This is a genomic window from Streptomyces sp. NPDC020884, from assembly GCF_044333935.1.
GTDB lineage: Bacteria > Actinomycetota > Actinomycetes > Streptomycetales > Streptomycetaceae > Streptomyces.
In genome coordinates this window covers 718,630-831,829 of sequence record NZ_JBIRRY010000002.1, presented here as the reverse complement: position 1 = coordinate 831,829, position 113,200 = coordinate 718,630, and the positions used below count along the sequence as shown (strand labels likewise).

Sequence of the window (113,200 nt, the reverse complement as noted above, 5' to 3'; positions counted from 1 at the left end):
AACACGTAGCGAAGCAGCGCCGCAGCTAAGGAGGAAGCATGGATCCGGTGGTCATTCCGATTCTCGTGGCGGCGATCGTCGTGGTCTTTCTCGTGGCCGCCACGGTGCGGATCGTTCCGCAGGCGCGCCGCTACAACATCGAGCGGTTCGGCCGGTACCGCCGGACGCTCCAGCCAGGTCTGAACTTCGTTGTGCCGGTGGCGGACCGCGTCAACACCAAACTCGACGTGCGCGAGCAGGTGTATTCATCCGACCCCAAGCCGGTGATCACCGCGGACAACCTCGTGGTGAACATCGACACCGTGCTCTACTACCAGATCACCGATCCGAGGGCCGCCGCCTACGAGGTCGCCGACTATCTGCAGGCCATCGACCAGCTCACGGTGACCACCCTGCGGAACGTCATCGGCAGCATGGACCTGGAAGGGACCCTCACCTCGCGTGAGGAGATCAACGCCCGGCTCCGTGCCGTCCTCGACGAGGCGACCGGCAAGTGGGGCATCCGGGTCAACCGCGTCGAGATCAAGGCCATCGATCCCCCGAACACCATCAAAGAGGCGATGGAGAAGCAGATGCGGGCCGAGCGCGACAAGCGCGCGGCGATCCTGCACGCCGAAGGTGAGCGGCAGGCCAAGATCCTCACGGCGGAAGGCACGAAGCAGAAGGACATCCTGGAGGCACAGGGCACCCAGCAGGCCATGATCCTGCGGGCGGACGGCGAGTCGAAGGCGGTGGAGCTGGTCTTCCAGGCCGTGCACCGCAACAACGCCGACGCGAAGGTCCTGGCCTACAAGTATCTGGAGACGCTCCCGCATCTGGCGCAGAGCGACAACAACACCTTCTGGGTGATCCCGGGCGAGCTGACCGAGGCGATCCGCACGGTCACCACGGCGTTCGGCGACCAGCCGTCGGGCACCGGGCCGCCGCCGGGTGCGCAGCGCGAGGACGCGACCGCCGCCGACGCTTCGGACAAGGACGACGTCGGCGCGCCGGCGATCGAGGCGAACTCCACGCTTGCGCTGGACGCCGTCGCGGCCGCCGACAAGGCCGCGAAGGAGGCCGCCGCCGCGGTGAGCGACGCGAAGGCCGAGGCCGAGGCGGCAGGCGAGGCCCCGCTGCCGGGCCGGGGACAGGCGGCCGGCGACTGAGCCGAGCCGCTCCCGGCACCACGGATCCGTCGCTGCCGGGAGGGGCGGGCGTTGGGGGCCGAGCCGCTCCCGGCATCAGCGATCCGTCGGTGCCGGGAGGGGTGGGTGCTGGGGGCGGAGCCGCTTCCGGCATCAGCGATCCGGCGGTGCCGAGAAGGGCGGGCGCTGGGAGCAGAACCGCTCCCGGCGCCGCTGATCCATAATCGGCGCATGGACGTCGTCGGGATACTGGAAGCCGCCTCGATGCTGGTGCCGGAAAGCGTCGCCACCGACAACGACGTCACCGTCTTGGATGTCTGGGACTACCTTGCCCACGACGAGTGGGAAGTGGCGCTCGACCTGCTCCAGGACCTGGGCGACGCGTGGACCGCGCCGGTGGGCTTCTGGGAGGACCTGGCACGGGCGGCCGGGGAGCTGGGGTTCGAACGGAGCCGGGAGTGGTGCTGGTGGCGGGAGACGGAGACGCGGTCCGGTGTCATCCGGGCCGATCTCACCCTCCGTCCCGCCGGCGAGGGGCTCCGGCGCACCCCGATTCCCGGTGGCGGGGTGCTGCGACCGATGTGGGACACCGGTGAGCGCGGGGACGGCGGTGCGCCTGGGCTGGACATCGCCCGGGTGTGGGTCGAGTTCGCGCGGGAACTCGAGGTCGGTGCTCGGGCCCCGGTGCGCCTCCTGCCGCTGGACCCGGCACGGTGGACGCACCTCGTCCCGGGCGACCGGATCACGCTGTACGAGACCGCTGTCCCCGGCGGCACGGCGACGATCCTTGAGGTCAGGCCCCCGGTCGGGTAAGGCACATCCTTCCCCCGGGCGCGGCCCCCGCGGGCCGGAAGACGGTCCGGCCCGCGACGGGGTGAGCGGCCCGTCACGTCACCCGGAGGTTCCTCACCTTCCGCTTTCCACGCGCAGTTCCGCGATCCCCGCCGGCTTCTCCGGGTTCTCCGAGCGGACCGTCACACGGACCTTGCGGGCCGTGTCGCCCGCCAGGTAGGGGCGCCAGAAGCGGCCGTCGAGGGAGGTCTCCACGGTGTGCGAGGCGGGGGCGGGGTCGCTCCACGCCGGGGTCGCGGAGGTGATCCGGAGCGGACGGGGGCCGAGGTCCACCGTCAGGGAGCCCTCGGCGCCGTCCGGGGACCACGACGTCGCCGGGCTGCCGTCCACCGCCGCCTCCGCGTACAGCCCCGCGCGCTCCGAGGTCGCCGTCACCGGGCGGCAGCGCGCGGCGTCGGACGTCGGGGTCAGGTCGGGGCGGCGGGTGGGCAGGTCCAGCGTGGAGGTCAGACGGCGGGGGCCCGCGGGGGTGTGGACCGTGAACGGGGCGCCCGAGGTCAGGCGGACCGTGGTCGTCCGGGGGCCGATCCCGACCTCGTACGTCGCGTCCCGGTGGCGCAGGCCCTTCAGCGTGACGCCCTCGTGGAGCTGGGGCGGCAGCATCGGGTCCAGGCGCACGCCGTCCTCGCGCAGGCGCAGGCCGGTCAGGCCGTGCGTGAACACCTGGAGGAAGCCGCCCTTCCCGGTCAGGAAGTCCTCGGCCGGGAAGCCGGACAGGGGGTCTTGCGCGCCCGACTTCTCGCCGCGCGCCTCGGAGAACAGGTCGTACGGGCCCCGGGTGAAGGGCCGTACCGCCCGCTGGAGATACGTGTACGCCGAACAGCCCGGCTCGCCGATCGCCGCCGCGTCGATCGCGTGCACCGAGTCCGTCATCGCCGGGCCGTCCGGGTCGGTGCGCGCCGCGTAGTAGTCCAGGGTGGCCGCCGCCGCGCCCGGCTCCATCGGCCACTCCAGCGGGTACGTCAGCAGGACCGTGTCCGCCTGCTTGATCGTGGAGCCGTTGTAGCCCGCGTACTGGAGGAAGACCTTCTTCTCCGCGTCGTACGGGATGCGCAGCCCGTCCGCCACCTGGTTCCAGGCGGCGGACGGACGCCGGCCGAGAAGCTGAGCCGCGCGGGTCGCGTTGCGGAGTGCGGTGGCGGCCACCGCGTTGGTGAAGACCCCGTCGTCGACGCCGTTGCTGTACTCGTCGGGGCCCGCCACATCGGTGACGGAATAGCTGCCGTCCGCGTTCTTCGTGGCGCGCGACTGCCAGAAGTCGGCGATGCCCCGGAGCAGCGGCCAGCCCCTCGCCGCCAGCCAGTCGCGGTCGCCGGTTGCCAGGTAGTACTGCCAGACGGCGAGCGAGATATCGCCCTGGAGGTGGTTCTGCGTCAGGCAGTGCGGCGGGTCCCAGCTCTGGCACTCGGAGTCGAGCCGCCCCCGGCTCGCGCTCGTCCAGGGGTAGAACAGGCCCCGGTAGCCCAGCTTCTCGGCGTTCGCGCGGGCCGCGCCCCGGGTGCGGTAGCGGTATTCGACGACCGAACGCGCCAGCTCCGGGCGGGTGGCGAGGAGCCCCGGGAACATCCATGTCTCGGCGTCCCAGAACACCATCCCCGCGTAGTTGTCGCTGGTCAGGCCGGCCGGGGCGATGCTGTCGGAGGAACCGCGCCGGGTGCTCGCCAGCAGCCCGTACTGGGCGGAGCGCAGCCGGCTCTGGAGCTCGGGGCTCCCGGGGACCAGCACATCGGCGGACCAGGCCTCGCGCCAGGCCGCCTCGTTCGCCGCGAAGACCCGGTCCCAGCCGCGCCGCGCCGCCCGGTGCGCGGCCTCGCGGGCGTCCTCGGCCGGGGCCCGGGAGGTGAGGGCCGTGTCGACGCCCACGTACTTCTCGAAGGTGTACGTCCGGCCCGCGCGGACCGGGGTCGCGTGCGGGGAGGCACCGGGGCGGAGCGTCTCGACCACGCCCGCGCCGCGCCGCATCGTCTGCGCGAGCGCCCCCTCGACCCCGGTGCCGAGCGTGCGGAACGTGCCGTCCTCGCGGAGCGTGATCCGGCGCGCGCCCCGGTCGTCGAGCCGGCCGGTGACGCTCGCGACGCCGCTCCAGCGCGGGGTCATCCGCAGGCGTACGGCTCCGGTGTGGACGTCGGAGCGGTCGGCCAGCACGTCGTACACGAGGTCGGTGGCCCGGCCGTCCGCCGTCGTCCACCGCAGGGAGGTGCGCACGAGACCGCAGGAGAGGAAGACCGTCTGCCGGTAGTGCGAGATCCGGCCCGCCGGGGTGTCCGGGCCGAGGGTCTCCTTGCCCACGCCCACGTCGATGTTCGTCCAGCTCGGCAGTGCGGCGATCACCTCGCGGCCCTCGGATACGGCCTTGTCCCGGGCGTAGAGCCCGGAGACGAACGCGCCGTCGTAGCGGGGGGTGTAGAGCGGCCAGCCGGTCTTCTCGCCGGTGGCCGCGTAGCCGGTCCCGGTGGCGGGGACCCGGTGGCCGAGGTAGCCGTTACCGGTGTACGGGTCGTAGCCCGCGGCCTCCCCGAAGCGGGTGGACGTCGGCGACCAGGCGGTCCCGGGGGCGCCCTGACCGTCCGTCCGGCCGCAGGCGGGCACGGCCGGGGGCGGGGTCGGGGCGGGCGAGCCGGACGGGTGGGCCGGGCCCGTGGGGGATCCGGCCGCGCCGGCGGGGGGCGGCAGCGGTGCGATCAGGGCGGCCGCGACCAGGGGCGCGAGGACGGAGATACGCGAGAGGCTCACGGTACGAAGGTAGGGACGCGGCCGCGGGGTCGGCCGTCACGCCGCGCACGGCCCCCGCACCGGGCGTCCGCCTGACCGCCGGATGGAGCAGATCCCGCGTCCGGGGGGCCTGCGCCGTGGTGCCCGCCCCCGCCCCCGCCGCCCCGCTCCCCGCCCCCGCCGTCCCCGGGGCGGCCGAGGAGCGTGGTTCTCTCACCCGGCCATGCCCGTCTTCAGGCCCGCCCCGCACAGCGGCACCACCACACTGCCCGGCACGGCGTCGCCGCCTCCTTCCCGTACCGCCGCCCAGCAGGCCACGCCTGTCGTCTCGACGAAGAAGCCGCGTGCCGCCAGGTCCCGCTGGGCCTCTCGGATGCGGTCCTCCGGCACCGTCAGGAACGTGCCGCCCGAGGCCCGTACCGCTGCCAGGATCTGCCGGGCGCGTGGCGGGCGGGGGATCGCGATGCCCTCCGCGAGGGTGGGGGAGGCCACGGCGGCGGGGTCGGCCGGCGGCAGGTCGTCGGCGTCCGCGTGGAAGGCGGCGGCCAGCGGTGAGACCGCCTCGGCCTGGACGGCGATCAGGCGGGGGCGGGTCCCGATCAGGCCGAGCGCGTGCAGTTCGGCGGTGGCCAGCGGTGAGACCGCCTCGGCCTGGACGGCGATCAGGCGGGGGCGGGTCCCGATCAGGCCGAGCGCGTGCAGTTCGGCGGTGGCCAGCGCCGCGCCCAGCAGCAGGGTGCCGTTGCCGACCGGGACGGCCAGCGCGTCCGGCAGCCGGCCGCCGAGGTCCTCCCAGAGCTCGTACACGTAGGTCTTCGTCCCGTGCAGGAAGTACGGGTTGAAGACGTGGGAGGCGTAGAAGACCCCCGGTCCGTCCGCCGCCGCGCGGGCGGCCAGCGCGGTCGCCTCCCGGCCGCCGGGGACGGTCACCAGGTGCGCGCCGTGGGCCCGGATCTGCTCGGTCTTCTTCGGCGAGGTGCCCTCGGGGACGTACACCGTGCACGCGAGCCCGGCCCGCGCGCAGTACGCGGCGACCGACGTGCCCGCGTTCCCGGTGCTGTCCGCCACCACCCGGTCCGGGCCCAGCCGTCGGGCCAGCTCCACGAGCATCACCGCGCCGCGGTCCTTGAAGGACAGCGTCGGCATGAGGTAGTCGAGCTTGGCCGAGACGGTGTCCGTGAGCGGGACGAGCGGGGTGCGGCCCTCGCCCAGGGAGATCGCGGGGGCGGCGAGCGGCAGGAATTCCTCGTAACGCCACAATGAATTGGCCCGCCCGGAAAGCGCGTTCGGCCCGACGCCCCGCGCGGGAGCGAAGTCGAGATCCCAGGGACCCCCGCAAGCCGGGCAGCACCAGGTCAGGGCGGTGGTCGGGGACCTGGTCCCGTCCACCGGGCAGTGATAGGTCGTCATGTCCGCCAGCATGTCAGGCATATGGCAGGTGAATGGCGCGCGTATGGCGCAGGCCAACGCACTCTTGTGAGTTGGCCATGGATCGGTCAATCTTTCGCTGGCAGCACGGCTTGCCGGTCACCGGCGGCGCAGAAAACGGGGCGCCGGCCGAATGATTTGTCATGCCCCTGTCGGGAGTCGTCGTCCGGCTCCGGCACCACCCCCCACCAGAGCACCGCCTATGAGGAGGACCCCTCACATGTCAGTGATGCGTCACACCCCCCATGCACGGCGAAGACTCGCCACGGCGACCGTCATAGCCACCGCAGCCGCCGTCGCGCTCGCCACCGCCGCCTTCCCGGCGACCGCGGCCGAGCAGGCACCCGAAGGCGTGATCGAGAACGCGGGCGCTCCGGGCGTCATCAGCAACAGCTACATCGTGACCCTGAAGGACTCGGCCCCGAAGTCCGACTCCTCCCAGGGCAAGGCCCTTGCGAAGAAGTACGGCGCGAGCATCGAACGCACCTACCGCTCGGCCCTCAACGGCTACGCGGTGGACGCCTCCGCCGCGGAAGCGAAGAAGTTCGCCGCCGACCCGGCCGTCGCCTCCGTCTCGCAGAACCGCACCTTCACGGTCTCCGCCACCCAGACCAACCCGCCCTCCTGGGGTCTGGACCGGATCGACCAGAAGAACCTTCCGCTGGACCAGCGCTACACCTACCCGGACAAGGCCGGCGAGGGCGTCACCGCCTACGTCATCGACACCGGTGTACGGATCAGCCACAGCGACTTCGGCGGCCGGGCCTTCAACGGCTACGACGCCATCGACAACGACAACGTCGCCCAGGACGGCCACGGCCACGGCACCCACGTCGCGGGCACCGTCGGCGGCACGGCCCACGGCGTCGCCAAGAAGGCGAAGATCGTCGGCGTCCGGGTGCTGAACAACAGCGGCTCGGGCACCACCGCGCAGGTCGTCGCGGGCATCGACTGGGTGACGGCCAACGCCGTCAAGCCCGCCGTCGCCAACATGAGCCTCGGCGGCGGCGCGGACGCGGTGCTCGACGCCGCCGTGCAGCGGTCCATCGCCTCCGGCGTCACCTACGCCGTCGCGGCGGGCAACGAGTCGACCGACGCCTCCACGAAGTCCCCGGCGCGCGTCGCCGAGGCCATCACCGTGGGCTCGACGACCAACACCGACGCCCGTTCCAGCTTCTCCAACTACGGCACGATCGTGGACATCTTCGCGCCCGGTTCCTCGATCACCTCGACGTGGAACACCAGCGACAGCGCCACGAACACCATCTCGGGTACGTCGATGGCCAGCCCGCACGTCGCCGGTGCGGCCGCCCTCTACCTCGCCGACAACCCGGGCTCGACCCCCGCGCAGGTCTCGGCCGGTCTCGTCGCGGCCGCCACCACCGGGGTCGTCACCAACCCGGGCAGCGGCTCGCCCAACCGCCTCCTGAACGTGGGCGCGGGCGACACCAACCCGCCGGAGCCCGGCAAGAAGTTCGAGAACACCACCGGGTACCCGATCAACGACAACGCCACCGTCGAGGCGCCGGTCACCGTCACCGGGATCACCGGCAACGCCCCCGCCACGCTGAGCGTTCCGGTCAACATCTCGCACACCTACATCGGTGACCTGAAGATCGACCTGGTCGCACCGAACGGCACGGTCTTCAACCTGAAGGCGTACGGCTCCGGCGGCAGCAGCGACAACGTGGTCACCACGTACACCGTCAACGCCTCCTCCGTCGTCGCCAACGGCGCCTGGAAGCTCCGGGTCAGCGACAACGCGCGCGCCGACACCGGGCGGATCAACAGCTGGGCGCTCCAGTTCTGAGCCCGCTTTCTGAGCCCGCTCAGGCACTGAACGGCTGAACCGCCGCATCGCCGAAGTCGGGCCGGGGTGGTCGCGTCACGCGACCGCCCCGGCCCTTCCCGGTTCAGCGGCGGTTGAGTCCGCGGTCCACCGCGGTGATCAGCTCGCCGTCCTCCGTGTCCCCGTCCAGCGACCAGAACATCGCCCCGCCGAGGCCCTTGTCCCGGATGTACGAGGCCTTGGAGCGCAGCACCTGGGGGTCGTCGTAGGTCCAGAGCGTGGTGCCGTCGAACAGCCAGGCGTGGCCGTTCTTCGCGTCACGGTGGATCTTGTACGTCCCCGACGCGGCCAGCTGCTTGAGGACCTTGTAGTCCTCGTAGCCCGCCGCCCAGGTGGCCGGAGCCGGGCCCGTGGCCGGCTGCCCCATGCCCGTGCCGCCGCCGCTCACGCCCGTCCAGCCCTGGCCGTAGGTCGGCATGCCCATCACGAGCTTGTGCCGGGGCGCACCGCGGCGGACCCAGTCGCGCACGGTCTGGTCGACGCTGTAGTCGTTCTTGGCGTACAGGGCCGACTGCTGGGCCGTCTTCTTCTCACCGGAGACGTGGAAGTCGTACCCCTGAAGGTTGACGAAGTCGAAGTCCTTCATGAGGCGCTTGACGTCGAAGCCCGCGTCGATCTTGGCCGGATCCGTCGGTACGTAGGCCGACAGGTCGTAGTGCTTGGGCTTGGGCTTTCCGTGGCCGTGGCCGTGGTCCCTGTTCTGGGCGGCCTTGACCTTCGCCTTCGCCTCGCTCTTGGCGTGGGCGTCCAACTGGGTGCGGAACTCGTGGATCAGCGCGGTGAAGTTCTTCTTGTCCTCCGGGCGGAAGACGGTGCCCGCGTTCCCCTCGGAGCCGGGCCACTCCCAGTCGACGTCGATGCCGTCGAAGAGGCCGGCCGCCGCGCCGTCGCCGCCCCGCGCCCCGTCCACCGGGAGGTTGCCCTTGATGTACAGGTCGACGCAGGAGGCGACCAGCGCCTTGCGGGAGGCCGGGGTGCGGACCGCGTCGGAGAAGTGGGTGGACCAGCTCCAGCCGCCCAGCGAGATCATGACCTTGAGGCCGGGGTGCTTGGCCTTCAGCTCGCGCAGCTGGTTGAAGTTGCCCGCGAGCGGCTGGGTGTCGGTGTCGGCGACGCCGTCCACCGATCCCGCCGCGTCGAGCGGACGGGCGTAGTCCGCCCAGGCGTCGGCCTGGCCGGGGATGTTCCCGGTGAAGCACCTGCCCTCGGCGCTGACGTTGCCGAAGGCGTAGTTGATGTGGGTCAGCTTGGCCGCGGTCCCGCTGGTGTCCAGGTCCTTGACCTGGAAGTCGCGTCCGTAGACGCCCCATTGGGTGAAGTAGCCGATGCTCTTGTACGCGGGGCGGTGGTGGCCCTTGCCGCGGTCGCCGCCGTTGCTCCGGTCGTGGCCGGAGTCGGCCGTGGCCGCCGGCGCGACACCGGCCAGCAGGGCCAGGGCGACGCCGGCGATGGTCGTTCGGGACAGGTTTCTTCGACGCATGAGGCTCGTTCCTGTGCGTGATCCGGTGCGGAGGGAAAGCGGAAGGAGAGCGGAAGGAAAGTCGGGAGCCGTGCTGTGCACAGGAAGGTATTGGTCTGGACCAAAAATGGTCAAGAGTCAGGGAGTTGTCGGACTTCGCGGCCGCGCCGGTGGGCATGGTTCGGGGCGGGGGTGGGCGCAGAACGTCCGGGACTGCTCTGGTGCCCGCGTTCGGGATATGCAGGGACCGTCACAAGATCATCACATTGAGTGAAACTCTGGCCCATGCTTGCGGTGCACAACCCACGGTTGTCAGGCTGTCGCAGACTGTCAACCTGTTGGGAGTGGCCTGTGACTTTCGGTGAGCAGCCCGCCTATCTGCGCGTGGCGAGCGATCTCAGGGAGAAGATCGTCAACGGCGCGCTGCCGCCCCATACCCGCCTGCCGTCGCAGGCCCGCATCCGGGAGGAGTACGGGGTCTCGGACACCGTCGCCCTGGAGGCGCGCAAGGTCCTGATGGCGGAGGGGCTGGTCGAGGGGCGCTCCGGCTCCGGCACGTATGTGCGCGAGCGCCCGGTGCCCCGCATGATCGCCCGCTCCGGCTACCGGCCGGACAAGGGGTCCAGTCCGTTCCGGCAGGAGCAGACGGCCGAGGGGGCGCGCGGGACCTGGGAGTCCCGCAGTGAGCAGGAGGGGGCGAGCCCCGAGATCGCCGAGCGGCTGGGCATCGAGCCGGGCGACCGTGTGATGCGCACGCACTACGTCTTCCGGGAGGCGGGCGAGCCGATCATGCTCTCCACCTCCTGGGAGCCGCTCGCCGTCACCGGCCGGACGCCCGTGATGCTTCCGGAGGAGGGTCCGTTGGGCGGCTGCGGGGTGGTCGACCGGATGGCCGCCATCGACGTCGTCGTGGACAACGTCGCCGAGGAGGTCGGCGCGCGCCCGGGGCTGGCGGAGGAGCTCCTGGCGCTCGGCGGTGTGCCCGGCCATGTGGTCATCGTCATCGGGCGGACGTACTACGCCTCGGGCCGGGCCGTGGAGACGGCCGACGTGGTGGTGCCCGCGGACCGGTATCGGATCGCCTACCACCTGCCGGTGAGATGAGGTGAGGTGACGCCCCGTCGGGCCGGTTGAGGGCGCCGGCGGGGCTGACGGTCACGAGGGGTGCATTCTGCGGATGCGCCCCTTTCGTGATGGCCGGATGTGTATCTCTTTGTGTAAACCCGCCTGCGCTGAGTGAAGGTCAGGCGTACGCTCGGGCATATGCGTACTGCGGTTTCCTGGGGATCCATAGAGACGTGCACGCCGGTGGGGAGAGGGGCGATATGCGGGGGAGCGACACGATGAGCGAGAGCGGCGCCGTGCTCCCTTGGCAGGTGATACGGCAGGACGACGGCGGCAACCGCTACCGCGTGGGCAGGTACGCCACGCAGGCCGAGGCGCAGAAGGTCGCCGACGGCCTCGACGTCCGCCATCGCCACCAGGTCTACCGGGTGGAGCGCGTGGGTCAGGGCGCCGGTCCCTGACGTGGTGTGACGTGACGGACGGCCCCGAGGGGCCCCGGGGTGGCCCTTGCGCTGCCCCGGGGCCCCTCGGTCTTTCCCCCGGGCGGGGTAGGGTCCCGCCCGGACCGGGGGCGCGGAAGCCGCCGGAGGTGCGGCGAGGCGGGCGGAGTGATGGCGGTGCTGATCGACGCGGTGGCGTGGGTGCGGATCGAGGGCGGCAGGATCCTCTGCGCGCGGCCCCGGGGCAAGGACGTCTTCTACATCCCGGGCGGCAAACGGGAGGGTGCGGAGACCGACCTTCAGACCCTCCTGCGTGAGATCGAGGAGGAACTGACGGTCGGCCTGATCCGGGAGACCGTCGTCCACGCCGGGACGTACGAGGCCCCCGTGGACGACCGGCCCGACGCCGCCGTCGTACGGATGAGCTGCTACTACGGCGACTACCGCGGCACGCTCGCCGCGAGCAGCGAGATCGAGGAGGTGGCGTGGTTCTCCTTCGCGGACCGCGCCCTCGTGCCGCCCGTGGACCAGTTGCTCTTCGACGACCTCAGGGCGACGGGTGCGCTGACCTGACCTGACCTGACCTGACCCGGCCCGGCCCGATGGGTCGGCGGGCGCGCGGGCCTCGTACGCCCGTCTGCACCAAACGCCAGGTTGCGCGGTAGTAAGCAATAAATGGTGGGTATGGGCTGTTTAGTTCCCGTTTGTATGTGAGTGCGCCCGTGGTCGTCCCTGGGAAGTGATCGGCGTGATCGATACCGAAGGCGACTGTGCCGAGTGGACCTTCCCGGCCGAACCGGGTTCCGTGCGCAGTGCGCGGCACGCCGTCCGGGGCACTCTGGGCTCGTGGGGCCTCGACGCGGCGGTGGGTGATCTGGCGGTCCTGCTCGTCAGCGAGCTGGTGACCAACTCCCTCCGGTACGCCTCCGGACCCATCGGCGTACGCCTGGTCCGTTCGCACCCCGAAGGGGACCTGTCGCTCGCCGATCGCCTGCCCGTCGCCCCGGGGCTGCGGGTGGAAGTCTCCGATCCGCTTCCGGATCCACCCACCGAACGCACGGCGGGACCCGACGACGAAGGGGGTCGGGGGCTCCAGCTCGTGGCCTGTTCCGCACGTCGCTGGGGGACCCGTCGCGGAAAGAGTGGCAAGACCGTGTGGTTCGAGCTGGCTCTCCCTGGTTAGGAGAGTGGAGGGACGCACAGCGATCACCAGAGGTCGGGCAGAACCTGGCTGAAAGCGACTGAGACCTTGCTGTGATCGTGAACGCCGTGTCGGTCGGGGCCGTAGTGCTGAATACTGCGGGCAGGACCGGTCCGGTGTGTGAGCTGGAGGGGACGGTCGCGTGAGCGAAATACCTGGGACAACGGGCGACGTCGTGTGGCAGAACAGCCCGCCCGGCTCGATCTACGACTCCGTCAGGGTCGCCTCTTTCTCGATCGGCCCCGACGGTCTGGTCGAGCAGTGGAGCAGCCGGGCCGCCGGTCTCTTCGGCATGTCCTCGACCGAGGTGATCGGCCGTGACCCGGTGGAGGCCTTCATGCCCGCCGAGCTGCGGTCGGACGGTCATCGGCGGGTCGGCGAGATCCTCGACGGCAAGGAGTGGACGGGCCTCGTCCCGTTCCGGATGCCGGGCGAGGACGGGGCGCACGGCGTCGCCGAGGTCTATGTGATGCCGAGTCTGACGGGCAGCGGGGAACGGGCCGCGCTCTGCATCGTCGTGGACGTCCGGGCCCTGCGCCGCATCGAGACCGACCTCGCCGCCTCGCAGGCCATATTCGGCCAATCTCCTTTCGGCTTCGTGCTGTTCGGTACGGACTTCGCCGTCGTACGGGCCAACCAGCGCTTCGCCACGGTCTTCGGCGGCGCGGCCGAGGACCACCGGGGCCGCACGGTGGAGGACTACCTGCCCCGGGCCGAGGCCGACCGGCTGACCGCCACCCTGAGGCGGGTCCTGGAGACCGGGGAGTCCGTCACCGACCTCCAGCTCGTCGGCACCGCTCCCGGTGGCACCGACCGCCGCCACTGGTCCATGAACCTCTACCGGGTGCACAGCGGGACCGGCCGGCCCGTCGGCGTCGCGGGCCTCGCCACCGACGTCACCCGCCGGCACATCGCCGCCCGCGAGGCGGCCAGCGCCCGCCGCAACCTCGCCCTCCTCAACGAGGCCAGCGCCCGCATCGGCAACTCCCTCGACCTGGAGACCACCGCCCGCGAGCTGCTCGACGTGGCGGTCCCCGGCTTCTGCGACCTCGCCGCCGTCGACCTCTACCAGGGGCTGCTCACCGGCGAGGAGGCCGCTCCCGGCAGTTGGGCGCCCGCGCACCGCGAGTCCGCCGGCGGTTCGGCGGAGCTGCGCCGGGTGGCCCACGCCAGCGCGGTCGCCGACGCGCTGCCCACCGCCGTGGCCGGCAGCGGGCCCCCGGGCCCGGACGACCTGCCGCCCGCGCTCGGCTCCGTCCACCGCTTCTCGTTCGGCTCGCCCTGCGCCATGGCGTTGCGCTCCGGCCGGGTCGAGGACGTCCCCGGCGACGAGATGGGCTTCGTGCAGTCGACGCTCGCCGTGCCGATGGTCGCCCACGACACCGTCGTCGGCCTCGTCCAGTTCTCCCGTACGAAGGGCAGCGAGCCCTTCGGGGAGCGCGACCGGGCGCTCGCCACCGAACTGGCCGCCCGCGCCGCCGTCTGTATCGACAACGCCCGCCTCTACCGCCGCGAACACGAACGCGCCCTGATCCTCCAGCGCAGCCTGCTGCCCCCCGGCGACCCCGAGGCCGCCGGACTCGACATCGCCTGCCGCTACCTCCCCGGCAACACCGCCACCGAGGTCGGCGGCGACTGGTTCGACGTGATCGAGCTGCCGGGGCACCGCACCGCCCTCGTCGTCGGCGACGTCATGGGGCGCGGCCTGCGCGCCGCCGTCGCCATGGGCGAACTGCGCACCGCCGTGCGGACCCTGGCCCTCCTGGACCTGGAGCCGGCCGAAGTGCTCTCCGCCCTCGACGAGGTCGCCCGCGGCCTCGGCTCCCCGGGCGGCGGCGAGCGGAGCGAGGGCCTCGGCGGCAGCGGGGGAGCTCAGTGGCCCTCCCGCGCCGCGCAGAAGTCCCGCGAGGCCGACCTCTCCGAGGTGTATCTCGCGACCTGCGTGTACGCGGTCTACGACCCGGTCACCCGGCGGTGCACCTTCGCCAACGCCGGGCACCTCCCCCCGGCCGTCGTCGAGCCCGGCCGGCCCGCCCGGCTCATCGACGTACCGCCGGGAATGCCGCTGGGCGTCGGCGGCGAGCCGTTCGAGGAGGTCGAGGTCGAGCTCACCGAGAACGCGCTGCTCACCCTGTACACCGACGGCCTGGTCGAGTCCCGGGACCAGCCGCTGGACGAGGGCCTGGACGCGCTGCGCGCCGTGCTCACCGGTCCGCAGATGGAGCTTGAGGACGCCTGCGACCACGTTCTGAGCACCCTGAACACCCGGCACGGCGAGGACGACATCGCCCTGCTGATGGCCCGTATCCAAGGGCTCCCCGAGGAGGCGGTGGGGGACTGGACGCTGCCGCGCGAACCCCGCTCGGTGGGGCGCGCCCGCGACCTGGCCCGCACCCAGCTGGTTGCCTGGGACCTCGAGGACCTGGTCGACACCACCGAACTCCTCGTCAGCGAACTGGTCACCAACGCCCTGCGCTACGGCGAGGGCGAGATCAGGCTCCGGCTGCTGCGCGACCGCACCCTGGTCTGCGAGGTGTGGGACGCCGGCCTGGTCCAGCCGCGCCGCCGCCGGGCCCGCGACACCGACGAAGGCGGCCGCGGGCTCCAGCTCGTCGGTCTGCTCAGCGCCGCCTGGGGCTCGCGCCGCACCCCGCGCGGCAAGACCGTCTGGTTCGAACTGGCCCTGCCGGACGGGGCCCCGGCCGCCGAACTCTCCGTGGAGCAGCTCCTGAGCATGTACTGAACCCCGGTCGGTCGGGGAGTGTCCTGCCGGAGCGTCACGAGCCCGTCTTCAGGGCCGCCAGCCGGGCCTCGACCTCCGCGCTGTCGCCCAGCCCGTCCAGCTGCTCGAACTGGGCGTCCAGCGAGGAGGCGGCCAGCTCCTGCTTGCCCAGCGCCTTCGCCTCCTCGCGCCGCACCTTGTCCTCGAAGCGGCCCAGGTCGCTCGTCGGGTCGAGCACGTCGATGTTCTTCACGGCGTCCATCATCCGGTTCTGCGCCTGGGCGGACTTCGCGCGCGCCACCAGCTCGTCGCGCTTGGCCTTCAGCTCGGAGAGCTTGACCCTCATCTGGTCGAGCCCGGTCTTGAGCTTGTCCACCACCGCGGTCTGGGAGGCGATGGTGGGCTCCGCCGTCTTCGCCTCCTGCTCCGACTGGAGCTGGCGGCTCAGCGCGACCTTGGCCAGGTTGTCGAACTTGTCGGCGTCCGCCACCGACCCGCCCCCGCGCAGCTCGTCGGCCTTCCGGCTGGCCGCCAGCGCCTTGCCGCCCCACTCCGAGGCCGCTTCGACGTCCTCCTTGTGGTCCTGCTCCATCAGCCGGAGGTTGCCGATGGTGGCCGCGACCGCCTGCTCGGCCTCCGCGATGTTGTTCGTGTAGTCGCGGATCAGCTGGTCCAGCATCTTCTGCGGGTCCTCGGCCTGATCGAGCAGCGCGTTGACGTTGGCCTTCGCGAGCTGGGTGACGCGGCCGAGAATCGTCTGCTTGGTCATGGGATGTCTCCTTGGGAATCGAGAGGGGTCACGTGGTGGTCCTTGCCCTGCCGGTCGTTCAGAAGCGGCCGCCGCCGCCCCGGCGGCCCCGTGTGCCGCCGCCGCCGAAACTGCCCGGCCCGCCGCCGAAGCCACCGGACCGGCTGCCGCCGAACCCGCCGCCGAAGCCGCCGCCCAGGCCCCCGCCCCGGCCGCCGCCCCCGAACAGCCCGCCGAGGATGATGCCGCCGAGCACCGCCCCGCCCATGCCGCCGCCCCCACCCGGCGTACCACCGGGACCCTGCGCGGAGCCGAAACCGCGGACGTCCTGCTCCGCCAGGCTCAGCGCCTGCCCGGCCAGCGCGTCCGCCTGCTGCGCCTCGGCCAGCGCCCCCTGCGCATCCGTGCCCGACAGCTCCCGGGCCCGCTCCCACCGCCGCTGCGCCTCCGCGAGCCGGGTACGGGCCTGGCTGCCGACCGCGCCCCGGTTGGTGGTGATGTAGTCGGCCGCCGCCCCGATCGCGGACCGGGCGGTGAGCATCGACTGATCGAGCAGGGTGCGGGCCTTCGTCTCGCCCCGCTCCTGCTCGCGCGCGCCCGCCAGCGCCTCGTCCAGGGCCGCGTCCGCCTCCTCCACCCGGCGCAGCGCGTCGATCGGGTCGTACGGTCCCGCGGCCATCACGCCCCGGACGTCGGTGAGCACGGTCTCGGCGCGGGCGATCCGGCCGCGCAGATCGGCGGTCGACGCGCCCTCGGAGGTCCCTTCGAGCAGGCCGCCCGCATCCGCGAGATCGGTCTCCGTCTCGGTGAGCGCGGCGGGCAGCTGCTGCGCCGCCTCGCCCAGCTCCGCCGCCCGGCGCTCCACCGAGTCCAGCAGCCTGCCCGCCTGGCCCACCGCGCCCTCGGCGGCCCGGATGTACACCGCGGCCCGGGAGTTGTCGCCGCCCTCGACCGCCGTACGGGCCTGCTCGACGGCCGCGGCCGCGAAGACGAGCCGGTCCTTCGCCTGCTCGACGTCGCCCGCCACGGGTGCGGCCGCGCCCTCCCCGTACCGCTCGCGCAGCGCGGCGACGCCCGACTCGGCCGCGGCGACCCGTCCGTCGAGGTCGCGGTGGGTGGCGGCCACGGTGTCCAGGGCCTGCGGAGCGGTACGTTCCAGGGCGCGCAGCCGGTCGAAGTCCTCCGAGACGGTGTCCAGCCCCTCGTTCGCCGCCGCGCACCGGGTGAGGATCTCGTCCAGCATCCGGCGGCGGGTCGCGTCGTCCTCGGGGAAGGCGTCGTCGAGCTGCTGGCGCAACCGGAACGACTGCGTCAGCTCGTCCTTCGCCCGCGCGACCGCCTCGGTGAAGGGCTTCGCCGCCTCCTCGCCGAACTGCGCGGTCGCGAAGCCGAGTTCCTCCTCGCTGGTGCGCACCGCGTCGTCGGTGTCCACCAGCACCTCCTTCGCCCGCGCGTCCAGCTCCGGCAGCGGGACCGGCGGCTCCGGCGCACCGTCCGCCCCCGCGCCCTGGCCCCAGCCGGTGGCCGCCGGGGTGGTGCGGGTCGTCGTACGCCGTTTGCGCCGGGTGTACGCGTACGCGGCGACCGCGCCCACGCCCCCGACGACGGCCACCGGCAGGATGAAGTCGCGTGCGCCGGTGGAGCCGGAGTCGCCCGTTCCCGGGTCGGCGGGCCCGGGGGTGATGGCGGGGGCGGTCACGGGGCGTCCGGCCAGCACGGAGGCGTAGCCGTCCGCCGCGCCGATCGCGGCCCCCGCCCAGTCGTTCTCCCGCAGCGCCGGTTCGATCGCGGTGCCCGCCACGTCCCGCAGCTGGGCGTCGGTGAGCGGGGAGCCCGCGTCGACGGAGTAGGCGTACTGCCGGTCGTGGGTGGCGACGGACAGCAGCACGTCGTCCTGGCCCAGGCCGTTGCGGTTGGCGGTCTCGTCGCTCCAGGTCTGTCCGGACCGGCCGGAGAAATCGCGGACGTACACCACGAAGAGCTGGATGCGCTCGTCCTCGTACAGCTGGTCGAGGGCGTTCTCCACCTGATCCGTCCGGTCGCCCAGGGCGCCCACCCGGTCGGTGATCTGCCCGTCCCGGGAGAGCTCGACGGGGTCGTCGGCGCGGGCGGCCGTGGCGGGGAGCAGCAGCCAGCACACGGCGCACAGCGCGGCGAGCAGGCCGGTGAGCCGGGCCCGGCCGGCTGCGGAGCTCCGGGTCCGTGGCAGAAGAGGAAGCGTCACCTTTGCGAGGCTATGTTCCGTTTTTCGGCCCCGCGACCCGGCGTTCTGCCGCCCGCGTCGGCCGTTCGCATGAAAGGGCGCGGGAAAGGAGGCGAGGGACGCGTGTGCGAGGCGGCCGGGCCGGTCCGCCGTCGTCAGATGGATCGGACGCGGCGCATCCCCGGGGCCCGGGGCCGGGCGGGGACGGAGCCGGCGGCGGACCGCCGGTCGGGTCCGGTCCCGTGCGAGGCCGGAGAACCGGAGGTGGCGAGTGACTGGCCTTCAGCTGTCGGTCGTCGTGCCGTGTTTCGACGAGGCCGCGGTGGTCGAGGCCTTCCACGCCGCTCTGGTCGCCGTCCTGGACCCCCTCGGGGACAGCTTCGAGATCTGTTACGTGGACGACGGCAGCCGGGACCGCACCCGCCCGCTGCTGAGCGCCCTCGCCGCGGGCGACCCGCGCGTCCACTACACGGCCTTCAGTCGCAACTTCGGCAAGGAGGCCGCCATGCTCGCCGGCCTCCGCAGGTCGCGGGGGGCCGCCGTGGTGATCATGGACGCCGACCTCCAGCACCCGCCCGAGCTCATCCCCCGCATGCTGGAACTGCACCGGCACGGCTACGACCAGGTCATCCCGCGCCGCGACCGCACGGGCGAAGGCCTGCTCCGCAGCACCCTCAGCCGCGCCTACTACACGCTCGTCCGCCGCTGCATGGACGTGGAACTCATCGACGGGTCGGGGGACTTCCGGCTGCTGTCCCGGCGGGCGGTGGACAGCGTGCTGTCCCTGCCGGAGAGCAACCGCTTCTCCAAGGGGATCTTCTCCTGGATCGGCTTCGACACGGTGACCTTCCGCTACCGCAACAGCGAGCGGGCGGCGGGCCGGTCGAAGTGGGGCAGCAGACGGCTGCTGAACTACGGCATCGACGGACTCCTGTCCTTCAACAACCGCCCGCTCCGGCTCGCGATCTACACCGGCTTCTGCGTCTTCGTCTCCGCCCTGGCCTATGCCCTGTGGACCGTCGTGCGGGTGGTCCTGCACGGCGTGGACACCCCCGGTTACGCCACCCTGCTGACCGCCGTCGTCGCCCTCGGCGGCATCCAGCTGGTGACGCTCGGCGTCATCGGCGAGTACGTGGGCCGCATCTACCACGAGGCGAAGCACCGGCCGCCCTATGTGGTGCGGGAGACCGACGCGACCCGGCGGACGCCGCAGGACAGCCTGCCGCCGCACCTTCGAGCCGGCGGGGGCCCTCCCGAACGCGCCGCCCCCGTGACCGCGTCCGCCGCCCCCGTAACCGTGTCCGCCGCGACCGTCCCCGTATCCGCCGTGACCGCCGTGGCCGCCCCCGGCCGGTCCCGTACGGTCCGGCAGTTCGGCAGCTTCGTCCTGATCGGCTGTGTGAACACCGCCGTCTACTTCGCCGTCTACGCCTCGCTGAACCGCTGGATCCCCTATCTGGCGGCCCATGTCATCGGCTACGCGGTCGGCATCGTGTGCTCGTTCCTGCTCAACTCCACCGTCACCTGCCGAACGCGGCCGACCTGGCACGCGTTCGTCCGCTATCCCCTCTCCGGCCTGGTCAACCTGGTGGCGTCCGGAGCGCTGCTCCACGGGGCGGTCGGCGGCCTCGGGGCGGACAAGAACCTCGCCGCGCTGGCGGCCGGCGTCATCGTCACGCCCCTTTCGTTCCTGCTGGCCCGGTGGGCGATCACCTCGGGCCAGGCCGGTGCCGCCCCGACAGCCGCGTACGCGGAACGCGCGGGGGAAGGACCGGAAGGCCCGCCGGACCTCGCCGAGCCGCTGCTCGGCGGGGTCCGGCCGGTGCGCGCGCCGCTGCCCACCCGCTCGCCCCAGGGCGGGTGAGCCGCCGGTGCCCGACCGCGTCGCCGGAACCGCTGCCCCGGAGCTCCCGCAGGGCGGGACCACGGCCGCCCGGCCCCCGCGCCGCCCCACCGGCCGCCCCTGGACCGCCCTCTGGGTGAGCGCCCTCGCGCTCCCGTCCCTCGCCCTGCTCGCCGCCGCGTCCTGGGCCGGGCGCTGGGTGAGGCCCGGCGCCGACGACTGGTGCTTCCTGCCCGTCGTACGGGACGACGGCGTCACCGGCCTCGTCGGGAGGTTCTACTTCGACGACAACGGGCGGGTCGCCAACGCCCTCCTGGTCGGCGCGTACGCCCGGTTCCAGGTCGCGGGACACTCGTGGTTCCCCCTGGTCAGCGGGGTCCTGGTGCTCGCGGTGCTGTGGGCGGCCGCCGTCCTGGCGCTGCGCCGGGCCGGGCTGCGCACCCCGCGCGGGCTGCCGCTGCTCCTCGCGGCCATGACCACCGCACTGTTCCTGTTCGGCACGCCGAACACGTACAAGACGTTCTACTGGCCCGCCGCATCCGTCTCGCACACGCTGCCGCCGGTCCTGGCCTGCGCCGCCCTGATTCCGCTGCTGCTCGCCCGCTCCCGCCGGGGGCGGATCCTCGCGCTCGTCGTCGCGGCGCTCATGGGGGCCTTCCTGGCCACCCTGTCCGAGGAAACGGCGATCGTCGTGACGGTGGTGCTGCTGACCGCGCTCCTGCTGAGCGGCCGGGTCGTCCCCGACCCCGAGCGCGGTTTCGTCCGCCTGTGGTGCGCCGCGGGGATCGCCGGAACGGTGGCGGGGGCCGTCGTCCTCATCACCTCACCCGGCTCCCTGCACCGCCGGGAGAGGTACGGAGCGGAGACCGCCTCCCTGCTCGCCCCCGACTCCCTCGCCGCGTCGCTGCGCGCGTTCGCCGAGATCGCCCACACCCTGGTCACGACCTGGCACTACGCCGGCGCGCTCGCGGTGGGCGTCCTGCTGGGCCTGCTGTGCCGGCGGGCGGACGGGACGCGACCCGGGCCGCCGGCGCACGGTCCGCTGCTGCCGGCCGCCGGCGCTCTCGCGCTCCTCGTCTCCGGCTATCTCTGCACGGTCATCGCCTACCCGGTGTTCGGCGACCGGGTGAGCGAGGCGAGCGCCAACCGGCTGTGGAACGACTACCTCCTGCTGTACGTGGTCCTGCTCGTCGGCGCGGGAGCCCTGCTGGGCCCGGTCCTGCGCCGGCACACCCGCCGGACCGCCCCGGCGAAGGCCGTGTGCGCCGCGCTCTGCGTCCTGGTCTGCGGGGGACCGGCCGCGACGCTGGCCGACCTGGACACCGCGATGCGGACCCGGGCCGAGAAGTGGGACGCGCAGGACCGGCGACTGAGCGAGGGGGCGGCGGCCGGCCGCCGCGTCCTGCCGTACGAGCGCCTGGTGATCAGCCAGATGCTGGAGCCGTTCAGCCAGGGCGGGCGCAGGTACTGGCCCGGCGGCTGTGTCGCCGACTTCTACGGGCTCGACCGGGTCACGGACGGGTCCGGGAACCGCTGAGTCCGCCGGAGCGGTTCCGGACGCGGGCCGTCCACGCGCGCCCGGAACCGGGCCCTCAGTACCCGAAGATCATCTTGTAGGCGACCTCCGGCAGGAACTGTCCGGCCACCGAGCCCGCGCCGACTCCGCAGTCGCCGTCGGACTCGCCGGGCGTCTTCAACCACAGCAGCATCTCGGCTCCGCCGCCCGTCTGGCTGACGGCCCCCGTCCTGCGTCCGCCCGGGTTGCACCACTCGCCGTTGGAGCCGTTGCCGTTGCGGCTGGTGTCGATGACGTACGGCCGGGTGTAGCCGTAGGAGGCCGACAGCGCGGCGTTGATGGCGTTGCCGTACGCGGAGTTCTCGCCGGTGCCGTAGTAGTTCGAGATGTTCAGCGAGAAGCCGTGCGCCTGCCGGGCTCCCGCGCCGTCGAGGTGCTGGGCCATGGTGGCCGCGCTGATCCAGGCCGGGTTTCCGGCGTCCAGGTAGGTCCAGGTGTTGGGGGCGTGGGCGCTGAACTGGGCGAGCGCGTCCTTGAGCATCGCGTTGCGCTCATCGATCTGGGCCTGGTTCAGGCAGCTGAAGTCGCCCAGGGAGTCCGGCTCGATGACCACCAGCGCGGGCCGTGAGCCGATCGCCGAGGCGAAGGCGGAGATCCAGGAGTGGTACGCGCTCGGGGTGCCCGCGCCGCCGCCGGAGTGGCCGCCGCAGGCGTCGCGGCCGGGGATGTTGTAGGCGATCAGGACGGGCAGTTTGTCGGCGGCGTCCGCGGCGCCCGTGTAGGCGCCCACCGCCGCCCCGATGTCCCCGCTCCAGGAGCCGAACCACCGGGCCATGGGGCGCGAGGCGATGCTGTCCCGGATGGCGCCGGACCGGCCGTCACCGGGGTTCGCCGCGGCCCAGGCGGCGGGGGTCGAGTCGGGATCCGTATAGAACCCGCTGGTCATGCCGACCGGGTCGGCCGACGGGCCGGCGGCGGTGGCCTGCTGCCCGGCGCCGAGGGGGAGGAGCAGGCAGGCGAACGCCGACGCGACGAGCGTGCGCATCAGTCTTCTCATGAGTGCGGCCCTTCTGTGGGAGCGCTCCCAAATGGCGGCGGCCGAGCGGTGGGGGAGGGAGACGCGGAGTGGGGGAGGTGCGGGGATCTTCGTGCGGCGGACCGGTGGGGCCGGGTCCGCGACTGTCGCCGTCAGACGAGACGGTGGCAGCGGGGTGCCCGGCTGTCAATGAGTCGGGAGGAAGTCCGGTGCCCGCAAAGGCGGTAGGGGGCGGACGGAAGGCCGATGGGCCGAGCCGATCTTGACGGCGGGAGTCCCGCGCGGCGACGCTCGCTTCCTAGGGAAACGAGGTGGAGCATGGACGCACACGCCGCCGAGCTCGCATTCGCGCGGAAGGTCCTGGAGGCCCAGCCCTTCAGCGTCTATCTGGGGGCCCGGCTCGCCGCCTTCGGCGACGGCGCGGCGGTCCTGGAGCTGGACGTGCGGGACGAGTTGCGCCAGCAGAACGGCTTCGTGCACGGGGGCGTCCTGAGTTACGCGGCCGACAACGCCCTCACCTTCGCCGCCGGTACGGCCGTCGGTCCGTCCGTCCTGACCGCCGGCTTCACCATCGACTATCTGCGCCCGGCCCAGGGGCAGCTGCTGCGCGCGCGGGCGCAGGTGGTCCGCCCCGGCCGTTCGCGGGTCGTCTGCCGCTGCGATCTGCTGATGGTGGACGCCGGGGGAGAGGAGACCCTCTGCGCGGTGGCCCAGGGCACGATCGCCGTCGCCGGAGATCCCGGACCCTGAACGCCGCTGTCCCTCGGGGGCGGCATCGGGGACCGTGCGACCAGAGGCGTATGCGCATATGTTCCCTAGTCTGACCTTTTTGGCTGATACGCACAGGAATATGGAGGGAAGGAATCTTCTTCGGCTCTGAACAGGAGAGAACATGCGTGGCGTTCTGATAAGCGCGGTGGCCGCTGTGGCCGTGCTCGGGGTGGCGGGCGCGGTGGCCGTACCCGAAGCCAGGCAGTGGTACGACGGACGCCACGAGCAGGTGTCGTCCTACGCCACGGGCAAGAAGGCGAAATCCGAACGGGAGTCCGTCCCTCGCTGGCTTCCGGACGGCGCCGCTTCGGTCGAGTACGCCATGCGGACCACCGGGGGCGAGCGCCTTCTGAAGGCCACGCTCGCCGACGACCGGTTGCCCGCGTCGTGCGAGCCGCTCGACGGCGAGAAGGCCCCGGACCCCGAGATCAGCGCCTCCTGGTTCCCCGCCGGCACGGCGGACGGCGCGAAGGGCCGCTGCGGCTCCTACTACGTCGCGCTGGAGGGCCACACGCTGTACGCCTGGCAGACGGACCAGGACTGGGTCGAGGAGAACCGCCGGTCCGCGCGGTAGGAGGGCTTCGTCGCCCGCCGCGCTCCTCCAGGCTCCCGCCCCCGACCCTGCCGCGCATCGCGCGGCCGACGCACCCGAGGTTCTCGATGCTCGCATTCGTTCCGACGGCAGGCTTTCTTCTCTGGTTCTGCTGGGGTGTGCGGCAGGACAGGCGCCAGTTCCGCAACGCGGTCCTGCTCGGCCTGACCGTGCTGAGCCTGTCGTTCGCTCTGCTGACCCAGGTGGACCGGCTGCCGGGCAACCTGGCCGTCCTGGTGTATTCCCTGGTCTTCTTCGTCCCCGTGCTCGCGATCGTGGTTCTCGGCGGCTTCCTCGTCGTCAACGGCCTCACCATGGTCCGCAAGGAAGGACGCAGGCCCGCCAACCTCCTGTCGGGCCTCGCGGGTCTGGGGATCTTCGGCGTCCTGGCGCTCGTGGCCACCGCCGACTACTTCGGCGGCTCGCACGCGTACCGGTCCTTCATCCTGGCCGTCGTGCTGATCACCGGCTATGTCTCCTTCCTCTTTCTCTGCTTCCTCGCCTACGCCTTCCTGTACGGCCGCATCCGGGTGCGCGGGGACGTGGACTACGTGGTGATGCTGGGGTCGGGCCTCATCGGCGGTGAACGGGTGCCCCCGCTGCTCGCCTCCCGTCTGCGGACCGGCCTGCGCATCCAGGAACAGCAGGTGGCGCGGGGCGCGTCGGCCCCCGTGCTGCTGGTCTCCGGCGGACAGGGGCCGGACGAGAAGGTTCCGGAGGCTCGGGCCATGGGCCGCTGGCTGGTGGGCGAAGGAGCGGACCCGGCTCTCGTGACCGAGGAGGCGCGGTCCCGCACGACAGCCGAGAACCTGCGCTTCAGCCGGCGGCTGATGGAGGCGTCAGACGAGGGCTATGTGTGCGTCGTGGTGACGAACAACTTCCACGCGTTCCGCGCGGCGATGACCGCTCGCCGGGAGGGAGTGCGCGGGCAGGTGGTCGGTTCGCCCACCGCCGCGTACTTCTGGCCGAGCGCGACCCTGCGCGAGTTCGTCGCGGTCTTCTGGGAGCACCGGATCGTCAACGCCGTGCTGTGCGTGCTGCTGGCGGCGCTGGCGGTGGCCGTGGGGATGGGCGGGTAGGGCGCGGTGGCCGGGGCCGCGCCGGTGAGCGGCGGACGGCCGGGAAAACAACCGCTCCCGCTCCCTCGGCCCGTCGGCCGGAGGAGCGGGAGCGGGGTCGTCGGGGTCTCAGATGCCGCAGCTGGGTGCGGACCAGAAGCGGCCGCTGCCCCCGGCGACGTGGGTGTGGTCGTTGTGGCCGGGGTAACCCGGGCCGAGGATCTCGGTGAAGCCGTGGTTGCGCGCGGTCTGGGCGAGGGCGCAGAAGCCCTGGGGGCCCGCGCCGAGGTCCGCCGCGTGCCCGTACATGTGGCGGCTGTTGGCGGCGCCGCCGACCGCGCTGTTGCAGGAAACGCTGCGGAAGCCGCCGTTGACGGTGATGGGCCGGTCTCCCATCGCGTGCCGCATGGCCTGCAGCTTCCACATGGTCACGAGGGCGTTGGCGCGGGCGGTGGCGGCGCTGACCTTGCCCCCCGACCAGTCGGAGTTGCAGCGGTTCAGCTCGGCGTAGGTGAAGTTGACCGGGGTGCAGTCGTCGTCCTGCAACTCGTAGATCTTGCCGAACGTCTGGGCTCCCGCGATGCCGTCGGCGCCCAGGCCGTACGCGGCCTGGAAGCGCTGCACGGCCGCCTTCGTCGCCGGGCCGAACACTCCGTCGATGTCGATCTGGCTGCCGGTGCCCGGGTAGCCCGCGACCCGGATCTGGAGCTGACGCACCGCTTCGCCGCTGGAGCCCTCCTGGAGGTTGCCGCTCCAGGTGTAACAGGCGTCGGCCGTTCCGACGTTGCCGGAAGGTGCGGAGTCGGCGGCCGGGGTCGCGGAGGCGGTGATGGTGCCGCCGAACGCGAGGGCCGCGCCCGCGAGGGTCGCGAGGAGGATTCCGACGGGGCGTGATCGCATGGGGGATGCACCTCATTGTCGTCGAGCTGTCCACGGGGGGACTTCGAGCCTCCGGGGCGGGCGTGTTCGTGTCAAGGTCATGTCAACATGCTGCCATGGGCGGGCGGGGCCGGTCAGGAGCCGATGGCCGCGGCGATGAGGCGGCGGCGCTCCAGGACCGCGGCGACCGCGTACGCGCCGCCGCCCGCGACGGTGAGGATCCAGAACAGTCCGGGGGTGTCCAGGAGCAGGGCTGCTGTGGAGGTCAGGGCGAGCCAGGTGCCGAGGCCGTAGTGCAGCATGTTGCGGCGCTGCGCGCCCTCGGCGACGTAGATCAGGCCGACGATGAGGCCGGAGCCGGTCGGCCAGAGGACCGACTGCAGATCGGGCATGCCGAGGCTGGACGTCAGGCCGGTGATGGCGAGGAAGAGGGCGGCGAAGCCGGTGACCCAGGCCGCGCCGAGGAGCTTGCCGGAGAGGACCTCGTCCGGGTCCGTCGCGGTGCGCTGGGCCCGCAGCGCGGCGGCGGTGGCCTGGACCGTGCCGACCGCGAGCCCGGCGCCGAGCAGCGCCATGGGCAGCCAGCCGGGGAGCTCCAGCAGCGGGTCGGCGCCACGCGACAGAGCGGCTGAGCCGTGGCCCAGTACGTAGGCGAGGCCGAAGCTGACGTAGGTCGCGTAGTTGTCTACCTCGCCCGGCGGGCGGGTCCGTGCGCCAGGAGCGGGGGCGTCGGCGGCGGTGTCGGTGAGCGGCGGGCGGGACGCGGTGAGGGGCATGGCGGAGACCTCCGGGGTCCTGGCGTGCGGACTTGCTGGATGAGGGTGGGGCTGCTGCCCGCCCGGGGGGCCGGGGCGCAGGGATGGTTCGGGCCGCCGTGGCCGGGCGGACGAAGGGCCGGCGGCGGCCGGTGCGTCACGCGTCGGGAACGATGACGACCTTGCCCGCGACCGTGCGGGACTCGGCGAGCCGCAGGGCCGAGACGGCTTCGGTCAGCGGGATCCGCGCGGCGATCCGTGGAACGAGCGCGCCGTCGGCCACCAGCCGCAGTACCTGGGCGAGGTCCTCGCTCATCCGCCGCTGCCAGGACGCCCGGCAACGGCGCTTGCCCGCCCACAGGTTGTAGAAGTGGGCGCTCTTGCCGTTGGGCAGGGTGTTCCACGCCGCCAGCCGGCCGAACAGCTTCAGCACCGGCGCCTGGGAGCTGCCCTTCTCGTCCTTCGTCGCCGCCGTCCCGTACGAGACCAGCGCCCCGCCCCGGCGCAGCAGCCGCCACGACTGCTCCACCGCGTCGCCGCCGACGTGGTCGAAGACCGCGTCCACGCCGTCCGGCGCGAGCTCCCTGATCCGGGCGTACATGCCCGGGGCGCGGTAGTCGACCGGCGTCGCGCCCAGCTCGCGCACCATCGCGTGGTGGCGCTCGGAAGCCGTCCCGATCACCGTGATGCCTGCCTGCCGGGCGAGCTGTACGAGCGTCGAGCCGACGCCGCCGTTGGCGCCCAGCACCACGATCGTGCCGCCGGCGCTCACCCCGGCCGTGCGGTGGAGCATCTGCCAGGCGGTGATCCCGTTGACGAGCACGGTCTCCGCGTCGGCCGCGTCGATCGCGTCCGGCACCGGCATCAGGTCCGCGGCGTCGATCAGCAGGTGGCTGGCCCACGCCCCGACCTTGGTGACCGCGGCGAAACGGCGGCCGGTCAGCGCGGCGTCCACGCCGGGCCCGATGGCCGTGACCGTGCCCACCAGGTCGTAACCGGGCACGAAGGGGAACGGCGGCTGGTCGTAGTACTTGCCGCGGCGCATCTGCTGCTCGGCGAACGCGACGCCGGTCGCCTCCATCCGCAGGACGACCTGGCCCTTCGCCGGGTCCGGAAGGTCCCGGGTGCGGATCTCGAGGCCCTCCGGCTCGACCTCTCCGGGCAGGACGATCTCGGTGGCGGAGAGGGTGACGGTGCTGCTGCTCATGGCGTGCCCCTTGGCGTTCGCTCGTTAACTTACGGTCGTAAGGCTACAAGCGTAAGTTCGCGTCGGCAAGGGCTGGGCGTCATTAACCTTCGGGGTGTAAGTTGACAGGGTGGAACACACCGAATCGGCTGTTTCGGCCGCACCGAAGAGGGCCCGTGCACGCAATCGACGCGGCGAGGGAGGGCTGCTGCGCGAGGAGATCGTCGCCGCGGCGAAGGAGTTGCTCGACGAGACGGGCGACGACCGGGCCATCACCCTGCGATCGGTCGCCCGCCGGGTGGGGATCGCCGCCCCCTCGATCTATCCGCACTTCCCCGACCAGCCGGCCATCATGTTCGCCGTCGTGACCCAGGAGTTCGCCGGACTGGCCGCCGGTCTGCGGGCGGCTGTGGAGGAGGCCGGCGACTCCCCGCGGCGGCGGCTGCACGCCGTCTGCGACGCCTACCTCGCCTTCGGCCGGCTCCACCCCGAGCGCTACCGCACCATGTTCGGCGGGCTCTGGATGCCGGACCTGGACGGCAGCTCCGTGACCGCGGGCGACCTGGCCGCGCTCGGCGCGGAGAGCATGCGGATCCTCGTCGACGCCCTGGGCGACTGCGTCGAGGCGGGGGAGTCCACCAGCACCGACGTGCCCGCCGACGCGGTCGCCCTCTGGGTCGGCCTGCACGGACTCGCCCATCAGCGAGCCGTCAGCCCCTCCTTCCCGTGGCCGGAGGGCATCGCCGCCCGAGTCATCACCCCGCTGGCCCATCTGACCGACGACGGCGTGGAGCCGGCCGCGTAGGGGGAGGAGGGGGCGCCGCGGGACCGGCGGAGTCCGGAGATCGACGAAAGCGGCCACCGAGGTGGCCGCCCTGTGTCCGTCCGATCAGATCGAGAACCGCTCCCGCTCCAGCAGCGGCCGCACCCGGGACCGGAAGCCGCCCGTGCGGAACGGCCGCTGGAGCAGGCCGGGGCGCAGCTCCTGGGCGAGGGCCGCGACGATCATCCCCTGGTCCAGGGCGAGCATGAAGTCGCTGACCCGGCCCGTGGACACGTTCACCGAGTCGCGGAAGCCGAGCCCGTCCTCGTACGCGCCGAAGTCCCGCTCCAGCGCCCGCAGGTTGGCCACCGCCTCCCGGCCGGCGTACGGCAGGGCCAGGAAGGAGGCGTGCGGGGTGACGACCCCGTTGGTGAACGCCGAGGGCGGCGGCAGGGGTTCGCCGTCCGTGGTGTGCGTGCGGTCGGTGTTGGAGGCGTAGCCGTCGACCTGCATGCCCAGCGCGTCGACCCCGTACTCCTGGTAGCCGTCCTCGGGGACGTTGGAGGGGGAGAAGCCCCAGTAGCCGTACTCCGCCTCCCGCAGACCGTGGTCGATCTGGCCGCGTACGTACCGCTGGTGCGTCACCCCCCACGCGCGCGGCGACCATTCCGGCTCCGGCACGAAGAGCGGCACCATCAGCGCCTCGAACATCGAGCCGCCCCAGGTGGGGACCACCTTCCGGCCGCGGTGGGTGTAGTGGCCGTTCCAGATGCGGACGCCGTCGACCGTGACGTACCCACCGCCCGGCCGCTGCTCCTGCTCGTGCTCCGGCAGCATCGTGCGCAGCAGGTGCCGGTAGTGGTCGCCGGGCAGTGAGCCGTCCGCGATGCCGAGGTAACTGGCCATGCGCGGCTCGGTGTTGAGCGCTCCGTAGTGGTGCGCGGTCGGCTCCCCGGTGTCGGTCCAGACGCCGCCGCGCAGCTGGCCGGGGCCCGCGACCGGGTCGGCCGGGTCGTACGGGGTGTAGAAGTACGACCAGTCCGCGGTGGCCAGGATCCGGTCGATGCGGGCGCGCAGCGAGGGCGCGGCGTGGGCGGCGATCCGGAGCCCGGTCACCAGCCACGCGTTGTCGACCGAGGAGAGGAAGGGGCGGACCGGATCGCCGGTCCCGGGCCACTCGGTGAGTACCGAACCGTCGTGCGCGTCATACCAGTTGAGCCAGAAGCCGTGATGGCGTTCCAGCTGCTCGACGGCGGCGACCGTACGGGTCAGGGCCCGGAGCATCGCGCCTTCGCCGATCACGCCCAGGCCACCGGCGGCCACCGTCGACCACAGGCCGCAGCCGATGTTGGTCGGCGAGGTCTGGGACGACTGGACGGGGGCTCCGGGGCCGCTGAGGTCGATCTTGTCGGTGACCAGGCCGAAGTCGGTCGTCATCGCCTCGATCGAGCGGTACGTGTCACGGAACCAGGTCTTCAGAAGGCGTGGGTCGGTGCGGGCGGCGACAGCCGCCGGGGCGGTTATGGCTCCGAGCGACAGGGCCGCGGCCCCGGTCCCTGCGGCGGTGAGAAACGTGCGACGGTCCATCGTTCCGGCTCCTGGTGGCAGAAGGGAGGGAGAGGGGAAGTCGTGGTGCTCGGCCGTGCGGTGAGGCGGTGAAGCGGAGGGGGCAGGGCTGTTGCTGCCTGCCTGCCTGCTTGGTGCGGGCGGGCCGGGGGCCGGCGGTCGTCAGGTGTCCGCCGGCTCCCGGTCCGGAGGGAGCCGTCAGGTGGCTCCCCGTATCGGGGGCGCGGCCTCAGCGGCGCATCAGGCTGCCGTGCGCGGGAGTTCGCGGGTGCGGCCCAGCGAGCCCAGCCACTCGGCCGACGGCCGGGCCGTGCGCTCGAAGGTCTCCAGGTCGACGGCGATCAGGCCGAACGTGGGCTTGAACGAGCCCCACTCGTAGTTGTCCAGGGCGCTCCACGCCAGGTAGCCCTGGATGTCGATCCCGTCCTCCAGCGCGGACGCGACCTCGTTCAGCGCACCCGCGTAGTAGTCCGCGCGGCGGCTGTCGTCGGCGGTCGCGATGCCGTTCTCGGTGACGATCAGCGGGACGTCGCCGACCACATCGGCCGTGTGGCGCAGCGCCTCGCCGACCGCGCTCGGGTAGAACTCCCACTGCGTCAGGGTCCGCTCGACGTCCTCAGCCGCCGGGATCGGGCCGTCGGGGCCGATCCGCGTACGGGTGTAGGACTGCACGCCGATCCAGTCGTCGCCGCGCGCCGCCTCGATGAAGACGTCCTCGCGCGGGTGGCGGTAGGCGGCGGTGACGTCCTCAGCGCCGGGGAGGGCCTGGTAGACCTGGTTGGCGATGGTCCAGCCGACCTGGATGCCCGCGTCCAGGGCCCGGACCTCCTTGACGGCGGCGTGGTGGGCGGCGATGACCGCCTGGGTCGTCTCGTCGTCCGGGGTGGGCAGACCGGCCGGCGGGAAACCGATGTCGCCGCGCTTGGCCTGGCCCGCCATCACGGCGATCATGTTCGGCTCGTTGATCGTGCAGACGTGCCGTACGCCCTCGGAGATCACCGGGGCGCAGGCGGCGACGTACCGCGCGAACAGCTCCGTCGCCCCCTCGGCCGTCCAGCCGCCGCGCGCCTCGAACCACTGCGGCACGGTGAAGTGGTGCAGGGTCACCATCGGGCGCAGGCCGCGCTCGATCGCGCCCTCCACCATCCGCCGGTAGTGGGCGAGTTCGGCGCGGGAGAAGGAGCCCTCGACGGGCTCGATCCGGGCCCACTCGATGGAGAACCGGTAGTCGGTGAAGCCGAGCGAGGCCAGCAGGTCCATGTCGTTCGGCCAGCGGTGGTAGCTGTCGCAGGCGTCCAGGCTCGGCTCCTGGATGTGGGTGCCCGCGGTGTGCTCCTTGACCCACCAGTCGCTGTTGGTGTTGTTGCCCTCGATCTGGTGGGCGGCCGTGGAGGCGCCCCAGAGGAAGCCCTCGGGGAACGGGACGGGAGCAGGGGTGTGTGTCATCGCGACATGTCTTTCTGGTGGGTGGCGAGGGGTGCGGCCGCGTCGGGCGTCGGGGTGCGGCCTCGTGACGTGAGGTGCCTGGGCGGGAGCGTTACTTCATGCCCGCCGTGGCGATGCCCTGGGTGAAGTGCCGTTGCAGCGCGATGAAGACGATCAGCACCGGCAGCACGATCAGGAAGGCCCCGGCCATCAGCATTCCGTTGGAGCCGCCGGCCTTGTTGGGGTCGGTGGCGAAGGTCGCCAGGGCGACCGGGAGGGTGTACTTGTCGGGGTCGTTGGTCGCGATCAGCGGCCAGACGAAGTTGTTCCAGGAGCCCAGGAACGTGAAGATCGACAGGGTTGCGAGGGCGGGCTTCACCAGCGGCATCACGATCCGCCAGAAGATGTACCACTCGCTCGCGCCGTCCATCCGGGCCGCTTCCAGCAGCTCGTCCGGGATCGACTGCATGAACTGCCGCATCAGGAAGACCCCGAAGGCCCCGGCGGCGAACGGCAGCACCAGCCCGGCGTAACTGTCGATCAGCTGGAGCTTGCTCATCAGCACGAACAGCGGCAGCAGCATCAGGTTGCCGGGCACCATCAGCGCGCCCAGCACCAGACCGAAGATCTTGTTGCGGCCGACGAAGTTCAGCTTGGCGAGGGCGTAGCCGAGCATCGAGCAGAAGACCAGGTTCGAGACGGTCACCAGGACCGCCACGATCACCGAGTTCATGAAGTACAGCGGCAGGTCCAGCTTGTCGAGCAGCTGCCGGAAGTTCTCCAGGGTCCACTCGGTGGGGATCCACACCGGCGGGCTGGCCGACAGCTCGCTCTGCGTCTTGAAGGCGGAGAGCCCCATCCAGAGGAAGGGCGCCGACATGACCAGCAGGCCGAGCGAGAGCAGGACGTAGACCAGGGGACGCGAGGCACTCCGCTTCCCGGCGGGCCGCTTCCCGGAGGTGTTATTCAGGGGCTTCACCGCTGCGTTGCTGCTGTTGGCGCTCATTTCGTGTTGTCCTTCAGCAGTCGGAGCTGGAGCACCGTGATGCCCATGATCACCACGAAGAGGACGTACGCCATGGCGCTCGCGTAGCCCATGTGGAAGAAGTTGAACCCTTCGCGGTACATGTTCAGCGAGACGGTGAGGGTCGAGTCGGACGGGCCGCCCTGGGTCATCACGAACGGCTCCTCGAACACGTTGAGGTAGCCGATCGTCGTGATCACCGTGGCGTAGAGGAGGGTCGGCCGCAGCAGGGGCACCGTGATGGACCGGAACTCCTGCCAGACGCTCGCGCCGTCGAGCTTCGCGGCCTCCCGCACCTCGGTGGGGATCGCCTGGAGGCCCGCGATGAACAGCACCATCACCGTGCCCACGTTCCGCCAGACCGCCATCACGATCAGCGAGGGCATCGCCAGCGCCTCGGAGCCGAGGAAGTCCGGTGCCGTCCAGCCCACTTCGGAGAAGAGGCCGGCGATCAGACCGTCGCTCGGATCGAGGACGAAGCGCCAGACGACGGCCACCGCGACGATGGTGGTGACCACCGGGGCGTAGAAGCCGACCCGGAAGAAGGTCCGCGCCCGGTCGATGCCGTTGTTCAGCAGCACGGCGACGACCAGCCCGATCCCGATGGTCAGCGGCACGCCGACGACCACGAAGTACCCCGTGTTGAACAGGGACTTGAGGAACTTCTCGTCCCCGAAGAGGTTGACGTAGTTCTCGAACCCGATGAACTCCGCTTCCCACGGACGCGTCACGTTGCGCAGCCCGAAGTCCGTGAAGCTCATCACCAGCGTGGCGAGGATCGGGAACGCCATGAAGACGGTGAACAGGACGAGGAACGGGGTGGAGAACAGCCAGCCGGCCGCGTTCTGCACGCCCATCGACGGCTTGCGTCCGCTGCGGGCCCCGGGGGCCGGGGACGGTGGGGCCCCGGCCTTCCCGGGCCGTGCGGCCTTCTCGGTCGTGGTGCTCATGGCTACTGCTTCACGAGGCCTTCGATCTCGGACTGCGCCGTCTTCAGCGCGTCCTCGGCGGATGCCTTGCCCTGCGTCACCTTGGCGATGGCCTGGTCCACCTTGTCGGTGATCTCGGTCCAGTTGGCCAGGGACGGCGAGGACTTGGCGGTGTCCATCTGCTTCTTGAAGATCTGCAGGTCGGCGTCGTCGGCGAGCGTGCCGGACTCCCACGCCGAGGTGTTGGCGGGCAGATCCTTCGTCCGCTCGTACCAGTCGGCCTGGCCCTTCGTGTCGGTCAGGTACTCGATGAACTCGGTGGCCGCCGCCTTGTGCTCGCTGTCCTTGGAGACGACCAGCGAGGAGCCGCCCGCCATGGAGGTGGAGGAGGCGTCCGCCGGGACGCTCGCGATGGCCCACTTGCCCTTGAGCTGCGGCTGGCCCTCATTGAGGAGCGTCACGTGCCAGGGGCCGCCGAAGAACATCGGGACCCGGCCGTTGCCGAAGTCCTTCACCACGTCGTAGCCGGGCTGGACGGACTTGTTGGAGAGGCCCTTGTCGAAGTACGAGCCGTACTCCTCGAGCGCCTTGACGGCCTGGGGGCTGTCGATGACCGCCTCGCCCTTCTCGTCGACGATCTCGCCGCCCGCCGAGTACAGGAAGGAGTAGAAGTTCTGCACGGTGTCCAGGCCGCTGGGCTGGATGGACAGACCCCACTTCGTCCCGGCCTTCTCCTGGTACGCGGTGGCGAGGTCCTTCAGCCCCTTCCAGTCGGTCGGAGCCTTCGTGACGCCCGCCTTCTGGGCCAGGTCCGTGCGGTAGTAGAGGACCCGGGTGTCCACGTACCACGGCACGCCGTAGGCGGTGCCGTCCACCTCGCCCTGCTCCCAGCCCGCCGGGAAGAAGTCCTTCTTGTCGAAGGCCTTGGTGTCCACCGGCTCCAGCACGCCGAGCTCGGCGAACTCGCCCAGGTAGCTCCCGCCCATCTGCGCCACGTCGGGCAGGGTGCCCGCGGCGGCCGCCGAGACGAGCTTCTGGTGGGCGACGTCCCAGCCGATCGGGGTCACCTTCACGGTGATGTTCGGGTTGGCCTTCTCGTAGACCTCGGCCACGTCCGCGAGCTTCTCGCCCTCGGCCCCCATGGCCCACACGGTGAGCGTCTGCTTCTCGTCCGCGGCGACGTCGCCGCCGGAGGAGCCGCAGGCGGAAAGGGTCACGGCGAGCGCGAGCGCTACGCCGGCGGGAGCGGTTCTGGCGATGCGGGACATGGGAGGGCTCCTCCTTGAGCAATCCGGATGCTGCGCGATGTATGCGCTGCCTGTAAGCGCATACATCACTCTGCGCCAGGGGTTCGGGGATGCGCAAGAGGGTGCTGGGTCACACTCGTGCAACGTGCTCGACACCCGGACGCCTTGTTGTTGAACGGTAAACGCGGTGTTTGCGAAACAACAGGCGATGTGACCGATTCGTCGCCCGGGGTTCGCTGCCGGAGTTCTCCCCGGGGCTCGCTCCCAGGGTTCCCGGGGGTCTGCCCCCAGGGCTCTCCCCGGGATGTGCTTCCGGAGTTCACCGCCGGGCCTCGGAAGTCCCGTCGGTGAGTCGCCGTCTACCCTCGCGGGATGTCCTCATCCGTCGCGTTCCCCCACGGCTTCCCGTTCGACCCGGCCTACGGGTACGACGCGCCGGACGACCTGCTCGGCATCCCCGCCCCGCCCGCCCCCGACGGCTTCGACGCGTTCTGGCGGGGCCGGTACGCGCGCGCCCGCGCGGTCGACCCGCGGCCGGTCATCGGCCCGGTCGAGGAGGAGCGCGACGGCGTACGGATCCACGGGGTGACCTACTCCTCCGTGGGCGGCGTCCGGCTCGGCGGCTGGCTCGCCCTGCCCGCCGAGGGGCCCGTCCGGTACGGATTCGTCGTGGGGCACGGCTACGGCGGCCGCCAGGAGCCCGGCCGGGACCTCCCGCCGCCGCTGCCCGGGGCCGCGGTGATCCTGCCCTGCGTACGGGGCATGGGGGAGCGGGGGCGGGTCGACGGCATCCCGGACCTGGCCGACCGGCACGTCCTGCACGGCATCGGCTCCCGCGACACGTATGTCATCGGCGACTGCGCGGCCGACCTGTGGTGCGCCGCCTCCGCCCTCACGGCGCTCGTCCCGGAGCTCGCGGGGGCCGGCCTCCCGGGCGGGCCGCGCCTCGGCTACCTGGGCGAGAGCTTCGGCGGCGGACTCGGGGCCCTCGCGCTGCCCTGGGACGACCGCTTCGGGGCGGCCCAGCTCACGGTTCCCACCTTCGGCAACCACCCGCTGCGCCTGACCCTGGCCTGCGCGGGCAGCGGTGAGTCGGTCCGGGCGCACCATCGCGGGCACCCCGAGGTCACCGGTGTCCTCGGCTACTTCGACGCGGCGACGGCGGCGACCCGGCTGACGCTGCCCACGCTGGTCGCGGCCGCGCTGTTCGACCCGTCCGTGCCGCCGCCGGGACAGTTCGCCGTATACAACGCGCTGGCCGGGGAGCGTGAGCTCCAGGTGCTGACGGCGGGGCACTTCGCGTACCGGGGCATGACCGCCGAGGCGGCTGAACTGGCCGCGAACCGGACGCGGTTCTTCGGGGAGCGACTGAGTCCCGTCTGACGGCCGGGCCGTCCTGCATCCGGCAGGGGAGACGTCCGGCGATCACCGCTCGGGGGAGACGGCCGGGCCGGGCGGGCGTTCCCGGCTCAGCCGCAGCCGCAGCTCGCGCGGCGGGTCACGGAGACCGGCAGCTCCAGCGAGACCGGGGCCCGGCCCGGGTCGGCCAGGCGCTGCACCAACAGCTCCACCGCCTGCTCGCCCAGCTGCCGGATCGGCTGCCGGACGGTCGTCAGGGGCGGGCGGACGATCCGGCTGAGCGGAATCCCGTCGAAGCCGGTCACGGCGATGTCCTCCGGCACCCGCACCCCGCGCACCTCCAGCGCCTGGAGCGCCCCGACCGCCATCTGGTCGTTGGCGAACAGCATCGCCTCCGGCCGCTCCACCCCCGTACCCTCCGAACGGTCCAGCAGGACGCCCGCCGCCAGCGCGCCCTCGGCCTGCGTCATCATCCCGGCGCGCAGCTCCGGCCGGGAGGGCACCGGAAGGTCCGCATCCCGGCAGGCCTCCTGGAAGCCCCGGAACCTCGCCTGGGCGTCCGGCGAATTCTCCTCGCCGCCGATGAACGCCAGCCGGCGCAGCCCGTGGTCCTCGATCAGATGGCGGGTCAGCTCGCGCTCGCCCTCGGCGTTGGCCACCACGATGTGGTCCAGGTGGTCGATCTCGCGCGGCCCGGAGAGCATCACCACGGGCAGCCGGCGCGATATCACCTCCAGGTCCTCGGTCGGCACGGTCCGCGCCAGTACGGCGAACCCGTCGACCCGCCCCGCGACCTTCGCCACCAGGCTCTCCGGCCCGCCGTCCAGCGAGGCGGCGATCAGCAGGGCGTAGCCGTGTCGGCGGGCCGCCCGCTCCATGCCCCGGATGATCTGGTCGGAGTAGAGCATCACGGCCTGGTCGTCGTCCGCGTCGCTCGCGGCGGCGGAGGCCTCGGCGTCCTGGTCGGCGAAGTCGGGGAAGCACAGCCCGAGCACGCCCGTGGTGCGGCTGGCCAGGCCCCGGGCGCTGCCGCTCGGCACGTACCCCAGCTCGCGGGCCGCCTCCATGACCTTCTCGCGGGTCTGGACGCGTACGGAATCGGGGTTCCGGTAGACCCGGGAGACCGTGGCAATGGAGACGCCCGACCGCTCGGCGACGTCGTACACCGTGGGGGCGCTCACTCGACCGACCGTCCGCTTCTTCTTCCGTGGCGCCGCGCCTGGCGCGCGTGCTGATCAGGGCCGGCGGTTTGCTCGCCGCCCGTGCGATCACGAGGCTCGTGAAAGCGCATTCACCCTAGATCGTGGGCCGCGGGGGGAGCAAGGCCGCCCGATCCGGCGTGCCGGGACTCACGTCCGGGCTCACGGGCCGTGTCGAGCGAAACGTTCCTCCGGCCGGGTGACCTTGCGGCTCCCGTACGTCGTGTCTGCGCCCCCTCGCGCGAGGGGGCGTTTTCAGTGGGCGGAAGGAATCAGTGTGATCAACTGCAAATGCCACCACATACGCACTATCCGGTCCATTCCGGTACGGGGTGGTCCGGGCCGGCCCCGGAGGTATCAGCCATGTCCCACGTCGGCGTCCCGCGCGGGACGGTTCGAAAGCGCCGATCGCTCGCGCTCCTCACGACGGGGGTGCTCACGATCCCGGTGCTGGCGGGCTGCAGCTCCGGCAGCGAGGAGACCTCCCGGGGTGTGCCCCAGGACATCGCGCCCGCCGCCCGCGAGGCGGTCGCCGACGGGTCGACCGTGAACTGGGCGGTCGACGCGCTGCCCGCCACCTTCAACGCCTTCCAGGCGGACGCGGACAGCGCCACCACCCGGATCACCGGCGCCCTGCTCCCCACGCTCTTCCCGATGGACAGGAACGGGCAGCCGAAGCTCAACCCGGACTACCTGGAGTCCGCGAAGGTCATCGAGCGCGAGCCGAAGCAGGTCGTGCTCTACAAGCTCAACCAGCAGGCGGTGTGGAGCGACGGGCGGGAGATCGGGGCCCCCGACTTCGTCGCCCAGTGGCGGGCGCTCCGGGGCAAGGACTCCGCGTTCTGGACCGCCCGCAACTCCGGTTACGAGCGGATCGAGAAGATCGAGCGCGGCGCGGACGACCTCCAGGTGCGGGTCACGTTCTCCAAGCCGTACGCGGACTGGCGCTCGCTGTTCTCGCCGCTCTACCCGAAGGAGATCACCGGCTCGCCGGACGCCTTCAACGACGGCGCGCGCACGGCCCTGAAGAACACCGCCGGGCCCTTCGTCCTGCGCAGCGTCAGCAAGGCCAAGGGGACCGTCACGCTGGCACGCAACCCGCGCTGGTGGGGCGACAAGGCCAAGCTGGACACCCTGGTCTTCCGGGCGGTCGCCGCCAAGGACCGTACCCAGGCCCTCACCGACGGCACGGTGGACGTCGCCGACATCGACGCGGCCGCCGCCGACCGCATCACGCTCGCCCGCCGCGACCGGGGGAGCAACGGCCAGCCGCTCGCCCATGGACCGGGCTCCGAGACCACGCCCGCCGCGGCCCTGCGCTCCTGGGCCCTGGCGTACGGCTCCGACGAGGACGCGGCGGAGATCGCCCAGGCCGCCCGGGAGAAGAACCGCAAGGCCGTGGTCGCGTACGCCGCGGAGCAGAAGGCCCTCCGCGACTTCGCCGTCCGCAAGTCCCTGGAGCCCGCCTACACCCAGCTCGCGCTGAACGGCGAGTCCGGCCCGCTCGCCGACGACCGGGTCCGCCGGGCGGTGGCCCGCGCCCTGGACCGCCAGGAGCTGGCCCAGACGGTGCTGGGGCCGCTGGGTCTTCCGGCGAAGCCGCTCGGCAGCCACCTCGCCCTCGCGGGACAGCCCGGCTACAAGGACGGCAGCGGGGCGCTCGGCGACCAGAACACCAAGGAGGCCCAGGCCCTGCTGGCGGACGCCGGCTGGACCCGGGGCGGCGGGGCCCAGCCTCCCAAGGACACCAAGGCGGGCAGCGAGGCGGAGAAGAAGGACGCCGAGGACGCGAAGGAAGACAAGGACGCCAAGACCGAGAAGTCGCAGGAGGCGGAGAAGCCGACCAAGGAGGAGAAGGAAGCGAAGGAGAGCAAGGAAGACAAGGAAGCGAAGGAGGAGAAGAAGGCCGAGGGCGACAGCGAGGACTCCGACGCCGCCGACAAGAAGGCGGACGCGGACAAGGACTCCGAGGACAGCGCCGCCTCCCGCGACGAGGGCCTCTACATCGTCGGCGAGGACAACAAGGCCGGCGCCCACGCCCCCGCGCGGCCCCCGGCCTCCGCCAACGACGCGTCCGCCGTCCATGTCCTCGCTCCCGCCCGGACGGCCGCCGCCCAGAGCGCCGCCCTGCTCCGCCAGGCCGGCTCCCTCGGCGCGGACGGCGCCGTCGCCGCCCAGGACAAGCAGCCCGGGGGAGCCGCCGGAGCGTACGCCCCCGTCGGCACCGCCGCCCCGGCGCCCGCCGCGGCCAAGGGGCAGCTCGGCAAGGACGGCAAGACGCTGACCCTGCGCTTCGTGCTCCCCTCCGGCCCCGGTTCCCAGTCGCTGCGCAGCGTCGGCGACAAGATCGCGGTGATGCTGGAGAAGATCGGCATCGGCACGGAGATCACCAAGGTCCCCGACGAGAGCTACTTCAAGGACCACATCGCCTCCGGCGAGTACGACCTGGCGCTCTACTCGTGGCCCGCCACCGCCTACCCGGCCACCGACGGACGCCCGATCTACGCCAAGCCGGAGCCCGCCACCGACGGGTCGCTCCTCGTGGAGCAGAACTACACCCGGGTCGGCACCGACCACATCGACCAGCTCTTCGACCAGGCCGCCGCCGAGCTGGACGAGAAGGCGGCACGAGAGCTGATGAAGCAGGCGGACGCCCGGATCTGGGCCGCCGCCGGATCGATTCCGCTCTTCCAGCGCCCGCAGCTCGTCGCGGTCGACAAGAAGCTCGCCAACGTCGGGGCGTTCGGGTTCGCGGCCCCCCGGTATCAGGACATCGGGTTCAAGAACCGGCAAGCCGCAGGTTCCCCCGCAGACCGCAAGAAGTAGCGCCAAGCGCCACCGACTCCCGTTTCCAAGCTCAGATGCACCTCAAAACCCTTGCCCGCCGGTTCTGCCGGCGGGCAGTGTGGTGTCTGCCCTTGACCCGGGCCGTTCATCGCTTCACCGTTCCTCACCCCCCACAGCTCCGCCCGAATCCGGCCACATCGATGGCCCGGCAGCACCTTGACACCGGCTGAATATCGTGTGAATCACACGGGAAGACCGCCTTCGCGGATCGGCCCGGGAAGCCCGGTGCGCGCAAGGCCCGTACGATGGGACGAGCCGTGGCGTGCCGCCCGGCGGGCGTACGAGGACTCGAAGACCGACTGAGACGCCTGATCCCACGATCCGAGAGAAGCGCAAGCCACCCATGCCCACGCGCCACGACATCCGTAACGTAGCCATCGTCGCCCACGTCGACCACGGCAAGACCACGCTGGTCGACGCCATGCTCAAGCAGGCCGGAGCGTTCGCCGCCCACGCCGCCGAGCACCTCGACGACCGCATGATGGACTCGAACGACCTGGAGCGTGAGAAGGGCATCACGATCCTGGCCAAGAACACGGCCGTCAAGTACCACCCGAAGGATGGCGGCGACGTCATCACCATCAACATCATCGACACCCCTGGCCACGCCGACTTCGGCGGCGAGGTCGAGCGCGGTCTGTCGATGGTGGACGCGGTCGTTCTGCTCGTCGACGCCTCCGAGGGCCCGCTCCCGCAGACCCGGTTCGTGCTCCGCAAGGCGCTCACGGCCAGGCTGCCGGTCATCCTCTGCATCAACAAGACCGACCGTCCGGACTCCCGGATCGCCGAGGTCATCGACGAGACGTACGACCTGTTCCTGGATCTGGACGCCGACGAGGACCAGATCGAGTTCCCGATCGTCTACGCCTGCGCCCGTGACGGCGTCGCCTCGCTGACGAAGCCCGAGGACGGCACCGTCCCGCCGGACAGCGACAGCCTGGAGCCGTTCTTCAGCACGATCCTCTCCACGGTTCCGGCCCCGGAGTACGACGCGGACGCCCCGCTGCAGGCCCACGTCACCAACCTGGACGCCGACAACTTCCTCGGCCGTATCGCGCTCTGCCGCGTCGAGCAGGGCGAGCTGCGCAAGGGCCAGACGGTCACCTGGATCAAGCGTGACGGCACGATGTCCAACGTCCGCATCACCGAGCTGATGATGACCGAGGCGCTCACCCGCAAGCCGGCCGAGATGGCGGGCCCGGGGGACATCTGCGCCATCGCCGGTATCCCGGACATCATGATCGGCGAGACCCTGGCCGACCCCGAGAACCCGATCGCGCTGCCGCTGATCACGGTCGACGAGCCCGCGATCTCGATGACCATCGGCGCGAACACCTCGCCGCTGGTCGGCAAGGGCGGCAAGGGCCACAAGGTCACGGCCCGCCAGATCAAGGACCGCCTCGATCGCGAGCTGGTCGGTAACGTCTCGCTGCGCGTCCTGGACACCGAGCGCCCCGACGCCTGGGAGGTCCAGGGCCGCGGTGAGCTCGCGCTCGCCATCCTGGTCGAGCAGATGCGCCGTGAGGGCTTCGAGCTGACGGTCGGCAAGCCGGAGGTCGTCACCAAGCAGATCGACGGCAAGACGCACGAGCCGATCGAGCGCATGACCATCGACTCGCCCGAGGAGCACCTCGGCGCCATCACGCAGCTGATGGCGACCCGCAAGGGCCGTATGGAGACGATGACGAACCACGGTTCGGGCTGGGTCCGCATGGAGTGGATCGTGCCGTCCCGCGGCCTCATCGGCTTCCGTACGGAGTTCCTGACGCAGACCCGCGGTACGGGCATCGCGCACTCGATCTTCGAGGGCCACGAGCCGTGGTTCGGCGATCTGCGCACCCGTCACAACGGCTCGCTGGTCGCGGACCGGTCGGGCACGGTGACGCCGTTCGCGATGGTCAACCTCCAGGAGCGCGGTGTCATCTTCACCGAGGCCGGCACCGAGGTCTACGAGGGCATGATCATCGGCGAGAACTCCCGCGCCGACGACATGGACGTGAACATCACCAAGGAGAAGAAGCTCACCAACATGCGTGCGGCTTCCGCGGACACCACCGAGAACGTGGTGCCCGCGCGCAAGCTCTCCCTGGAGCAGTCCCTGGAGTTCTGCCGCGACGACGAGTGCATCGAGGTGACCCCGGAGACCGTGCGTATCCGCAAGGTGGTCCTGGACGCCAAGCAGCGCGGCCGTACCGCCTCGCGCGCCAAGAACGGCTAGATCCCCCGACCCCACCGGCCCTGAGACCGCCCGGACGCCCCTGAGGGCTTCCGGGCGGTCTCTGCGTGTGGCTCAGAAGTGCTCCCGGAGCCCCGGAGCCGCACGCTCCGTATGCGAAGGCCCGCCGCGCCCCCCGGAACTCGTTCGGACGGTCCGTCAGCGCGGGCATTGACAGAAGGCCCGGCCCACCACGGAGACTGTGATGGGTCGGGCCTGCGTCAATCGCTTTTTGTGACCGTGGTGTCCGGATATCGGGGGTCGCTCTCCGGAACATGTGTTAACAGTCCGTTTCGGGCGTGTCTGTCTGGGATCGCTTTGTCCGGATTTCGGGCACACAGAGGTCGCCGATGTTGTCAAACCGAGACCCTTTAAGTGTGGTTTACAGCCCGGCCGTACTCAATAGTTGGCTCCATTGAGCTCGGGTCAATGGGTCACGCACTGTGGGGAGTGCCGACTCACGAGCACACTCGGGGCACTGAACGATCACCGTCAGGGGTGTCGGTGAATCTCTCCAGTGCCCTTCTTGTAGTCAAAAGTGGACTCATGAGGAGGAAACCCATGCGCGGTGCCAAGAGCGCCAAGTGGGTCGCGGGAGCGGCAATCATCGCCCTGGCCGCGACTGCCTGTGGTGGTAGCGACAGTGGTGACGGAGGCAAGAAGAACACGTCGGGTCAGCCCGCCGGGTACGTCTCGATCGACGTCGGCGAGCCCCAGAAGCCTCTGATGCCGGCCGACACGAACGAGAGCAACGGTTCCTACGTCATCCAGTCGCTGTTCACCCAGCTGCTGGACTTCGACGACAAGGGCGAGATCGTTCTCACGAACGCCGAGTCCGTCGAGACCGAGGACTCCAAGACGTGGACCGTCAAGCTCAAGGCCGGCTGGAAGTTCCACAACGGTGAGGCCGTGACCTCGCAGTCGTACATCGACGCGTGGAACTGGTACGCCAACGTCGAGAACAAGCAGCAGAACGCGTTCTGGTTCTCCGACATCGCGGGCTACGAGGACGTTCACCCCGAGAAGGGTGCGCCGAAGTCCAAGGAGATGTCCGGCCTGAAGGCCGTGGACGACACCACGTTCACGATCGAACTGGCCAACAAGGTCCCGTACTTCAACTACAAGCTCGGCTACGCGACGTTCGCGCCGCTGCCCAAGGTCTTCTACGACGACCCGAAGGCGTTCGGCCAGAAGCCGATCGGCAACGGCCCGTACACGTTCGAGAAGTGGACCCACAAGAAGCTCATCCAGGTCAAGGCCTTCGATGGGTACCAGGGTCCGAACAAGGCTGCCAACAAGGGCATCCAGTTCAAGAACTACTCGACCGTCGAGGCGGCCTACGCGGACGTCATCTCCGGCAACCTGGACATGATCCGTCAGGTCGGCCCGCGTGACCTCCCGAAGTACAAGACGGACCTCGGTGACGGCGCCATCGACCAGCCGTACGCGGCGATCCAGTCGCTGAACCCGGCGTTCTACTCGAAGACGTTCAAGGACATCGACCCCAAGGTCCTCCAGGGTCTGTCCATGGCGATCGACCGTGACACCATCACGAAGACCGTCCTGAACGGCACGCGCATCCCGGCGACGAGCTTCACGCCCCCGCAGGTCAAGGGCAACCAGACGCTCGACTCGGACATCCTGAAGTTCAACCCGGCCAAGGCCAAGGAGCTCATCAAGGCCGGCGGCGGTGTCCCGGAGAACAAGATCTCCATCCAGTACAACGCCGACGGTGGGCACAAGGAGTGGGTGACCGCAGTCTGCGAGTCCATCCGCAACGCCACCGGGGTCGAGTGCGTGGGCGACGCCAAGCCGGACTTCCCGACCGACCTCGAAGCGCGTGACAACGACGAGGTCAAGGGCTTCTACCGCGGTGGCTGGGTGGCCGACTACCCCGTCAACGTGAACTTCCTCAAGGAGCTCTACCACTCCAAGGCGGAGTCGAACAACGGTCGTTTCTCCGACAAGGAGATCGACGAGCTGATGGCGAAGGGTGACAAGGCCGACTCGCTCGAGGCCTCCGTCGCCGCCTACCAGGAGGTCGAGAAGGCCCTGGTGGACAAGATGCCCGCCATCCCGCTCTGGACGTACGCCATCAACGGCGGCCACGGCAAGAACGTCGACAACGTCAAGGTCGACTTCCACGGTGACCTCGAACTGACCGGCGTCACCACCAAGTAACGCCTGCGGGTCATTCCCCAACTGGCCGTCATCCGCCCGTGCTGCCCCTCAGCGCGGCCGGAGGCGCGGGGGTCGTCTCTGCGAAGAGGCGGCCCCCGCGCCGCAGTTATCCCCACACGGAGGCACCCATGGGGCGCTATGTCGCACGACGACTGCTCCAGATGATCCCGGTCTTCATCGGGTCGACCCTGCTGGTCTTCCTGATGATGTACGCACTGCCCGGCGACCCCGTCAGAGCTCTTGCCGGTGAACAGCACGTAGATCCCTCGCAGATCGCTGCTCTGAAGGCCGAGTACGGTCTCGACAAGCCGATCTGGCAGCAGTACTTCAACTACCTGGCCAATCTGTTCCAGGGAGACCTCGGCACCCAGATCGGAACGCAGCGTCCGGTGGCCGAGGTCATCGCGGATGCTTACCCGATCACCGTCAGACTGGCGATCTTCGCCTTCGTCTTCACGGTCGTCGCCGGGATCTCGCTCGGCATCGTCGCCGGTCTCAAGGCCGAGTCCCTCCGGGACCGCGGTCTGCTCGGCCTGACGCTGGTGCTGATCTCCATGCCGTCCTTCGTGCTGGGCTTCCTCGTCCAGTACTTCTTCGCGTTCCAACTGGGCATCGCGAAGCCGAACGTGAGTCTCGAGCCGACCAACACAGAGTTGATCATGCCAGCGGTTGTGCTGGCATCGCTGTCACTCGCCTACGTGGCTCGCCTCACGCGTACCTCGGTCGCCGAGAACATGCGCGCCGACTACATGCGTACGGCCGTCGCCAAGGGGCTGCCGAGACGCCGCGTCATCGGCGTCCACCTGATGCGCAACTCGCTCATCCCGGTCGTCACCTTCCTCGGCACCGACATCGGCGCCCTGATGGGCGGCGCGATCGTGACCGAGGGCATCTTCAACATCAAGGGCGTCGGATCGCTCGTCTTCGAGGCTCTCTCCAAGCGTGAGGGCGCTACCGTCGTCGGCGTCGTGACGCTGCTCGTCATCGTCTATCTCGTCTGCAGCCTGCTCGTCGACCTGCTCTACGCGGTCCTGGACCCGAGGATCCGGTATGCCTGACACCACCGCACTCAAGAGCACCGACGCTCCGGCCACCGCCGTCGACGCGCCGCCCGCCACGGACGCGGGGCCCGCGCCCGGCAAGCCGCGCAGCCTCTGGTCCGACGCCTGGCACGACCTGCGCCGCAACCCGCTCTTCCTCGTCTCGATGGTGCTGATCCTGCTGCTCGCCGTCATGGCGATCTTCCCGGGCCTGTTCACCAGCGCCTCGCCGAGGGACGCCAACCTGGCCGAGCACTACCTCCAGCACCCGAAGTGGGGCAACTTCTTCGCCCCCGACTGGCTGGGGTACGACGTCCAGGGCCGCTCCATCTACGCGCGTGTCGTCTACGGGGCCCGCGCCTCGATCACCGTCGGCGTCGTCGTGACCCTCGCGGTCACGGTCGCCGGACTCGTGATCGGCATGCTCGCCGGCTACTTCGGCGGCTGGATCGACACGATCCTGTCCCGCATCACCGACGTCTTCTTCGGTGTCCCCTTCATCGTCGGCGCCATGGTCATCCTGACCACCTTCGAGGAGCGCTCCGTCTGGGTCGTCATCCTGTCGATGGCCTTCCTCGGCTGGACGTCGATCGCCCGTGTCGCCCGTGGCTCGGTCATCACGATCAAGCAGGCCGACTACGTGGTCGCCGCCAAGGCCCTCGGGGCCTCCACCACCCGGATCCTGACGCGGCACATCCTGCCGAACGCCATCGCTCCGGTGATCGTGGTCGCCACCATCGCGCTCGGCGGCTACATCGCCGCCGAGGCCACCCTGTCGTTCCTCGGCATCGGCCTCGCCGAGCCGACGGTCTCGTGGGGTATCGATGTGTCCGCCGCGAAGGACCAGCTCCGCAACGCTCCGTACGTCCTGGTCATCCCCTCGGTGATGGTCTCGATCACGGTGCTGTCCTTCCTGATGTTCGGCGATGCGGTCCGCAACGCCCTCGACCCCAAGATGCGCTGAGGGAGGCGTTCGTGACCACCATCGACAAGACGGCTCACGTCCCCGCACCGCGGGAGTCCGTGAGTGGCGACGGTCCACTGCTCGACGTCCGTGACCTGCACGTGGAGTTCCACACCCGCGACGGTGTGGCCAAGGCGGTCAACGGTGTGAACTACACCGTCAGCGCCGGCGAGACGCTCGCGGTGCTCGGCGAGTCCGGTTCCGGCAAGTCCGTGACCGCGCAGACCATCATGGGCATCCTCGACATGCCGCCCGGGAAGATCACGCAGGGCGAGATCCTCTTCCGCGGCCAGGACATGCTGAAGATGTCCAACGAGGAGCGCCGGAAGATCCGCGGCCGCAAGATCGCGATGATCTTCCAGGACGCGCTGTCCTCGCTGAACCCGGTCCTCTCCGTGGGCTACCAGCTCGGCGAGATGTTCCGGGTGCACCAGGGCCTGTCCAAGAAGGCGGCCCGCGCCAGGTCCGTCGAGCTGATGGACCAGGTCAAGATCCCGGCGGCGGCGGCCCGTATCTCGGACTATCCGCACCAGTTCTCCGGCGGCATGCGCCAGCGCATCATGATCGCCATGGCGCTGGCCCTGGAGCCCGACCTGATCATCGCGGACGAGCCGACCACCGCGCTCGACGTGACGGTGCAGGCCCAGGTCATGGACCTGCTGGCCGAGCTCCAGCGCGAGTACAACATGGGTCTGATCCTGATCACCCACGACCTCGGCGTGGTCGCCGACGTCGCGGACAAGATCGCCGTGATGTACGCGGGCCGGATCGTGGAGACGGCCCCGGTCGGCGAACTGTACGGCCGCCCGGCCCACCCGTACACCCGCGGTCTGCTGGACTCGATCCCGCGCCTTGACCAGAAGGGCCAGGAGCTCTACGCGATCAAGGGCCTCCCGCCCAACCTCACGCGCATTCCCACCGGCTGTGCCTTCAGCCCGCGCTGCCCCAAGGCACAGGACATCTGCCGTACGGACGTTCCGCCGCTCGCCCCGGTGACCGAGCAGGACGGCCTTGAGCTGGTCGGCCGCGGCAGCGCGTGCCACTTCTGGAAGGAGACGATCCATGGCTGAGCTCAAGAAGGAGCCCGTGGACGCCACCCCGAACGTCTCCGACGTGGAGACCGTTGACGTCGCGACCGAGGCGGAGGCCGTAGCCGCCATCGACGCGCCCGTCAGCCAGGGTGAGCCGATCCTCCAGGTGCGGAACCTGGTCAAGCACTTCCCGCTGACCCAGGGTGTGCTCTTCAAGCGGCAGATCGGCGCGGTCAAGGCGGTCGACGGGATCTCCTTCGACCTGTACGCCGGTGAGACCCTGGGCATCGTGGGGGAGTCCGGCTGTGGCAAGTCCACGGTCGCCAAGCTCCTGATGACGCTGGAGCGGGCCACCGCAGGCGAGGTCTTCTACAAAGGCCAGGACATCACCAAGCTGTCCGGCCGGGCGCTGAAGGCCGTGCGCCGCAACATCCAGATGGTGTTCCAGGACCCGTACACCTCGCTGAACCCGCGTATGACGGTCGGCGACATCATCGGGGAGACCTTCGAGATCCACCCCGAGGTGGCCCCGAAGGGCGACCGGCGCCGCCGGGTCCAGGATCTGCTGGACGTCGTCGGGCTGAACCCGGAGTACATCAACCGGTATCCGCACCAGTTCTCCGGCGGTCAGCGCCAGCGCATCGGCATCGCCCGGGGCCTCGCGCTCAACCCGGAGATCATCATCTGCGACGAGCCGGTCTCCGCGCTCGACGTGTCGGTGCAGGCGCAGGTCATCAACCTGATGGAGAAGCTCCAGGACGAGTTCAACCTGTCCTACCTCTTCATCGCGCACGACCTGTCCATCGTCCGGCACATCTCCGACCGGGTCGGCGTGATGTACCTCGGCAAGATGGCCGAGATCGGCACGGACACGCAGATCTACGACCACCCGACGCACCCCTACACCCAGGCGCTGCTGTCGGCGGTCCCGGTCCCCGACCCGTCGGCCCGTGAGGGGCGCGACCGGATCATCCTCTCCGGTGACGTTCCGTCACCGGCGAACCCGCCCTCGGGCTGCCGCTTCCGCACCCGGTGCTGGAAGGCGGAGGAGCGCTGCGCGACGGAGGAGCCCCTGCTGGCCATCCCCGAGCGCTTCGTCTCGGGGGCCACGCCGGCCACGCACGAGTCGGCGTGCCACTTCGCCGAGGAGCGGGACGTCGTGCACGCGGCGTAACCGCTTCCGGTCGATGAACGGCAGATGCCCGGTCCCCCGCGGGGGACCGGGCATCGTCGCGTCTGCCCGCACCCCTGCCCGTACGGGGGAAGCCCGCATGCGATACGTGGCGTTATGAGGTGATATGAGGCATTGAGCTACTCGATGACTCTAGGAGGCACTTCATGCGCGGAGCCACACACGTCAGGTGGGCCGCATGTGCGGTGGCCGTCGCCCTGACCGCGACGGCCTGTGGCGGTGGGGGCGGTGACGACGGCGGCAGCAGCGGCGCCGACGGCATCGTCAGCTCCTCCTGGGGAGACCCGCAGAACCCGCTGGAACCCGCCAACACCAACGAGGTCCAGGGCGGCAAGGTCCTCGACATGGTCTTCCGCGGACTGATCCGCTACGACCCGAAGACCGGCGAGGCCAAGAACATGATCGCCGAGTCCATCGACTCGACGGACTCCCAGAACTTCACGATCAAGCTGAAGGACGGCTGGACGTTCTCCAACGGCGAGAAGATCACCGCCAAGTCCTTCGTCGACGCCTGGAACTACGGCGCCGCACTGAAGAACAACCAGAAGAACGCCTACTTCTTCCAGTACATCGAGGGCTACGACAAGGTCCACCCGGAGTCCGGATCCGCGTCCGCCGAGACCCTCTCCGGCCTGAAGGTCGTCGACGACCTGACCTTCACCGCCAAGCTCTCCCAGAAGTTCTCCCTGTGGCCCGACACCCTCGGCTACTCCGCCTTCGTCCCGCTGCCCAAGGCGTTCTACGACGACCACGACGCCTGGCTCTCCAAGCCCGTCGGGAACGGCCCGTACACCATCGAGTCGTACGCCAAGGGCTCCTCGATGAACCTGCGCAAGTGGAACGACTACCCGGGCGACGACAAGGCGAAGAACGGCGGCGTCGACCTCAAGGTCTTCACCGACAACAACACCGCCTACACCGACCTGACGTCGGGCAACCTCGACCTCGTCGACGACGTGCCGGCCTCCCAGCTCCGCAACGTCGAGGCGGACCTCGGCGACCGGTACATCAACACCCCCGCCGGCATCATCCAGACCATCTCCTTCCCGTTCTACGAGGAGGACTGGGACACCGACGACGCCCGCAAGGTCCGCCAGGGCCTCTCGATGGCGATCAACCGGCCGCAGATCACCGACCAGATCTTCCAGAAGACCCGCACCCCCGCCTCCGACTGGACCTCCCCGGTCCTCGGCGACGAGGGCGGCTTCAAGAAGGGGCTCTGCGGCAAGGAGTGCACGTACGACAAGGCCGCGGCCAAGAAGCTGATCGACGAGGGCGGCGGCATCCCCGGCGGCCAGCTGAAGATCTCGTACAACGCGGACACCGGCTCCCACAAGGAGTGGGTCGACGCCGTCTGCAACAGCATCAACAACGTCATGGGCAACAACAAGGCCTGCGTCGGCGGCCCCGTCGGCACCTTCGCCGACTTCCGCGCCCAGGTCTCCACCCAGAAGCTGACCAGCGCCTGGCGCGCCGGCTGGCAGATGGACTACCCGCTCATCCAGAACTTCCTCCAGCCGCTCTACTACACCAACGCCCCGTCCAACGACGGCAAGTGGAGCAACGAGGAGTTCGACGGCCTGGTCGACAAGGCGAACGCCGAGAGCGACAAGGCGAAGGCCGTCACCACCTTCCAGGACGCGGAGAAGATCCTCGTCACCGAGATGCCGGTCATCCCGCTCTGGTACCAGAACGGCAGCGCCGGCTACTCGGACCGGGTGGACAACGTCGCGCTGAACCCGTTCAGCGTCCCGGTCTACGAAGAGATCACCGTCAAGTGACGCGCTGAGACGCGGACGGCCGGGACGCCCGACGCGCGCCCCGGCCGTCCGCGCACCCGCACCACGCCCGCCGAGCCCCGCCTCGCCGTCCGCCCGCTCGCCCCGACCCCCGGAGCCCCTCATGGGACGTTATGTGATCCGGCGGCTGCTGCAGATGATCCCCGTCTTCTTCGGCACCACGCTGTTGATCTTCCTCATGGTGAACGTGATGGGTGACCCCATCGCGGGCCTCTGCGGCGACCGCCAGTGCGATCCGGCCACCGCGGCCCAGCTGCGCTCCGAGTTCGGCCTCGACAAGCCGGTCTGGCAGCAATACCTCACCTACATGGGCAACGTGTTCACCGGCGACTTCGGCACCGCGTTCAACGGGCAGAAGGTCACCGAGCTGATGGCCACGGCCTTCCCCATCACGATCCGGCTCACCATCGTCGCGATCGTCTTCGAGGTCGTCATCGGCATCAGCCTCGGCGTCGTCACCGGCCTGCGGCGCGGACGCCCCGTCGACACCACCGTTCTCATCCTGACGCTGGTCGTCATCGCCATCCCGACCTTCGTCACCGGCCTGCTGCTCCAGCTCCTCCTGGGCGTCAAGTGGGGCATCATCAAGCCCTCGGTCTCCCCGGACCCCGCCTTCGACGAACTGCTCGTCCCCGGACTGGTCCTCGCCTCGGTCTCGCTCGCCTACGTCACCCGGCTCACCCGGACCTCGATCGCCGAGAACGCCCGCGCCGACTACGTGCGCACCGCTGTCGCCAAGGGCCTGCCCCGCCGCCGGGTCGTCGTACGGCATCTGCTGCGCAACTCGCTGATCCCCGTCGTCACCTTCATCGGCACCGACGTGGGCGCCCTGATGGGCGGGGCCATCGTCACCGAGCGGATCTTCAACATCCACGGCGTCGGTTACCAGCTCTACCAGGGGATCCTGCGCCAGAACTCCCAGACCGTCGTCGGGTTCGTCACCATCCTCGTCCTGGTCTTCCTGGCCGCCAACCTGATCGTCGACCTCCTGTACGCCGTACTCGACCCGAGGATCCGCTATGCCTGAGCCGCAGTCATCGGACGGAGCGATGTCCCCGGCGGGAGCCGGCGGCGCGATGGACCTCGCGATGGAGGAGGGCGCCAGCCTGGAGAAGAACCCGGCCGGCCCCGACGGCACGGGCCCGGCCGGCAAACCGCGCAGCCTGTGGTCCGACGCCTGGCGCGACCTGCGGCGCAACCCGGTCTTCATCATCTCCTCGCTGGTCATCCTCTTTCTCGTGATCATCTCGATCTGGCCCTCGCTCATCGCGAGCGGCGACCCGCTCCAGGCCAACCTGGACGACGCCCAGAAGGGCTCCGAGCCCGGCCACCCCTTCGGCTTCGACCCGCAGGGCCGCGACGTCTACACCCGGGTCGTGTACGGCACCCGGACCTCGGTGACCGTCGGCGTCTGCGCCACTCTCGGCGTCGCGATCCTCGGCAGCGTGTTCGGCGGACTCGCGGGCTTCTTCGGCGGCTGGTGGGACTCGATCCTCTCCCGCCTCACCGACGTCTTCTTCGGCATCCCCGTCGTCCTCGGCGGCCTGGTCTTCCTGTCCGTCGTCACCAGCTCCACCGTCTGGCCCGTCGTCGGCTTCATCGTCCTGCTCGGCTGGCCGCAGATCGCCCGCATCGCCCGCGGCTCGGTCATCACCGCCAAACAGAACGACTACGTCCAGGCGGCCCGCGCGCTCGGCGCCTCCAACTCCCGGATGCTGCTGCGCCACATCACCCCGAACGCCATCGCCCCCGTCATCGTCGTGGCGACCATCGCGCTCGGCACGTACATCTCGCTGGAGGCGACGCTCTCCTACCTCGGGGTCGGCCTGAAGGACCCGGCCGTCTCCTGGGGCATCGACATCTCCGCGGCCTCCAACTACATCCGCAACGCCCCGCACATGCTGCTCTGGCCCGCCGGAGCGCTGGCGGTCACCGTGCTCGCGTTCATCATGCTCGGCGACGCGGTGCGCGACGCCCTCGACCCCAAGCTGCGCTGAGGAGCCGGTTGCCATGTTGCTCGAAGTGCGCGATCTGCACGTGGAGTTCCACACCCGCGAAGGCGTCGCCAAGGCCGTCAACGGGGTCGACTACTCGGTGGCCGAGGGCGAGACGCTCGCCGTCCTCGGCGAGTCCGGCTCCGGCAAGTCCGTCACCGCCCAGGCGATCATGGGCATCCTCGACATGCCGCCCGGGAAGATCTCCGGCGGAGAGATCCTCTTCAAGGACCAGAACCTGCTGACGCTCAAGCCCGAGGAGCGGCGCAGGATCCGCGGCCAGGAGATGGCCATGATCTTCCAGGACGCCCTGTCCTCGCTGAACCCGGTCCTCACCGTCGGTCAGCAGCTCGGCGAGATGTTCGTCGTGCACCGCGGCATGTCCCGCAAGGACGCCAGGGCCAAGTCGATCGAGCTGATGGACCGGGTCCGCATCCCCGCCGCCAAGGAACGCGTCGGCAACTACCCGCACCAGTTCTCCGGCGGTATGCGCCAGCGCATCATGATCGCCATGGCGATGGCCCTGGAACCCTCCCTGATCATCGCCGACGAGCCGACCACCGCCCTCGACGTCACCGTCCAGGCCCAGGTCATGGACCTCCTCGCCGAACTCCAGCGCGAGCTGAACATGGGCCTCATCCTGATCACCCACGACCTGGGCGTGGTCGCCGATGTCGCCGACAAGATCGCCGTCATGTACGCGGGCCGCATCGTCGAGACCGCCCCCGTCCACGAGATCTACCAGGCCCCCGCCCACCCGTACACCAAGGGCCTCCTCCAGTCGATCCCGCGCCTGGACCAGAAGGGCCAGGAGCTCTACGCGATCAAGGGCCTGCCGCCCAACCTGACGCGCATCCCGCCCGGCTGCGCCTTCAACCCCCGCTGCCCGATGGCGAGGGACGTGTGCCGCAGCGATGTGCCGCCGCTCTACGAGGTGGACGAGCAGCGCCGGAGTGCCTGCCACTTCTGGAAGGAGACGCTCGATGCACGCTGACCGCGACGAGAGTGCGGGGACCGGTGCGGGCGCGGCCGGCTCCACCCTGCTGTCCAAGGCGCGCGAGGACGCCGTCACGCCGTACGCGGAGGGCGACCCGATCCTTGAGGTGCGCGGCCTCGCCAAGCACTACCCGCTGACCCAGGGCATCCTCTTCAAGCGGCAGATCGGCGCGGTCAGGGCCGTCGACGGCGTCGACTTCGACCTGCACGCGGGCGAGACCCTGGGCATCGTGGGGGAGTCCGGCTGCGGCAAGTCGACCGTGGCCAAGATGCTCGTCCACCTGGAACGCCCCACCGCGGGCGCGATCCGCTACAAGGGCGAGGACATCGCGAAGCTGTCCGGCCGGGCGCTGAAGGCCGTGCGCCGCAACATCCAGATGGTGTTCCAGGACCCGTACACCTCGCTGAACCCGCGGATGACGGTCGGCGACATCATCGGCGAGCCGTACGAGATCCACCCCGAGGTCGCCCCGAAGGGCAGCCGGCGGCAGCGCGTCCAGGACCTGCTGGACGTCGTCGGGCTCAACCCGGAGTACATCAACCGCTATCCGCACCAGTTCTCCGGCGGTCAGCGCCAGCGCATCGGCATCGCCCGAGGCCTCGCGCTCAACCCGGAGATCATCGTCGCCGACGAACCGGTCTCCGCGCTCGACGTGTCCGTCCAGGCCCAGGTGGTCAACCTGCTGGACCGGCTCCAGGCGGAGTTCAGCCTCAGCTTCGTCTTCATCGCCCACGACCTCTCGATCGTCCGGCACATCTCCGACCGGGTCGGCGTGATGTACCTGGGCCGGATCGTGGAGATCGGCTCCGACGCGGAGATCTACGACCACCCCACCCACCCGTACACCCAGGCGCTGCTCTCCGCCGTCCCCGTGCCGGACCCCACGGCCCGCGACCACCGGGAACGGATCATCCTGCACGGGGACGTCCCCTCGCCCGCCAACATCCCTTCCGGCTGCCGCTTCCGCACGCGCTGCTGGAAGGCGCAGGAGCGCTGCGAGCTGGAGGTCCCGCTGCTCGCGGTCCCCGCGGAGTTCCGGCTCGTCGACACCCCGGCCCGGCACGACTCGGCGTGCCACTTCGCGGAGGAGAAGCGTGTGGTGCCGCCGGAAGCGCCGCCGGTGGTGCCGCCGGTGGTGCCGCCGGAGGACGAAACGTCGTGAACCGGCGTCAGATTCGTTAACAAGCAGGCAACTTCACCGTCGCCACTCCGATATACGAACACTCCATGCTGAACAGCGTACGGCCGTGCGGGTGCCGTGGGCCGGCCGGAGCGGCGTCTTGTCGCTCCGGCCGGTTGCCCGCCGCCCCGCCCCGCTCCCGAGCGCACTTGTTCATCCGTTCGGGGCAATGGAGTATCACCGGGTGACACTTACACGGGGAGCAAGAATCACCGGCGCCGTTCTGTGCGCGGTGCTGGCGCTGTTGGCCGTCGCCTGGCTGGTGCGGGACCTGCGGGCCGCCGACGGACCGGGGCCGGTCTGGGAGTACTGGTCGGGCACCGCGGACCTCCGGCAGGCGCGGCGGACCACCACCTCGACCACCACCCTCATCCTGCTGGTGGCCTACGTCGTGGCCGCCGTGGCGGCGCTCCGCTCCGCCGCCGCCGCGTCCGTCCTGATCGTCACCGGCATCGTCACCCTCGCCGTGCGGCTGCCCGGCATCTGGACCATCGCCGACGCCTCGGCCCCCGAGGAGCTCCGCGATCGCGCGCTGCTCAGTGTGTACGCCGCCCTGGCGGCCGGGATCGGCCTGATCGTCGCGGGGGCGGCGGGCCGTCGGCCCCTGCCGCCGGGCGCGCCGCGCCCCGGCGGTCCGGGGCGCGGTGCGGGCGTGGCAGCCTTCCTGTTCCTCGGGTTCCAGGCGGTCGTCTTCGCCGCCTGGGAGATCCGGCAGCCGTTCGTCTATCCGTCCGAGCTCTATCCCGCGTGGTTCATCGGCGGGAAGCCCCTGAACGTTCCGCTGACCGAGGCGCCGCCCGGCTGGGTCAACGTGGTGATCATCCTGATGTTCCTGGCCGCGGCCGTCGGCGCGGTCGCCGGGGCGGCCCACGCGCGGCCGCTCGGCCTGCTCGCGGGCGGGTTCGCGCTCTCCTCCGGGGTGCTGGGCGTGGCGCGCATCATCCACTTCGAGCTGTACCGGGAGTTCCCCGACCTGGGCATCGAGATGCAGCTGAACCTGCTGAGCTTCGTCACCTCGCTCCTCGCCGGAGCCGCCGTGCTCGTCGTCCTCGCCCGCAAGGGCGTCGAGCGGGCCCCCACCGGCGGCGCCCCGGGCCCGTGGGACGGCTGGGGCGCCCCGGCCCCCGGCTTCGGGCCTCCGCAGGGCGGCGGCTTCGGGCCCCCGCCCTCGGCCCCGCCGCCCTCCTCGCCGCCGCTCCGGTGAGCCGGTGACGGGAAGGGCCGGGCGGGCCGGCCGGCCGCGGCTCAGGCGCGGGGCATGCCCAACGACCGCTTGAGGAAGTCCACCTGGAACAGGAGCAGGTTCTCCGCGACCTGCTCCTGCGGCGTCATGTGCGTCACCCCGCTCAGCGGCAGCATCTCGTGCGGCCGCCCGGCCGCCAGCAACGCCGAGGACAGCCGCAGGGCGTGGGCGACCACCACGTTGTCGTCGGCCAGGCCGTGCACGATCAGCATCGGCCGGACCTCGTCGGCCGCCTCGGAGAGACCGTCGTCGGTGAGCAGCGAGTTGTACGCGTACACCTCGGGCTGCTGCGCCGGGTCGCCGAGATAGCGCTCGGTGTAGTGGGTGTCGTACAGCCGCTGGTCCGTCACCGGCGCCCCCACGACCGCCGCGTGGAAGACGTCGGGCCGCCGCAGCACCGCGAGCCCCGCCAGGTAGCCGCCGAAGGACCAGCCGCGGATCGCGACCCGGGACAGGTCCAGCGGGAACCGTCCGGCGAGCCCGTGCAACGCCTCCACCTGGTCCTCCATGGTCAGGACGAGGTTGTCCCGCACCGCCTTCTCCCAGCCGGGCGAGCGCCCCGGCGCACCCCGCCCGTCCGCCACGACCACCGCGAATCCCTGGTCCGCGAACCACTGCGAGGCCAGGTGCGCGTTGTGGGCGGCGACCACCCGGCGGCCGTGCGGCCCGCCGTACGGATCCATCAGGACCGGAAGGGGACCATCCGCCTCCTGGTAGTCCGAGGGGAGCAGCACGGCGCACGGAATCCGCCGTGCGCCCCCCTCGGTGAGCGTCACGCGGGCGGTGAGCACGGGTTCCTGGGCGAAACTCGCGATCCGGGACAGCCGCTTGCCGTCCCGCACCACCCAGGCGGCGGCTCCGGGCTCCTCGGGGACGGCCGTGACCATGACCGACAGACCGCCCGAGCGGACCGCGGAGTGCACACCCACCCCTTCGGAAATCCGCTCGATTCCCAGCTCGTTCACCCGGTACACATGGATCTGCCCGATCTCCGGCTCGACCGCGTCCTCACCGGCCACCGCCGAGATCAGGACGTCGGACTCCCCGATGTCCAGCACCGACTGGACGTGCAGCTGCGACCCGGTGAGCATCCGGTCCCCGACGGCCAGCACCCGCGCGCCGGCCTCGTCGGCGATCCGCACCAGCCGCCCGTCCGGCGCCCACGCGGGCACCCCGGGGAAGAGATCCAGCCACACCGGGTCCTCGTCCACATGCACGATCCGGGTCGCACCGGACTCCGGGTCCACCGCCAGATACCGCTGGCTGCGCTGGTCGCGGGCCTGCACCAGCAGCAGCGGGGCCCCCGCGGAGGACCAGTGCACCTGGGCCAGGTACGGGAACGCGGCCCGGTCCCAGGCCACCTCCGTACGCGTCCCCTCCAGGTCCACGACGAAGAGCCGCACCTCGGCGTTGGGCGTCCCCGCCGCCGGGTAGGCGACCTCGGCGGGCCTGCGCTCCGGGTGCGCCGGATCGGCGATCCACCACCGCTGTACGGGGCTGTCGTCGGCCCGCGCGACCAGCAGCCGGTCCGACTGGGGAGACCACCAGAAACCCCGGTAGCGGTGCATCTCCTCGGCCGCGATGAACTCCGCCAGACCGTAGGTGACATGGGGGTCCTCCGGCTCGGCCAGCGCCCGGTCGTCCTCGCCCCCGGCGCCCACCACCCGCAGCGCGCCCTTGGCCACGTACGCGATGTGCCGGCCGTCGGGGGACGGACGGGGGTCGATCACCGGGCCCGGCACCGGCAGCGCCCGCGCGGTCCCGGCCCGCAGTTCGGCCACGTACACCTTTCCGGACAGGGCGAACGCCGCCAACTCCGCCGCCGCGTCCACCGCGTAGGAGACGATGCCCGTCGAACCCTCCCGGGTCCTCTCGCGCCGGGCCCGCTCCTGCGCCGACAGCCGCTCCGCCGAACCGCCCAGCAGCGCTTCGGGATCGGCGGCCAGGCGCTCCTCGCCGGTCGCCGGGTCGAGCACCCAGAGCCGGGTGGTCCGGTCGGTTCCGGAGGTGGACCGGAGGAAGATCACGCGTGTCTCATCAGGCGAGACGGTGAAGGCGCGGGGTGCGCCGAGAGTGAAGCGCTGGGTTCGAGCCTGCTGGCGGGGAAAGGACAGCTTCTGCGAGGTCATGGCTCCGAACTTAGACCCCACCGCCCTCCGGCTGCCGGTGGTTTCCGGCTGCGGGACCCGGTCCGTGCGCCCCTCGTGCTGCTGTGCCCCGATCAATGCGTTGGCACGGATAGTTATGATCCGTAGCGCTCGGTGGGTAGGAACCTGCTGGCTCCGCATGTGCTCCCGTCCCGACCGTACTGATGGAGGTGAACCGCCGTGGCGCTCTCGATTTCGGCGGTAGTGCTGCTGGCGATCATCGTCTTCCTGCTGATCCGGAAATCCGGGCTGAAGGGGGGACACGCGGTGGTCTGCATGCTGCTCGGGTTCTACATCGCGAGCTCGTCCATCGCGCCGACCATCTCCGATCTGACGACCAATGTGGCGGGGATGATCAGCAGCATCAAGTTCTGACCGCGCGCCCGGGGACCACAGGAGGCGCGGGGCACAGGGGCTCGGGGGCACGGGGGGCCTCCGGGCTCGTAGGGTGGTCCCCATGAAGGACCTCCCCGCCCGCCGTCTGCTGCTGGTGCACGCGCACCCCGACGACGAGTCGATCAACAACGGCGCCACCATGGCCAGGTATGCGGCCGAGGGCGCCCACGTCACCCTGGTGACGTGCACGCTCGGCGAGGAGGGCGAGGTCATCCCGCCCCCGCTCGCCCGTCTCGCCGCCGACCGGGACGACGCCCTCGGCCCGCACCGCGCCGGTGAGCTGGTCGCGGCGATGCGGGAGCTCGGCGTCCGCGACCACCGCTTCCTCGGCGGAGCGGGCCGCTACCGGGACTCCGGAATGATGGGCGCCGAGCAGAACGGCCGCCCCGGCTCCTTCTGGTCCACCCCGGTGGACGAGGCGGCGGCCCACCTCGTCGAGGTGATCCGCGAGGTCCGTCCCCAGGTTCTGGTCACCTACGACCCGGACGGCGGCTACGGCCATCCCGACCACATCCAGGCCCACCGCGTCGCGACGCGCGCCGCCGACCTGGCCGCCGACCCGGCGTACGGCGTCGGCGCACCGCACACCATCGCCAAGATCTACTGGAACCGGGTGGAGCGGACGGTGATCGAGGCCGCCTTCGAGAGGCTGCGGGCCACCGCGCCCGACGCCTTCCCCGGCATCGCCGGCGTGGACGACGTACCGGGCGTGGCCGACGGCGACGCGATCACCACCGAGATCGACGGATCGGCGTACGCCGGGGCGAAGTCGGCGGCGATGCGCGCCCACGCCACCCAGATCGCGGTCGACGGCCCCTTCTTCGCCCTCTCCAACGATCTCGGCCAGCCCCTGCTGACGGCCGAGTGCTACCAACTGGTGCGGGGCGCACCGGGAGCGCCCGAGGGGGCGCGTGAGAGCGACCTGTTCGCGGGCCTGCAGGGCGTCACGGGCGGCACGGAGGGCGCGGCATGAGCGGGAACCCCGGCAAGGGCCGCGGCCGGGCACGGTCCTCCCACGCCCCGCGGCGGAACGCGCCGCCCAGGCCGCCCGAGCCCACCGGCCTCGCGGCCCGTCCGAACCCGGTCCGGATCGCGGCCTACTTGGGCTTCGCCGTGCTCGGCGTGTTCGTCGCGGTCGCCGGAACACTCGTCCAATCCGCCTGGTTCCCGGGCGGGTTGATCATCGCGCTGGCGGGTTCCGGGGCCCTCTTCTACGGTGGCCGCGTGCTGACCGGGACCCAGATCGGCGCGCTCGCCCCGGCGGCCGGCTGGTTCATCACGGTCTTCCTGCTGCTGAGCGGCCGGCCGGAGGGCGACTACGTCTTCGGCGACGAACTCGGCCTGGTGCTCTTCATGCTCGGCGGAACAGCCGTCGCTGTGATGTGCGCCACCACCTTCAAAGTGCCGCAATCAGCCATCCGCAGCGGCCGGTCCGGTACGTGAAGTGCCAAGTCCGGGTCCGGAGAGACCCCCACAGGTGTGATGCACAGGTGGAGGTTTGCCCCGGTCGCGGAGTGTCCGACGGCGGCGGCCAGTATGGTGGTGCGCGCGCCGAGCCGTCCCCTGGCCTGCGGCATGGGGGAAGTACGGGCGGCGGAGCCAATCGGGAGAACCTGCTTTGAGTCGTGAAACTGACAGTTCGTCCTCCGGGCCCCAGGGGCGCGGCGGAGCCGCGTACCCGTCGGGTACGCCGCCGTACGGATCCCGCCAGTATCCGTCCCCGCACCCGTCGCAGGACGGCTCTGACGAGAACCCGGAATCCGTGGATCCGCCCCGGCCCGAGGAACCGAAGACCGAGACGACGCTGACGACGCGCATCCGGATCAACATCCCCGGGTCGCGTCCCATCCCGCCGGTCGTGATGCGGACGCCGATGGCGGAGAGCGACATCACCGGCGGCCGTTCCGACGCGGAGCGCACCGGCAGCTCACCGCGCCCCGGTACGCCGCCCGCGCCAGGAGCCGGACCGGTGGACCGGCTCCAGGGGCCGGACGGCGGAGCACCCGGGGACCGGTCCCGGGACGGCGGCCCGGCCGCCGACCCGACGCCCGCGGAGAAGCCGGCCAGGGAGAAGAGCGGCAGCGACTGGTTCGCCCCGCGCAAGTCCCCGCCCACCGGGCCGGGAGCGGCCGCGCAGGGCACCGGTGCGTCCGGCGTCCCCGGCGGCGCTCCTTCCGGCCCCGGCGGTCCCGACGGCGACGCGGGCCGCTCGCGTCCCGACCTGCCGTACTTCTCGGACGCCCCGCAGCCCGGCGGCGCCCCCGGAGCGCCCGGCCCCGGCCGCAGCGCGCTCGACGGCTACGGCACCGAGCCCCCCGGCGGAGGCCCGCGTTCCACCCCCGGTCCCGGCGTGCGCACGCCCGGTCCGTCCGGCCCCACCACGGGACCGGTCACCGGCACCTCATCGCTGACCCCGAACCTCGCCGGCGTGCCGGGCCTCGGCGGCCCCGGCCCGATGGTCCCGGGCACCCCCGGCGGCGTACCGCCCCGGATGTCCGACGACACCGCGATCCTCACGCCGCAGGCCCCCGCGCCCGAGCCCGGCCCCGGCGGCCATGTCTCGGGCGACACGCTGAACAGCGGTATCCCCGTGGTGCCCAGCGAGCCCCGCCCGGCGTTCCCGGGCGGTCCCGGAGGTCCCGGCGGCCCGGCAGGCGGCCCCGGTGGTCCGGCCGGTCCGGGCGGACCCGGTGTCCCGGCGCCCGGCCCCGTCACTCCGCGTCCGGCGCCGCAGGCCGCCGCCCCCGCGAAGAAGGGCCGCTCCAAGGCGGTCCTGCTCGGGGTGGCCGCGGTCGTGCTGCTCGGCATCGCGTACGGGGCGGGTCTCCTGCTGAACCACGCCGAGGTCCCCAAGGGCACCTCGGTGCTCGGCGTCGACATCGGCGGCGGCACGAAGGAGGAGGCGGTCGCCAAGCTCGACGCCGCCCTCGGGGAGCGGGCCAAGACGCCCCTCCAGCTCTCGGTGGACGGCAAGAAGGAGAAGCTCGACCCCTCGAAGGCCGGTCTCACCCTGGACAGCCAGGAGACCGTACGCGGCGCGGCGGGCAGCGACTACAACCCCGTCTCGGTGATCGGTTCGCTGTTCGGCGGGGAGCGCCCCGCCGACCCGGTGATCCCGGTCGACGAGGAGAAGCTCGGCGTGGCCCTGACCGACCTGGCGGGCGCCTCCGGCTCGGCCGCCGAGGGCACGATCCGCTTCGAGCCGAACAAGGCCGTCGCGGTGCCGGGCAAGCCGGGCAAGACGCTGGACGCCGGCCAGTCCCTGATCTCGGTCCGGGACGCCTACCGCGCCCAGGTGCAGACCGGGCAGACCCGGCTGGTCGAACTTCCCGTCGCCACCAGCGAACCCACCATCACCAAGGCCGAACTGGACCGGGCGATGAAGGAGTTCGCCGAGCCCGCGATGTCCGGTCTGATCACCATCAAGGCCGGTCCCAAGCAGATCCAGTTCGGCCCGGCCCGGTCGCTGCCGCAGATCCTCTCCATGAAGGCCGTGGACGGCAGGCTGGTCGACGTCTACGACAAGAAGGCGATCGACACGCTGCTGGACGGCGTCTTCGACGGTGTCATGGCCGTCAAGGGTGACGGCAAGGAGCACCAGGTCGGCCCGGACGACGTGGCCCAGGCGATGAAGACCGCCCTGGCCGGGAAGACCGAGGCCGAGCGGACGGTCACCATCGACCTGACCGGCCAGGGCTGACGCCCCGGCACGGACAGCCGCTCCACGCCTCCGCCCCCGCCCGGGAATCTCTCCGGCCGGGGGCGGAGGCGTCTCAATTTCCTCACACCGTAAGAACTTTCAGAAACAATCTGGAAACTGTTGCACGCATCTTGACGTGTCCATCGCCGGGCGGGCAGGCTCCGAACTCCCCCCACGGCAGCCAGGCGCGTGGCTGCCCACGCCGGGTACGGGGGAACGCCCCGTACCCGCGAACGAAGGAGCCGCAATTGAGTTCCCGCGCCGCACGCGCAACCCTGGCGGGCCTGCTCGCCGCCGGAAGCCTCACGGTCCTCGCCCCCTGGTCCTCCCAGGCGACCCCACCGGGCGAGAAGACCGTCACCGCCACCCTCTTCGAGTGGAAGTTCGACGCGGTGGCCGCCGCCTGCACCGACACCCTGGGCCCGGCCGGCTACGGCTACGTCGAGGTCTCGCCCGCCACCGAGCACATCCAGGGCGACCAGTGGTGGACCTCGTACCAGCCCGTCAGCTACCGGATCGCCGGCCGCCTCGGTGACCGGGACTCCTTCGCCGCGATGGTGAAGAGCTGCCACGCGGCCGGGGTCAAGGTGGTGGCGGACGCCGTCGTCAACCACATGGCCGCCGGCTCGGGCACCGGGACGGGCGGCACGTCGTACACCAAGTACGACTACCCCGGCACCTACCAGGACCCGGACTTCCACACCTGCCGCAAGGACATCGCGAACTACGGCGACCGCGACGACGTCCAGAACTGCGAACTGGTCGGCCTCGCGGACCTGGACACCGGCAGCGACGCCGTCCGCACGACGATCGCCGGCTACCTCTCCGACCTCCGCTCCCTGGGCGTCGACGGCTTCCGCATCGACGCCGCCAAGCACATGTCCGCCGACGACGTCGCCGCGATCAAGGGCAAGATGGCCGACCCCGGCTTCTGGGTCACCGAGGTCATCCACGGCGGGGGAGAGGCGGTCCAGCCGGAGGAGTACACCTCGATCGGCGACGTCGACGAGTTCCGCTACGGCGGCCACCTCAAGTCCGCCTTCCAGGGCGGCGGGCTGCCCGGCCTGAAGTCGATCGCCGACGGGAAGCTGGCCGGCGCCTCCGCCCGTACGTTCGTCGACAACTGGGACACCGAACGCAACGGTTCCACCCTCACCCACAAGGACGGCGCGGCCTACACCCTGGCCAACGTCTTCATGCTCGCCTCGCCCTACGGCTCCCCGAACGTCTTCTCGGGCTACACCTGGTCCGACAAGGACGCGGGCCCGCCGAACGGCGGCGCGGCCGACTGCGGTTCCGACGCGTGGACCTGCACCCACGCCCAGCAGGCGGTCACCGGCATGGTCGGCTTCCACAACGCCACGGCCGGTGCGGAGCTGACCGACTGGTGGGACGACGGCTCGTCCGCCCTCGCCTTCGCCCGCGCGGGCAAGGGCTTCGTCGCCATCAACAACGGCGACGCGGAGCTGACCCGCACCTTCACGACGACGCTGCCGGCGGGCACGTACTGCAACGTGGTCGCCGCCGCCCCGGACGCCTGCGACGGCAACGGGATCACGGTCGCGGACGACGGCACGGCGGCGGTCACCGTCCCGGCGCGGGGGGCGGTGGCGCTGCACGGATAGGCCGCCCCCGGGGAGGGACGGCCCGCCGCACGGCAGCGGAGCGGGGCCCGGCGCTCAACAGCAGCCGGGCCCCGCTCCCGTACGGATCTCGCGGATCCCGTGACCGGGGCCACGGGGTCGCGCACTACGGGAAGTTCACCACCTGGGACGGGATCGTGTCCGAGCCGGAGGTGGGCGATCCGACCTCGTTGATCACGTGCTCGTACTGGCCCTTGCCGCCGAGCGAGACGACGAGCAGGCTGTGGAACTTCACACCGGGTTTCACCGGGGCCTTGAAGCCGTGGCCCTGGACGATCGTCGGGTCGACGTTGTAGAAGCAGTAGCTGCCCAGGCCCCAGCCCTCGTGCTGTTCGACCGAATCGTCGACCCGGTAGGCGGCGTAGCCCTTCGTGTCGCCGTTCTGGATCGCTTCCTGGTTCGGGGCGTCGTACGCCTTCTCGTTCTGGAAGAAGATCGTGCGGCCGCGCTCGCCGTACCACTCGACGTCGTACTTGTTGAAGTGCTCCACGAACAGCCCGGTCGCCAGGACGTCGTCGCCGTTGACGCGCACGCCGTAGTCCGCCCGGTTGGTCTCCCAGCCCCAGCCCTCACCGTGGTCCGCACGCCACACCCAGGTGTGGTCGATGATCGTGTCGTCGCTGTTCACGACGATGCTCGTGGTCGCCTTGCCGGGACCCGCCCCGCCGATCCGCACGAACACGTCCTGCAGCGACGTGGGGTTCGCCGAGTGGTCCGCGGAGGCGTTCTCGGGCCCGACCTCGATCAGCGTCTCGGAGTTGACCGGGCCCGCGTCGACCAGGAGGCCCGCGAGCTTCACGCCGGACACGTCACCGACCTTGATCGCGGTCACCCCGTTGTCCGGGATGATCGTGGCCAGGCCGAGGCCGAGGGCCACGGTGTCCGCGCGGTTGATGTTGATCGTCTCGTCGATGTGGTAGACGCCGGGCGTGAAGAGGAGATGCAGGCCCTGCTCCACGGCCGCGTTGATGGTGGCGGCGTCCGCCCCCTCCTTCACGACGTAGAACTGGTCCAGCGGGATCGACTCGCCCTTCGGCGCCCCGTTGCCCCACGAGATGCCGCGCGCGTTCTCCCGCTTCTCCGGGACGAAGACCTTGTAGTCGTCGCCGTCGAGGTAGAGGAAGGGCTTCTCGCGGGAGATCGGGGTGGTGTCCAGCGTGGTGTACGGCGGCTCCGGGAAGCTGTTGGCCGGTGCGCCCTCGACGCCCGAGAACGTCATGTTCCAGACGCCGTTGCCCCAGCCGCCGACCGAGCTGTCGCGGGTGTACCACTGCTGCTGGGAGTACGGGCCGACCTGGCCGTCGATCTTGCTGTCGGCGATGTAGCCGCCGCTGGCCCAGCCGTATCCGTCGGGTGCGAGGTTCAGTCCGCCCTTGACGTGCATCCGGCGGAACGGGGCCGCCTGGGAGACCGCCCAGCGGTTGGTGCCGCTGACCGGGTTCAGCGTCAGGTTCTCCGCCGAACGCCAGAAGTTCTGCGTCGCGTTCCCGTCGAACCAGCCCGCGTCCACGGTCACATCGCCGTTGAACGTGGTGTCGTTCGGGTTCAGGCCGAGGCCCGCGATCTGGGTGTAGAAGCCGATCTGCGCGTTGATGTTGTCGTACGTGCCCGGCTTGAACATCAGCGCGTAGCGGTCGAGGCCGAACTGCGCGGACTCCTGCTTCTTGAAGATCTCGTCGACCTTGCCCTGGATGTCGGGCGTCGAGGGGTCGAAGACATGGACGTTGGGGCCGAGGTCGCCGCCGCCCGGCACCGCCTTGGCCTCCTCGCCGAAGGCGGTCTGCGCGGTGGGAACGGACATGAGCATCGCCACGGCGAGCGCGGCGAAACCGAGGGCCCGGGTGCGGCGGCGGATGCGTGGTGCGGTGGGGGGAGCATGCATGGGGTACGTCTCCTGGGTCGTGGTACGTGTGCACGACGAACGGACGAGAGAGTCTGGGGGAAGCCGTGGGGAGAGCGCTCTCTCGTTACGGTGATGTTTCCCCGATGGGCCTGTACGCGTCAAGAGGTGTGCATCAGGAGCCTCAGAAGATGCCGCTGAATCCAACAACTGGCGTTGAGCGTCAGGAAATTGGCGATTCCGGCTCGTTCGGGTCGGTTCCCGGCTTCAGAAGCTGATGTCGTGCCTGGTCGTGGTGGTGATCGCGGTCGTGGACAGGCGGACGCGGTGCGCACGGGGGACCATGGGGCCATGAGTTCCCCCGCCGGTCCGCGGCGCCCGCCCCGCGAAGCCGATCAGATCAAGGTCTGGTTCCGCTTCGTCCCGCGCGAGGACTGGCCGCCGTACGACACCGAGGGGTTGTGGGCGACACGGCTCGGCCCGGACACCGCGCGGGTGGACAACGTGCCCTTCCTGCCGGACGGGGTCGCCGAGGGGGAGACCGTACGGTTCCGGACGGACGACGACGGGGTGCACTGGGCCGTCGGCAGGGTGACGGACTCGGGCAACTGCACCGTACGGGTGCTGCCCGTGCCGGACGGCCCGCTCGGCGGCGACGCACGGGCCGTGCACGAGCGGCTGGCCGGCTTCGGGCTCACGGGCGAGGTGTTCAGCGCCGCGTTCCCGCTGGTCGCCCTGACCGTGCCCGGCGGTGCGGACCTGCGGGGGGTCAAGGCGCTGCTCACCCGCGGCCGGGACGAGGGGTGGTGGCACTTCGAGGTCTCGTGCGTCACGGACGCCTGGCGGGCCGCGTGAGCGTCGGGCCCGGCGTGAGGTTGGGTCGGTGCGGGGGCTGTCCGTCGGCCCGGCGTGCGGCCGGGTGCGGGCGCCGGCCTTCGGCCTTCGGCTCCCGCACCCGTCGCTGGGGCTAGGCCTCCGGCTGGGGCGTCGCCTCTGCCGCTGCCTCGCCGATCTTCCGGATCACCCGGGCCGGGTTGCCGACCGCCACCACGTTCGCGGGCAGGTCCTTCGTGACGACCGCCCCCGCGCCGACCACCGTGTTCTCGCCGATGGTCACCCCGGGGCAGACGATCACGCCGCCGCCCAGCCACACGTTGTCGCCGATGGTGATCGGCTCCGCCGCCTCCCACTTCGCGCGGCGCGGCTCCGGGTCGACGGGGTGGGTCGGGGTGAGCAGCTGGACGTTCGGCCCCATCTGCACGTCCGCGCCGATGGTGATGCGGGCGACGTCCAGGAGGACCGCGCCGAAGTTGATGAACGTCCGGGGGCCGATGGTGATCTGGTAGCCGTAGTCGACCCGCAGCGGGGGCCGCACCTCCACGCCCTCGCCCAGGTCGCCGAGGAGTTCGGCCAGCGCGGCGCGGCGGGCCTCGGGGTCGGCGGCGGAGACGGCGTTGTAGCGCTCGCTCAGCACGGCCGCGTTCAGCGCCTCCGCCGCCAGCTCGGGGTCGTCGGCGATGTAGAGCTCGCCGGAGAGCATCGCTTCCTTCTGGCTGGGCCTGGCCTCGTCGGTCATGTCGTCGTCTTTCGTCCGGGGTGGGCGGGGTGGGCGGGGTGCTCGGGTGGTCGGGGTGCCGGAGGTGATCCGTCCGCTCCGAGCAGTCTCCCTCCGGCGCCCCCGGACCGGTCACGCAGCCCCGGGGCCAGCGCCAGCGTCACCGCCACCGAGAGCCCCGCGACCGCCGCCATGCCCGTCGCGGGGGACGTCAGCTGCGCGATGCCGCCCGCCACGGCCGCGCCCACCCCCTGCATCGCGAGCATCCCCGAGGAGCTCAGCCCGAGCGCCTGGCCGCTCAGCTCCTGCGGAGTGAGGGCCATCAGCCGTTCCTGGAGCAACAGGCTCGCGGCGAAGCCCACACTCGCCAGGACGACCACCGCCAGCGCGAGAGGCGGCCCCGGCCGCAGGACGAAGAGGAGGTAGGGCGCGGCCAGCAGCAGCCGGAGCGGCGCCCCGAGCCGCGCCCGCCAGTGTGTTGTGACGAACCGCCCGACCAGGGTGTCCCCGGCCAGCATCCCCAGGGCCCCGCCGGCGAAGAGGAGCCCGGCGTACCCGGGCGCATAGGCGACGTACAGGGACTCGGAGCCCACGACGAGCCCGTTGGGCACCCACAGCGCGAGGAACACGTACCGGCGCGGCGTGGACGACCAGAGCAGCGCGTTCGTCCGCCGGGTCTCGCGGACCGAGGGGCGGCCGGTGGCCCTGGGCGGCCGGGCGGTCAGCCCGAACCGGGTCACGGCCGCCGCGAGCGCGTACAGGCCCGCCCCGACCAGCAGCGTGCCGCGCGCCGAGAACACCGTCACCAGCACCCCGCCCACCGCGAACCCGCAGATCTGCATCGCGCCGCCCGTCATGTTGAGCACGGAGCGGCCGAGCAGGAACCCCTCGCGCGGAACGATCTCGTTGAGCAGCCCGTACCGCACGCCCCCGCCCGGGGACGCGGCCACCCCCAGCACGAGCAGGACGGCGAACGCGGCCCACAACGGCAGTCCGGGAGCGGCCTGGACGCAGGCGGCCCCGGCGGACAGCAGCGCCAGGGCGCTCAGCGCGGCGCGCGGCGGCAGCCGGTCCGCCGCCGACAGCAGGGTGAGCGCCCCGGCGACCTGGGCCAGCGACGGGCCGAACATCGCCAGCGCCGACAGCAGGGGGGAGCCCGTCCGCGTGTACACGAGGGTGCCCAGTGCCAGGCCGGTCGCGGTCTGGGCGGCGGTCTGCACGGAGACGGCCGCGAAGAAGGGGGTGAACTCCGGGGTCCGGAACAGTTCGCGGTAGGTGCGCATGGATCGGAGTCTCCGGACGCCGCCGCCGGGGCCGTTACTGTTTCGCGCGGACGCGAAAGTCCGGCGTGACCGGAGTGGCCTGCCGGACCATGGACCGGGGCGGACAGGGAAGGGGGCGGTGGGCGCGTGGGCTGGTGGCAGGTCGGTGCGGACACCCTCGCGAACAGCCGCTTCGTCGTCTCGCCGTTCGCGGAGGCCCTCGCGAGCCTGCTGGTCCTGGAGCGGGCCACCGCCGCGCACCCGGGGGAGCGCGCCTGGCTGGAGACCCATCTGCCCGCGTACCGGCAGTGGCAGGCCGGTGAGCCGCTCTCCGCGCTGGTGATCCGCTCCGCCCTCGCGCCCCGCTGGACCGCCGACTTCCTCACCCCCGCACCCGTCCCCGCGCCGCCGGGCCGGGCCCCGTCCTCCTTCGCCGAGGAGCTCGCACGGGTCCGGGCCACCCCGCCCGGCCGGGCCCGCGCCGAACTGGCCGAGGCGCTGCGCGGGCCGCTGCCCGCCGCGCTGGACCGGGACGACCTGGCCCGGCGCGCCGCCGACGCCCTGGAGTGGGTCTGGACGCACACCGTGCTGCCCGACTGGCCGAGGCGGCGGCGGGTCCTGGAGGCCGATGTGATCGCCCGTACCGCCCAGGTGGCGCGCGGTGGCTGGGCCGACGCGCTGAACGGGATGCGTCCCGGGATCCGTTGGCTGGGCGACAGCCGGCTCCAGATCAACACCCACGACAACCCGCCGCGCGAACTGGGCCGTGCCCAACTGCTGTTCGTTCCCGTGACCCCCGACCAGTCGTGGGTCTGCTGGGACATTCCGCGCCGGTACGGGGTGGTGTACCCGTGTTCCGGCGTGCTCGCCGAGGCCGGGCGCGTTCCCGTGCCCGCCGCCCTGGGCGCACTGATCGGCCCGGCGCGGGCGGCCGTCCTGCTGCTGCTCGCCTCCCCGCTCAGCACGACGCAGCTGGTCGCGCTGACCGGCCAGGGGTTGGGCTCGGTGGGCCGCCATCTGCGGATCCTGCTGGACGCCGGACTGGTCCGCCGCCGCCGCGCGGGCCGCTCCGTGCTCTATTTCCGTACGGAGGCGGGGGACGTCCTGGTGCACGGCGCCGGCTGAGACGGGTGCGGGAGCGCCCCGCGCACGCCCCCGCGCGCCTTCGGTCCGCACCCGTCCGGGGCTGGGCGGCCGGCGGATACCCATCAGTACGCGGTGCGCTTCGCATGGGTGGCATGCATGTACGAGTCGTGACAACGGTGACTATGGGCACCGCTCGTCGTTGTGACAATTTCTCTCTCGCCACGAAAGAACCGAGCGAGGGGGCCGTGCGTGAATCCGGAGTACGCCGCGTACTGCCAGGCGGACCGCCGCTTCTACGACGCGCCCCACCGCTTCCCCGGACCCGGCGGCGCCGCCGACGAGGAGCGCTCGTTCTACGCGCCGCTCCGAGGCGCCGTACCCGAGGGGTGGACGCGCTCCCGGCGCGGCGACTGGCTCGCGTACAGCCCCGACGGGCTGCGACTGCCGCCCCAGGGCTGGAAGATCCACGTCTCGGCCGCCCTCGACAACGCGGCCTCCGTGCTGGACCGGGTCCTCGCCCACTGCCTGGAACACCGGCTGGCCTTCAAGTGCATACCGAACGCCGCGCTGTTGGCCCTGCGGAACGCCAAGTACGCGGACCGGGCGGGCAGCGGGAAGTTCATCACCGTCTACCCTCCGTCCGACGAGGCGTTCCCCGAGGTGTGCACCGCCCTGACGCAGTTGCTGGAGGGCGAGCACGGCCCGTACATCCTGAGCGACCTGCGGTGCGGGAACGGGCCCGTGCACACCCGGTACGGGGCGTTCGCCGCCCGCTTCTGCTCCGGCCCGGACGGGCGGCCCGTGCCCGCCGTCGCCGATCCGCAGGGCCGGCTCGTCCCGGACGACCGGGGCCCGTCCTTCCGCCTCCCCTCCTGGGTGACCCCGCCCGGCTTTCTGCTGCCGCACCTCCGAGCCCGTGCGGCCGTGGGCCTCGGGGACCTCCCGTACACCGTGGAGAAGGCGCTGCACTTCTCCAACGGCGGCGGGGTCTACCTCGGCCGCGACACCCGCACCGGTGAGCAGGTCGTCCTCAAGGAGGCGCGGCCGTACGCCGGTCTGGCCGCCGACGGGGCGGACGCCGTGGCCCGGCTGGAGCGCGAACGGGCCGCCCTGGAGCAACTGGCCGGGCTGGACTGCGTACCGGCCGTCCGGGACGTCTTCGAGGTCGGCGACCACCGCTTCCTGGTCCTCCAGTACCTCCCCGGTGCCACCCTCAACACCGTCTTCGCCCGCCGCTTCCCGCTGGCCCGGCAGCACCCGTCACCCGAACTGCTCGCCGAACACGCCGCCTGGGCGGCGGAACTGTACGGACAGGTCGAGCGCGCCGTCGAGGCGGTGCACGCCCGGGGCATCGTCATCAGCGACCTGCACATGAGCAACGTCATGGTCGACGAGGAGACCTCGCGCATCGTCCTCCTCGACTTCGAGGCGGCCTCCCCGGCCGCCGACCGACGCCGCCAGATCGTCGCCAACCCGGCCTTCGTCGCCCCGCCCGACCGGCGCGGCGCCGACATCGACCGCTACGCGCTGGCCTGTCTGCGGCTCGCCCTGTACCTGCCGCTCACCACCCTGTTCGGCATCGACCGCACCAAGGCCGCCGGCCTCGCCCGGGACATCGCCCGCGTCTTCCCGGTCACCGAGGAGACGCTGCGGCCCGCGGTCGAGGAGATCCTGCGCGACACGGCCGGGCCCGCTCCCGCCGCCCCCGACCCCGGCGACTGGCCGGGCAGCCGCGCCGCGCTGGTCCGGGCCATCACCGCCTCCTGTACACCGGAGCGCGAGGACCGCTGCTTCCCCGGGGACATCGCGCAGTTCGCCACGGCCACCGGCGGCCAGTCCTTCGCGTACGGGGCGGCCGGAGTGCTCTACGCCCTCCACGAGACGGGCGCACCGCCGTGCGGGCCGGCCGAGGACTGGCTCCTGCGGCACGCCAAGGACCCGGCGTCCGGCAGCCCCCTCGGCTTCTACGACGGACTCACCGGCATCGCCTGGACCCTGCACCGGATCGGCCGCACCGCCGAGGCCGCCGACCTTCTCCGGATCATCCTCGACCAGCCCCTGGAGGGCCTCGCGCCCGGCCTCCACAACGGGTACGCGGGCATCGGCCTCGCTCTCGACGACCTGGCCCGCACCGCCTCCGCCACCGACGCCCCGGCGCTGTCCGCGGCGGCCGCCCGCTGCACCGCCCTCGCCGTCCGCGCACTCGTCGACGGTCCGCCGTCGCCCCGCACCGGACTGCTGCACGGCGCGAGCGGCATCGCCCTGCTGCTGGTGCGCCGGTACGCGACCACCGGGGACCCCGCCCTGCTCGACCTGGCGGCCACCGCCCTGCGCCGCGACCTGGCACGCTGCCGGGCCGGGGACGACGGCGAACTCCTCGTCGTCGAGGGCAAGCGGCTGATGCCGTACCTCGGTTCGGGCAGCGCCGGCATCGCGGCCGTCATCGACGCCTATCTGGCCCACCGCCCGGACCCCGCGCTCGAAGCGGCGGGCCGCGCCCTCCTGCCGGCCGCGCTCTCCGCCTTCTACGTCCAGCCCGGACTGCTCCGGGGCTCGGCCGGACTCCTGCTGCACCTCGCGGCCACCCCGCTGTGCGACGCGGCCGACCGGGAGCGCGCCATCGCCCGCCACACCGACCTGCTGGGCAGCCACGCCCTGGCGTACGGCGGCGGAACCGCCTTCCCCGGCGAGCAGTTGATGCGCCTGTCGATGGACCTCGCCACCGGGACCGCCGGCGCCCTCCTCGCCCTGGGCGCCGCGTTCGGGCGCCCCACCGGACTTCCCTTCCTGCCCGCCGCTCCGGCGGCGGGCCCCGGCCGCGCGAGCGGCCCCATGAACCGGCCCCGCCAGGGGTCGTCGTAGCACCACCGTCCAGCACCACAACCGTCCCCGAAAGGACACATCATGGCGCTTCTCGACCTGCAGGCGATGGAGACCCCGGCCGAGGACTCCTTCGGCGAGCTCGCCACGGGCAGCCAGGTCTCGCTGCTGATCTGTGAGTACAGCTCCCTCAGCGTGGTCCTCTGCACCCCGTGACCCGCACCGGCCGGCCCACCGGTGATCCTCACCGGTGGGCCGGCCGGCCACGTGCCCCCAGGGGCGTTCCGCCGATCAGGAAGGGCGACCCCGTGCGGCTGCACCCACGTCCGGGCGCGGAGTCCGGAACCCGGCGGCTCGCCCGGCAGCACCCGGCGGCCCTGCTGGGGCTCCTTCTCTGCTCCACCGGCGGGGCGCTCGCCGCCCTCGCGCTGCCCGCCGCCCTGGGCCACACCGTCGGCCGGCTCGTCGCCGGCGGCCCCGTGCCCTGGTCCGGGCTGCTGCTCTGCGCCGCCCTGACCCTCGCCGAGACCGGGTTCGACGCGGCGGCCGCCGTGACCGGCACGAGCACCACCGCCCGGCTCACCGCCGCCCTGCGCACCCGCACCGCCGCCCGGATCCTGGCCGCCGAACCCCGCCGCGCCCTCGCCCTGCCCACCGGCGACCTCGCCGCCCGGCTCACCGCCCGCACCGCCGACGCCGCGTCCGCGCCCGTCACCGCCGCCGGAGCCGTCGCGGGCGTCCTGCTCCCGCTCGGCGCGCTCGTCGGCCTCCTCCTCGTCGACGTCTGGACCGCCGCCGCCCTCCTCCTCGGCGCCCCCCTCCTCGTCGCCCTGCTGCGCGCCTTCACCCGCCGGACCGCCGACGCGGGGGCCGACTACCAGCGCGCCCAGTCGCTCATCGCCCACCGGCTCACCGAGGCCCTCGACGGCGCCGACACCATCCGCGCAGCCCGCACCGGCGCACGGGAGCACCGCCGCGTCCTGGAACCCCTCACCGCCCTCGCCGAACACGGCGGACGCACCTGGGCCGTGTACGGGCGGGCCGTCGGCCGCAGCGGCCTCCTGCTGCCCCTGCTCATGCTGCTGGTCCTCGCGGTCGCCGGACTGCGGCTCGGCACGGGCGCGATCGGCGTCGGCGGTCTGGTCGCCGCCGCCCGCTACGCGAGCCTCGCCGTCGGCATCGGCGCGCTGACCGGCGCCCTGGGCTCCCTCGCCCGCAGCCGCGCGGCCGCCCGGAGCCTGGAGCCCCTCCTCACCCTCGCACCGCTGCCGCACCGCGGCCTGGGCCCGCCGCCCGGCGCCCCCGGACACCTCGAACTCCGGGACGTCGGCGTCGAACAGGACGGCGGCCCCCTGCTGACCGGCGTCCACCTGACCGTCCCCGGCGGCACCTCCCTGGCCGTCGTCGGGCGCTCCGGATCCGGCAAGTCGGTGCTCGCCGCGGTCGCCGGGCGACTGCTCGACCCGGACACCGGCAGCGTGCTGCTGGACGGCGTCCCGATGGACGGCATGGAACCGGCCCGGCTGCGCCGCGAGGTGGCGTACGCCTTCGCCCGCCCGGCCCTGCCCGGCGGCACCGTCGAGGACACGATCGCCTACGGGCCCTGGACCGCCTCGCCCGAAGCCGTACGCGACGCGGCCCGCGCGGCCCGCGCCGACGGGTTCCTCGCGCTGCTCCCGTACGGCTACGCGACCCCGCTCGCCGACGCCCCGCTCTCCGGCGGTGAACGCCAACGCCTGGGCCTGGCCCGCGCGTTCGCCCACCCCGGCCGTCTGATGATCCTCGACGACGCGCTGTCCAGCCTCGACACCGTGACCGAGCACCACGTCCGGCGCGCGCTCGACGCGCGGGCCGGGCACTGCACCCGGGTCATCGTCGCCCACCGGCTGTCCTCGGCCGCGCGGGCGGACCGGGTCGCCTGGCTGGAGGACGGCCGGATCCGCGCGACGGGCCGCCACGACGCACTCTGGGCGGACCCGGACTACCGGGCGGTCTTCCGCACGGACGCCCCCGCCGGGGCCGCCGTCCCCGCGAGCCGCACGCCCGTGCCGCCGGCCGCCGGAGCGGAGGCCCGGTGAAGACCGACGGGGCACAACCCCGGCGCGTGGCGCGGCCCGGGGCACGCCCCCGCCGCGACGCGCCGCTGCGCCGGGTCGGCCGCGAGGCCCGGCCCTTCCTGCGGGCGCGGACCGGCGTGGTCCTGCGGCTGGCCGGCTGGTCCCTGCTGGAGTCCGCCCAGACCTTCCTCGGCGGATTCGGGGTCGCCCGCGCACTCGACGACGGCTTCCTCGCCGGACACCCGCTGACCGGCCTCCTCTGGCTGGCCGTCGCCGCGGTCGCCGTGCTGCCCTCCGTGCCCGCCGCCCGCGGCGTGTTCGGCCGGCTCGCGGACCTGGTGGAGCCGCTGCGCGACGGGCTGGTCCGGCGCGCCGTGTCCCGGGCGCTGTCCGGCGCGCTCGACCGCTCCGGCGACCTCGGCGCCCGGTCCCTGTCGCAGGTCACCCATCAGAGTGAGATCGCCCGGGACGGCTGGGCCGGACTCGTCCTGACGCTGCGCTCGTTCGTGTTCACGGCGGCCGGTGCCGTCACCGGCCTGCTGGCCCTCTCACCCGCCCTCCTCCTGATCGTGCTGCCCCCGCTGGTCCTCGGGTCCGCCCTGTTCCTCGCCACCCTGCCGCCGATGGCCGCCCGCCAGCGCGACTACCTCGCCGCCGACGAGGCGTACGCGGCCCACGCGGGGCTGCTCGCCGCCTCCGTACGCGACATCGCCGCCGCCGGGGCCGCCGAGCGGACGGTGGCCGAGTCCCGGACCCTCGCCGAGGACCAGCTCGCCGCCTCCCGCTCGCTGGCCCGCTGGTCGGGCGTACGGGTGCTGGCACTCGCCGTCTGCGGCCGGTTCCCACCGCTCCTGCTGCTCCTGGGGGCGCCCTGGCTGCTGCGGAACGGGCTGACGCCGGGCGCGCTGGTCGGCGCGCTGACCTACCTCACCCAGGCGCTCGCCCCCGCCGTCCAGGCGCTGATGACCATGCTGGGCACCGTCGGAGGCCGGCTCGTCGTGGTCCTGGACCGGTTCACGGACGCGCCGCCGCCGCCCGCCGAGGACCCTCCGCCGCCGGCCCGGGACGCCGCCCCGCCGCCGCGCGGAACCCCGGTCGCCGAACTCCACGGGGTCAGCTTCGCGTACGGGCCCGGCGCCCGGCCCGTCCTGGACCGGCTGTCCCTGACGATCGGGGCGGGGGAGCACCTCGCGGTCGTCGGCCCGAGCGGCAGCGGCAAGTCGACCCTGGCCGCCGTCCTCGCCGGCACCGAGCGGCCCACCGGGGGAGCGGTCCGGTGGCGGGGGCGGCCGGTGCGCCCGGCCGACGCCACCTCCGTACGCGTACTGCTGCCCCAGCACGCCTACGTGTTCAGCGGCTCGCTGCGGGACAACCTGTGCTACCTCCGCCCCGACGCCCGCGACCGGGAGATCGCGGCCATGGCCGACGCGCTCGGCCTGGACGCGCTGCTCTCCCGGCTCGGCTCCCTCGACGCGGACCTCGAACCGGACCGGCTCTCCCAGGGCGAGCGGCAGCTCGTCGCCCTGGGCCGGGCCTACCTGGCCGCCCCGCCGCTGCTGATCCTCGACGAGGCCACCAGCCGGCTCGACCCGGCCGCCGAGGCCCGCGCCGAGCTGGCGTTCGGGGCCCTGCCGGGCGCGCTCGTCGTCGTCGCCCACCGGCTCGGCTCGGCCACCCGCGCCGGGCGGACCCTGGTGATGGACGGCCCGCGCACCCGGTGCGGCACCCCCGCCGAACTCCTGCGCACCTGCGCCCTCTACCGGGACCTGGCCGGCCTCTGGGAGCCCGACGAGGAGGGCGGCATCAGATCCACCCCGCCTCCTTCGCCCGTCTGATCGCGTCCAGCCGATTGCGGGCCCCGGACTTCCGGATGGCGGCGGCCAGATAGTTGCGGACCGTTCCCGGCGTCAGGTGAAGTCGGGCGGCTATCCCGGCCACGGTGTCACCCCCCTCGGCCATCGAGAGCACGCTCAATTCCCTTGGCGATAACGGCATATCGGCCACCTGGAGGAGGCTGAAGGCCAGCGACTCGTCGATATGCCGTCCGCCGTCCGCCAGTTTGTGCATCACCTCGGAGAGGTCGTCCACCGGGCGGTACTTGTCGATGTACCCGAGCGCTCCCGACTCGTACGCCCGTCGCAGACCGCGCGGCCGGTCGCTGCGGGTGAGCACGGCGAGCGGAAACGACCCGCCGTGCGGCGCGGTCATCGACTTCACCTCGTCCAGGACGCCCAGCGCGCCCGGACAGTCGAGGTCGGTGAGGAGCACATCGGGACACGCCCCGCTCAGCGCGGCCCGTATCGCCCCGCCCTCGGCGGTGCGGACCTCTATCCCCCGCCCCGTGCCGAGGAGCGAGGCCAGCGATGCGCGCCACAACGGCACGGTGTGGACCAGCAGCACGGTCGTCATCATGGTGCCCTCAGCTTTTCTCTTCCGGCCCGCCCGAAGCGGAATGCGACGAGCTGTACGCATCCGGTGACGGGTATCCAGTTGAGCGCATGGGCATTCGCGTACGCCGACGAACGAGCCGAATAGCGAGGCCGTTGGGCGCGGAAGGGGGCGTTCGGATGCAAATCGGGAGCGCACATCGCCCACGGACCCATCCGTCTCGCCACCGGCGACGTCCGGAGGGCCGGTTTCCGTTCCGCGGCCGGATTCAGTTCAGCAGAGCGCGCGCGGCGTGGGCCTTGCGCCGGATGTTCTCGGCCGTCGTCGGCTCGATTCCGTCGAGGATCTCCGCATATTCCTCCATCTCCGTCGCCCCGCGCAGGAATTCACCGCGCTGGACCAGGAGCTGGGCGTGCTCGTAGCGGAGCCTGGCCGGATGCGAGGGCAGGAGCAGCGACAGCTCCACCGCCCACAGGGCCACGTCCGTGCGCTCGGGCCGGGCCGCCGCCCAGGCCCGGATGTTGTTCAGGATCCGCAGCACGATCTCCAGCGGCCGCGCGGGCGCCATCATCGACGGCTCCAGCGCCGCCCCGGTCGCCCCCGTGACCAGCAGCTCCGCGTCCTGGCCGGTCAACGGCGCGCCCCCGGCGAACGGATCGGCCAGCACCGGGTGCTCCGGATCGCCGAAGCCGACCGCGAAGTGACCGGGCAGCGCCACCCCGTACACCGGCGCGCCCGCCCGCCTGGCGACCTCGATCCAGACGACCGACAGCAGGATCGGCAGCCCCCGGCGGCGGCGCAGCACCTGCTGGAGGAGCGAGGAGCCCAGCCGCTGGTAGTCGACCGAGGATCCGCCGAATCCGCAGCGTCCGCCCAGCAGTTCGGAGAGCGCCGAGGCCCACGCGGCGGGGGAGCGGGAGCCGAAGGGCAGCAGCCCCGCCAGCCGGTCCAGCTCGATCTGCGCGGCGTCGATGCCGTACGGATCGGGGACGGCCTCGCCCGCGGTCACCGGGCGGGGCTCGGCCGGGCCCACCGGTCCGGCCTCCGCGCCCAGCAGAAGGCACAGCAGGGCGAGGTCCGGCCGCTCGGACCGGGCCTCCTCGGCGAACTGCCGCCGCCGCTCGGCCGTCCCGGAATCCAGCGCGCTCATATGCGACCCATGTCCTGTCCCTGTCCGTCACGCCGAGCGGTAGTGGTGGTAGCGGTGGTGGGCCGAGAAGCCCATGGCGTCGTACAGCGCCCGCGCCCCTTCATTGTCCTCCTCCACCTGGAGCCAGGCCGCGGACGCGCCTTCGTCCAGGGCCCGGCGGGCCAGCGCGGTCATCACGGCGGTGGCCAGTCCGCGCCGCCGCTGCTCCGGAGCGACCTCGACGGCCATGAACCCCGCCCACCGCCCGTCCACGACACACCGCCCGATCGCGGCCGGCGGGGTGTCCGGATCCGCGTCCGCGCCCCCGGTGTCGCCCGGCACCGTGGCGAACCAGACCGAGGGGCCGCTGCCCAGCACCCGCAGCACCGAGGGGCCCGGGGTGGAGAAGCGCTGGTAGCGGGCGAGCCAGGGCGCGTCCGGGGCACGGCTCAGCCGGACCGCCGACACGTCCGCCTCCTGGTCACCGACCGGGGCCAGCGCGGCGATCCGCACCTCCGCCGAGACCTCGCGCCGCCAGCCGTGCCGCTCCAGCTCCGCGCACAGGACCTCCTGTGTGCCCTCGGCCCCGGTCGCCGTCTGGACGTACGCGGGCAGGCCCCGCTCCTCGTACCAGGCGCGGACCCGTCCCAGTGCCTCGCCGACCGGCAGACCCGGATCGCCGAGCGGCAGCGCGGAGTTGGCGCGCCGGGTGAAGCCCCCGGCGGCGCGCAGCCGCCAGTCGCCCAGCGCTGCGCTCTCCACGGGCTGCCAGGCGCGCGCGGTGACGGCGGCCAGTTCCCCGAAGGAGGCGGCGGGGCCCCGCCGGCGGGCCGGGGCGGCGGGCACGAGCTTGCCCGCGACCAGGGAGGATTCCACGATGTGGATGGATTCCCCGCTCTTTCGTGTGATCGAGAGCACCCCGTTGTCCCATGATGTGAGCACCCCGACCGCGTCGGCGAACTCCGCGCCCGCGCCCCCGCTGTCCGTCCGACGTCGCACGGATACACGTTTGCCCACGTCAGCGGGTGTGATGCGGACTTCCAGCCGTCCGCCGATGGTGAATTCCACAGCTCTGTCCGCCCCTCCTGTTCGGATCGTGCCCGAGAACGGAGATACTAGGGGCGGGCATCGACGACGCCGCGCTCCCGCGCGAGAGCCAACGCCCTACCGAGGAGGAACGACAGCGTGACCTACGTCATCGCGCAGCCTTGTGTCGACGTGAAGGACAAGGCCTGCATCGAAGAGTGCCCCGTCGACTGCATCTACGAGGGCCAGCGGTCCTTGTACATTCACCCGGACGAATGCGTCGACTGCGGAGCCTGTGAGCCGGTCTGCCCGGTCGAGGCCATCTTCTACGAGGACGACACTCCGGAGGAGTGGAAGGACTACTACAAGGCGAACGTCGAGTTCTTCGACGATCTCGGCTCTCCGGGTGGTGCTTCCAAGCTCGGTCTCATCGAGCGCGACCACGCGTTCATCGCCGGACTGCCGCCGCAGAACCAGTAACCGGCGGCACCACGCGCGCAGCCCGGTCCCGCACGGTCCGTCACCGTGCGGGACCGAGGCGTTTTCCCGTACCGCCGGGCCGACGCCGTGCGCCCCCGCCGCCGCCCGTACGAGCACACCCGAGAAAGCAGAGCGCCGTGTCCGCAGTCTCCTCCCGCCTCCCGGTCTTCCCCTGGGACAAGCTCGCGCCCTACAAGTCGACGGCGCAGGCCCACCCGGACGGCATCGTGGACCTGTCCGTCGGCACCCCCGTCGACCCGGTCCCCGAGCTGATCCGGCGGGCGCTGGTAGCCGCCGCCGACAGCCCCGGCTATCCGACGGTGTGGGGCACCGAGGCGCTGCGGGACGCGCTCACCGGCTGGGTGGAGCGCCGCCTCGGCGCGGTCGGCGTGACCCACGCCAACGTGCTGCCCGTCGTCGGCTCCAAGGAGCTGGTGGCCTGGCTGCCGACGCAGCTGGGGCTCGGCGCCGGCGACAGGGTGGCCTACCCCCGGCTCGCCTACCCGACGTACGAGGTCGGCGCCCGGCTCTGCGGCGCGGAGCCGGTCGCCTACGACGACCCGACCGAGCTGGACCCGGCGGGGCTGAAGCTGCTGTGGCTCAACTCGCCGTCCAACCCGACCGGGAAGGTGCTGTCCAAGGACGAGCTGATCCGGATCGTGGCCTGGGCGCGCGAGCACGGCGTGCTGGTCTTCAGCGACGAGTGCTACCTGGAGCTGGGCTGGGACGCCGAGCCGGTCTCGGTGCTCCATCCGGACGTCTGCGGCGGCCACTACGACGGCATCGTGGCGGTCCACTCCCTCTCCAAGCGCTCCAACCTGGCCGGATACCGGGCCGCCTTCATCGCGGGCGACGCGGCCGTCCTCGGCGAGCTGCTGCTGATCCGCAAGCACGGCGGGATGATGACGGCCGCTCCGGTCCAGGCCGCCACCGTCGCCGCCCTCGGCGACGACGTGCACGTGTCCGAGCAGCGCGCCCGCTACGCGGACCGCCGTCTGGCCCTGCGCGCGGCCCTGGAGGCGCACGGCTTCCGGATCGAGCACAGCGAGGCGAGCCTCTACCTGTGGGCGACCCGCGACGAACCGTGCTGGGAGACCGTGGCGTACCTCGCGGAGCTGGGCATCCTGGTGGCGCCCGGCGACTTCTACGGCCCGGCGGGCGCGCGCTTCGTCCGGGTCGCGTTCACCGCGACCGACGAGCGGGTGGCGGCGGCGGTCAAGCGCCTGTCCTGACCCGGACACGCGGGAGGGCCTGAGGAGTGCGCACTCCTCAGGCCCTCCCGCGTGTGTGCGGCGGCCGGTCAGCCGATCGGCAGACCGTTCAGCGGCAGCGCGTCGGTGGGCAGACCGCCCTGGGTGAGGGAGTCGGTGGGCAGGCCGCCACCGAGCCCGTCGGTGGGCAGACCGCCACCGGCGGCGTCGGCCACGCCGCCCACGGCCTGGCCCGCGCTGCCCGCGGTCTGGCCGGCGGTCTCCTGGGCGGCCGGGACGGCCACCGCGGCGGACTTGCCGACGGTCTGGCCCGCGGCCGGGACCGCGGTGCCGACGAGCCGGCCGCCGGTCTCCCCGGCCGCCCGGGTGCCCTGCTGGGCCGTGCTGTCCAGGGTGTTGCCGACACTCGCGCCGTCCAGCGCGGTCAGGCCGCCCAGGTTCGGGGTCTGCGGGAGCTCTGCGGCGCCTGCGGCACCGGCCGCACCGACCACGGGGGCTGCACCTGCGGCGATCAGCAGCGCGGCACGAGCGATCCGACGGGTCAGGGGGAGGGACATGATGCTCCTTCAGCGGGTTGTGCACGAATCTGTCTGTCCGGTGATCGGACGCACTGACAACCGCTTCGGGGGAGGGGGAGGTTGCGGTGAGCGAAGGTAAAGACTGAGTAATGCGTCCGATAATCCGCAGCGGAAGAACCCGGGCAAACAATCCATTCCGCCGAATCCCGATGAACCGTCACTTCCCTTGTACCGCAAGGGAATCGGAGCAGCCGGCCGAGCTCGTGGGGAACCCTGCCGAACAGGGCCGGGGTCAGAGCCCCCAGGGTCCGTACGGGTGACAGGTCGAACTACCGGGCGACCTGGATCCTGACCGCCGCCGTGCCCGTTTCCGACCCCTTCGCGCGTTCCGTCCGCCAGCCCGTACCGGCGTCCCAGACCCGGTCCGCGTAGCTCACGCGCTCGATCCGCAGCGCCTCGGACTGCGCCACGGCCCAGTGCGCCAGCTCCCAGCCGCGCCGCGGCGCGGCCTTGTCCTCGGCCCGCGCCGAGGTCGCCGGGACGGGCACCGAGACGGTCGAGGCGGCGGTCGCGCCCGCGCTGCTCGTCCTCGCGGCGGGAAGCACGCCCTTGCCGAAGGCCCGCACCAGCTCGGCCCGCACCTGGGCCGCGTCCCCCGGACCGTCCGCCGTGGCCGTCGAGGGGGTGCAGTTCAGCGCGGCCGGACTGCGCCCGGTCAGCGCGGCGGCCAGCAGCGCGGCGTCCGGCTCGTGCTTGGCGTACGCCTGCGGGAAACCGCTGCGCTGCACGCGCTGCGCGGCCACGGTCAGCGGCAGCCGCGAATAGCCCGGAACCTCGGCGAGATGGTCGTAGAACTCACCGGAGGAGTAGACCGGGTCCATCAGCTGCGCGGGGGTGCCCCAGCCCTGCGAGGGGCGCTGCTGGAACAGCCCCAGCGAGTCCCGGTCCCCGTAGTCGATGTTGCGGAGGGTGGACTCCTGGAGCGCGGTGGCCAGCGCGATCGTCACCGCCCGCTCGGGCATGCCCCGGGTGGTGCCCACCGCGGAGATCGTCGCCGCGTTCACCGCCTGGGCCAGGCTCATCTCGTACGAGTGCGAGCCCCCGCCGTCGCCGTCGGAGGCCTCCACGACGCAGCGGGGCGGGTTCTTCGAACCGGAGGAGTCGTACTGCACGGCCAGATAGCCGCCCAGGGCCGCGAGCACGGCGAAGGCCGCCGCACATCGGATGAGGCGGCTGCGGCGGGCGGGGCTGGCTGTCCGGGGCACGGGCCCACCGTACTGGAGGGCCCGGCCGGGGCCGATACCCAAGTCCCTTAGGGTCGGGGCCATGGCCGACAGCACCCTTGACCTCACCCTGGACGGACCGGCGCTCACCGCGCGGCTCGTCGACTTCCCCTCGGTCAGCGGGGAGGAGAAGTCCCTCGCCGACGCGATCGAATCGGCCCTGCGCGCGCTGCCCCACCTCACCGTCGGCCGGCACGGCAACAACGTCGTCGCCCGGACGGACCTGGGCCGCGCCGAGCGGGTCGTGCTCGCGGGCCACATCGACACCGTGCCGATCGCCGACAACGTCCCCTCCCGCCTCGACGGGAACGGGATCCTCTGGGGCTGCGGGACCTCCGACATGAAGTCCGGCGTGGCCGTCCAGCTCCGGATCGCCGCGACGGTCCCCGCGCCCAACCGCGACCTGACCTTCATCTTCTACGACAACGAAGAGGTCGCCGCCCACCTCAACGGCCTCGGCCACATCGCCGACGCCCACCCCGACTGGCTCGCCGGAGACTTCGCCGTCCTGCTGGAGCCCTCCGACGGCGAGGTCGAGGGCGGCTGCCAGGGCACCCTGCGGGTCCACCTGCGGACGACGGGGGAGCGGGCCCACTCCGCACGCAGCTGGAGGGGCTCCAACGCCGTCCACGCCGCCGCGCCGATCCTGGCGAAGCTCGCCGCCTACGAGCCCCGCCGCCCGGTCATCGACGGCCTGGAGTACCACGAGGGCCTCAACGCGGTCGGCATCGAGGGCGGCGTCGCCACCAACGTCATCCCGGACGCCTGCACCGTCGTCGTCAACTACCGCTACGCCCCCGACCGCACCGAGGACGAGGCGATCGCCCACGTCCACGAGGTCTTCGCGGACTGCGGCGTGGACGGGATCGTCATCGACGACCACTCCGGCGCCGCCATGCCCGGCCTCTCGCACCCCGCCGCCCAGGCGTTCATGACCGCCGTCGGCGGCACCGCCCGGCCCAAGTTCGGCTGGACCGACGTCTCCCGCTTCGGCGCGCTCGGCGTCCCCGCGGTGAACTACGGACCCGGCGACCCGATGTACGCCCACAAGCGCGACGAGCACGTGGCGGTCGCGAAGATCACCCACTGCGAGGACCGGCTGCGCTCCTGGCTGACCACCTGACTCACGGCATTCCCCCGTACGTAACCTCCGCCGATCTACGCTGGCCGTACGCAGTACGACACGACCCAGCACGACGCAGGTCGGTGGAGGGAGCGGAACATGGGCAACGCCGAGGACGCACGGATCCCTGAAGGCGCCGAGATCCCCGAGGGCGCGGTCGGCCCCGAGGAGCAGTGGCTGGGCCCGGTCCTGCGCCGCAGGGAGCAGGTCCAGCCCGGTACGACCGACCAGCGGCTGCTGGACTCCGAGGGCGACTCCGAGTGGGTGCACACCGACCCCTGGCGGGTGATGCGCATCCAGTCGGAGTTCGTCGAGGGCTTCGGCGCGCTCGCCGAACTGCCGAGCGCGATCAGCGTCTTCGGCTCGGCCCGCACCCCGGACGGATCGCCGGAGTACGAGGCCGGCGTGGCGATCGGCAAGGCACTGGTCGATGCGGGCTTCGCGGTGATCACCGGCGGCGGACCGGGCGCGATGGAGGCCGCCAACAAGGGCGCCCGCGAGGCCAAGGGCGTCTCGGTCGGCCTCGGCATCGAGCTGCCCTTCGAGTCGGGTCTCAACCCGCACGTCGACATCGGCGTCAACTTCCGCTACTTCTTCGTCCGCAAGACGATGTTCGTGAAGTACGCCCAGGGCTTCGTGGTCCTGCCCGGCGGCCTCGGCACCCTGGACGAACTCTTCGAGGCGCTGACCCTCGTCCAGACCGGCAAGGTCACCCGCTTCCCGATCGTCCTGTTCGGCAGTGCCTACTGGGGCGGCCTGATCGACTGGCTCCGCGACACGGTGGTGGCCCAGGGCAAGGCCTCGGAGAAGGACCTGCTGCTCTTCCACGTGACGGACGACGTGGAGGAAGCGGTGATGCTGGTCACGAAGGAGGTCGGGCGGTAGGACCCGGCCCCTCCGGTGATCGAGGAGCGGGGTCCAGGGGCAGCGCCCCTGACCCCGCCCGCCGGCCAGGCGGCCGCTACGCCAGTCCCCGCCGCGCCACGGCCGGCGGACGGTGCCCGGCCACGGACGCCACCATGTCCAGGACCTGCCGCGTCTCCGCCACCTCGTGCACCCGGTACACCCGCGCCCCCAGCCACGCCGAGACCGCCGTCGTCGCCAGCGTGCCGATGACGCGCTCCTTCACCGGCCGGTCCAGCGTCTCCCCGACGAAGTCCTTGTTGGACAGGGACACCAGCACCGGCCAGCCCGTCTCCGCCATCTCCCCGAGCCGCCGCGTCGCCTCCAGCGAGTGCCGGGTGTTCTTCCCGAAGTCGTGGCCCGGATCGATCATGATCGCGTCCGGCCGCACCCCGAGCTCCACCGCCCGCTCGGCAAGGCCCACCGTCACCCGCAGGATGTCCGCCATCACGTCCTCGTACGCGATCCGGTGCGGCCGCGTCCGCGGCTCCGCGCCGCCCGCGTGCGTGCACACCAGACCCGCCCCGTACCGCGCGGCGACCTCCGCCAGCTTCGGGTCCACCCCGCCCCACGCGTCGTTCAGCAGGTCCGCCCCGGCCTCGCAGACCGCCTCGCCCACGTCGTGCCGCCAGGTGTCCACGCTGATCACCACGTCCGGGTGGCGGCGGCGTACCTCGGCGACGAAACCGACCGTGCGGCGCGCCTCCTCCTCGGCGCTCACCTCCTCGCCGGGGCCGGCCTTCACCCCGCCGATGTCGATGATCGCGGCGCCCTCGGCCACCGCCTGCTCGACCCGGGCGAGCGCCGGCTCGTCCCGGAACGTGGCGCCCTGGTCGTAGAAGGAGTCCGGGGTCCGGTTCACGATCGCCATGATCACCGGCTCGTGCGGCCCGAATTCCCGCCGCCCCAGCCTGAGTGCACCGCTGCGCATCCCGCTTTTCCTCCTCAGATAGCCCGCCTGCGACCCTAAGGCCTCCCGAGGCGGGCCCCGACTGTCGGTGCCGCATGGCACGATCGGAGCCGGACGAGGTTTCCGCCCCCGGGGAGATGCGCGTGTTCTGGTTCTTGCTGCTCACGATGGTCGTGGTCGTCACCGCGGTCACCCTCGCGGTGGTCGGCGGCGGTGGGAGCGCGGTCCTCCAGGACGTCCCGCCCGAGCGGTTCACCGATCCCCTGCCCGCGACCCGCCCGGTCGGCCGGGCGGACATCGAGGCGCTGCGCCTGCCGGTCGCCCCCCGCGGCTACCGGATGGCGGACGTCGACGAGGCGCTGTCCCGGCTCGGCGCCGAGCTGGCCGAGCGCGACGCCCGGATCGCGGAGCTGGAATCCACCCTGGCCGGGGCGCAGGCGGCCGCGGTGACGACGGGCACCGACCTGTTCGAGCACCCAGGGGACCGGTCCCCGGAGCCGGACGGCCGGGCGAACGGCTCGGCCCGCACCGAGGAGGACGGCCGATGAGCGGCGGAGCCGTCGCAGCTGCCGACGGCGGGCTGCGCTGCCCATGGGGCCTGTCCGCCGAGGACTACCTCGACTACCACGACACCGAGTGGGGCCGGGCGGTCCACGGCGACGACGCGCTGTTCGAACGGCTCTGTCTGGAGGCCTTCCAGTCCGGCCTCTCCTGGATCACGATCCTGCGCCGCCGCGAGACCTTCCGTACCGCCTTCGAGGGATTCCGGATCGAGGCCGTCGCGAAGTTCACCGACACCGACCGGGAACGGCTCCTCGCCGACCCGGGGATCATCCGCAACAGGGCCAAGGTCGACGCGACCCTCGCCAACGCGAAGGTGCTCGCCGACTGGCCGGCCGGGGAGCTGGACGAGCTGATCTGGTCCCACGCCCCCGACCCGGCCGGCCGGCCCGCCCCGCGCACACTGGCGGACGTCCCGGCCGTCACACCGGAGTCCACCGCGCTCGCCAAGGCACTGAAGAAGCGCTCGATCCGCTTCGTCGGCCCCACCACCGCCTACGCCCTGATGCAGGCCTGCGGACTGGTCGACGACCACCTCGCGGACTGCGTGGCGCGCGGCGGCGGCAGGGCACCGCGCTGAGCAGCGGCTACTTCCCGAGGTAGACCGGCTTCTCCTTGGCCAGGAACGCCTCCACCGCGATGGTGTGGTCCTGCGACGCGCCCGCCCGGGTCTGGAGTTCGTTCTCCTTCTCCAGCGCCTCGGCGAGCGTGTGCCCGGCGCCGTACGCCATCGACTCCTTCAGCGCCGCGTACGCCACCGTGGGACCGGCCGCCAGGGCACGGGCCACCGAGGCCGCCTGCTCGGCCAGCTCGGCCGCCGGGACGAGGCGGTTGACCAGGCCCAGGTCGTACGCGTCCGGCGCGGAGATCGAACGCGGGAAGAGCAGCAGATCGGCGGCGCGGCTCTGCCCGATCAGCCGGGGCAGCGTCCAGGACACGCCCGAGTCGGCGGTGAGTGCGACGCCCGCGAACGAGGTGTTGAAGGAGGCGGTGTCCGCGACCACCCGGTAGTCGGCCGCGAGGGCGAAACCGAACCCGGCCCCGGCCGCGACGCCGTTCACCCCGGCGACGACCGGCTTGGCCATCTCGGTGATCGCCCGGACGATCGGGTTGTAGTGCTCCTGCACGGTGCTGAGCGCGTTGCCGATCCCCGCCTCGCGGGCGGCCGTGAGCATCGCGACGTGCTCCCTGAGGTCCTGGCCGACGCAGAAGGCGCGCCCGGTGGCCGTGAGCAGAACCGCCCGGACGCCCGTGTCCGCCGACGCATCGAGGAGCGCGTCCCGGAGCGCGACCTTCGCCGCGGTGTTCATCGCGTTCATCGCGTCGGGTCGGTTGATCGTGATCGTCGCGAGACCCTCGCTCACGTCGTACAGGACGGTGTTCGCCGGCTCGTCGGCCATTCCGGTATCCCCTCGCTGCTCGGGCATCGTTGCCACTGGAGGCAAGCATGGCCGATCCGGGGCGGGGCAGTGATGTGACCTGCGTCTAACAATTGGCTCTCACCTGGGGGTCCGGGGCGGCGCAGTATCGCAGCCGGATTGCCGAATTGGGTGGTTTTGAGAGAGCGCGTTGCGCAAGCGATGCAGACCGATGTTGGTCATCGGGGTCCCTGATGCGGGATAATGGCGAAGAAGCAATGTGTTCGATGCCGGTGAGGCAGCGCCTGTCATGGGGCCGCCGGTTGCGATGAGCTGGTTTCAGGAAGGGGAACGAGCATGGCGGCCATGAAGCCGCGGACGGGCGACGGCCCGCTCGAGGTGACAAAGGAGGGGCGGGGCATCGTCATGCGCGTTCCGCTCGAAGGCGGCGGTCGGCTTGTTGTCGAGCTGACTCCGGACGAGGCCGATGCCCTCGGCGACGCGCTGAAGAAGGTCGTCGGCTGACGCGGAACGCCCATCACCTTCACCGCTGCCCGGTACGGATTCCGTACCGGGCAGCGGTGCGTTCGGTGGTCGGGGGCCTCCGCGGCCGCTCAGCCGCGCCGGACCGCGCAGAGCAGGCCGTCGCCGACCGGCAGCAGGGTCGACATCAGCTCCTGGCTCTCGCGCACCGCCCGCAGCAGCTCCCGCAGCCGCAGCACCTCGGCCGGCTGGGCCGCGGAGTCGACCGTGCGGCCGTCCGCGAAGACGCCCTCGAAGCAGACCAGGCCGCCGGGCCGTAGCAGGCGCAACGATTCAGCGAGCACATCGAGGCTCTCGAGCCGGTCGCCGTCGCAGAAGACGAGGTCGTAACCGCCGTCCGCGAGCCGGGGCAGGACGTCCAGGGCGCGGCCGGGGATGAAACGGGCCCGGTTCGTGGCGAAGCCCGCCTCGCGGAACGCCTCCCGGGCGAACTGCTGACGCTCGGGCTCGGGGTCCACGGTGGTGAGGACCCCGTCCGGCCGCATTCCGTGCAGGAGATAGATGCCGGACACGCCGGTGCCCGTGCCGATCTCCGCCACCGCTTTGGCGTCCGCGGCCGCGGCCAGCAGGCGCAGCGCGGCGCCGGTGCCCGGTGACACCGAGCGAAGCCCCAGCTCACGAGCCCGTTCCCGGGCCCCGTGCAGTGCTTCGTCCTCGGCGACAAAGGCGTCGGCGAACGCCCAGCTCGTCTGCCGGTTGGCGGTAATGACCCTCTCCTGTCCCCGTAGTTGGCGCAACGGTGACTGTATCCGCTGGACCCGGGAACCCGCAGATGGGACCGGGCGTTGTGCAAGGAGTGGGGAAAGCGCAGTGACCGGGTCCGCGGATCGGACCGGCGAGCTGCGGGAAAGTCCCGGGCGACGCCCGGCCCCATCAGGGAAAAAGGCTTATCCGGAGCTAACGGGCGAGGTGGCTATGGTAGGGGCTCCACTGGACACCACCAGAGCCGATAGGGGAGGTGCGGCTGCGCCTGTGGACCGGAGGAGGGCGCTGTGGCGTCTTCTCAGGCCGGCCGGCGAGCCGAAATCCGTGACCGACATTGCTGACCGTTCTTCCGAAGACTCCGCACCGACCGCGACCTTCGCCTCTGATGCGGATTCTCAGGCGTGGACCCCGCCCTCATGGGAAGAGATCGTCAGCACGCACAGCGGTCGCGTGTACCGCCTTGCCTACCGGCTGACGGGAAACCAGCACGACGCCGAGGACCTGACCCAGGAGGTCTTCGTCCGGGTGTTCCGCTCGCTGTCGACGTACACACCCGGCACCTTCGAGGGCTGGCTGCACCGCATCACGACCAATCTCTTCCTGGACATGGTCCGGCGCAAGCAGCGCATCCGTTTCGACTCCCTCGGCGACGACGCGGCCGAGCGGCTGCCCAGCCGTGAGCCGTCCCCGCAGCAGGCTTTCAACGACACCCACTTCGACGCCGACGTGCAGCAGGCGCTGGACACCCTCGCGCCCGAATTCCGTGCGGCCGTGGTCCTCTGCGACATCGAGGGCCTCAGCTACGAGGAGATCGCCGCGACCCTCGGGGTGAAGCTCGGCACCGTCCGCAGCCGGATCCACCGCGGTCGCTCGCACCTGCGCAAGGCGCTCAAGCACCGTTCGCCCGAGGCCCGCGCCGAGCAGCGCTCCCTGGCGGACGCGGTCCTGGCGGGGGAGGTCGGAACGGCGTGAGCGGCACAGGACCCACCCCCGCGGAAGCGCACCTGGGGGACCGACTCGCCGCGCTGGTCGACGGCGAGCTGAAACACGACGCCCGCGAGCGGGTCCTGGCCCACCTGGCGACCTGCGCCAAGTGCAAGGCCGAGGCCGACGCCCAGCGCCGCCTCAAGAGCGCTTTTGCCACATCAGCCTCACCCTCGCCCTCCGAGGGGTTCCTGGCCCGGCTACAGGGCCTTCCCGGGGGTCCTGGCAGCGACGACGCCGGCCCCGGCGGGCCGTTCGGCGGCCGAGGGCCCTTCGCCGACGAGTTCTTCCCCGGGCTGCGGCCCTCCGGCAGCACCCGCGCCGACACCGCGCCCTCCCCCCTGGACGGCTTCGGGTACCTCCCCGCCACGCACGGCTCCGGCGCCGTGCTGCCCGGCGGCTCCGGTTCCGGCTCGGTCTTCCGCATACACGAGGTGGCCCGCGACGCGGACCGCTCACCCTGGCGCGGCCGGCGCTTCGCGTTCGCCGCGGCCAGCGCCGTCTCCCTCGCGGCGATCGCGCTGGGCGGCACCCTGCCGCTGGACTCCGGCGCCGAATCCCCGCTGCGCGCCGAGGGCAGCGGGAACAACGTCACCCCGCTCGACGCCGAGACCCGCGAGAACAGCACCGACGCGGCCAGCCGCCGGGGCGGCGGCGCCCGCGCGGTGGCCGGCGACGTCCACGCGGCCGAGCAGCCCGCGTCCGGCACGGCCCGGCCCGGGACCAACGGGGTGCCTCCGTCGCCCACCGGGACGGCTCCCGGGGCTCCGGCCGTCACCCCTCCGGTGAACCGGCACGCGCCGTCGGCCGCTCCGCCGCTGTTCGGCGTCCCGTCCTCGGGCGGACACCCCTTCACGCTCCCTGTGCTGAATGTGTCCGTCTCACCGCTGGTGCGTCCGACGATGTCCGGCACCCCGCTCCTCGCGGCGGCGCTCGGCAGCGGTGCGCCGGCGAAGGCGGCCCCGTCGTCGGTGGCCTCGGGACCGCTCCCGGGCTCACCCGCCAACGATCTGACGAGCCCGCTTTCCTCCAGGCCCTGACCGGACCCTGCGCGGGGATTCGCAAACCTGGTTGAATTCCGGTGAGGGACGCCTCTGTGGGGCGTGCAGAGGCCAGTTGCGGGGAGAGCATGGACGACGGGAAGCCCAGCGGGCCGCAGGCGAAGTGGTGGAGCCGCCCCACGGCGGGGCGTGCCGACCGCGCGGAGCCGGACAGCGGGCCGACGGCCCCGTCGGACGCTCCGGTGACCGAGGACCGTGAGCCGGCGGCCCCGGTGGCGGCGCCGGACCAGGCTCCGCCTTCCGACGCCTCCGGCCGGCCGGAGGAGCACGGCGGTCAGGAGGTCCCGCGCCCCCGCCCGGCCGGGCAGCCGCTGCACGAGCCCGACGAGTACAGCACCCCGCCCTACGGCGGCCCCGGTCCCTGGGCGCCCGCTCCGCCGGTGCAGCGGCCGACCCCGGCGCACGGCACCGTCGTACCGTCGGGGGCCGTGCCCCCGCCCCCGCAGTACGCCGCGACGGACGGCACCGGAATCCCGGCCCCCGCAGCGGCCCCGGCACCGCAGCCCGCGCCGGGCGACGGCTTCACGCCCCCGCACGGCCGGCCCGCCGACGACTTCGTGCTCCCGCAGCCCGCGCCGGGCGACGGCTTCGCACCCCCGCAGCACCCCGCACAGGCACAGCCCCCCGCACAGGCCCAGCCCACGGCTCCCTCCGCCCACACGGCTCACGTACCGCAGCCGCCGCAGGGCGCCACCGGGCAGCAGGGGACACCGCACCCGGCGCCGGGACCGCAGCAGCACACGCAGTGGCTCCAGTACGACCCGTGGGGCGCTCCGGGACAGCCGCTGTCCCGGCCGGGGCCTCCCGAGGGCGGGGACCCCGGCCGCAGGAAGAAGCGCCGGGGCGGGGCCTTCATGGGGGCGCTCCTGCTGACCCTGGTCGCCGGCGGCATCGGCGGCGGGGTCGGCGCGTACGTCGAGCGCAACGGCGGGCTGACCACCGTCGAGCTGCCGCAGGCGAGCCGCGACGGTGGCGACCGGGCCCCCGAGAGCGTCGCGGGCATCGCCGCCAGCGCCCTGCCCAGCGTGGTCACCCTGCACGTCAGCGGCACCGCCGAGTCCGGCACGGGCACCGGCTTCGTCCTGGACGGCCAGGGCCACATCCTCACCAACAACCACGTCGTCGCCCCGGCCGGGTCCAGCGGGGACATCACCGTGACGTTCAGCAGCGGCGAGACGGCCTCCGCCGAGCTCGTCGGCAAGGACAGCGGCTACGACCTCGCGGTCGTCAGGGTCCGCGGGGTCTCCGGGCTCAAGCCTCTGCCCCTGGGCAACTCCGACAACGTCCAGGTCGGCGACCCGGTGGTGGCCATCGGCGCGCCCTTCGACCTGTCCAACACGGTGACCTCGGGCATCATCAGCGCCAAGCAGCGGCCGATCACCGCGGGCGGCGAGAAGGGCGACGGCAGCGACATCAGCTACGTCGACGCCCTCCAGACCGACGCCCCGATCAACCCGGGCAACTCCGGCGGACCGCTGGTCGACACCCAGGCCCATGTCATCGGCATCAACAGCGCCATCCGCGCGGCCGACAGCGCCCGGGGCCCCGAGGCGGGCGGCCAGTCCGGCTCCATCGGCCTCGGCTTCGCGATACCCATCAACCAGGGCAAGCGCGTCGCCGAGGAGCTGATCAGCACCGGCCGGGCCACCCACCCGGTCATCGGCGTCACGCTGGACATGAAGTACACCGGCGACGGGGCCAAGGTCGGCACGAAGGGCGCCGACGGCACACCCGCCGTCGCGAAGGACGGGCCCGCGGCCAAGGCGGGCATCAAGTCCGGCGACATCATCACCCAGGTCGAGGGCCAGCGGGTGCACAGCGGCGAGGAGCTGATCGTGAAGATCCGCGCCCACCGGCCGGGTGACGACCTCGACCTCAAGCTGACCCGGGGCGGCGAGGAGCGGACGGTGACCCTGACGCTCGGCTCGGCGAGCGGAGGCTGAGGGCCGTCTGTTCGGCGGCCGCCGTGAGGTACCGCCCGGACACCTTCGGCAGGTACCTTTGAGCGGTCCGGGCAGCGGAAGGACCTGGGCCGCGATCGCACGGAGAACACGCGGAGAACACGAGGAGCAGCAAGGTGTTCAATGACATAGGCGCACTGGAGCTGTTGACGCTCGGAGTGCTGGCCGTGCTGGTCTTCGGCCCCGACAAGCTGCCCAAGCTGATCCAGGACGTCACCCGCACCATCCGTAAGATCCGCGAGTTCTCGGACAGTGCCAAGGAAGACATCCGCACGGAGCTGGGCCCGCAGTTCAAGGACTTCGAGTTCGAGGACCTCAACCCCAAGACGTTCGTCCGCAAGCAGCTGATGGACGGCGACGACGACCTGGGGCTGAAGGAGATCCGCGAGAGCTTCGACCTGCGCAAGGAGATGGCCGACGTCACCGACGCGGTCAACGGGCGCGCCTCGACCGCGTCCGATACCGCCAACAGCGCGGCGAACGGCTCTGCGGGCGCGTCGGCGGACGGCCCGTCGACCAGCCTCACCAAGACCGGCGACACCGCTCCTGACCTGCTGAAGAAGACTCCGCCGCAGGCTCAGCCCGAGCGCCCGCCGTTCGACGCAGACGCCACCTGACCCCGGTCAATCCCGACTCGCCCGGACGGTATGGCTATTCTCCATCTGTCCGGTTGCGAGGACGCCCAAGCCCGCGGGGGGCGGGCCGCTCCGGATCATGACTGATCGAGGAGGCGGCCGCGCAGATGGAGACGACGAGTCGGATTGATGCGGACGGTGTCCCGGGCACGGCCACGGCGGAGGTAAGGCCGGCGGCCCGGCGTACCGTCGACGGCTACCGGGAGGCGAGCTTCCCCTGGTACGGGCTGGACGAGGCCTTCACCGGCCCGCGCTGGCCGATGCAGGTCGGCACCGCGGCGGACGGCACGGTCCAGCACGGGTCGGTCGGCCACGGCGACGAGCCCTCCGTGAAGACGGACGGCTCCGCCGACAAGGAACGGTTCGCGGCGGTGATCACCGTGGCCGCGAGCCCGGTGCGGCGCAGCGGGGACGGCACGGGCGTGCTGGACGCCACCACGGTGTCCTCGGCGGCCTGGCTCGCGGGCTCCGGCCTGCTGGCGTACACCTGGCCGCCGCAGATGGACCACTCCCTGCGCGACGACTGGCTGGACCAGCAGACCGAGACGGCGTTCACCCTCGCCGACGACCTCGGCAGCGAGCCCTGGTCGACGCTCTCCCTGCCGGTGGACGGGGTGCCGGTGGAGTTCCACTACCGCGAGTCCGAGTTCGGCTGGGTCCTCGCGGGATCCGCCCACGAGGGCGTGCACATCGGGGCGTACGGGCGGGGAATGAGCGCGTACGGTCTCGGCTTCGCGGCCATCAAGGACATCGAGACGTACGCGTAGCGGGGTCACCCGCGCGCGGGTGACGGCGGACAGGGCGGGCCGGACGACCACCGGCCCGCCCTTTCCGCTCAGTCCGCCGTGACCGGCGTCAGAACTTGTTGCGCGGGGTGATCCCCAGCGACATGCCCGAAAGACCGCGCTGACGCCCGCCCAGCTTCTGGGCGATCGACCGCAGCGCGCTGCCGGCCGGGGAGTCGGGGTCGGACAGGACGACCGGCTTGCCCTCGTCGCCGCCCTCGCGCAGCCGCACGTCGATCGGGATCGAGCCGAGCACCGGCACCTCGGCGCCGACCGTGCGGGTCAGCCCCTCGGCGACCCGGGCGCCGCCGCCCGAGCCGAACACGTCGACCATCTCGTCGCAGTGCGGGCACGGCATGCCCGACATGTTCTCCACCACGCCGACGATCTTCTGGTGGGTCTGTACGGCGATCGAGCCGGCCCGCTCGGCGACCTCGGCCGCCGCCTGCTGCGGGGTCGTGACGACCAGGATCTCGGCGTTCGGCACGAGCTGCGCCACCGAGATCGCGATGTCGCCGGTGCCCGGCGGCAGGTCGAGCAGCAGGACGTCCAGGTCGCCCCAGTACACATCGGCGAGGAACTGCTGGAGCGCTCGGTGCAGCATCGGACCGCGCCACACCACGGGCGCGTTGCCCGGGGTGAACATGCCGATGGAGATGACCTTCACGCCGTGCGCGGACGGCGGCATGATCATGTTCTCGACCTGGGTGGGCTTGCCGTCCGCGCCGAGCATCCGGGGCACGCTGTGCCCGTAGATGTCCGCGTCCACGACCCCGACCTTCAGCCCGTCGGCCGCCATCGCCGCCGCGAGGTTCACCGTCACCGAGGACTTGCCGACGCCTCCCTTGCCGGAGGCGACCGCGTACACCCGGGTCAGCGAGCCGGGCTGGGCGAAGGGCACCTCCCGCTCGGCGGTGCCGCCGCGCAGCGAGCTCGCCAGGTCCTTGCGCTGCTCGTCGCTCATGACGTCGAGGGTCACCTCGACCCGCGAGACGCCCTCGACCCGGGCGACCGCCTCGGTCACGTTCCGGGTGATCGTTTCCCGCATCGGGCAACCGGAGACCGTGAGATAGACCGTGACAGCGACTACACCGTCAGGATCGATCTCGACCGACTTCACCATGCCCAGCTCGGTGATCGGGCGGTGGATCTCCGGGTCGTTCACTGTCGACAGTGCTTCAAGCACCGTGTCTTCCGTAGCCATACCGACGATGTTACGGCGCGGAGCCCTACGGGCGGGTAGCGCGTCAGCGGTCGCCTTCGTCACTCTCGGATGTGAGGAGGATCTGGCGGTCCTCCATGTCCCTCACCATGTCCTGGAGTTCGGAGCGGATCCAGTCGCGGGTGGCGACCTCGCCGAGGCCCATCCGCAGCGCCGCGATCTCCCGGCTGAGGTATTCGGTGTCGGCGATGGAACGCTCGTTCTGCTTGCGGTCCTGCTCGTGCGTGACCCGGTCCCGGTCGTCCTGCCGGTTCTGCGCGAGCAGGATCAGCGGGGCCGCGTACGAGGCCTGGAGCGAGAGCATCAGGGTCAGGAAGATGAACGGGTACTCGTCCCAGCGCAGATCCTTGGGCGCGTAGATGTTCCACACCACCCAGACGATGATGATCAGCGTCATCCAGACGATGAACCGTCCGGTCCCCAGGAACCGCGCGATCCGCTCGGAGACCCGGCCGAAGGCCTCCGGGTCGTACTCCGGCAGCAGCCTGCGCCGCGGCGACTTCGGCTGGTCGAGCCGGGTCCGCGGCGGGCGCATCAGGCCGGAGGCGCCCGTGGAGGCCGCCTTCGCCCGCTCCTCACCGGCCATGGCGGATCCCCTCCTCGCCGTGGAAGTCGGTCTCGCGCCAGTCCTCGGGGAGCAGGTGGTCCAGGACGTCGTCCACGGTCACCGCGCCCAGCAGCGAACCGCTCTCGTCCACGACGGGCGCCGAGACCAGGTTGTACGCGGCGAGATAGCTGGTCACCGTCGGCAGCGGGGTGTCCGGGGGCAGCGGCACCAGGTCGCTGTCGACGATGGAGCTGACCAGGGTGAACGGCGGGTCGCGCAGCAGCCGCTGGAAGTGCACGGTGCCCAGGTACTTGCCGGTCGGCGTCTCGTCGGGGGAGCGGCAGACGTACACCTGGGCGGCGAGCGCCGGCGACAGGTCCGCCTGCCGGACCCGGGCCAGCGCGTCGGCCACCGTGGCGTCCGGGCGCAGCACGATCGGCTCGGTCGTCATCAGACCGCCCGCCGTGCGCTCCTCGTAGGCCATCAGGCGGCGCACATCGGCGGCGTCGTCCGGACGCATCAGGGTCAGCAGCCGCTCCTTGTCCTCCTCGGGCAGCTCCGAGAGCAGGTCGGCCGCGTCGTCGGGGTCCATCGCCTCCAGGACGTCGGCGGCCCGCTCCTCCTTGAGCTTGCCGAGGATCTCCACCTGGTCGTCCTCGGGCAGCTCCTCCAGGACGTCGGCGAGCCGGTCGTCGTCCAGCGCGGCGGCCACCTCGACCCGGCGCTTGGGGGAGAGGTGGTGCAGGGCGTTGGCCACATCGGCGGGGCGCAGCCGTTCGAACGTGGCGACCAGGTTCTCGGCGCCCTGCCCGTGCTCCTCCAGCGAGAAGCCGCTGACCGCCGACCACTCCACCGTCAGCGTCTCGCCCTTGCGGCGCAGCGCCCCGCCGCGCCCCTTGCGCACGAAGTACTTGTCGATCTCCCAGTCCCGGCGGGCGGGCAGCTGCTGGATCGCCACGTCCAGGACGGTGACCTCCTCCTCGGTCTCCACCAGCGTCACGCGGCGGTCGAGGAACTCACCGAGGACGAGCCGCTCGGTGGGCCGCTGCTCGAAGCGGCGCATGTTGACCACACCGGTGGTGATGACCTGGCCGGACTCGACGCCGGTCACCCGGGTCATCGGCAGGAAGATCCGCCGCCGGCTGACCACCTCGACGACAAGCCCCAGGATGCGCGGCGGCCGCCCGCCGACCCGCAACATCGCCACCAGGTCGCGGACCCGGCCGACCTGGTCCCCGTTCGGATCGAACACGGGCACCCCGGAGAGGTGCGAGACGAAGACCCTGGGGGCTCCTGCCGCCATGCTCCGCCTCCTTCTTCGTGACCAGCGCGTTTCACCGTACGCGGACCGTCGTGCGCCGGGATCAGGCTAGCCCGTACCGCCGCGCCTCGCCCCGGCGGACCCGGCCGTACGGCTGGCTGCCGGACGGTGCGCGCCTGCCGGGTACGCTGCCGTCTGCCACCCCCGATCGCAGTTGAGAGGCAGTGCGCCCGTGACCTCTTTTGCCCCGGCCGTGCGGAACCATCGCCGGACCGCCCTCGCTCTCGTGCTGTGCGGAGGGCTCACCGCGGCCCTGGCCGCCTGCGGCACGGAGGAGGACCCGGACAAGGGGACCAACGGCGTCGCCAAACTCTCCGCCGCCGAGATCGACGAGAAGGCCAGAGCGGCGGCCGGCGCGGCGGACGCGGTGCGGCTGTCGGGCACGCTGGTCAGCAAGGGCGGCACCTACCGGCTGGAGATGAAGCTCAACGCGCAGGGCGGCATGGGCTCGGTGACCTCCAAGAAGCAGAGCTTCGCCCTGCTGCGGGTCGAGGACGAGCTCTTCCTCAAGGCGCCCGCCGCGTTCTGGACCCACGAGGGCAGCGCCGACAAGGGCGAGTCCGCCGACGCGGCGGCCGCCGACAAGCTCGGCGGCAAGTACGTGAAGGTCCCCGAGGGCGACCCCAGCTACCGCCGGCTGCGCGGTTTCACCGACAAGGAAGTCCTGCTCGACGGGCTGCTCGCGCTGCACGGGAAGGTCAACAAGGGCGGCCGCGACACGGTCGGGGGACAGCGCACCATCCAGATCCTGGGCGGCAAGGGCGAGGGCGGGGCGTTCGACGTCTCGCTGGAGGGCCGGCCGTATCCGGTGCGGGTGGCCCGGGGCGGCGGCGGGGGCACGATCTCACTGGCCGACTGGGGGCAGGCCTTCCCCCTGGAGGCCCCCCAGGAGGGCGACACCGTCGACTACGGCGGCCAGCTCCCCAAGTCCGACGGCTGAGCGGGTCCCGCCCCGGCGGCTCAGCGCTTCCCGCGACGCTTCAGGAGCAGCCGGGGGAGCGCCGCCGGGGCCGGCTGCCGGGTGGTGGCCGGGGTCGGCAGCGGGACGGCCGCCAGTGAGGTGTCCGGCAGCGCGGTGCTGACGGTGTCGGGCGTCAGCCGCACCAGCGTGCATTCCCTCGCCCACCGCTCCGTCATCGACTCGGCGTCCGGGGCGTTCAGCCGCTTGCCCTTCAGCTCGGCGACCGCCGCCTCCCACTCCTCGGAGTGCGGGGCGAGGAACGCCACCGTCGCGCTCCAGGCGACGATCCGGCCGCCCTTGTCCTTGCTGCGTACGGTCACCTCGGCGCGGCCGCCGTCGGCCAGGCCCTCGGGCAGCGGCTGCTCGCCGGGGCCGCCGCCGATCAGCTGCGCCGCGCCCTCGTGCCAGACGTGCCACAGGGCGCGGGCCGGGCCGGAGCCCCGGACCCAGACCAGGCCGGACTTCTTCGTGGCCTCCTCGACGAGGGCCCGCTCCAGCAGGTCGGCGGCGGCGTCGGTCGCGGCGGCATCAGTCATGGGCGCGAGCTTACTCAGCACCCGCCCCCGCACCGCTCAGAGCCAGCCGTTGCGCTTGAGGATGCGGTGGATGGAGAAGCAGACCGCTCCGATGACGCCGAGCACCAGCGGATAGCCGTACTTCCACTCCAGCTCGGGCATGTAGTCGAAGTTCATGCCGTAGACGCCGCAGATCATCGTCGGCACGGCGATGATCGCCGCCCAGGAGGTGATCTTGCGCATGTCCTCGTTCTGCGTGACGGTCGCCTGCGCCAGATTCGCCTGGAGGATCGAGTTCAGCAACTCGTCGAAGCCGAGGACCTCCTCCTGGACCCGGGCGAGGTGGTCGGCGACGTCGCGGAAGTACTTCTGGATGTCGGGGTCGACCAGCCGCATCGGGCGCTCGCTCAGCAGCTGCATGGGCCGCAGGAGTGGTGAGACGGCCCGCTTGAACTCCAGCACCTCCCGCTTGAGCTGGTAGATCCGGCCCGCGTCCGAACCGCGCGGGGTGCCCTTGGCGGGGGTGGAGAAGACATCGATCTCCACCTCGTCGATATCGTCCTGCACCGCCTCGGCCACCGCGATGTACCCGTCGACCACATGGTCGGCGATGGCGTGCAGGACGGCGGACGGGCCCTTGGCGAGCAGCTCCGGATCGTCCTGGAGACGGTGGCGCAGGGCGCGCAGCGAACCCTGGCCGCCGTGCCGGACCGTGATGACGAAGTCCCGGCCGGTGAAGCACATCACCTCGCCGGTCTCCACGACCTCGCTGGTCGCGGTCAGTTCGGCGTGCTCCACGTAGTGGATCGTCTTGAAGACGGTGAACAGCGTGTCGTCGTACCGCTCCAGCTTGGGCCGCTGGTGGGCGTGGACGGCGTCCTCGACGGCCAGCGGGTGCAGCCCGAACTCCCGGGCGATTCCCGCGAATTCGGCCTCCGTCGGCTCGTGCAGGCCGATCCACGCGAAGCCGCCCTCCTCCCGCACCTGGAGCATCGCCTCGTGCGGCGTCGGGGTCGCGGGCGTCACCAGCCGGCGGCCGTCGCGGTAGACGGCGCAGTCGACGACGGCGCTGGAGGCGGACGGGTCGCGGGTGGCGTCGTACGCGCTGTAGGGGGCGCTGTTCTTACGGAGGGACGGGCGCAGGGACGGGCGCACGGCGGCGCGCAGGTCACGGATCATCGACATGGCTGGCTCCTTCACGGAGGGCCGTCGGCGAGGGCGTGGAACAGCCCGGAATGGGGACGTGGGCTCACGTCCGCAAAGCGGGCGGCACCGCGCGGGCGCGATGACGGCGTTCGCTACAGACAGGCAAAAACGAAGGGCTCTTCCGTCGCGCGAACTGCTGTCGGGGAGTCGTCCGGACACAACGGCGGTGTCGGCCCGGGACGACCGACGAGGCGTCGGATCAACGGGAAATGCGAGGCACGGAAGAGCGGTTGGTACTGCACGGTCGACTTGGATCCATGGCAGTCCCCACCTCCTCCGGCCGGTCCCCCGTGGGGGACGACGTGTCGTCGGGACGAAGAAGAGCAACGCTTCTGCGTGCTGTCCCGACCGGCGGCCAGGCTATCAGCCGCCCAAGGCCCAATCCCGTACTTTGCCCATTCCCTACGCGATCTATGCTCGCGGGATGGAAGACATTCTCGCTCTGGTCGAGGCTCGGCTCCGGTCCGCCCTCGGGGAACCGGACGCCCGCGCCGATGTGACGTTCCTGGGCACCGACCGCATCGAGGTGCTGCGCTTCCTCGACGGCGACGTGGTGCGCTACGCGACGCTCGGTATGTCCGGGCAGCCGATGGCCGACCCCACCTCGCCGCTCGCCGATCCGGTGAAGGGCCCCCGCGCCGAGCTGATCCTGTCCGTGCGGGGAGGGCTCGCCGACACCGACCAGGTGTTGCGCCCGCTCGCCGTGCTGGCCGCATCCCCCCAGGTCGAGGGGTTGATCGTGGCCGCCGGCGCCTCGCTCGACGTGGGCGATCCGCTGTGGACCGGGGCGCCGTTCACCTCGGTGCTGGTGGCGGAGTCCGGCGGGCTGGTGGAGGACCTGGAGCTGGACGAGCCGATGGATCCGGTGCGCTTCCTGCCGCTGCTGCCGATGACGCGCAACGAGGCCGCCTGGAAGCGGGTGCGCGGTGCGCAGGAGCTCCAGGAGCGGTGGCTGACGCACGGTACGGACCTGCGCGACCCGCTGCGCACGTCCGTGCCGCTGGACTGACCGCTCCCGGACCGCCCTGGCCCGACTAGTCGGCGAAGACCGCGACGCCGTCCTGCGTGGCGTGGACCGGCTCCAGCTCCTCTGCGTCGTGGGTCAGCGCCGTTCGCCGTACGCCCACGACGGCCGCTCCGACGAGGGCGGCGAGCGCGGCCACCGCGAACGGGATGTGGACGTCGCTCCACTCCTCGATCTTCGGGGCGAGGAAGGGGGCGGCCGCCGCGGCGAACCAGCGGACGAAGTTGTATCCGGCGCTCGCCACCGGGCGCGGCGCGTCCGAGACCCCGAGGGCCAGCTCGGTGAAGACGGTGTTGCTCATGCCGATGAACGCGCCGGAGACGATCGTGGCGACGACGGCCGTGCCGTGGCTCCCGTACCCGAGGACCAGCAGGTCGACGGCGAGCAGCACGAGCGAGGCCCCGAGCACCTTGAGCGAGCCGAAGCGCCGCTGGAGGCGCGGGGCGACCAGCACGGAGAAGACGGCGAGCAGCAGACCCCAGGCGAAGAAGACCGCGCCCGACTTGTACGGGGTCATGTTCAGCACGAACGGCGTGAAGGCCAGGATCGTGAAGAACGCGTAGTTGTAGAAGAACGCCGAGGTCGCCACCGAGGCCAGCCCGCGGTGTCCGAGCGCCTTCACGGGATCGAGCAGGGAGGTCCTGCGGGCGGGCTTCGGCTGCTCCTTGAGGAACAGCGCGATGCAGAGGAAGCCGATCGCCATCAGCGCCGCCGTACCGAAGAACGGGTAGCGCCAGCTGGCGTCCCCCAGCAGCGCGCCGAGCAGGGGCCCGCACGCCATGCCGAGGCCGAGCGCCGACTCGTAGAGCAGGATCGCCGCCGCGCTGCCGCCCGCCGCCGCCCCCACGATCACCGCGAGGGCGGTGGAGACGAAGAGGGCGTTGCCCAGACCCCAGCCGGCCCGGAAGCCGACCAGTTCGGCGACGGAGGACGAGGTGCCGGAGAGCGCGGCGAAGGCGATGACGAGCGCGAGGCCCGCCAGCAGGGTCCTGCGGCCTCCGATGCGGCTGGAGACGAAGCCGGTGACCAGCATCGCGAAGGCGGTGATCAGGAAGTACGAGGTGAACAGCAGGGACACCTGACTCGGCGAGGCGTCCAGCCCCTGGGCGATCGACGGCAGGATCGGGTCCACCAGGCCGATCCCCATGAAGGCCACCACCGAGGCGCCCGCCGTGGCCCAGACGGCCTTCGGCTGGCGCAGGATGCTGGTCGCCGCCGCCCCGTCGTCGAACGGATCCTCTCCCTGCATGGGTTCTCTCCTTCTTCTCCGGCCGCTCCGGACTTCTGCCGCGCCGGATCGATGCGTTATGCACAGAATAAGTTAGGCGATCTAATAAATGCAAGCTACATCTATTTTCCCCGGTCAGGGCCACGCTGCGGACGGGTGATCGTCCTTGACGCGGGGACCGGCGGGGAGGACGGTTGGTGCCTATGAGGGGCGAACCCAGTTGCCCGAAGTGCGGTGGCCGGGTCAGGGCGCCCGGTCTCTTCGCCGACGCCTGGCAGTGCTCCGTGCACGGCCCGGTCCATCCGATGCAGCCGCTCATCCCGCCGAGCGTCGAGGCGCTCGGCGTCGTGGTGCACCGCGCGCAGGTCCCCGTCTGGATGCCCTGGCCGCTCCCCGTGGGCTGGCTCTTCACCGGTGTCGCCAGCGTGGGCGACGACCGGAGCGGCGGCCGCGCCAGCGCCGTGGCCTGCTCCGGGCCCGGCCCGCTGGGTGGAATGGGTGAGCTGCTGCTCGTCGCCGAGGAGCTGGGCGTCGGACTCGGCGCCCGGTACGCCGGAATCGAGGGCCCGGACCCCGGCCGCCACCTGAACGTCGACTCCGCCCCCGACGCCAAGGTCCATGCCGCCGGCCGCCCCACCCCCCTCTGGCACGTCAAGAACGCCCCCGAGGACCGCGCCGTCTTCGCGGGCGAGGCGCGGGGCCTGTGGCTCTGGGCGATCCTGTGGCCCGAGCAGTCGGGGCTGCTGATGTACGACGAGCTGGTGCTGACCGACCTGCGTGACGCCGGGGGAGAGGTGGACCTCCTCCCCTGCGGCGCGCTCACCCCGCGGCTGCTCACCGCCCCCGAGACACCGCCCCGGCAGGCGCTGGGCGAGCGGTAGGGGTCGGCGCGGAGCCGTCGGGCGAGGGGCAGGGAGCTGTACGGAGCCATCGTGCGAGCGGCAGGGGTCGGCCGCGAGCCGGCGGGCTCGGGCCCGGCTCCCGCCCTCCTGAGCGCGGCCGGACGGCCGACGCGCGGCGGTTATCCTTGAGCGGTCCCCCGTCCGCCCGCGAGCCCCGGAGTCAGCCGTCGTGCGTATCGACCTGCACACCCACTCCACCGCTTCGGACGGCACGGACACCCCCGCCGAACTGGTCGCGAACGCCGCCGCCGCGGGCCTGGACGTCGTCGCGCTCACCGACCACGACACCGTGGGCGGCCACCGGCAAGCCATCGACGCGCTGCCCGAGGGGCTCACCCTCGTCACCGGCGCCGAACTCTCCTGCCGCGTCGACGGCGTGGGCATGCATCTGCTGGCGTACCTCTTCGACCCCGCCGACGCCGAGCTGGAGCGCGCACGGGAACTCGTCCGCGACGACCGGGTGCCGCGCGCCCAGGAGATGGTCCGCAAGCTGCGCGCCCTCGACGTCCCCATCACCTGGGAGCAGGTCGCCCGCATCGCCGGGGACGGCTCGGTCGGCCGCCCGCACGTCGCCGCCGCCCTCGTCGAACTCGGCGTCGTGCCCAGCGTCTCCGACGCCTTCACGCCCGACTGGCTGGGCAACGGCGGCCGGGCGTACGCCGAGAAGCACGAGTTCGACCCCTTCGAGGCCGTCCGTCTGGTGAAGGCCGCGGGCGGGGTCACCGTCTTCGCCCACCCGGCCGCCGTGAAACGCGGCGAGGTGGTCCCCGAGTCCACGATCGCCGCGCTCGCCGCCGCGGGCCTGGACGGCGTCGAGGTCGACCACATGGATCACGACGAGCCCACCCGGGCCCGGCTGCGCGGCCTCGCCCGCGAGCTGGGGCTGCTCACCACCGGCTCCAGCGACTACCACGGCAGCCGGAAGTCCGTCGAGCTCGGTGCGTGCACCACCGACCCCGAGATCTACGGCGAGATCACCCGGCGCGCCACGGGAGCCTTCCCGGTGCCGGGCGCCGGTGGAGTCGGCCGCGGCTAGCGCCACTCCTTCCCCGCCCCACCCCGTCTTCCTCCTCGCGCACCCCCTGCGTGCCCCCGCCGTGCCCGACGCACCGCGACGTGCCGCTGCCCGGACCCGCGCCCCCTCCGTACCGCCCGCTCTTCTCTCGCAAGGCTCACTGTGTTCGACGTCGCTGTCTTCGGATCCCTCTTCCTCACCCTGTTCGTGATCATGGACCCGCCCGGGATCACGCCGATCTTCCTCGCCCTCACCGCGGGCCGCCCCGCCAAGGTGCAGCGCAAGATGGCGCTCCAGGCGGTCACGGTCGCGTTCGGCGTGATCGCCGTCTTCGGGCTGCTCGGTCAGCAGATCCTCGACTATCTGCATGTCTCCGTGCCCGCGCTGATGATCGCGGGCGGACTCCTGCTGCTGCTCATCGCACTCGACCTGCTGACCGGCAAGACGGACGAGCCGACGCAGACCAAGGACGTCAACGTCGCGCTCGTCCCGCTGGGCATGCCGCTGCTGGCCGGGCCCGGCGCCATCGTCTCGGTCATCCTCGCCGTGCAGCACGCCGACGGCGTGGGGGGCCAGCTCTCGGTGTGGTCCGCGATCGTCGCCATGCACGTGGTGCTCTGGCTGACCATGCGCTACTCGCTGGTCATCATCCGCGTGATCAAGGACGGCGGCGTGGTCCTGGTGACCCGGCTCGCCGGCATGATGCTCTCCGCCATCGCCGTCCAGCAGATCATCAACGGCGTCACCCAGGTCATCCAGAACGCCTGAGCCCCCCGCGCACCACAGCGCCCCCGCACGGACGTTCCGTGCGGGGGCGCTTCGTCTTTAGCGGCGCAATGCGTAATCAGGCGTGATGACCCATGAAGCGTTACGAAGCCGAGCTGTCGGCCGGCCGGATGTAGATGCGCTGGCCCATCGCTGCGGCCTGCTGCACGATCCGGTTGACGGAGGCGGCGTCCACGACGGTGCTGTCCACGGCGGTACCGTCGACGTCGTCGAGTCGCATGATCTCGAAGCGCATAGGGCTTCCCTTCGTCTGATCCTCCTGCTGGAGAACTACTGGCGCCGGTGGGGCGTCCCACCGGCAAGACGGGGAACGCGAGGCTTCCCTCGCGTTCCACGTGGGGTACAACGGCTTGCCCCCTGCAAACATTCCCTACGCTAAGGAAATTTTTTGGATGTCTAAGTACCCGTCGGTAGTCAGACCACCACAGACCCTGAGGTTCGCATGAACGAGGCGGACTCGCAGTCCATCGGCGGAGCCGATATCGGCGCCCGTCTGGACCGCGCCAACGAGCTGCTCCAGCGCATGCTCATCGAGGTCTCCAAGACCCCGTCGACGCACGCCATCTTCGTGGACGCCGGCTATGTCTACGCCGCGGCCGGCCTGCTCGTCACCGGCACCGAGGACCGGCGCTCCTTCGACCTCGACGCCGAAGGGCTGATCGAGGCCTTCATCGACAAGGCCCGCACGATCTTCGCCGACAGCAGGCTGCTGCGCGTCTACTGGTACGACGGGGCCCGCCGCCGCATCCACACCACCGAGCAGCAGGCCATCGCCGAACTCCCCGACGTCAAGGTGCGGCTCGGCAACCTCAACGCCAACAACCAGCAGAAGGGCGTCGACTCGCTCATCCGCACCGACCTCGAATCCCTCGCCCGGCACCGTGCCATCAGCGACGCGGCGCTCGTCGGCGGCGACGAGGACCTGGTCTCGGCGGTCGAGGCGGCCCAGGGCTACGGGGCCCGCGTGCACCTCTGGGGCATCGAGGCCGGCGAAGGGCGCAACCAGGCCGAACCGCTGTTGTGGGAGGTCGACAGCCAGCGCACCTTCGACCTCGACTTCTGCCGCCCCTACGTCACCCGGCGGCCCGTCACCACGTACGAGGACGACACCCCGGCCCCCTCCCGGGAGGACGTCCGCTTCGTCGGCGCGCAGATCGCGGCGGCCTGGCTCGCGGCCCGGGGCCGGGAGTCCCTGGCCGACCTGCTGCCCGGCCACCCCTATCTGCCGGGCTCCGTCGACCAGGACCTCCTGGTGGAGGCCGAACGCCTGCTCCAGCACTCGCTGCGCGGCCACGCGCACCTGCGACGGGCGCTCCGCGACGGCTTCTGGCAGCACCTGCAGTCGCAGTACTGACGCAAGGGCGGCGCTGCCGGTGCGTCAGGCGGCCGGCAGGCCGTCCCAGAACGTGGCCAGTGCCTCCGCGGTCGCCTGCGGGCGGGCGGTGTTGGGGGAGTGCTCGGCGCCGGCGATCGTGGTGCGGCGAGCGCCGAGCCGCCGCGCCATGGAGTCGAACAGCTCCACCGGCCAGACGTCGTCGCGCTCCCCGGACAGGACGTGGGCGGGCAGCCCGACGGCGGCCAGCTCGTCCACCCGGTCCGGTTCGGCGGCGAGCTGGGCCCCGGTGGCGATCAACTGGGCCGGGTCGTGGGCGAGCCAGCGCCGGCGCATGTCCGCACCGTCGCCGGTGTCCGCGTCCTGCGGGGGATCCAGCGCCTGCATGGCCTGCCACACCTCGCCCATGGACAGCACGGCCAGCGCGTCGCTCAGCATCTTCACCTTGTCCCGCTGGGCCGCGACCACCTCGGCGGGCCCCGAGGACATCAGCGTCAGCGAGCGGAACGGGGTGGCGTCCAGCAGGACGGCGGCGCGGGCGAGCTGCCCGCCGAGCGAGTGCCCGAGCAGGTGCAGCGCTCCCGCGCCGACGTCCAGGGCCGCCGCCTGGGCCAGCACGTCACGGGCCAACTCGCCCTGGGCGTAACCTTCCTGGCGGTCCGCACCGCTGGACTCGAACTGCCCTCGGCCGTCCACGGCGACCACCCGGTAGCCGGCCGCGCACAGCGGTTCCAGCAGGGCGATGAAGTCCTCCTTGCTGCCGGTGTATCCGGGCAGCAGCAGGGCGGTGGCCCGCGCCGGGGTACGCGGTGCGGCGTCCAGGACGGCGAAGTCGCCGCGCTCGGTGCCGAGGACACGGGCACGGGCGCAGGGCGGCGGGGCGAAGGTGGGCGGGCGGCTCATACGGCGAGGCTATCCCCGACGCCCGTCTCCCGACGTCACCGGGCAGCTCTCGGGGCAACTCTCCGGGCACCGGCCGGCTTCCCGGCAGCGGGCAGCGAAACGGCCCCGGCCCCCGCGGGTGCGGGGGCCGGGGCCGGGGCCGTTCGTGGTGCGGTGCAGCCGAAGCGTCAGCTCTCGGTCGTCGTCGCCGACGCCTTGCCCGCCGGGCGGGTGGCCCGCCGACGGCGCGGCTTCGACTCGGCGGCGGCCTCGCTCACCACGGCCTCGGCCTCGGAGACCACGGCGGCCTCCTGGCTCGCGGTCGAGGTGACGCTGCGCGTGGCGCGGCGGCGGCGCGGCTTGGCGTCCGCCTCGACGGCGGCGGCCTCGACGACGGCCTTCTCGGCGGCGACCGCCGGAGCGGCGGCCTTCTCCGTGGCCTTCTCGGGGCTCGCCGCGGTCTCCGCCTTCGACCGGGACTTCGTCGCCCTGGTGGCGCGCGCCTTCGGCTCGGCCGACGTGGCCTTCGGCTCCGTCTTCGCCTTCGTCGTGGCACGGGCCGGACGACGGCGCGTCTTGGCCTCGGGCTCCGGCTCGGCGGCCGGGGCGATCTGGAAGTCGACCTCGTCGGCCGGCTTCACGATCCGGGTGCGGCGGCGCGGCTTGACGGCCTTCGGCTCGGCGACCGGTTCCGCGACGCCCGCGGCGACCGCCACGGTCTGGAACTCGGCCGGGGCCGGGGCGGCCGGAGCCGCGGCGGCCGGAGCCGCGGCGACGGGCGAACGCGTCTCCTCGGTCACCGGCTTCGCGGCGGCGCGGCTGCGACGGCGGCGCGGCTTGGTCTCTGGTGCGGCCTCCGCGACCGGCTCGGCCACGGGTGCGGCCTCGGCCACGGGTGCGGCCTCGATCACCGGTGCGGCCTTGGCCACGGGCGCGGCCTCGACCACCGGGGCGGGAACCGCCGGGGCCTCGGCGACCGCCACGGCCGCCTCGGTGACGGCCTCGGGGGCGCTGACGCGGGTACGGCGGCGACGGCGCGGCGTACGCGGCGCGTCGGGGGCCTCGTCACCGGCCGGTGCGACCGGGGTGGCCTCCTTCGCGGGGGCGGGCACCGACGCGGCGCCCTCCTCCGAACCGGTACCGCCACGGGTGCGGCGACGCTGGCGCGGCGTGCGGGTGCGCGGCTCGCGCTCCTCACGGGCGGGGGCCGGAGCGGCGGCCTTGCGGCCGCGGCCGCCGGTCTCGCCGAGGTCCTCGACCTCCTCCGCGCGCAGACCGGCACGGGTCCGCTCGGCGCGCGGCAGAACACCCTTGGTGCCCGCCGGGATGCCGAGCTCCTCGAAGAGGTGCGGCGAGGTGGAGTACGTCTCGGGCGGGTCCGGGAACTTCAGGTCCAGGGCCTTGTTGATCAGCTGCCAGCGCGGGATGTCGTCCCAGTCGACCAGCGTGATCGCGATGCCCTTGGCGCCCGCGCGGCCGGTGCGGCCGATGCGGTGGAGGTAGGTCTTCTCGTCCTCCGGCGACTGGTAGTTGACGACGTGGGTCACACCCTCGACATCGATACCGCGGGCGGCGACGTCGGTGCAGACCAGGACGTCGACCTTGCCGTTGCGGAAGGCGCGCAGCGCCTGCTCGCGGGCGCCCTGGCCGAGGTCGCCGTGGACCGCGCCGGAGGCGAAGCCGCGCTTCTCCAGCTGCTCGGCGATGTCGGCGGCCGTCCGCTTCGTACGGCAGAAGATCATCGCGAGCCCGCGGCCGTCGGCCTGGAGGATGCGGGAGAGCATCTCCGGCTTGTCCATGTTGTGGGCGCGGTAGACGTGCTGGACCGTGTTCTTCACGGTCGTGCCCTCGTCGTCGGGCGACGTGGCGTTGATGTGCGTCGGCTGCGACATGTAGCGGCGCGCGAGGCTGATGACGGCGCCGGGCATGGTGGCCGAGAACAGCATCGTCTGGCGCTTGGGCGGCAGCATCGTGATGATGCGCTCGACGTCGGGCAGGAAGCCCAGGTCCAGCATCTCGTCGGCCTCGTCGAGGACGAGCCCGCGGATGTGGGACAGGTCGAGCTTGCGCTGGCCCGCGAGGTCGAGAAGCCGGCCCGGGGTGCCGACGATCACGTCGACGCCCTTCTTGAGGGCCTCGACCTGGGGCTCGTACGCCCGGCCGCCGTAGATCGCGAGAACGCGGACGTTACGGACCTTGCCGGCCGTGAGCAGGTCGTTGGTGACCTGCTGGCACAGCTCCCGGGTGGGGACGACGACGAGCGCCTGCGGCGCGTCGGTCAGCTGCTCGGGCGTGGCGCGGCCCGCCTCGACGTCGGCGGGGACGGTCACGCGCTCCAGGAGCGGGAGACCGAAGCCGAGCGTCTTGCCGGTGCCGGTCTTGGCCTGGCCGATGACGTCGGAGCCGGAGAGGGCTACGGGGAGCGTCAGCTCCTGGATGGGGAAGGGGGACGTGATGCCGACTGCCTCGAGGGCTTCGGCCGTCTCGGAAAGAATGCCGAGGTCGCGGAACGTAGTCAGGGTGCTGCCTCTTCTGTGAGACGCGGTCCGAGGCGAACGCTGGGGGTCGTACCGTGCCGGGGTTGGTCATCCGGCCGTGGATGGGCCGGGTGGCGCGGGACCACTGCCGTCGCTCGAGCGCTCGTGCCGCTGAGGGGGCCCCTCATCTGCAGTCGTACGTGTCGTACGCACCGCGTGGAGGGCTGTCGGTTCGGAGCCGATCGGGCCACCGACCGGGCATCCTCATTCAAAGGGCGCGCCCCTGGCACAGCACAGTGCTCAGTAGGCGCATTACCACTGTACCCCGGATTCGCGCATGTGTGTTGGACGAATTCATCGGAACGGTATGAGTCCGACGGCTGACCAGGCCCTTCCGCCCTTCACGGAGAGGGCTATCGTTCGGTTCATGGAGACGCCTGACCACGCCACAGAGACCCCCGCCGAAGCTTCCGGAGCCACCGGGATCGCCGCCCAGGACTGGGCCACCGCGGCCGCCGACCCGCAGTACCGCGCCGCGGTCGTGGACCTGCTCGGCGCCCTCGCCTACGGAGAGCTGGCGGCCTTCGAGCGGCTGGCCGAGGACGCGAAGCTCGCGCCGACCCTCGGGGACAAGGCGGAGCTGGCGAAGATGGCCGCCGCGGAGTTCCACCACTTCGAGCAGCTGAACCGGCGGCTCGCCGCGGTGGACGAGGACCCGACCGCCGCGATGGAGCCGTTCGCCAAGGCGCTCGACGACTTCCACCGCCAGACGGCGCCGTCGGACTGGCTGGAGGGCCTGGTCAAGGCGTACGTCGGCGACTCGATCGCCAGCGACTTCTACCGCGAGGTCGCGGCCCGGCTGGACACCGACACCCGGTCCCTGGTCCTGGCCGTGCTCGACGACACGGGCCACGGGAACTTCGCCGTGGAGAAGGTGCGCGCCGCCATCGAGGCCGACCCGCGGGTCGGCGGACGGCTCGCGCTGTGGGCCCGCCGGCTGATGGGCGAGGCGCTGTCGCAGGCCCAGCGGGTGGTCGCCGACCGCGACGCGCTCTCGACGATGCTGGTGGGCGGCGTCGCGGACGGCTTCGACCTGGCCGAGGTGGGCCGGATGTTCTCCCGGATCACCGAGGCCCACACCAAGCGCATGGCCGCGCTCGGCCTCGCCGCGTAACGCGCGGAGCCGGGCTACTGGGCGGCCGCCGACCGGGCGAGACGGCGGCCGCGTGGACGGATCAGCAGGGACAGCGTCACCGCCCCGACGGACACGGCTCCGATCAGCGTCGCCAGGGCATGTCCGGGGCCCAGCGCGGCATGCGTGAGATACGCGCCGAACAGCGCGCCCAGCGTGCCGGTGAGATATACCGCACGGTCGGACGGTAGCCGGTCGGCCAGTGAGCGGATCGCCGTCCAGGACAGGGCGAGTCCGAGCAGGGCGGCGCCGAAGGATTCCCAGATCACAGAGGATCACCTCGCGGGGGTGTGCGGGGCGGGCAAATCGGTCGTAGGCGGTACTACCCCCGGGTCGCGAGGGGCAACCCTCCAGCGGCCCGTTCCGACCCGTACGAGACCCGCCGCCCGTTCACTTCCGACCCGTACGAGACCCGCCGCCCGTTCACTCACGGGGAGCGGCCCCGCACGACGCAGGAGCGGCCCGGCGGGGGAATCCCCGCCGGGCCGCTCCTGCGATCAAACGCGTCCGGTGGACTACAGCGCCCCGAACCCCACCCGCCGGGTGGTCGGCTCACCGATCTCCACATACGCGATGCGGTCGGCCGGCACCAGAACCTTGCGGCCCTTCTCGTCCGTGAGGCTGAGCAGCTCCGCCTTGCCGCCCAGTGCCGCGGCGACCGCGGTCTCGACGTCCTCGGCGGAAAGCCCGCTCTCCAGAACGATCTCGCGGGGCGTGTGCTGCACCCCGATCTTGACCTCCACGGCTATGTCCCTCCGACGGTCAGTCCCTGCGCGGCGAACCGCGCCGTACGCAGCCACACTAGCCCGGCGGAAGGGCCGGTCAGGGACCGACCGGCAACGCCCGCAGCGAACACGGCGTCACCCGGGCGGTGCCGGACGGCTCAGTGCTGCTCGATGCCGTGCAGCGGGAAGCCCGCGATGCCCCGCCAGGCCAGCGAGGTGAGGAGCTGCACGGCCGTGTCGCGGGGGATGGCGGACCGGCTGGAGAGCCAGTAGCGCGCCACCACCTGGGAGACGCCGCCGAGACCCACCGCCAGCAGCATGGACTCGTCCTTGGACAGGCCCGTGTCCCCGGCGATCACGTCGGAGATGGCCTCGGCGCACTGGAGGGACACCCGGTCGACCCGCTCCCGCACGGCGGGCTCGTTGGTCAGGTCGGACTCGAAGACCAGCCGGAAGGCGCCGCCCTCGTCCTCCACGTACGCGAAGTAGGCGTCCATCGTCGCCTCGACGCGCAGCTTGTTGTCCGTCGTCGAGGCCAGCGCCGTGCGCACGGCCTGGAGCAGTGACTCGCAGTGCTGGTCCAGCAGGGCCAGGTAGAGCTCCAGCTTTCCGGGGAAGTGCTGGTAGAGCACCGGCTTGCTGACTCCGGCCCGCTCGGCGATGTCGTCCATCGCCGCGGAGTGGTAGCCCTGCGCGACGAAGACCTCCTGTGCGGCGCCCAGCAGCTGATTGCGTCGGGCGCGGCGGGGCAGGCGTGTGCCCCGCGGGCGCGCCGCCTCTGTCTGCTCGATGGCTGTCACGCCGCCTCCCAAATATGTGTTCCAGCACAGCCGGTCCGTACACGCTGCGCCGTACAGCCATCGTACTTTTGGGTAACCCGGGTATGCGCGGCGCGGACGCAGAATTTCACGGACCGGACGGCTGCGGAAGCCACAGTTCTCCGTGGTCGCGAGCAAACCGGGGCGTTCTACCGGTAATCGTCCTCGTCGAGGGGAATCACCCTGCGCTGTTCCGCCACATCGGCCTCGTTGGCGGTGGCCGGGTCGACGCTCTCCGCCCGTTCGTCGTCCTCGGGCCGGACATCCGTCCGCTGCTCAGCGGCGTCCGCCTCGGGGGCCTCGGGCCCCGGTCCTTCCGGCTCGGTGTCCTCGAAGGTGTCCGGGTCGCTCGGGTCGACCGTCATGGCAGCTCCCTTCCCTCCCCTGAAGCGTAGGAGTTACCCGTCCACCCCGCGATGCGACCTGTGACGGCGAACACATGAACCAGGGCGTGATCGTCTCGTAACATTGCCGCATGTCTTCGACCGAGCTGCCGGGTGTCCAGGCCGCCGCCGCCGCGGTGGCCCCCACGGTCAGTGCCGTCCGGATCGCCGACGGCGAACGGCTGCGCTCCGTGTCCTTGCCGGGGATCGGTCTGAACGTCCGCTGCCGGCCGGGCGACCGGACCGGACTGCCCCCCGCGCTGTACGTGCACGGGCTCGGCGGTTCGTCGCAGAACTGGTCCGCGCTGATGCCGCTGCTGTCCGACGTGGTCGACGGCGAGGCGGTCGACCTGCCCGGATTCGGGGACTCGCCGCCGCCGGACGACGGGAATTACTCGGTGACCGGACACGCCCGTGCGGTGATCCGGCTGCTGGACGCCGAGGAGCGGGGCCCGGTGCATCTGTTCGGCAATTCGCTCGGCGGCGCGGTCGCCACCCGGGTCGCCGCCGTCCGCCCCGACCTGGTGCGCACCCTCACCCTGATCTCGCCCGCCCTGCCCGAGTGGCGGGTGCAGCGCCCCGCCGTCCCGACCGGTCTCCTGGCGGTGCCGGGCGTCGCTTCCCTGTTCGCCCGGCTCACGAAGGGCTGGACGGCGGAGCAGCGGACGCGCGGAGTCATGGCACTCTGTTACGGCGATCCGGCGCGTGTCTCCGAGGAAGCCTTCCGCAACGCGGTGGCCGAGATGGAGAGACGACTGGAGCTGCCGTACTTCTGGGACGCGATGACGCGCTCGGCCCGGGGCATCGTGGATGCCTACACCCTGGGCGGACAGCACGGACTGTGGCGCCAGGCCGAGCGGGTGCTCGCACCGACCCAGCTCGTGTACGGCGGACGGGACCAGCTCGTCTCGTACCGGATGGCGCGCAGGGCGTCCGCGGCCTTCCGCGACGCCCGG

At 72.1% G+C, this 113,200-nt stretch carries 99 protein-coding genes (1 of these 99 cut by a window edge); 59 read left to right on the top strand and 40 right to left on the bottom strand.

What is annotated here, in order from left to right; all coding sequences use genetic code 11:
* The first annotated feature begins 38 nt into the window (after positions 1-38).
* Together ACH4UK_RS10405 and ACH4UK_RS10400 are read left to right on the top strand one after the other, a co-directional pair.
* Positions 39-1,148 (top strand): SPFH domain-containing protein, encoded by a 1,110-nt coding sequence (locus ACH4UK_RS10405; protein WP_398355602.1) that lies wholly within the window; start codon positions 39-41, stop codon positions 1,146-1,148.
* A gap of 210 nt (positions 1,149-1,358) precedes the next feature.
* The gene (locus ACH4UK_RS10400; RefSeq protein ID WP_398355601.1) at positions 1,359-1,940 is read left to right on the top strand and encodes a hypothetical protein; all 582 of its coding nucleotides are present in this window, start codon (positions 1,359-1,361) and stop codon (positions 1,938-1,940) included.
* Between the two features lie 93 nt (positions 1,941-2,033).
* On the opposite strand, the gene ACH4UK_RS10395 is transcribed toward ACH4UK_RS10400, so the two are convergent.
* Positions 2,034-4,712: a discoidin domain-containing protein gene (locus tag ACH4UK_RS10395; protein WP_398355600.1), complete on the bottom strand. Its 2,679-nt coding sequence runs from the start codon at positions 4,710-4,712 to the stop codon at positions 2,034-2,036.
* Positions 4,713-4,904: 192 nt separating this feature from the next.
* Positions 4,905-6,122: a threonine synthase gene (locus ACH4UK_RS10390; RefSeq protein WP_398355599.1), complete on the bottom strand. Its 1,218-nt coding sequence runs from the start codon at positions 6,120-6,122 to the stop codon at positions 4,905-4,907.
* A 217-nt stretch (positions 6,123-6,339) separates the two neighbouring features.
* Between ACH4UK_RS10390 and ACH4UK_RS10385 the strand changes: the two genes are divergently transcribed.
* A complete protein-coding gene (locus ACH4UK_RS10385) occupies positions 6,340-7,929 on the top strand; it encodes a S8 family peptidase (RefSeq protein WP_398355598.1) in 1,590 nt (529 codons plus the stop codon).
* A 103-nt stretch (positions 7,930-8,032) separates the two neighbouring features.
* On the opposite strand, the gene ACH4UK_RS10380 is transcribed toward ACH4UK_RS10385, so the two are convergent.
* Entirely contained in the window at positions 8,033-9,448 is a 1,416-nt protein-coding gene (locus tag ACH4UK_RS10380; RefSeq protein ID WP_398355597.1) for a glycoside hydrolase family 18 protein, read from the bottom strand.
* 330 nt (positions 9,449-9,778) lie between these two features.
* Here ACH4UK_RS10380 and ACH4UK_RS10375 point away from each other — a divergent pair, with 330 nt between their 5' ends.
* The 5 genes from ACH4UK_RS10375 to ACH4UK_RS10355 all read left to right on the top strand — a co-directional run bounded on the left by ACH4UK_RS10375 (position 9,779) and on the right by ACH4UK_RS10355 (position 14,876).
* Positions 9,779-10,531, top strand: coding sequence for a GntR family transcriptional regulator (locus ACH4UK_RS10375; protein WP_398355596.1), 753 nt, complete (start codon positions 9,779-9,781; stop codon positions 10,529-10,531).
* A gap of 221 nt (positions 10,532-10,752) precedes the next feature.
* Positions 10,753-10,953 carry an SPOR domain-containing protein gene (locus ACH4UK_RS10370; protein ID WP_398355595.1) on the top strand — a complete coding sequence of 67 codons (201 nt, stop codon included), beginning with the start codon at positions 10,753-10,755 and terminating at the stop codon, positions 10,951-10,953.
* Between the two features lie 147 nt (positions 10,954-11,100).
* Complete coding sequence (locus tag ACH4UK_RS10365) at positions 11,101-11,505, top strand: NUDIX domain-containing protein (RefSeq protein ID WP_398355594.1); 405 nt, start codon at positions 11,101-11,103, stop codon at positions 11,503-11,505.
* A gap of 166 nt (positions 11,506-11,671) precedes the next feature.
* Entirely contained in the window at positions 11,672-12,115 is a 444-nt protein-coding gene (locus ACH4UK_RS10360; RefSeq protein ID WP_398355593.1) for an ATP-binding protein, read from the top strand.
* A 193-nt stretch (positions 12,116-12,308) separates the two neighbouring features.
* Positions 12,309-14,876: a SpoIIE family protein phosphatase gene (locus ACH4UK_RS10355; protein ID WP_398355722.1), complete on the top strand. Its 2,568-nt coding sequence runs from the start codon at positions 12,309-12,311 to the stop codon at positions 14,874-14,876.
* A 34-nt stretch (positions 14,877-14,910) separates the two neighbouring features.
* Here the strand turns inward: ACH4UK_RS10355 and ACH4UK_RS10350 are convergent, their stop codons facing one another.
* Entirely contained in the window at positions 14,911-15,624 is a 714-nt protein-coding gene (locus ACH4UK_RS10350; RefSeq protein ID WP_398355592.1) for a PspA/IM30 family protein, read from the bottom strand.
* Between the two features lie 58 nt (positions 15,625-15,682).
* Positions 15,683-17,812, bottom strand: a complete 2,130-nt coding sequence (locus ACH4UK_RS10345) for a TPM domain-containing protein (protein WP_398355721.1) — start codon at positions 17,810-17,812, stop codon at positions 15,683-15,685.
* A gap of 265 nt (positions 17,813-18,077) precedes the next feature.
* Between ACH4UK_RS10345 and ACH4UK_RS10340 the strand changes: the two genes are divergently transcribed.
* Positions 18,078-19,670: a glycosyltransferase gene (locus ACH4UK_RS10340; protein ID WP_398355591.1), complete on the top strand. Its 1,593-nt coding sequence runs from the start codon at positions 18,078-18,080 to the stop codon at positions 19,668-19,670.
* 7 nt (positions 19,671-19,677) lie between these two features.
* On the top strand, positions 19,678-21,186 hold the full coding sequence (locus ACH4UK_RS10335; RefSeq protein ID WP_398355590.1) for a DUF6056 family protein: 1,509 nt from the start codon (positions 19,678-19,680) through the stop codon (positions 21,184-21,186).
* A 55-nt stretch (positions 21,187-21,241) separates the two neighbouring features.
* Here ACH4UK_RS10335 and ACH4UK_RS10330 read toward each other — a convergent pair whose 3' ends face one another.
* Positions 21,242-22,222, bottom strand: coding sequence for a glycoside hydrolase family 6 protein (locus ACH4UK_RS10330; RefSeq protein ID WP_398355589.1), 981 nt, complete (start codon positions 22,220-22,222; stop codon positions 21,242-21,244).
* Positions 22,223-22,519: 297 nt separating this feature from the next.
* Here ACH4UK_RS10330 and ACH4UK_RS10325 point away from each other — a divergent pair, with 297 nt between their 5' ends.
* From ACH4UK_RS10325 to ACH4UK_RS10315, 3 genes are all read left to right on the top strand, one after another.
* Positions 22,520-22,951: a PaaI family thioesterase gene (locus tag ACH4UK_RS10325; protein ID WP_398355588.1), complete on the top strand. Its 432-nt coding sequence runs from the start codon at positions 22,520-22,522 to the stop codon at positions 22,949-22,951.
* A 142-nt stretch (positions 22,952-23,093) separates the two neighbouring features.
* Positions 23,094-23,546, top strand: coding sequence for a hypothetical protein (locus ACH4UK_RS10320; protein WP_398355587.1), 453 nt, complete (start codon positions 23,094-23,096; stop codon positions 23,544-23,546).
* Between the two features lie 86 nt (positions 23,547-23,632).
* Positions 23,633-24,643, top strand: coding sequence for a YdcF family protein (locus ACH4UK_RS10315; RefSeq protein WP_398355586.1), 1,011 nt, complete (start codon positions 23,633-23,635; stop codon positions 24,641-24,643).
* Positions 24,644-24,751: 108 nt separating this feature from the next.
* Here the strand turns inward: ACH4UK_RS10315 and ACH4UK_RS10310 are convergent, their stop codons facing one another.
* From ACH4UK_RS10310 to ACH4UK_RS10300, 3 genes are all read right to left on the bottom strand, one after another.
* On the bottom strand, positions 24,752-25,522 hold the full coding sequence (locus ACH4UK_RS10310; protein WP_398355585.1) for a D-Ala-D-Ala carboxypeptidase family metallohydrolase: 771 nt from the start codon (positions 25,520-25,522) through the stop codon (positions 24,752-24,754).
* Between the two features lie 113 nt (positions 25,523-25,635).
* Positions 25,636-26,277: an ABC transporter permease gene (locus ACH4UK_RS10305; protein ID WP_398355584.1), complete on the bottom strand. Its 642-nt coding sequence runs from the start codon at positions 26,275-26,277 to the stop codon at positions 25,636-25,638.
* Positions 26,278-26,413: 136 nt separating this feature from the next.
* Positions 26,414-27,463: a medium chain dehydrogenase/reductase family protein gene (locus ACH4UK_RS10300; protein ID WP_398355583.1), complete on the bottom strand. Its 1,050-nt coding sequence runs from the start codon at positions 27,461-27,463 to the stop codon at positions 26,414-26,416.
* Positions 27,464-27,572: 109 nt separating this feature from the next.
* Between ACH4UK_RS10300 and ACH4UK_RS10295 the strand changes: the two genes are divergently transcribed.
* On the top strand, positions 27,573-28,247 hold the full coding sequence (locus ACH4UK_RS10295; RefSeq protein WP_398355582.1) for a TetR/AcrR family transcriptional regulator: 675 nt from the start codon (positions 27,573-27,575) through the stop codon (positions 28,245-28,247).
* Positions 28,248-28,331: 84 nt separating this feature from the next.
* On the opposite strand, the gene ACH4UK_RS10290 is transcribed toward ACH4UK_RS10295, so the two are convergent.
* From ACH4UK_RS10290 to ACH4UK_RS10270, 5 genes are all read right to left on the bottom strand, one after another.
* Positions 28,332-29,792 carry a glucoamylase family protein gene (locus ACH4UK_RS10290; protein ID WP_398355581.1) on the bottom strand — a complete coding sequence of 487 codons (1,461 nt, stop codon included), beginning with the start codon at positions 29,790-29,792 and terminating at the stop codon, positions 28,332-28,334.
* 219 nt (positions 29,793-30,011) lie between these two features.
* Complete coding sequence (locus ACH4UK_RS10285; protein WP_398355580.1) at positions 30,012-31,217, bottom strand: glycoside hydrolase family 1 protein; 1,206 nt, start codon at positions 31,215-31,217, stop codon at positions 30,012-30,014.
* 91 nt (positions 31,218-31,308) lie between these two features.
* Positions 31,309-32,202 (bottom strand): carbohydrate ABC transporter permease, encoded by an 894-nt coding sequence (locus ACH4UK_RS10280; protein WP_398355579.1) that lies wholly within the window; start codon positions 32,200-32,202, stop codon positions 31,309-31,311.
* Positions 32,199-33,170, bottom strand: a complete 972-nt coding sequence (locus ACH4UK_RS10275) for a carbohydrate ABC transporter permease (RefSeq protein WP_398355578.1) — start codon at positions 33,168-33,170, stop codon at positions 32,199-32,201. The genes ACH4UK_RS10280 and ACH4UK_RS10275 overlap by 4 nt, the downstream gene beginning before the upstream one ends.
* A 2-nt stretch (positions 33,171-33,172) precedes the next feature.
* Entirely contained in the window at positions 33,173-34,417 is a 1,245-nt protein-coding gene (locus tag ACH4UK_RS10270) for a sugar ABC transporter substrate-binding protein (RefSeq protein ID WP_398355577.1), read from the bottom strand.
* 351 nt (positions 34,418-34,768) lie between these two features.
* Here ACH4UK_RS10270 and ACH4UK_RS10265 point away from each other — a divergent pair, with 351 nt between their 5' ends.
* Positions 34,769-35,779, top strand: coding sequence for an acetylxylan esterase (locus ACH4UK_RS10265; protein ID WP_398355576.1), 1,011 nt, complete (start codon positions 34,769-34,771; stop codon positions 35,777-35,779).
* 86 nt (positions 35,780-35,865) lie between these two features.
* Here ACH4UK_RS10265 and ACH4UK_RS10260 read toward each other — a convergent pair whose 3' ends face one another.
* Positions 35,866-36,936, bottom strand: coding sequence for a LacI family DNA-binding transcriptional regulator (locus tag ACH4UK_RS10260; RefSeq protein WP_398355575.1), 1,071 nt, complete (start codon positions 36,934-36,936; stop codon positions 35,866-35,868).
* Positions 36,937-37,317: 381 nt separating this feature from the next.
* Between ACH4UK_RS10260 and ACH4UK_RS10255 the strand changes: the two genes are divergently transcribed.
* The 13 genes from ACH4UK_RS10255 (at position 37,318) to ACH4UK_RS10195 (ending at position 55,598) form a co-directional block, all read left to right on the top strand.
* Positions 37,318-39,780, top strand: a complete 2,463-nt coding sequence (locus ACH4UK_RS10255; RefSeq protein WP_398355574.1) for an ABC transporter family substrate-binding protein — start codon at positions 37,318-37,320, stop codon at positions 39,778-39,780.
* A gap of 364 nt (positions 39,781-40,144) precedes the next feature.
* Positions 40,145-42,019, top strand: coding sequence for a translational GTPase TypA (gene typA / locus ACH4UK_RS10250; RefSeq protein ID WP_398355573.1), 1,875 nt, complete (start codon positions 40,145-40,147; stop codon positions 42,017-42,019).
* A 558-nt stretch (positions 42,020-42,577) separates the two neighbouring features.
* Complete coding sequence (locus tag ACH4UK_RS10245; RefSeq protein WP_398355572.1) at positions 42,578-44,197, top strand: ABC transporter substrate-binding protein; 1,620 nt, start codon at positions 42,578-42,580, stop codon at positions 44,195-44,197.
* A gap of 128 nt (positions 44,198-44,325) precedes the next feature.
* A complete protein-coding gene (locus tag ACH4UK_RS10240) occupies positions 44,326-45,255 on the top strand; it encodes an ABC transporter permease (RefSeq protein ID WP_398355571.1) in 930 nt (309 codons plus the stop codon).
* On the top strand, positions 45,248-46,201 hold the full coding sequence (locus ACH4UK_RS10235; RefSeq protein ID WP_398355570.1) for an ABC transporter permease: 954 nt from the start codon (positions 45,248-45,250) through the stop codon (positions 46,199-46,201). The genes ACH4UK_RS10240 and ACH4UK_RS10235 overlap by 8 nt, the downstream gene beginning before the upstream one ends.
* An 11-nt stretch (positions 46,202-46,212) precedes the next feature.
* Entirely contained in the window at positions 46,213-47,271 is a 1,059-nt protein-coding gene (locus tag ACH4UK_RS10230; protein WP_398355569.1) for an ABC transporter ATP-binding protein, read from the top strand.
* A complete protein-coding gene (locus ACH4UK_RS10225; protein WP_398355568.1) occupies positions 47,264-48,406 on the top strand; it encodes an ABC transporter ATP-binding protein in 1,143 nt (380 codons plus the stop codon). Before ACH4UK_RS10230 ends, ACH4UK_RS10225 begins: the two co-directional genes overlap by 8 nt.
* Positions 48,407-48,570: 164 nt before the next feature.
* Positions 48,571-50,205, top strand: a complete 1,635-nt coding sequence (locus ACH4UK_RS10220; protein WP_398355567.1) for an ABC transporter substrate-binding protein — start codon at positions 48,571-48,573, stop codon at positions 50,203-50,205.
* 121 nt (positions 50,206-50,326) lie between these two features.
* Positions 50,327-51,250: an ABC transporter permease gene (locus tag ACH4UK_RS10215; protein ID WP_398355566.1), complete on the top strand. Its 924-nt coding sequence runs from the start codon at positions 50,327-50,329 to the stop codon at positions 51,248-51,250.
* Positions 51,243-52,220 (top strand): ABC transporter permease, encoded by a 978-nt coding sequence (locus ACH4UK_RS10210; protein WP_398355565.1) that lies wholly within the window; start codon positions 51,243-51,245, stop codon positions 52,218-52,220. The genes ACH4UK_RS10215 and ACH4UK_RS10210 overlap by 8 nt, the downstream gene beginning before the upstream one ends.
* A gap of 13 nt (positions 52,221-52,233) precedes the next feature.
* Positions 52,234-53,211, top strand: coding sequence for an ABC transporter ATP-binding protein (locus tag ACH4UK_RS10205; RefSeq protein WP_398355564.1), 978 nt, complete (start codon positions 52,234-52,236; stop codon positions 53,209-53,211).
* The gene (locus ACH4UK_RS10200) at positions 53,201-54,376 is read left to right on the top strand and encodes an ABC transporter ATP-binding protein (protein WP_398355563.1); all 1,176 of its coding nucleotides are present in this window, start codon (positions 53,201-53,203) and stop codon (positions 54,374-54,376) included. The genes ACH4UK_RS10205 and ACH4UK_RS10200 overlap by 11 nt, the downstream gene beginning before the upstream one ends.
* A 202-nt stretch (positions 54,377-54,578) precedes the next feature.
* On the top strand, positions 54,579-55,598 hold the full coding sequence (locus tag ACH4UK_RS10195; protein WP_398355562.1) for a hypothetical protein: 1,020 nt from the start codon (positions 54,579-54,581) through the stop codon (positions 55,596-55,598).
* Positions 55,599-55,639: 41 nt separating this feature from the next.
* Here ACH4UK_RS10195 and ACH4UK_RS10190 read toward each other — a convergent pair whose 3' ends face one another.
* Entirely contained in the window at positions 55,640-57,766 is a 2,127-nt protein-coding gene (locus tag ACH4UK_RS10190) for a prolyl oligopeptidase family serine peptidase (RefSeq protein WP_398355561.1), read from the bottom strand.
* A 198-nt stretch (positions 57,767-57,964) separates the two neighbouring features.
* Between ACH4UK_RS10190 and ACH4UK_RS10185 the strand changes: the two genes are divergently transcribed.
* The 5 genes from ACH4UK_RS10185 (at position 57,965) to ACH4UK_RS10165 (ending at position 63,505) form a co-directional block, all read left to right on the top strand.
* Positions 57,965-58,159, top strand: coding sequence for a hypothetical protein (locus ACH4UK_RS10185; RefSeq protein WP_010063247.1), 195 nt, complete (start codon positions 57,965-57,967; stop codon positions 58,157-58,159).
* 82 nt (positions 58,160-58,241) lie between these two features.
* Positions 58,242-59,153, top strand: a complete 912-nt coding sequence (gene mshB, locus ACH4UK_RS10180) for an N-acetyl-1-D-myo-inositol-2-amino-2-deoxy-alpha-D-glucopyranoside deacetylase (RefSeq protein WP_398355560.1) — start codon at positions 58,242-58,244, stop codon at positions 59,151-59,153.
* The gene (locus ACH4UK_RS10175) at positions 59,150-59,623 is read left to right on the top strand and encodes a DUF6113 family protein (RefSeq protein ID WP_398355559.1); all 474 of its coding nucleotides are present in this window, start codon (positions 59,150-59,152) and stop codon (positions 59,621-59,623) included. Before mshB ends, ACH4UK_RS10175 begins: the two co-directional genes overlap by 4 nt.
* A 175-nt stretch (positions 59,624-59,798) precedes the next feature.
* Entirely contained in the window at positions 59,799-61,880 is a 2,082-nt protein-coding gene (locus ACH4UK_RS10170) for a hypothetical protein (protein WP_398355558.1), read from the top strand.
* Positions 61,881-62,128: 248 nt separating this feature from the next.
* Complete coding sequence (locus ACH4UK_RS10165) at positions 62,129-63,505, top strand: alpha-amylase family protein (RefSeq protein ID WP_398355557.1); 1,377 nt, start codon at positions 62,129-62,131, stop codon at positions 63,503-63,505.
* 124 nt (positions 63,506-63,629) lie between these two features.
* Here the strand turns inward: ACH4UK_RS10165 and ACH4UK_RS10160 are convergent, their stop codons facing one another.
* Positions 63,630-65,405 carry a coagulation factor 5/8 type domain-containing protein gene (locus ACH4UK_RS10160; RefSeq protein ID WP_398355556.1) on the bottom strand — a complete coding sequence of 592 codons (1,776 nt, stop codon included), beginning with the start codon at positions 65,403-65,405 and terminating at the stop codon, positions 63,630-63,632.
* Between the two features lie 309 nt (positions 65,406-65,714).
* Between ACH4UK_RS10160 and ACH4UK_RS10155 the strand changes: the two genes are divergently transcribed.
* Positions 65,715-66,218 (top strand): DUF4265 domain-containing protein, encoded by a 504-nt coding sequence (locus ACH4UK_RS10155; protein WP_398355555.1) that lies wholly within the window; start codon positions 65,715-65,717, stop codon positions 66,216-66,218.
* A gap of 112 nt (positions 66,219-66,330) precedes the next feature.
* Here the strand turns inward: ACH4UK_RS10155 and ACH4UK_RS10150 are convergent, their stop codons facing one another.
* Together ACH4UK_RS10150 and ACH4UK_RS10145 are read right to left on the bottom strand one after the other, a co-directional pair.
* Positions 66,331-66,939: a sugar O-acetyltransferase gene (locus tag ACH4UK_RS10150; protein ID WP_398355554.1), complete on the bottom strand. Its 609-nt coding sequence runs from the start codon at positions 66,937-66,939 to the stop codon at positions 66,331-66,333.
* On the bottom strand, positions 66,936-68,201 hold the full coding sequence (locus ACH4UK_RS10145; RefSeq protein WP_398355553.1) for an MFS transporter: 1,266 nt from the start codon (positions 68,199-68,201) through the stop codon (positions 66,936-66,938). The genes ACH4UK_RS10150 and ACH4UK_RS10145 overlap by 4 nt, the downstream gene beginning before the upstream one ends.
* Positions 68,202-68,327: 126 nt before the next feature.
* Here ACH4UK_RS10145 and ACH4UK_RS10140 point away from each other — a divergent pair, with 126 nt between their 5' ends.
* From ACH4UK_RS10140 to ACH4UK_RS10120, 5 genes are all read left to right on the top strand, one after another.
* A complete protein-coding gene (locus ACH4UK_RS10140; protein WP_398355552.1) occupies positions 68,328-69,305 on the top strand; it encodes a winged helix-turn-helix domain-containing protein in 978 nt (325 codons plus the stop codon).
* A 210-nt stretch (positions 69,306-69,515) separates the two neighbouring features.
* On the top strand, positions 69,516-72,128 hold the full coding sequence (gene lanKC, locus ACH4UK_RS10135) for a class III lanthionine synthetase LanKC (RefSeq protein ID WP_398355551.1): 2,613 nt from the start codon (positions 69,516-69,518) through the stop codon (positions 72,126-72,128).
* A gap of 42 nt (positions 72,129-72,170) precedes the next feature.
* Positions 72,171-72,302 (top strand): SapB/AmfS family lanthipeptide, encoded by a 132-nt coding sequence (locus ACH4UK_RS10130; RefSeq protein ID WP_351054680.1) that lies wholly within the window; start codon positions 72,171-72,173, stop codon positions 72,300-72,302.
* A 92-nt stretch (positions 72,303-72,394) separates the two neighbouring features.
* Positions 72,395-74,164 (top strand): ATP-binding cassette domain-containing protein, encoded by a 1,770-nt coding sequence (locus tag ACH4UK_RS10125; RefSeq protein ID WP_398355550.1) that lies wholly within the window; start codon positions 72,395-72,397, stop codon positions 74,162-74,164.
* Positions 74,161-75,978, top strand: coding sequence for an ATP-binding cassette domain-containing protein (locus tag ACH4UK_RS10120; RefSeq protein ID WP_398355549.1), 1,818 nt, complete (start codon positions 74,161-74,163; stop codon positions 75,976-75,978). Before ACH4UK_RS10125 ends, ACH4UK_RS10120 begins: the two co-directional genes overlap by 4 nt.
* Here the strand turns inward: ACH4UK_RS10120 and ACH4UK_RS10115 are convergent.
* The 3 genes from ACH4UK_RS10115 to ACH4UK_RS10105 all read right to left on the bottom strand — a co-directional run bounded on the left by ACH4UK_RS10115 (position 75,947) and on the right by ACH4UK_RS10105 (position 78,728).
* Positions 75,947-76,552 carry a LuxR C-terminal-related transcriptional regulator gene (locus tag ACH4UK_RS10115; protein WP_398355720.1) on the bottom strand — a complete coding sequence of 202 codons (606 nt, stop codon included), beginning with the start codon at positions 76,550-76,552 and terminating at the stop codon, positions 75,947-75,949. The two genes, ACH4UK_RS10120 and ACH4UK_RS10115, sit on opposite strands and share 32 nt — an antisense overlap.
* A gap of 247 nt (positions 76,553-76,799) precedes the next feature.
* Positions 76,800-77,681 carry a transglutaminase-like domain-containing protein gene (locus ACH4UK_RS10110; RefSeq protein ID WP_398355548.1) on the bottom strand — a complete coding sequence of 294 codons (882 nt, stop codon included), beginning with the start codon at positions 77,679-77,681 and terminating at the stop codon, positions 76,800-76,802.
* A 27-nt stretch (positions 77,682-77,708) separates the two neighbouring features.
* Complete coding sequence (locus ACH4UK_RS10105) at positions 77,709-78,728, bottom strand: GNAT family N-acetyltransferase (RefSeq protein ID WP_398355547.1); 1,020 nt, start codon at positions 78,726-78,728, stop codon at positions 77,709-77,711.
* 117 nt (positions 78,729-78,845) lie between these two features.
* Here ACH4UK_RS10105 and fdxA point away from each other — a divergent pair, with 117 nt between their 5' ends.
* A complete protein-coding gene (gene fdxA, locus ACH4UK_RS10100; protein ID WP_007446848.1) occupies positions 78,846-79,166 on the top strand; it encodes a ferredoxin in 321 nt (106 codons plus the stop codon).
* A 137-nt stretch (positions 79,167-79,303) separates the two neighbouring features.
* Entirely contained in the window at positions 79,304-80,398 is a 1,095-nt protein-coding gene (dapC, locus tag ACH4UK_RS10095) for a succinyldiaminopimelate transaminase (RefSeq protein ID WP_398355546.1), read from the top strand.
* A gap of 68 nt (positions 80,399-80,466) precedes the next feature.
* Here dapC and ACH4UK_RS10090 read toward each other — a convergent pair whose 3' ends face one another.
* Complete coding sequence (locus ACH4UK_RS10090) at positions 80,467-80,934, bottom strand: ATP-binding protein (RefSeq protein WP_398355545.1); 468 nt, start codon at positions 80,932-80,934, stop codon at positions 80,467-80,469.
* 290 nt (positions 80,935-81,224) lie between these two features.
* Entirely contained in the window at positions 81,225-82,160 is a 936-nt protein-coding gene (locus ACH4UK_RS10085; protein WP_398355544.1) for a hypothetical protein, read from the bottom strand.
* Between the two features lie 61 nt (positions 82,161-82,221).
* On the opposite strand from ACH4UK_RS10085, the gene dapE reads away from it, so the two are divergent.
* Complete coding sequence (gene dapE, locus ACH4UK_RS10080; RefSeq protein WP_398355543.1) at positions 82,222-83,301, top strand: succinyl-diaminopimelate desuccinylase; 1,080 nt, start codon at positions 82,222-82,224, stop codon at positions 83,299-83,301.
* 99 nt (positions 83,302-83,400) lie between these two features.
* A complete protein-coding gene (locus ACH4UK_RS10075) occupies positions 83,401-84,186 on the top strand; it encodes a TIGR00730 family Rossman fold protein (RefSeq protein ID WP_398355542.1) in 786 nt (261 codons plus the stop codon).
* A gap of 76 nt (positions 84,187-84,262) precedes the next feature.
* Here the strand turns inward: ACH4UK_RS10075 and folP are convergent, their stop codons facing one another.
* The gene (folP, locus tag ACH4UK_RS10070) at positions 84,263-85,135 is read right to left on the bottom strand and encodes a dihydropteroate synthase (protein WP_398355541.1); all 873 of its coding nucleotides are present in this window, start codon (positions 85,133-85,135) and stop codon (positions 84,263-84,265) included.
* A 116-nt stretch (positions 85,136-85,251) separates the two neighbouring features.
* Between folP and ACH4UK_RS10065 the strand changes: the two genes are divergently transcribed.
* Positions 85,252-85,662, top strand: a complete 411-nt coding sequence (locus tag ACH4UK_RS10065) for a DivIVA domain-containing protein (RefSeq protein WP_398355719.1) — start codon at positions 85,252-85,254, stop codon at positions 85,660-85,662.
* On the top strand, positions 85,659-86,255 hold the full coding sequence (locus tag ACH4UK_RS10060; protein ID WP_398355540.1) for a DNA-3-methyladenine glycosylase I: 597 nt from the start codon (positions 85,659-85,661) through the stop codon (positions 86,253-86,255). The genes ACH4UK_RS10065 and ACH4UK_RS10060 overlap by 4 nt, the downstream gene beginning before the upstream one ends.
* A gap of 7 nt (positions 86,256-86,262) precedes the next feature.
* Here the strand turns inward: ACH4UK_RS10060 and ACH4UK_RS10055 are convergent, their stop codons facing one another.
* The gene (locus tag ACH4UK_RS10055) at positions 86,263-87,075 is read right to left on the bottom strand and encodes an enoyl-CoA hydratase/isomerase family protein (RefSeq protein WP_398355539.1); all 813 of its coding nucleotides are present in this window, start codon (positions 87,073-87,075) and stop codon (positions 86,263-86,265) included.
* Between the two features lie 315 nt (positions 87,076-87,390).
* On the opposite strand from ACH4UK_RS10055, the gene ACH4UK_RS10050 reads away from it, so the two are divergent.
* A complete protein-coding gene (locus ACH4UK_RS10050) occupies positions 87,391-87,558 on the top strand; it encodes a DUF3117 domain-containing protein (protein ID WP_003966491.1) in 168 nt (55 codons plus the stop codon).
* A gap of 89 nt (positions 87,559-87,647) precedes the next feature.
* Here ACH4UK_RS10050 and ACH4UK_RS10045 read toward each other — a convergent pair whose 3' ends face one another.
* On the bottom strand, positions 87,648-88,313 hold the full coding sequence (locus tag ACH4UK_RS10045) for an O-methyltransferase (protein ID WP_398355538.1): 666 nt from the start codon (positions 88,311-88,313) through the stop codon (positions 87,648-87,650).
* A gap of 178 nt (positions 88,314-88,491) precedes the next feature.
* Here ACH4UK_RS10045 and sigE point away from each other — a divergent pair, with 178 nt between their 5' ends.
* The 5 genes from sigE to ACH4UK_RS10020 all read left to right on the top strand — a co-directional run bounded on the left by sigE (position 88,492) and on the right by ACH4UK_RS10020 (position 93,689).
* On the top strand, positions 88,492-89,253 hold the full coding sequence (sigE, locus tag ACH4UK_RS10040; RefSeq protein WP_398355537.1) for an RNA polymerase sigma factor SigE: 762 nt from the start codon (positions 88,492-88,494) through the stop codon (positions 89,251-89,253).
* Entirely contained in the window at positions 89,250-90,305 is a 1,056-nt protein-coding gene (locus ACH4UK_RS10035; protein WP_398355536.1) for a zf-HC2 domain-containing protein, read from the top strand. Before sigE ends, ACH4UK_RS10035 begins: the two co-directional genes overlap by 4 nt.
* A gap of 89 nt (positions 90,306-90,394) precedes the next feature.
* On the top strand, positions 90,395-92,269 hold the full coding sequence (locus ACH4UK_RS10030; RefSeq protein WP_398355535.1) for a trypsin-like peptidase domain-containing protein: 1,875 nt from the start codon (positions 90,395-90,397) through the stop codon (positions 92,267-92,269).
* 134 nt (positions 92,270-92,403) lie between these two features.
* Entirely contained in the window at positions 92,404-92,904 is a 501-nt protein-coding gene (locus ACH4UK_RS10025; RefSeq protein WP_398355534.1) for a sec-independent translocase, read from the top strand.
* A gap of 125 nt (positions 92,905-93,029) precedes the next feature.
* Positions 93,030-93,689 carry a hypothetical protein gene (locus ACH4UK_RS10020; RefSeq protein WP_398355533.1) on the top strand — a complete coding sequence of 220 codons (660 nt, stop codon included), beginning with the start codon at positions 93,030-93,032 and terminating at the stop codon, positions 93,687-93,689.
* An 88-nt stretch (positions 93,690-93,777) separates the two neighbouring features.
* Here ACH4UK_RS10020 and ACH4UK_RS10015 read toward each other — a convergent pair whose 3' ends face one another.
* Genes ACH4UK_RS10015 through ACH4UK_RS10005 form a run of 3 tightly spaced genes read right to left on the bottom strand, consistent with a single transcriptional unit; the run spans position 93,778 to position 96,779 of the window.
* Positions 93,778-94,911: an Mrp/NBP35 family ATP-binding protein gene (locus tag ACH4UK_RS10015; RefSeq protein ID WP_398355532.1), complete on the bottom strand. Its 1,134-nt coding sequence runs from the start codon at positions 94,909-94,911 to the stop codon at positions 93,778-93,780.
* 43 nt (positions 94,912-94,954) lie between these two features.
* The gene (locus tag ACH4UK_RS10010) at positions 94,955-95,515 is read right to left on the bottom strand and encodes a DUF1003 domain-containing protein (RefSeq protein ID WP_398355531.1); all 561 of its coding nucleotides are present in this window, start codon (positions 95,513-95,515) and stop codon (positions 94,955-94,957) included.
* Positions 95,505-96,779 (bottom strand): magnesium transporter MgtE N-terminal domain-containing protein, encoded by a 1,275-nt coding sequence (locus ACH4UK_RS10005; protein ID WP_398355530.1) that lies wholly within the window; start codon positions 96,777-96,779, stop codon positions 95,505-95,507. Before ACH4UK_RS10005 ends, ACH4UK_RS10010 begins: the two co-directional genes overlap by 11 nt.
* A 190-nt stretch (positions 96,780-96,969) precedes the next feature.
* Between ACH4UK_RS10005 and ACH4UK_RS10000 the strand changes: the two genes are divergently transcribed.
* Positions 96,970-97,737 (top strand): hypothetical protein, encoded by a 768-nt coding sequence (locus ACH4UK_RS10000; protein ID WP_398355529.1) that lies wholly within the window; start codon positions 96,970-96,972, stop codon positions 97,735-97,737.
* 20 nt (positions 97,738-97,757) lie between these two features.
* Here ACH4UK_RS10000 and ACH4UK_RS09995 read toward each other — a convergent pair whose 3' ends face one another.
* Together ACH4UK_RS09995 and ACH4UK_RS09990 are read right to left on the bottom strand one after the other, a co-directional pair.
* Positions 97,758-98,294 (bottom strand): hypothetical protein, encoded by a 537-nt coding sequence (locus tag ACH4UK_RS09995; protein ID WP_398355528.1) that lies wholly within the window; start codon positions 98,292-98,294, stop codon positions 97,758-97,760.
* Between the two features lie 36 nt (positions 98,295-98,330).
* Positions 98,331-99,458 (bottom strand): magnesium and cobalt transport protein CorA, encoded by a 1,128-nt coding sequence (locus tag ACH4UK_RS09990; protein WP_398355527.1) that lies wholly within the window; start codon positions 99,456-99,458, stop codon positions 98,331-98,333.
* Between the two features lie 445 nt (positions 99,459-99,903).
* On the opposite strand from ACH4UK_RS09990, the gene ACH4UK_RS09985 reads away from it, so the two are divergent.
* The gene (locus ACH4UK_RS09985) at positions 99,904-100,488 is read left to right on the top strand and encodes a suppressor of fused domain protein (protein ID WP_398355526.1); all 585 of its coding nucleotides are present in this window, start codon (positions 99,904-99,906) and stop codon (positions 100,486-100,488) included.
* 25 nt (positions 100,489-100,513) lie between these two features.
* Here the strand turns inward: ACH4UK_RS09985 and ACH4UK_RS09980 are convergent, their stop codons facing one another.
* A complete protein-coding gene (locus tag ACH4UK_RS09980) occupies positions 100,514-101,752 on the bottom strand; it encodes an MFS transporter (protein WP_398355525.1) in 1,239 nt (412 codons plus the stop codon).
* Between the two features lie 182 nt (positions 101,753-101,934).
* On the opposite strand from ACH4UK_RS09980, the gene ACH4UK_RS09975 reads away from it, so the two are divergent.
* The 3 genes from ACH4UK_RS09975 to ACH4UK_RS09965 all read left to right on the top strand — a co-directional run bounded on the left by ACH4UK_RS09975 (position 101,935) and on the right by ACH4UK_RS09965 (position 104,416).
* A complete protein-coding gene (locus tag ACH4UK_RS09975) occupies positions 101,935-102,612 on the top strand; it encodes a DUF6758 family protein (RefSeq protein WP_398355524.1) in 678 nt (225 codons plus the stop codon).
* A 190-nt stretch (positions 102,613-102,802) separates the two neighbouring features.
* Positions 102,803-103,669: a PHP domain-containing protein gene (locus tag ACH4UK_RS09970; RefSeq protein WP_398355523.1), complete on the top strand. Its 867-nt coding sequence runs from the start codon at positions 102,803-102,805 to the stop codon at positions 103,667-103,669.
* Between the two features lie 141 nt (positions 103,670-103,810).
* Positions 103,811-104,416 (top strand): MarC family protein, encoded by a 606-nt coding sequence (locus tag ACH4UK_RS09965; RefSeq protein ID WP_030087329.1) that lies wholly within the window; start codon positions 103,811-103,813, stop codon positions 104,414-104,416.
* 100 nt (positions 104,417-104,516) lie between these two features.
* Here ACH4UK_RS09965 and ACH4UK_RS09960 read toward each other — a convergent pair whose 3' ends face one another.
* Entirely contained in the window at positions 104,517-104,669 is a 153-nt protein-coding gene (locus tag ACH4UK_RS09960) for a hypothetical protein (RefSeq protein WP_007446805.1), read from the bottom strand.
* A 207-nt stretch (positions 104,670-104,876) separates the two neighbouring features.
* Here ACH4UK_RS09960 and ACH4UK_RS09955 point away from each other — a divergent pair, with 207 nt between their 5' ends.
* Positions 104,877-105,788 carry an NYN domain-containing protein gene (locus ACH4UK_RS09955; RefSeq protein WP_398355522.1) on the top strand — a complete coding sequence of 304 codons (912 nt, stop codon included), beginning with the start codon at positions 104,877-104,879 and terminating at the stop codon, positions 105,786-105,788.
* A gap of 24 nt (positions 105,789-105,812) precedes the next feature.
* Here the strand turns inward: ACH4UK_RS09955 and ACH4UK_RS09950 are convergent, their stop codons facing one another.
* Both ACH4UK_RS09950 and ACH4UK_RS09945 read right to left on the bottom strand, forming a co-directional pair.
* The gene (locus ACH4UK_RS09950) at positions 105,813-106,670 is read right to left on the bottom strand and encodes an alpha/beta fold hydrolase (RefSeq protein WP_398355521.1); all 858 of its coding nucleotides are present in this window, start codon (positions 106,668-106,670) and stop codon (positions 105,813-105,815) included.
* Positions 106,671-106,837: 167 nt separating this feature from the next.
* Positions 106,838-109,078 (bottom strand): DEAD/DEAH box helicase, encoded by a 2,241-nt coding sequence (locus ACH4UK_RS09945; protein ID WP_398355718.1) that lies wholly within the window; start codon positions 109,076-109,078, stop codon positions 106,838-106,840.
* A 475-nt stretch (positions 109,079-109,553) separates the two neighbouring features.
* Here ACH4UK_RS09945 and ACH4UK_RS09940 point away from each other — a divergent pair, with 475 nt between their 5' ends.
* Entirely contained in the window at positions 109,554-110,300 is a 747-nt protein-coding gene (locus ACH4UK_RS09940; protein WP_398355520.1) for a ferritin-like fold-containing protein, read from the top strand.
* A gap of 14 nt (positions 110,301-110,314) precedes the next feature.
* On the opposite strand, the gene ACH4UK_RS09935 is transcribed toward ACH4UK_RS09940, so the two are convergent.
* From ACH4UK_RS09935 to ACH4UK_RS09920, 4 genes are all read right to left on the bottom strand, one after another.
* On the bottom strand, positions 110,315-110,587 hold the full coding sequence (locus ACH4UK_RS09935) for a hypothetical protein (RefSeq protein ID WP_398355519.1): 273 nt from the start codon (positions 110,585-110,587) through the stop codon (positions 110,315-110,317).
* 246 nt (positions 110,588-110,833) lie between these two features.
* A complete protein-coding gene (locus ACH4UK_RS09930; RefSeq protein WP_398355518.1) occupies positions 110,834-111,061 on the bottom strand; it encodes a DUF3107 domain-containing protein in 228 nt (75 codons plus the stop codon).
* Positions 111,062-111,201: 140 nt separating this feature from the next.
* Complete coding sequence (locus ACH4UK_RS09925; RefSeq protein WP_398355517.1) at positions 111,202-111,843, bottom strand: TetR/AcrR family transcriptional regulator; 642 nt, start codon at positions 111,841-111,843, stop codon at positions 111,202-111,204.
* A gap of 167 nt (positions 111,844-112,010) precedes the next feature.
* Positions 112,011-112,226, bottom strand: coding sequence for a hypothetical protein (locus ACH4UK_RS09920; RefSeq protein ID WP_398355516.1), 216 nt, complete (start codon positions 112,224-112,226; stop codon positions 112,011-112,013).
* Positions 112,227-112,336: 110 nt separating this feature from the next.
* Between ACH4UK_RS09920 and ACH4UK_RS09915 the strand changes: the two genes are divergently transcribed.
* On the top strand, positions 112,337-113,200 hold the 5' portion of the coding sequence (locus ACH4UK_RS09915; protein WP_398355515.1) for an alpha/beta fold hydrolase. Its footprint extends 102 nt past the window's final position; only the first 864 of its 966 coding nucleotides appear in the window; the start codon lies at positions 112,337-112,339; its stop codon lies off the right edge, out of view.

Coding starts and splice junctions, on each gene's coding strand:
- sigE (WP_398355537.1), top strand. CDS start 88,492: ATGGTAGGGGCTCCACTGGACACCACCAGAGCCGATAGGGGAGGTGCG.
- ACH4UK_RS10110 (WP_398355548.1), bottom strand. CDS start 77,681: ATGAGCGCGCTGGATTCCGGGACGGCCGAGCGGCGGCGGCAGTTCGCC.
- dapE (WP_398355543.1), top strand. CDS start 82,222: ATGGCCGACAGCACCCTTGACCTCACCCTGGACGGACCGGCGCTCACC.
- ACH4UK_RS10255 (WP_398355574.1), top strand. CDS start 37,318: ATGTCCCACGTCGGCGTCCCGCGCGGGACGGTTCGAAAGCGCCGATCG.
- ACH4UK_RS10150 (WP_398355554.1), bottom strand. CDS start 66,939: ATGACCGACGAGGCCAGGCCCAGCCAGAAGGAAGCGATGCTCTCCGGC.
- ACH4UK_RS10220 (WP_398355567.1), top strand. CDS start 48,571: ATGCGCGGAGCCACACACGTCAGGTGGGCCGCATGTGCGGTGGCCGTC.
- ACH4UK_RS10075 (WP_398355542.1), top strand. CDS start 83,401: ATGGGCAACGCCGAGGACGCACGGATCCCTGAAGGCGCCGAGATCCCC.
- ACH4UK_RS10385 (WP_398355598.1), top strand. CDS start 6,340: ATGTCAGTGATGCGTCACACCCCCCATGCACGGCGAAGACTCGCCACG.
- ACH4UK_RS09955 (WP_398355522.1), top strand. CDS start 104,877: ATGAACGAGGCGGACTCGCAGTCCATCGGCGGAGCCGATATCGGCGCC.
- ACH4UK_RS10060 (WP_398355540.1), top strand. CDS start 85,659: ATGAGCGGCGGAGCCGTCGCAGCTGCCGACGGCGGGCTGCGCTGCCCA.
- ACH4UK_RS10400 (WP_398355601.1), top strand. CDS start 1,359: ATGGACGTCGTCGGGATACTGGAAGCCGCCTCGATGCTGGTGCCGGAA.
- mshB (WP_398355560.1), top strand. CDS start 58,242: ATGAAGGACCTCCCCGCCCGCCGTCTGCTGCTGGTGCACGCGCACCCC.
- ACH4UK_RS10305 (WP_398355584.1), bottom strand. CDS start 26,277: ATGCCCCTCACCGCGTCCCGCCCGCCGCTCACCGACACCGCCGCCGAC.
- ACH4UK_RS09985 (WP_398355526.1), top strand. CDS start 99,904: ATGGAAGACATTCTCGCTCTGGTCGAGGCTCGGCTCCGGTCCGCCCTC.
- ACH4UK_RS10200 (WP_398355563.1), top strand. CDS start 53,201: ATGCACGCTGACCGCGACGAGAGTGCGGGGACCGGTGCGGGCGCGGCC.
- ACH4UK_RS10145 (WP_398355553.1), bottom strand. CDS start 68,201: ATGCGCACCTACCGCGAACTGTTCCGGACCCCGGAGTTCACCCCCTTC.
- ACH4UK_RS10370 (WP_398355595.1), top strand. CDS start 10,753: ATGCGGGGGAGCGACACGATGAGCGAGAGCGGCGCCGTGCTCCCTTGG.
- ACH4UK_RS10215 (WP_398355566.1), top strand. CDS start 50,327: ATGGGACGTTATGTGATCCGGCGGCTGCTGCAGATGATCCCCGTCTTC.
- ACH4UK_RS10315 (WP_398355586.1), top strand. CDS start 23,633: ATGCTCGCATTCGTTCCGACGGCAGGCTTTCTTCTCTGGTTCTGCTGG.
- ACH4UK_RS10065 (WP_398355719.1), top strand. CDS start 85,252: ATGCGCGTGTTCTGGTTCTTGCTGCTCACGATGGTCGTGGTCGTCACC.
- ACH4UK_RS10190 (WP_398355561.1), bottom strand. CDS start 57,766: ATGACCTCGCAGAAGCTGTCCTTTCCCCGCCAGCAGGCTCGAACCCAG.
- ACH4UK_RS10090 (WP_398355545.1), bottom strand. CDS start 80,934: ATGTCCCTCCCCCTGACCCGTCGGATCGCTCGTGCCGCGCTGCTGATC.
- ACH4UK_RS09975 (WP_398355524.1), top strand. CDS start 101,935: ATGAGGGGCGAACCCAGTTGCCCGAAGTGCGGTGGCCGGGTCAGGGCG.
- ACH4UK_RS10380 (WP_398355597.1), bottom strand. CDS start 9,448: ATGCGTCGAAGAAACCTGTCCCGAACGACCATCGCCGGCGTCGCCCTG.
- ACH4UK_RS09990 (WP_398355527.1), bottom strand. CDS start 99,458: ATGTCGATGATCCGTGACCTGCGCGCCGCCGTGCGCCCGTCCCTGCGC.
- ACH4UK_RS10175 (WP_398355559.1), top strand. CDS start 59,150: ATGAGCGGGAACCCCGGCAAGGGCCGCGGCCGGGCACGGTCCTCCCAC.
- ACH4UK_RS10405 (WP_398355602.1), top strand. CDS start 39: ATGGATCCGGTGGTCATTCCGATTCTCGTGGCGGCGATCGTCGTGGTC.
- ACH4UK_RS09995 (WP_398355528.1), bottom strand. CDS start 98,294: ATGACTGATGCCGCCGCGACCGACGCCGCCGCCGACCTGCTGGAGCGG.
- ACH4UK_RS10310 (WP_398355585.1), bottom strand. CDS start 25,522: ATGCGATCACGCCCCGTCGGAATCCTCCTCGCGACCCTCGCGGGCGCG.
- ACH4UK_RS10330 (WP_398355589.1), bottom strand. CDS start 22,222: ATGAGAAGACTGATGCGCACGCTCGTCGCGTCGGCGTTCGCCTGCCTG.
- ACH4UK_RS10280 (WP_398355579.1), bottom strand. CDS start 32,202: ATGAGCGCCAACAGCAGCAACGCAGCGGTGAAGCCCCTGAATAACACC.
- ACH4UK_RS10130 (WP_351054680.1), top strand. CDS start 72,171: ATGGCGCTTCTCGACCTGCAGGCGATGGAGACCCCGGCCGAGGACTCC.
- ACH4UK_RS09920 (WP_398355516.1), bottom strand. CDS start 112,226: ATGACGGTCGACCCGAGCGACCCGGACACCTTCGAGGACACCGAGCCG.
- folP (WP_398355541.1), bottom strand. CDS start 85,135: ATGCGCAGCGGTGCACTCAGGCTGGGGCGGCGGGAATTCGGGCCGCAC.
- ACH4UK_RS10155 (WP_398355555.1), top strand. CDS start 65,715: ATGAGTTCCCCCGCCGGTCCGCGGCGCCCGCCCCGCGAAGCCGATCAG.
- ACH4UK_RS10020 (WP_398355533.1), top strand. CDS start 93,030: ATGGAGACGACGAGTCGGATTGATGCGGACGGTGTCCCGGGCACGGCC.
- ACH4UK_RS10205 (WP_398355564.1), top strand. CDS start 52,234: ATGTTGCTCGAAGTGCGCGATCTGCACGTGGAGTTCCACACCCGCGAA.
- ACH4UK_RS10010 (WP_398355531.1), bottom strand. CDS start 95,515: ATGGCCGGTGAGGAGCGGGCGAAGGCGGCCTCCACGGGCGCCTCCGGC.
- ACH4UK_RS10285 (WP_398355580.1), bottom strand. CDS start 31,217: ATGACACACACCCCTGCTCCCGTCCCGTTCCCCGAGGGCTTCCTCTGG.
- ACH4UK_RS10320 (WP_398355587.1), top strand. CDS start 23,094: ATGCGTGGCGTTCTGATAAGCGCGGTGGCCGCTGTGGCCGTGCTCGGG.
- ACH4UK_RS10160 (WP_398355556.1), bottom strand. CDS start 65,405: ATGCATGCTCCCCCCACCGCACCACGCATCCGCCGCCGCACCCGGGCC.
- ACH4UK_RS10055 (WP_398355539.1), bottom strand. CDS start 87,075: ATGGCCGACGAGCCGGCGAACACCGTCCTGTACGACGTGAGCGAGGGT.
- ACH4UK_RS10300 (WP_398355583.1), bottom strand. CDS start 27,463: ATGAGCAGCAGCACCGTCACCCTCTCCGCCACCGAGATCGTCCTGCCC.
- ACH4UK_RS10005 (WP_398355530.1), bottom strand. CDS start 96,779: ATGGCGGCAGGAGCCCCCAGGGTCTTCGTCTCGCACCTCTCCGGGGTG.
- ACH4UK_RS10245 (WP_398355572.1), top strand. CDS start 42,578: ATGCGCGGTGCCAAGAGCGCCAAGTGGGTCGCGGGAGCGGCAATCATC.
- ACH4UK_RS09980 (WP_398355525.1), bottom strand. CDS start 101,752: ATGCAGGGAGAGGATCCGTTCGACGACGGGGCGGCGGCGACCAGCATC.
- ACH4UK_RS10030 (WP_398355535.1), top strand. CDS start 90,395: ATGGACGACGGGAAGCCCAGCGGGCCGCAGGCGAAGTGGTGGAGCCGC.
- ACH4UK_RS10115 (WP_398355720.1), bottom strand. CDS start 76,552: ATGACGACCGTGCTGCTGGTCCACACCGTGCCGTTGTGGCGCGCATCG.
- ACH4UK_RS09940 (WP_398355520.1), top strand. CDS start 109,554: ATGGAGACGCCTGACCACGCCACAGAGACCCCCGCCGAAGCTTCCGGA.
- ACH4UK_RS10390 (WP_398355599.1), bottom strand. CDS start 6,122: ATGCCTGACATGCTGGCGGACATGACGACCTATCACTGCCCGGTGGAC.
- ACH4UK_RS10265 (WP_398355576.1), top strand. CDS start 34,769: ATGTCCTCATCCGTCGCGTTCCCCCACGGCTTCCCGTTCGACCCGGCC.
- ACH4UK_RS10235 (WP_398355570.1), top strand. CDS start 45,248: ATGCCTGACACCACCGCACTCAAGAGCACCGACGCTCCGGCCACCGCC.
- ACH4UK_RS10270 (WP_398355577.1), bottom strand. CDS start 34,417: ATGTCCCGCATCGCCAGAACCGCTCCCGCCGGCGTAGCGCTCGCGCTC.
- ACH4UK_RS10325 (WP_398355588.1), top strand. CDS start 22,520: ATGGACGCACACGCCGCCGAGCTCGCATTCGCGCGGAAGGTCCTGGAG.
- typA (WP_398355573.1), top strand. CDS start 40,145: ATGCCCACGCGCCACGACATCCGTAACGTAGCCATCGTCGCCCACGTC.
- ACH4UK_RS10225 (WP_398355568.1), top strand. CDS start 47,264: ATGGCTGAGCTCAAGAAGGAGCCCGTGGACGCCACCCCGAACGTCTCC.
- ACH4UK_RS10015 (WP_398355532.1), bottom strand. CDS start 94,911: ATGGCTACGGAAGACACGGTGCTTGAAGCACTGTCGACAGTGAACGAC.
- ACH4UK_RS10210 (WP_398355565.1), top strand. CDS start 51,243: ATGCCTGAGCCGCAGTCATCGGACGGAGCGATGTCCCCGGCGGGAGCC.
- ACH4UK_RS10275 (WP_398355578.1), bottom strand. CDS start 33,170: ATGAGCACCACGACCGAGAAGGCCGCACGGCCCGGGAAGGCCGGGGCC.
- ACH4UK_RS10290 (WP_398355581.1), bottom strand. CDS start 29,792: ATGGACCGTCGCACGTTTCTCACCGCCGCAGGGACCGGGGCCGCGGCC.
- ACH4UK_RS10240 (WP_398355571.1), top strand. CDS start 44,326: ATGGGGCGCTATGTCGCACGACGACTGCTCCAGATGATCCCGGTCTTC.
- ACH4UK_RS10350 (WP_398355592.1), bottom strand. CDS start 15,624: ATGACCAAGCAGACGATTCTCGGCCGCGTCACCCAGCTCGCGAAGGCC.
- ACH4UK_RS09950 (WP_398355521.1), bottom strand. CDS start 106,670: ATGAGCCGCCCGCCCACCTTCGCCCCGCCGCCCTGCGCCCGTGCCCGT.
- ACH4UK_RS10050 (WP_003966491.1), top strand. CDS start 87,391: ATGGCGGCCATGAAGCCGCGGACGGGCGACGGCCCGCTCGAGGTGACA.
- ACH4UK_RS09960 (WP_007446805.1), bottom strand. CDS start 104,669: ATGCGCTTCGAGATCATGCGACTCGACGACGTCGACGGTACCGCCGTG.